This is a genomic window from Algoriphagus sp. AK58 (genome assembly GCF_014324365.1).
Lineage (GTDB): Bacteria > Bacteroidota > Bacteroidia > Cytophagales > Cyclobacteriaceae > Algoriphagus.
In genome coordinates this window covers 115344-230686 of the sequence record NZ_QEIG01000005.1, presented here as the reverse complement: position 1 = coordinate 230686, position 115343 = coordinate 115344, and the positions used below count along the sequence as shown (strand labels likewise).

At 42.6% G+C, this 115343-nt stretch carries 101 protein-coding genes and 2 tRNA genes (2 of these 103 cut by a window edge); 35 read left to right on the top strand and 68 right to left on the bottom strand.

What is annotated here, in order from left to right; all coding sequences use genetic code 11:
• Positions 1–652: the 5' portion of a sensor histidine kinase gene (locus DDT91_RS04730; RefSeq protein WP_187174984.1), read on the bottom strand. The gene continues 404 nt to the left of window position 1, outside the view; 652 of the gene's 1056 nt are visible here — the first part of the coding sequence; its start codon is at positions 650–652; the stop codon falls past the left edge of the window.
• An 18-nt stretch (positions 653–670) separates the two neighbouring features.
• Positions 671–1606 carry a TraB/GumN family protein gene (locus tag DDT91_RS04725; protein WP_255502023.1) on the bottom strand — a complete coding sequence of 312 codons (936 nt, stop codon included), beginning with the start codon at positions 1604–1606 and terminating at the stop codon, positions 671–673.
• Between the two features lie 282 nt (positions 1607–1888).
• On the opposite strand from DDT91_RS04725, the gene DDT91_RS04720 reads away from it, so the two are divergent.
• Entirely contained in the window at positions 1889–2917 is a 1029-nt protein-coding gene (locus DDT91_RS04720) for a sugar phosphate isomerase/epimerase (RefSeq protein ID WP_187174983.1), read from the top strand.
• A gap of 51 nt (positions 2918–2968) precedes the next feature.
• Here the strand turns inward: DDT91_RS04720 and DDT91_RS04715 are convergent, their stop codons facing one another.
• From DDT91_RS04715 to DDT91_RS04700, 4 genes are all read right to left on the bottom strand, one after another.
• On the bottom strand, positions 2969–3835 hold the full coding sequence (locus DDT91_RS04715; protein ID WP_187174982.1) for a DUF1684 domain-containing protein: 867 nt from the start codon (positions 3833–3835) through the stop codon (positions 2969–2971).
• A gap of 15 nt (positions 3836–3850) precedes the next feature.
• Positions 3851–4720 carry a sulfite exporter TauE/SafE family protein gene (locus tag DDT91_RS04710; protein WP_187174981.1) on the bottom strand — a complete coding sequence of 290 codons (870 nt, stop codon included), beginning with the start codon at positions 4718–4720 and terminating at the stop codon, positions 3851–3853.
• A 289-nt stretch (positions 4721–5009) separates the two neighbouring features.
• Positions 5010–6167: a methionine aminotransferase gene (locus DDT91_RS04705; protein ID WP_187174980.1), complete on the bottom strand. Its 1158-nt coding sequence runs from the start codon at positions 6165–6167 to the stop codon at positions 5010–5012.
• Between the two features lie 115 nt (positions 6168–6282).
• Positions 6283–6525, bottom strand: a complete 243-nt coding sequence (locus DDT91_RS04700; RefSeq protein ID WP_187174979.1) for a hypothetical protein — start codon at positions 6523–6525, stop codon at positions 6283–6285.
• A gap of 276 nt (positions 6526–6801) precedes the next feature.
• Between DDT91_RS04700 and DDT91_RS04695 the strand changes: the two genes are divergently transcribed.
• Both DDT91_RS04695 and DDT91_RS04690 read left to right on the top strand, forming a co-directional pair.
• Positions 6802–7317, top strand: a complete 516-nt coding sequence (locus DDT91_RS04695; protein ID WP_187174978.1) for a YdeI/OmpD-associated family protein — start codon at positions 6802–6804, stop codon at positions 7315–7317.
• Between the two features lie 56 nt (positions 7318–7373).
• The gene (locus tag DDT91_RS04690) at positions 7374–7661 is read left to right on the top strand and encodes a hypothetical protein (protein ID WP_187174977.1); all 288 of its coding nucleotides are present in this window, start codon (positions 7374–7376) and stop codon (positions 7659–7661) included.
• Between the two features lie 31 nt (positions 7662–7692).
• On the opposite strand, the gene DDT91_RS04685 is transcribed toward DDT91_RS04690, so the two are convergent.
• Positions 7693–7821, bottom strand: a complete 129-nt coding sequence (locus DDT91_RS04685) for a 30S ribosomal protein THX (protein ID WP_187174976.1) — start codon at positions 7819–7821, stop codon at positions 7693–7695.
• A 119-nt stretch (positions 7822–7940) separates the two neighbouring features.
• Here DDT91_RS04685 and DDT91_RS04680 point away from each other — a divergent pair, with 119 nt between their 5' ends.
• The 4 genes from DDT91_RS04680 to DDT91_RS04665 all read left to right on the top strand — a co-directional run bounded on the left by DDT91_RS04680 (position 7941) and on the right by DDT91_RS04665 (position 11840).
• Positions 7941–8672: a LamB/YcsF family protein gene (locus DDT91_RS04680; protein ID WP_187174975.1), complete on the top strand. Its 732-nt coding sequence runs from the start codon at positions 7941–7943 to the stop codon at positions 8670–8672.
• A complete protein-coding gene (gene pxpB, locus DDT91_RS04675; RefSeq protein WP_187174974.1) occupies positions 8669–9358 on the top strand; it encodes a 5-oxoprolinase subunit PxpB in 690 nt (229 codons plus the stop codon). Before DDT91_RS04680 ends, pxpB begins: the two co-directional genes overlap by 4 nt.
• Before the next feature lie 8 nt (positions 9359–9366).
• A complete protein-coding gene (locus DDT91_RS04670; protein ID WP_187174973.1) occupies positions 9367–10227 on the top strand; it encodes a biotin-dependent carboxyltransferase family protein in 861 nt (286 codons plus the stop codon).
• A gap of 98 nt (positions 10228–10325) precedes the next feature.
• Entirely contained in the window at positions 10326–11840 is a 1515-nt protein-coding gene (locus DDT91_RS04665) for a DUF4301 family protein (protein ID WP_187174972.1), read from the top strand.
• Positions 11841–11930: 90 nt separating this feature from the next.
• Here DDT91_RS04665 and DDT91_RS04660 read toward each other — a convergent pair whose 3' ends face one another.
• On the bottom strand, positions 11931–12845 hold the full coding sequence (locus DDT91_RS04660) for a YafY family protein (RefSeq protein WP_187174971.1): 915 nt from the start codon (positions 12843–12845) through the stop codon (positions 11931–11933).
• 150 nt (positions 12846–12995) lie between these two features.
• Between DDT91_RS04660 and DDT91_RS04655 the strand changes: the two genes are divergently transcribed.
• A complete protein-coding gene (locus DDT91_RS04655; RefSeq protein WP_187174970.1) occupies positions 12996–14582 on the top strand; it encodes a glycosyltransferase family 39 protein in 1587 nt (528 codons plus the stop codon).
• A gap of 129 nt (positions 14583–14711) precedes the next feature.
• Here DDT91_RS04655 and DDT91_RS04650 read toward each other — a convergent pair whose 3' ends face one another.
• Together DDT91_RS04650 and DDT91_RS04645 are read right to left on the bottom strand one after the other, a co-directional pair.
• Positions 14712–16205 carry a calcineurin-like phosphoesterase family protein gene (locus DDT91_RS04650; RefSeq protein ID WP_187174969.1) on the bottom strand — a complete coding sequence of 498 codons (1494 nt, stop codon included), beginning with the start codon at positions 16203–16205 and terminating at the stop codon, positions 14712–14714.
• 102 nt (positions 16206–16307) lie between these two features.
• Positions 16308–17405 (bottom strand): alkaline phosphatase D family protein, encoded by a 1098-nt coding sequence (locus DDT91_RS04645; RefSeq protein ID WP_255502021.1) that lies wholly within the window; start codon positions 17403–17405, stop codon positions 16308–16310.
• Between the two features lie 255 nt (positions 17406–17660).
• Here DDT91_RS04645 and DDT91_RS04640 point away from each other — a divergent pair, with 255 nt between their 5' ends.
• Positions 17661–19277: a hypothetical protein gene (locus tag DDT91_RS04640; protein WP_187174968.1), complete on the top strand. Its 1617-nt coding sequence runs from the start codon at positions 17661–17663 to the stop codon at positions 19275–19277.
• An 84-nt stretch (positions 19278–19361) separates the two neighbouring features.
• On the opposite strand, the gene DDT91_RS04635 is transcribed toward DDT91_RS04640, so the two are convergent.
• The 4 genes from DDT91_RS04635 to DDT91_RS04620 form a co-directional block, all read right to left on the bottom strand.
• Positions 19362–20540, bottom strand: coding sequence for a serine hydrolase (locus DDT91_RS04635; RefSeq protein ID WP_187174967.1), 1179 nt, complete (start codon positions 20538–20540; stop codon positions 19362–19364).
• On the bottom strand, positions 20537–21145 hold the full coding sequence (locus tag DDT91_RS04630; RefSeq protein ID WP_187174966.1) for a hypothetical protein: 609 nt from the start codon (positions 21143–21145) through the stop codon (positions 20537–20539). Before DDT91_RS04630 ends, DDT91_RS04635 begins: the two co-directional genes overlap by 4 nt.
• A gap of 100 nt (positions 21146–21245) precedes the next feature.
• The gene (locus DDT91_RS04625) at positions 21246–22073 is read right to left on the bottom strand and encodes a LytTR family DNA-binding domain-containing protein (RefSeq protein WP_187174965.1); all 828 of its coding nucleotides are present in this window, start codon (positions 22071–22073) and stop codon (positions 21246–21248) included.
• A gap of 7 nt (positions 22074–22080) precedes the next feature.
• Positions 22081–23052 carry a tryptophan 2,3-dioxygenase family protein gene (locus DDT91_RS04620; RefSeq protein WP_187174964.1) on the bottom strand — a complete coding sequence of 324 codons (972 nt, stop codon included), beginning with the start codon at positions 23050–23052 and terminating at the stop codon, positions 22081–22083.
• Between the two features lie 117 nt (positions 23053–23169).
• Between DDT91_RS04620 and DDT91_RS04615 the strand changes: the two genes are divergently transcribed.
• On the top strand, positions 23170–24375 hold the full coding sequence (locus tag DDT91_RS04615) for an acyl-CoA dehydrogenase family protein (protein ID WP_187174963.1): 1206 nt from the start codon (positions 23170–23172) through the stop codon (positions 24373–24375).
• Between the two features lie 584 nt (positions 24376–24959).
• On the opposite strand, the gene DDT91_RS04610 is transcribed toward DDT91_RS04615, so the two are convergent.
• From DDT91_RS04610 to DDT91_RS04595, 4 genes are all read right to left on the bottom strand, one after another.
• On the bottom strand, positions 24960–26015 hold the full coding sequence (locus DDT91_RS04610) for an acyloxyacyl hydrolase (protein WP_187174962.1): 1056 nt from the start codon (positions 26013–26015) through the stop codon (positions 24960–24962).
• Positions 26016–26066: 51 nt separating this feature from the next.
• Positions 26067–26948: a hypothetical protein gene (locus DDT91_RS04605; protein WP_187174961.1), complete on the bottom strand. Its 882-nt coding sequence runs from the start codon at positions 26946–26948 to the stop codon at positions 26067–26069.
• Positions 26949–26957: 9 nt separating this feature from the next.
• The gene (locus DDT91_RS04600; RefSeq protein WP_187174960.1) at positions 26958–31307 is read right to left on the bottom strand and encodes a T9SS type A sorting domain-containing protein; all 4350 of its coding nucleotides are present in this window, start codon (positions 31305–31307) and stop codon (positions 26958–26960) included.
• A gap of 247 nt (positions 31308–31554) precedes the next feature.
• Positions 31555–32652: a DUF1573 domain-containing protein gene (locus DDT91_RS04595; RefSeq protein WP_187174959.1), complete on the bottom strand. Its 1098-nt coding sequence runs from the start codon at positions 32650–32652 to the stop codon at positions 31555–31557.
• Between the two features lie 70 nt (positions 32653–32722).
• On the opposite strand from DDT91_RS04595, the gene trpS reads away from it, so the two are divergent.
• A complete protein-coding gene (gene trpS, locus DDT91_RS04590; RefSeq protein WP_187174958.1) occupies positions 32723–33700 on the top strand; it encodes a tryptophan--tRNA ligase in 978 nt (325 codons plus the stop codon).
• 34 nt (positions 33701–33734) lie between these two features.
• On the opposite strand, the gene DDT91_RS04585 is transcribed toward trpS, so the two are convergent.
• The 4 genes from DDT91_RS04585 to DDT91_RS04570 form a co-directional block, all read right to left on the bottom strand.
• Positions 33735–34589, bottom strand: a complete 855-nt coding sequence (locus tag DDT91_RS04585) for a PIG-L deacetylase family protein (RefSeq protein WP_187174957.1) — start codon at positions 34587–34589, stop codon at positions 33735–33737.
• Complete coding sequence (locus tag DDT91_RS04580) at positions 34586–37999, bottom strand: HEAT repeat domain-containing protein (RefSeq protein ID WP_187174956.1); 3414 nt, start codon at positions 37997–37999, stop codon at positions 34586–34588. The genes DDT91_RS04585 and DDT91_RS04580 overlap by 4 nt, the downstream gene beginning before the upstream one ends.
• Before the next feature lie 178 nt (positions 38000–38177).
• Positions 38178–38252: transfer RNA gene (locus DDT91_RS04575), tRNA-Glu, on the bottom strand.
• Positions 38253–38307: 55 nt separating this feature from the next.
• Positions 38308–38379: transfer RNA gene (locus tag DDT91_RS04570), tRNA-Glu, on the bottom strand.
• Between the two features lie 186 nt (positions 38380–38565).
• On the opposite strand from DDT91_RS04570, the gene gap reads away from it, so the two are divergent.
• Complete coding sequence (gene gap / locus DDT91_RS04565; RefSeq protein ID WP_187174955.1) at positions 38566–39579, top strand: type I glyceraldehyde-3-phosphate dehydrogenase; 1014 nt, start codon at positions 38566–38568, stop codon at positions 39577–39579.
• A 106-nt stretch (positions 39580–39685) separates the two neighbouring features.
• Here gap and DDT91_RS04560 read toward each other — a convergent pair whose 3' ends face one another.
• The 10 genes from DDT91_RS04560 to DDT91_RS04515 form a co-directional block, all read right to left on the bottom strand.
• Positions 39686–40312 (bottom strand): DUF6134 family protein, encoded by a 627-nt coding sequence (locus DDT91_RS04560; RefSeq protein WP_187174954.1) that lies wholly within the window; start codon positions 40310–40312, stop codon positions 39686–39688.
• On the bottom strand, positions 40290–41261 hold the full coding sequence (gene arsM / locus DDT91_RS04555) for an arsenosugar biosynthesis arsenite methyltransferase ArsM (RefSeq protein WP_187174953.1): 972 nt from the start codon (positions 41259–41261) through the stop codon (positions 40290–40292). The genes DDT91_RS04560 and arsM overlap by 23 nt, the downstream gene beginning before the upstream one ends.
• Positions 41254–41856: a TIGR04282 family arsenosugar biosynthesis glycosyltransferase gene (locus DDT91_RS04550; RefSeq protein WP_187174952.1), complete on the bottom strand. Its 603-nt coding sequence runs from the start codon at positions 41854–41856 to the stop codon at positions 41254–41256. The genes arsM and DDT91_RS04550 overlap by 8 nt, the downstream gene beginning before the upstream one ends.
• On the bottom strand, positions 41856–42908 hold the full coding sequence (arsS, locus tag DDT91_RS04545) for an arsenosugar biosynthesis radical SAM (seleno)protein ArsS (protein ID WP_187174951.1): 1053 nt from the start codon (positions 42906–42908) through the stop codon (positions 41856–41858). Before arsS ends, DDT91_RS04550 begins: the two co-directional genes overlap by 1 nt.
• The gene (locus DDT91_RS04540) at positions 42908–43240 is read right to left on the bottom strand and encodes an arsenosugar biosynthesis-associated peroxidase-like protein (protein WP_187174950.1); all 333 of its coding nucleotides are present in this window, start codon (positions 43238–43240) and stop codon (positions 42908–42910) included. The genes arsS and DDT91_RS04540 overlap by 1 nt, the downstream gene beginning before the upstream one ends.
• 207 nt (positions 43241–43447) lie before the next feature.
• Positions 43448–44746, bottom strand: coding sequence for a TRAP transporter large permease (locus DDT91_RS04535; protein ID WP_187174949.1), 1299 nt, complete (start codon positions 44744–44746; stop codon positions 43448–43450).
• A 2-nt stretch (positions 44747–44748) separates the two neighbouring features.
• Complete coding sequence (locus DDT91_RS04530; RefSeq protein WP_187174948.1) at positions 44749–45222, bottom strand: TRAP transporter small permease; 474 nt, start codon at positions 45220–45222, stop codon at positions 44749–44751.
• Positions 45222–46202, bottom strand: a complete 981-nt coding sequence (locus DDT91_RS04525) for a TRAP transporter substrate-binding protein (protein WP_187174947.1) — start codon at positions 46200–46202, stop codon at positions 45222–45224. The genes DDT91_RS04530 and DDT91_RS04525 overlap by 1 nt, the downstream gene beginning before the upstream one ends.
• A gap of 2 nt (positions 46203–46204) precedes the next feature.
• The gene (locus DDT91_RS04520; RefSeq protein WP_187174946.1) at positions 46205–46873 is read right to left on the bottom strand and encodes a bifunctional 4-hydroxy-2-oxoglutarate aldolase/2-dehydro-3-deoxy-phosphogluconate aldolase; all 669 of its coding nucleotides are present in this window, start codon (positions 46871–46873) and stop codon (positions 46205–46207) included.
• Positions 46873–47865, bottom strand: coding sequence for a sugar kinase (locus DDT91_RS04515; RefSeq protein WP_187174945.1), 993 nt, complete (start codon positions 47863–47865; stop codon positions 46873–46875). Before DDT91_RS04515 ends, DDT91_RS04520 begins: the two co-directional genes overlap by 1 nt.
• Positions 47866–47913: 48 nt before the next feature.
• Between DDT91_RS04515 and DDT91_RS04510 the strand changes: the two genes are divergently transcribed.
• Positions 47914–49542 carry a UxaA family hydrolase gene (locus DDT91_RS04510; protein WP_187174944.1) on the top strand — a complete coding sequence of 543 codons (1629 nt, stop codon included), beginning with the start codon at positions 47914–47916 and terminating at the stop codon, positions 49540–49542.
• Positions 49543–49598: 56 nt separating this feature from the next.
• Here DDT91_RS04510 and DDT91_RS04505 read toward each other — a convergent pair whose 3' ends face one another.
• Positions 49599–50255, bottom strand: a complete 657-nt coding sequence (locus DDT91_RS04505) for a hypothetical protein (RefSeq protein WP_187174943.1) — start codon at positions 50253–50255, stop codon at positions 49599–49601.
• A gap of 139 nt (positions 50256–50394) precedes the next feature.
• On the bottom strand, positions 50395–50676 hold the full coding sequence (locus DDT91_RS04500; RefSeq protein WP_187174942.1) for a DUF1330 domain-containing protein: 282 nt from the start codon (positions 50674–50676) through the stop codon (positions 50395–50397).
• A gap of 44 nt (positions 50677–50720) precedes the next feature.
• Here DDT91_RS04500 and DDT91_RS04495 point away from each other — a divergent pair, with 44 nt between their 5' ends.
• Entirely contained in the window at positions 50721–52037 is a 1317-nt protein-coding gene (locus DDT91_RS04495; protein WP_187174941.1) for a tagaturonate reductase, read from the top strand.
• On the opposite strand, the gene DDT91_RS04490 is transcribed toward DDT91_RS04495, so the two are convergent.
• The 7 genes from DDT91_RS04490 to DDT91_RS04460 all read right to left on the bottom strand — a co-directional run bounded on the left by DDT91_RS04490 (position 52034) and on the right by DDT91_RS04460 (position 58466).
• Positions 52034–53428, bottom strand: coding sequence for a TolC family protein (locus DDT91_RS04490; RefSeq protein ID WP_187174940.1), 1395 nt, complete (start codon positions 53426–53428; stop codon positions 52034–52036). The two genes, DDT91_RS04495 and DDT91_RS04490, sit on opposite strands and share 4 nt — an antisense overlap.
• The gene (locus DDT91_RS04485) at positions 53425–54780 is read right to left on the bottom strand and encodes an HlyD family secretion protein (protein WP_187174939.1); all 1356 of its coding nucleotides are present in this window, start codon (positions 54778–54780) and stop codon (positions 53425–53427) included. The genes DDT91_RS04490 and DDT91_RS04485 overlap by 4 nt, the downstream gene beginning before the upstream one ends.
• Positions 54781–54786: 6 nt before the next feature.
• Positions 54787–56484, bottom strand: a complete 1698-nt coding sequence (locus DDT91_RS04480) for a peptidase domain-containing ABC transporter (RefSeq protein ID WP_187174938.1) — start codon at positions 56482–56484, stop codon at positions 54787–54789.
• Positions 56484–57155, bottom strand: coding sequence for a TetR/AcrR family transcriptional regulator (locus tag DDT91_RS04475; RefSeq protein WP_187174937.1), 672 nt, complete (start codon positions 57153–57155; stop codon positions 56484–56486). Before DDT91_RS04475 ends, DDT91_RS04480 begins: the two co-directional genes overlap by 1 nt.
• A 104-nt stretch (positions 57156–57259) precedes the next feature.
• The gene (locus DDT91_RS04470) at positions 57260–57622 is read right to left on the bottom strand and encodes a DUF2237 family protein (RefSeq protein WP_187174936.1); all 363 of its coding nucleotides are present in this window, start codon (positions 57620–57622) and stop codon (positions 57260–57262) included.
• Positions 57615–58010, bottom strand: coding sequence for a hypothetical protein (locus DDT91_RS04465; protein ID WP_187174935.1), 396 nt, complete (start codon positions 58008–58010; stop codon positions 57615–57617). Before DDT91_RS04465 ends, DDT91_RS04470 begins: the two co-directional genes overlap by 8 nt.
• 84 nt (positions 58011–58094) lie before the next feature.
• Complete coding sequence (locus tag DDT91_RS04460) at positions 58095–58466, bottom strand: DUF983 domain-containing protein (RefSeq protein ID WP_187174934.1); 372 nt, start codon at positions 58464–58466, stop codon at positions 58095–58097.
• A 125-nt stretch (positions 58467–58591) separates the two neighbouring features.
• On the opposite strand from DDT91_RS04460, the gene DDT91_RS04455 reads away from it, so the two are divergent.
• The gene (locus DDT91_RS04455) at positions 58592–58975 is read left to right on the top strand and encodes a hypothetical protein (RefSeq protein ID WP_187174933.1); all 384 of its coding nucleotides are present in this window, start codon (positions 58592–58594) and stop codon (positions 58973–58975) included.
• A 41-nt stretch (positions 58976–59016) separates the two neighbouring features.
• On the top strand, positions 59017–59898 hold the full coding sequence (locus tag DDT91_RS04450) for an HAEPLYID family protein (RefSeq protein WP_187174932.1): 882 nt from the start codon (positions 59017–59019) through the stop codon (positions 59896–59898).
• A gap of 23 nt (positions 59899–59921) precedes the next feature.
• Here DDT91_RS04450 and DDT91_RS04445 read toward each other — a convergent pair whose 3' ends face one another.
• Both DDT91_RS04445 and DDT91_RS04440 read right to left on the bottom strand, forming a co-directional pair.
• A complete protein-coding gene (locus DDT91_RS04445; RefSeq protein ID WP_187174931.1) occupies positions 59922–60125 on the bottom strand; it encodes a hypothetical protein in 204 nt (67 codons plus the stop codon).
• The gene (locus DDT91_RS04440; RefSeq protein WP_187174930.1) at positions 60125–60640 is read right to left on the bottom strand and encodes a DUF4920 domain-containing protein; all 516 of its coding nucleotides are present in this window, start codon (positions 60638–60640) and stop codon (positions 60125–60127) included. Before DDT91_RS04440 ends, DDT91_RS04445 begins: the two co-directional genes overlap by 1 nt.
• A 220-nt stretch (positions 60641–60860) precedes the next feature.
• On the opposite strand from DDT91_RS04440, the gene serA reads away from it, so the two are divergent.
• Entirely contained in the window at positions 60861–62753 is a 1893-nt protein-coding gene (serA, locus tag DDT91_RS04435; RefSeq protein WP_187174929.1) for a phosphoglycerate dehydrogenase, read from the top strand.
• 61 nt (positions 62754–62814) lie between these two features.
• Here the strand turns inward: serA and rfbB are convergent, their stop codons facing one another.
• The 3 genes from rfbB to DDT91_RS04420 are packed head-to-tail and all read right to left on the bottom strand — an operon-like array spanning position 62815 to position 66130.
• Entirely contained in the window at positions 62815–63870 is a 1056-nt protein-coding gene (gene rfbB, locus DDT91_RS04430) for a dTDP-glucose 4,6-dehydratase (protein ID WP_187174928.1), read from the bottom strand.
• A gap of 1 nt (position 63871) precedes the next feature.
• Positions 63872–64924: an NAD-dependent epimerase gene (locus tag DDT91_RS04425; protein ID WP_187174927.1), complete on the bottom strand. Its 1053-nt coding sequence runs from the start codon at positions 64922–64924 to the stop codon at positions 63872–63874.
• 39 nt (positions 64925–64963) lie between these two features.
• On the bottom strand, positions 64964–66130 hold the full coding sequence (locus DDT91_RS04420) for a glycosyltransferase family 4 protein (protein ID WP_187174926.1): 1167 nt from the start codon (positions 66128–66130) through the stop codon (positions 64964–64966).
• A gap of 296 nt (positions 66131–66426) precedes the next feature.
• On the opposite strand from DDT91_RS04420, the gene proC reads away from it, so the two are divergent.
• A complete protein-coding gene (proC, locus tag DDT91_RS04415; protein WP_187174925.1) occupies positions 66427–67227 on the top strand; it encodes a pyrroline-5-carboxylate reductase in 801 nt (266 codons plus the stop codon).
• Positions 67228–67606: 379 nt separating this feature from the next.
• Here the strand turns inward: proC and DDT91_RS04410 are convergent, their stop codons facing one another.
• The 6 genes from DDT91_RS04410 to DDT91_RS04385 all read right to left on the bottom strand — a co-directional run bounded on the left by DDT91_RS04410 (position 67607) and on the right by DDT91_RS04385 (position 75571).
• On the bottom strand, positions 67607–68719 hold the full coding sequence (locus DDT91_RS04410; RefSeq protein ID WP_187174924.1) for a TlpA disulfide reductase family protein: 1113 nt from the start codon (positions 68717–68719) through the stop codon (positions 67607–67609).
• Positions 68720–68723: 4 nt separating this feature from the next.
• On the bottom strand, positions 68724–70184 hold the full coding sequence (gene gatB / locus DDT91_RS04405) for an Asp-tRNA(Asn)/Glu-tRNA(Gln) amidotransferase subunit GatB (RefSeq protein ID WP_187174923.1): 1461 nt from the start codon (positions 70182–70184) through the stop codon (positions 68724–68726).
• Between the two features lie 18 nt (positions 70185–70202).
• On the bottom strand, positions 70203–72827 hold the full coding sequence (gene alaS / locus DDT91_RS04400) for an alanine--tRNA ligase (protein ID WP_187174922.1): 2625 nt from the start codon (positions 72825–72827) through the stop codon (positions 70203–70205).
• 232 nt (positions 72828–73059) lie between these two features.
• The gene (locus DDT91_RS04395; protein WP_187174921.1) at positions 73060–74052 is read right to left on the bottom strand and encodes an MlaD family protein; all 993 of its coding nucleotides are present in this window, start codon (positions 74050–74052) and stop codon (positions 73060–73062) included.
• Positions 74049–74792, bottom strand: a complete 744-nt coding sequence (locus tag DDT91_RS04390; RefSeq protein ID WP_187174920.1) for an ABC transporter ATP-binding protein — start codon at positions 74790–74792, stop codon at positions 74049–74051. Before DDT91_RS04390 ends, DDT91_RS04395 begins: the two co-directional genes overlap by 4 nt.
• A gap of 5 nt (positions 74793–74797) precedes the next feature.
• Entirely contained in the window at positions 74798–75571 is a 774-nt protein-coding gene (locus tag DDT91_RS04385; RefSeq protein ID WP_187174919.1) for an ABC transporter permease, read from the bottom strand.
• Between the two features lie 201 nt (positions 75572–75772).
• Between DDT91_RS04385 and DDT91_RS04380 the strand changes: the two genes are divergently transcribed.
• The gene (locus DDT91_RS04380; protein ID WP_187174918.1) at positions 75773–76876 is read left to right on the top strand and encodes an alanine racemase; all 1104 of its coding nucleotides are present in this window, start codon (positions 75773–75775) and stop codon (positions 76874–76876) included.
• A 247-nt stretch (positions 76877–77123) separates the two neighbouring features.
• On the opposite strand, the gene DDT91_RS04375 is transcribed toward DDT91_RS04380, so the two are convergent.
• On the bottom strand, positions 77124–78200 hold the full coding sequence (locus tag DDT91_RS04375) for a hypothetical protein (protein WP_187174917.1): 1077 nt from the start codon (positions 78198–78200) through the stop codon (positions 77124–77126).
• 288 nt (positions 78201–78488) lie between these two features.
• Here DDT91_RS04375 and DDT91_RS04370 point away from each other — a divergent pair, with 288 nt between their 5' ends.
• The 5 genes from DDT91_RS04370 to DDT91_RS04350 all read left to right on the top strand — a co-directional run bounded on the left by DDT91_RS04370 (position 78489) and on the right by DDT91_RS04350 (position 81363).
• Positions 78489–79169 (top strand): hypothetical protein, encoded by a 681-nt coding sequence (locus DDT91_RS04370; RefSeq protein WP_187174916.1) that lies wholly within the window; start codon positions 78489–78491, stop codon positions 79167–79169.
• Between the two features lie 4 nt (positions 79170–79173).
• A complete protein-coding gene (locus tag DDT91_RS04365) occupies positions 79174–79590 on the top strand; it encodes a c-type cytochrome (protein ID WP_255502019.1) in 417 nt (138 codons plus the stop codon).
• 64 nt (positions 79591–79654) lie between these two features.
• Positions 79655–80458: a peptidylprolyl isomerase gene (locus tag DDT91_RS20585; protein WP_187174915.1), complete on the top strand. Its 804-nt coding sequence runs from the start codon at positions 79655–79657 to the stop codon at positions 80456–80458.
• Position 80459: 1 nt separating this feature from the next.
• Complete coding sequence (locus DDT91_RS04355; protein WP_187174914.1) at positions 80460–80825, top strand: diacylglycerol kinase family protein; 366 nt, start codon at positions 80460–80462, stop codon at positions 80823–80825.
• Positions 80826–81018: 193 nt separating this feature from the next.
• On the top strand, positions 81019–81363 hold the full coding sequence (locus tag DDT91_RS04350) for a hypothetical protein (protein ID WP_187174913.1): 345 nt from the start codon (positions 81019–81021) through the stop codon (positions 81361–81363).
• 39 nt (positions 81364–81402) lie between these two features.
• Here DDT91_RS04350 and DDT91_RS04345 read toward each other — a convergent pair whose 3' ends face one another.
• Positions 81403–81819 (bottom strand): Rrf2 family transcriptional regulator, encoded by a 417-nt coding sequence (locus DDT91_RS04345; protein ID WP_187174912.1) that lies wholly within the window; start codon positions 81817–81819, stop codon positions 81403–81405.
• A 265-nt stretch (positions 81820–82084) separates the two neighbouring features.
• On the opposite strand from DDT91_RS04345, the gene DDT91_RS04340 reads away from it, so the two are divergent.
• The 5 genes from DDT91_RS04340 to DDT91_RS04320 all read left to right on the top strand — a co-directional run bounded on the left by DDT91_RS04340 (position 82085) and on the right by DDT91_RS04320 (position 89391).
• Complete coding sequence (locus DDT91_RS04340; protein WP_187175101.1) at positions 82085–84604, top strand: TonB-dependent receptor; 2520 nt, start codon at positions 82085–82087, stop codon at positions 84602–84604.
• 311 nt (positions 84605–84915) lie between these two features.
• Positions 84916–85188, top strand: coding sequence for a hypothetical protein (locus DDT91_RS04335; protein WP_187174911.1), 273 nt, complete (start codon positions 84916–84918; stop codon positions 85186–85188).
• 302 nt (positions 85189–85490) lie between these two features.
• Positions 85491–86207, top strand: a complete 717-nt coding sequence (locus tag DDT91_RS04330) for a sensor histidine kinase (protein WP_187174910.1) — start codon at positions 85491–85493, stop codon at positions 86205–86207.
• Positions 86191–86904 carry a LytTR family DNA-binding domain-containing protein gene (locus DDT91_RS04325; protein ID WP_187174909.1) on the top strand — a complete coding sequence of 238 codons (714 nt, stop codon included), beginning with the start codon at positions 86191–86193 and terminating at the stop codon, positions 86902–86904. The genes DDT91_RS04330 and DDT91_RS04325 overlap by 17 nt, the downstream gene beginning before the upstream one ends.
• Positions 86905–87108: 204 nt before the next feature.
• Entirely contained in the window at positions 87109–89391 is a 2283-nt protein-coding gene (locus DDT91_RS04320) for a cation:proton antiporter (protein WP_187174908.1), read from the top strand.
• Between the two features lie 19 nt (positions 89392–89410).
• Here the strand turns inward: DDT91_RS04320 and DDT91_RS04315 are convergent, their stop codons facing one another.
• From DDT91_RS04315 to DDT91_RS04280, 8 genes are all read right to left on the bottom strand, one after another.
• Positions 89411–89890 carry a hypothetical protein gene (locus DDT91_RS04315; protein ID WP_255502018.1) on the bottom strand — a complete coding sequence of 160 codons (480 nt, stop codon included), beginning with the start codon at positions 89888–89890 and terminating at the stop codon, positions 89411–89413.
• Between the two features lie 3 nt (positions 89891–89893).
• A complete protein-coding gene (locus tag DDT91_RS04310; protein WP_187174907.1) occupies positions 89894–90721 on the bottom strand; it encodes a DUF2490 domain-containing protein in 828 nt (275 codons plus the stop codon).
• Between the two features lie 13 nt (positions 90722–90734).
• The gene (locus tag DDT91_RS04305) at positions 90735–92684 is read right to left on the bottom strand and encodes a hypothetical protein (protein ID WP_187174906.1); all 1950 of its coding nucleotides are present in this window, start codon (positions 92682–92684) and stop codon (positions 90735–90737) included.
• A 518-nt stretch (positions 92685–93202) separates the two neighbouring features.
• On the bottom strand, positions 93203–94582 hold the full coding sequence (locus DDT91_RS04300; RefSeq protein WP_187174905.1) for an MATE family efflux transporter: 1380 nt from the start codon (positions 94580–94582) through the stop codon (positions 93203–93205).
• Positions 94583–94698: 116 nt separating this feature from the next.
• Complete coding sequence (locus DDT91_RS04295) at positions 94699–96381, bottom strand: AMP-binding protein (RefSeq protein ID WP_187174904.1); 1683 nt, start codon at positions 96379–96381, stop codon at positions 94699–94701.
• Positions 96382–96455: 74 nt separating this feature from the next.
• The gene (locus DDT91_RS04290; RefSeq protein ID WP_187175099.1) at positions 96456–97613 is read right to left on the bottom strand and encodes an acyl-CoA dehydrogenase family protein; all 1158 of its coding nucleotides are present in this window, start codon (positions 97611–97613) and stop codon (positions 96456–96458) included.
• 155 nt (positions 97614–97768) lie between these two features.
• On the bottom strand, positions 97769–98359 hold the full coding sequence (locus DDT91_RS04285; RefSeq protein WP_187174903.1) for a hypothetical protein: 591 nt from the start codon (positions 98357–98359) through the stop codon (positions 97769–97771).
• Between the two features lie 371 nt (positions 98360–98730).
• On the bottom strand, positions 98731–99300 hold the full coding sequence (locus DDT91_RS04280; RefSeq protein WP_187174902.1) for a hypothetical protein: 570 nt from the start codon (positions 99298–99300) through the stop codon (positions 98731–98733).
• Positions 99301–99428: 128 nt separating this feature from the next.
• Between DDT91_RS04280 and DDT91_RS04275 the strand changes: the two genes are divergently transcribed.
• Positions 99429–100025 (top strand): hypothetical protein, encoded by a 597-nt coding sequence (locus DDT91_RS04275; protein WP_187174901.1) that lies wholly within the window; start codon positions 99429–99431, stop codon positions 100023–100025.
• Between the two features lie 4 nt (positions 100026–100029).
• Positions 100030–101097, top strand: a complete 1068-nt coding sequence (locus DDT91_RS04270; protein WP_187174900.1) for a carboxylesterase — start codon at positions 100030–100032, stop codon at positions 101095–101097.
• 36 nt (positions 101098–101133) lie between these two features.
• Here DDT91_RS04270 and DDT91_RS04265 read toward each other — a convergent pair whose 3' ends face one another.
• The 5 genes from DDT91_RS04265 to DDT91_RS04245 form a co-directional block, all read right to left on the bottom strand.
• Complete coding sequence (locus tag DDT91_RS04265) at positions 101134–103038, bottom strand: sialate O-acetylesterase (protein WP_187174899.1); 1905 nt, start codon at positions 103036–103038, stop codon at positions 101134–101136.
• Positions 103039–103089: 51 nt separating this feature from the next.
• A complete protein-coding gene (xylA, locus tag DDT91_RS04260) occupies positions 103090–104403 on the bottom strand; it encodes a xylose isomerase (protein ID WP_187174898.1) in 1314 nt (437 codons plus the stop codon).
• 102 nt (positions 104404–104505) lie between these two features.
• A complete protein-coding gene (locus DDT91_RS04255; RefSeq protein WP_187174897.1) occupies positions 104506–106002 on the bottom strand; it encodes a xylulokinase in 1497 nt (498 codons plus the stop codon).
• A 1-nt stretch (position 106003) separates the two neighbouring features.
• Complete coding sequence (locus DDT91_RS04250) at positions 106004–107647, bottom strand: sodium/sugar symporter (protein WP_187174896.1); 1644 nt, start codon at positions 107645–107647, stop codon at positions 106004–106006.
• A 126-nt stretch (positions 107648–107773) separates the two neighbouring features.
• Positions 107774–108586, bottom strand: a complete 813-nt coding sequence (locus tag DDT91_RS04245; RefSeq protein ID WP_187174895.1) for an aminotransferase class IV — start codon at positions 108584–108586, stop codon at positions 107774–107776.
• Between the two features lie 165 nt (positions 108587–108751).
• Between DDT91_RS04245 and sdaAB the strand changes: the two genes are divergently transcribed.
• From sdaAB to DDT91_RS04230, 3 genes are read left to right on the top strand one after another with little or no spacing between them, the layout of a single operon-like run.
• A complete protein-coding gene (gene sdaAB, locus DDT91_RS04240) occupies positions 108752–109429 on the top strand; it encodes an L-serine ammonia-lyase, iron-sulfur-dependent subunit beta (protein WP_187174894.1) in 678 nt (225 codons plus the stop codon).
• 27 nt (positions 109430–109456) lie between these two features.
• Complete coding sequence (locus DDT91_RS04235; RefSeq protein WP_187174893.1) at positions 109457–110791, top strand: TolC family protein; 1335 nt, start codon at positions 109457–109459, stop codon at positions 110789–110791.
• A 3-nt stretch (positions 110792–110794) separates the two neighbouring features.
• Positions 110795–112108, top strand: a complete 1314-nt coding sequence (locus tag DDT91_RS04230; RefSeq protein ID WP_187174892.1) for an efflux RND transporter periplasmic adaptor subunit — start codon at positions 110795–110797, stop codon at positions 112106–112108.
• A gap of 238 nt (positions 112109–112346) precedes the next feature.
• Here DDT91_RS04230 and DDT91_RS04225 read toward each other — a convergent pair whose 3' ends face one another.
• Complete coding sequence (locus tag DDT91_RS04225; RefSeq protein WP_187174891.1) at positions 112347–114620, bottom strand: TonB-dependent receptor; 2274 nt, start codon at positions 114618–114620, stop codon at positions 112347–112349.
• Between the two features lie 183 nt (positions 114621–114803).
• Between DDT91_RS04225 and DDT91_RS04220 the strand changes: the two genes are divergently transcribed.
• On the top strand, positions 114804–115343 hold the 5' portion of the coding sequence (locus tag DDT91_RS04220; protein WP_187174890.1) for a metal-dependent transcriptional regulator. 120 nt of this gene lie beyond the right edge of the window; the window shows 540 of its 660 coding nt (coding positions 1–540); its start codon is at positions 114804–114806; its stop codon lies beyond the right edge, outside the window.

The following is a 115343-nucleotide window of genomic DNA, read 5'->3' as shown; positions in this document are numbered from 1 at the left end:
TCAATGGGGCTTTTTCGTAATTCAGGGAGAATCTGAGCAACTCGGAGAGTTTGATAATGGCATCTCTGGACTTCTCCTGATCGATCAAAACAAGCGCCTTGATGCTGTTGAGTGCATTGAAAAGAAAATGGGGATTCAGTTGAATTTTCAAAAGCTCCAATTCGGCTGATTTGGCGACATTCTCCAACATGAGTTTTTGTTCGCTGATTTCTGAATTTCGCTTAAGAATGTGATACAGATAGTAAATAATGATCCATACCAGCACATAGCGTCCCAAATTCATCACTTGACCAAAAAAAGAAATCAATGTCTGCTTGGTCTTCAGGGCATTAAAATCAATGAACACATATGGGAAATACAATAAAAATGCCATCAGCAAGGCAATGATCAGTGTGTCAAAAAATGCTTTGATCCAGATTCGGGAAAGGCTCCTCTCAAAGACTTTCTGCTGGATAAAAACCGATTTGTATCCGTGAGAAACAAAAAGGCCGACCAAGGAATAAAACACAAACTGTTTGAAAAAATCCCATTCAAATACCCCGTGAATAAAAAAGGTGTAATTGATTGTCTCCACAAAGACAATCGAACTCCATCCCAGAATCTGTAGCAGCCAGTATAACTGTGTTTTACTCAAGGCGGATCTATTTCTCATCTCAAAGGCGAAATTGAATTATTCGAGGACAGGTTCGACTTGATATCCCGCTTTCCTAAGTAAGGAAATCACACCCATTTCCCCACCAAGATGCCCTGCACCAACTGCTACAAATAGACTTTCATCCTCCATTCCCTGTTCCAATCTTTTAATCCAAGACTGATTCCTTTGGTCAAGCATGAGTTCACGATAATCCTTGATCATTCCTTCCGAATTCATGGTATGATATAAGGCTTCCACATCCTGAGAGAGGTATGTTTTAATCATCTTCTGAAAATCCTCATCACCCGAATTATCTGAAATCATATTAATCATTTCCTGAATCTGAACAGAAAAGGGTATCTGATCAAAAATTCCAATTTGAATCTCAACGGTCTCCAATCCTATGATTTGCTTTCTGTCTTCTATTGCCTTGGCAGTAAAAAAGCTCTCGTAGCTCTCTACTTCTGTGCAGGAAATTGATTTAATCAAGGCCATAGAACTGAGCACAAAAGGCTTTAGAATACCCAATTGAGCCAAGCCAGCTCCATAATTTTGAATAAAAAAGGCGTCTATGATTTTGGCATCCTCCTCCCTCATATCCAACTGAATATTTTTCATCCCCGGATTGAGAGACAGCTGCTGCATTTTAGAATTCAATTGGGGATCACTCAAATCCAACTCCATGACCAAACTTTTACTTTCTTGAAAAGCTTTTAGAATTTGATCATTCATAAAAAAATCATCCTTACAAATCAGGTGAATCGTTCCAAAAAGGTAGGAGTCTTGGTTCAGTCCATTTCCTGATATACGCCAAAGAAGAGAACTGTCCTGAGCAAATCCCTTCACCGTTAAGATCAGAACTAACAGAAAACTCAGTGTAATTTTTTTAGAAATCCCCTTGGACATGGAAATGGAATTGAAACTTTTCAGAAAGATCGGATTAAAACCCATACTACAGGCATTGGACTCCATCAATGCAGTATTTCATAGATAAATGAAGCATGCTTTACCTGGCTTCCTGTTCATTTAAAATCGATAATTGCCAAAAAAACCTATTACGTCCACTTTGGATTAATTTTCTGAGGGCATCTAATAAAAAATTTTAACTTCCATTCAATTATCCTTCAGACTCATCAACCATGAAATCGAGCAGTCCAAAAGCGTCTCCTAGAGACATTACTATCCGATTTGCATGATCCTCTCAAAACGAGTTCAGGACAAGCGCTGTGGACCCTAAAAAACAATAATAAACCTATGAAAAACCGTCGCGAATTTCTCCAAAAATCAGCACTTGGAATTGCGGGCTTAGTGACTGCCCCTACCTGGCTTCAAGGCGCCCCAGCGCTCATCAAGTCCCTGAATAAACCCAATTCCGTCATCAATGGGGTGCAGATCGGGTGCATCACTTACTCTTATCGATCTATGCCCGACCAAAGTGCCGAGGCTACCCTGAAGTATGTGTTGGATTCGGGAATTTCCTCAATTGAGCTTATGGGCGACCCTGCCGAAAGTTTTGCCGGAATGCCTGCCCCTACGTTCAACCGAATGAGAGTTTTTCAGCTTGGGGGAAAGCAAAGAAGAGGAGAAGAACTCACTGAAGATGAAAAGAAAGAACTAGCCGACCTTCAGGCCCAAAGTGCGGCCTACACCAAAGTAGTAGCCGAATGGAGAGCCAATGCCGACATGAAGAAATTCGAGCAGTTCCGTAAAATGTACAATGATGCCGGAGTAAGCATTTATGCTTTCAAGCCAAGTGCCTTTGGCAAAAATAATTCGGATTTGGAAGTTGCGTATGGCATGAAGGCGGCAAAAGCATTGGGAGCATCCCATGTGACTCTGGAACATCCTTCAGATGATGAGCAAACGCTTCGTTTGGGAAAACTGGGAGAACAGCATGGAATGGCTGTTGGATATCACGGACATGAGCAAGAAACGTTCACTTTTTGGGATACCGCTCTTGCCCAAAGCCCAAAAAATGGACTGAACCTAGATGCGGGCCATTACATCGCGGCAGGTCATAATGATCTGATGCCACTGATTGAAAAGCACCATGCACGAATCTTGAGCATGCATACCAAAGATCGTCAGACTCCAGCCAACGGAAAAGGAAACTTGGCTTGGGGAACCGGTGATACTCCAATCGGTGATATTCTTAAGCTCATGCAAAAAAACAAGTACAAATTCCCGGCGACGATTGAACTGGAATACCAAGTACCTCAAGGATCGGATGCTGTGAAAGAAGTTCAGAAATGTCTGGAATTCTGCCGAAAAGCTTTAGGATAACATCCTCAAAAACGGGTCAATTCGGCCCGTTTTTTTTTTGCATTTTGTAAATCAATGTCCTTTGGGGACCTTCTCTCCCACCCTTAAAGCCAATGGTAGCCGATTTACTTTGGGTGGTATGGGACAGGTAGCAAATGCTGTAAATGCACAGGGAGGATTATAAGAAAAATTGAAATCAATCTCCGTCATTCCGGTTTTATCGGGGTATTTTACGTAGAGATAGCGGCCTGTGGGATAAGTTTCATTCCCACTTGTCGCATCAGAAAAGATGACAAACAACCTCCCAGCCTCATCCAAAGCCGTAAGTTCATAAGTCTCACCGTCTAAGTTGAATTTTAAAATACCCATAACCTTCCATTCGATCACTTGGCCGAGGACATTTGGAATCTCCATGGTTTCGTTGAATTTTGGTTCAAAAAAAGCCTTTACCCGGAATATTGGATTGTAGTCAAAAACAGGAATTCCTTCAAATTTCCCCAGTCCGGGATGTGTTAAATCCCTTAAGCGCACAGCAAATTGTCCGCCTCTCTCGATTACCGTCCACTTCCAATGATCAAAATAGATTCCGCCTTTTCCATATTCTGCGGGATAAACCAATTTGTTGAAAGGGGGTTGAAGATTTGACTTTTTAGCCAACTTAGCGTTGAATTCAAACCATGCCGAGTCCGGGGAGAACCGGAACACACCGATATTATTTTTCCCGGGTCTATCCGAAAGGGCCAGGCTATCCGCTGAAATCTGATTTAAAAAGGAATTTTGTCCATTATACCACATTAAGCCAACCAGATTGATCCAACCATCCTCTGAGGTCAATTCGGTAACTCTTCCCCTTTTCCAGTTTTCAAATTCTTTAACCTGTGCATTGGTTTCCTCAATGAGAATAAGAAAAACAAGAAACCCGGAAAGAAAATATTTCATCTAATTAACAGGAAATCAAATCGCTAGGTAGAAGGTACGAATACTGAGAATGATAATCAAAATACCTACGGCTATCATCAAATACTTTGGCTTGACTAGTTTGCAAATGTAAGCCGCAAAAGGTGCCGCGATAATTCCCCCTAGTATTAAGCCCAGCACAGGAGCCAAACTGAGTTCTTTGACAAAGAACAAAAAGGTCGATGCACTAGCCAAGGAAACAAAAAATTCAACAAAGTTCCCCGTACCTATGGCATATCGGGCAATTTTTCCTTTGCTCAGGAGTGTACTGTTGACAATGGGCCCCCAACCTCCTCCTCCTACTGCATCAGCAAAACCACCGGCGGTAGCCAGCACTGGAATCGATCTGCTCTCTCGATTGAATTTCTGAATGTGCTTCTTTCTTACCTTTTTCAAAATTACAATTCCCATTACAAACAGGTAAACCGCAATCACAGGCTTCACCACATTCGGATCTAAACTGGAAAGAAGAAAAGCACCTAAAATGGAGCCCAACACCCCAGGTAACAAGAGTCTTTTTGCCAATTTCCAATCCACATTTCCCATTTTCCAATGGGAAATTCCGGAAGCCAAACTGGTAAATACTTGGGCAAAATGAACCCAAGCAGAGGCTGTGGCCGGAGGAATTCCTATCCCCAACAAAATGGAATTGGAACTCACCCCATAGGCCATTCCTAAAGCTCCATCAATACTTTGGGCTACAAATCCAACCAGTAAAAACCATAGAAACATTTCTGTATCGATCTCCCAAGACTGAATAGATTCGGTCAAGGTCTGAGTCACCAATAATGCGAACATGACCGCCGCAAAGGCAAAAAACATAGACCAAAATGGCTCTGTTCGGAATCTAATCAGGAGTTTTTCCATGAATAAAAGAGGAATAGGCAGGTTGAGACCTCCAAATGTAAGTGAAAAAAAATTATTCCCTACAAAAAAGGTAGGTTTTATAGAAGTAGTATTTTTTTTTCGAACAGGTATACAGAAATCATCCAGCAGCTTAGACCATAGGTAAGCTTACCGAGCAAAGGCAACGTCCTGCTCTTCTTGGGGAGTCTATCTTGACTGAATAGAAAGCATTCAGCCCAAAATCAGAGAAACGGTGGTCAACAGGAAAAGAAGCCATTAAACAGTTTTCCATTTCCTGAAAATACGGCTGCTACCTTAATATTTTTTTCAGATTCTTAAGCCTATCCAAAGCTTGCTCCAACTCAACGCCTTCTTTGGCAAAGCAAAAGCGAATGATCTTATCGTCCTTTTTGTCAGAATAAAAGACCGAGATTGGAATACAAGCCACTTTCAATTCCCTGGTCATTCGCTCAGCTAAAAGACGATCCGATACGGAAGATAGGTGTCCATAAGAAACCAACTGGAAAAAACTGCCTGGGGAAGGAGTAAATTCAAACTCTGTTTTTGCCAATCCCTTAACAAACAAATCTCTTTTCTTTTGATAAAAGTCAGGGATGCTCAAATACCGCTCAGGCACCTCGAGATACTCTGCCAATGCATATTGAATTGGAGTCACCGTGCTGAACGTAACGTATTGATGAATTTTTCGAAACTCTGAAGACAATTCCTCAGAAGCAATACAATACCCAATTTTCCATCCCGTGACATGGAATGTTTTTCCAAAAGAGCCACAGACAAAAGTCTTTTCTCTTAAAACAGGATGAGCGCCAAGGGAAAGATGAACTCTACCATCAAAAGTAATATGCTCATAGACCTCGTCACTAATGACATAGATTCCGGTCTTTTCCACCAAATCGGCAAGCTGATTCACGTCTTCTACCGTCCAGACATATCCGCTGGGATTATGAGGTGAATTGACCATGATCGCCCTTGTTTTAGGGCTTATAGCGTCTTTCACTTTTTGCCAGTCGACCGAAAAATCCCCTGAATTCAAAGAAACATACACAGGTATTCCTCCATTTAAGGTGATGGCTGGTTCGTAACTGTCGTAAGCCGGTTCCAAAACAAGCACCTCATCCCCTTTTCTTACAACGGCAGTCACGGCCGAAAAAATAGCTTCAGTCGCTCCCGATACAATGGTTACTTCCGTTTCCGGATTGGGAAAATAACCCTGAGTCAAACCTGTTTTTTTAGCCAAAATATCCTTCAAAGCAGGAATACCGGACATCGGGGCATATTGATTAAATCCTCCTTTGGTGTATTTGGCAACCATCTCAAGCAATACCGGGTCGGATCCAAAACCGGGAAAACCCTGGGAAAGATTGATGGCCCCCTCATCTGTTGCCATTTTGGACATGATGGTGAAGATGGTAGTTCCGATATGAGGCAGTTTAGAAACTAATGTCATGTAAACAGTTTGGCTAGAATTTACAGTATTGAATAAAAGAAATTTTTATGATTTGTGTGAAAAAGAAAAAGCCGCAGATTTATCCGCGGCTTGATCAAAGTTTGACGAATTCCGATTAGTTCATTTTCTCGGTTGAAGCCTGTGCCAGTGCCTTTCCTCTTTCGAGACTTTCCATGCCTGCTGTTTTCAGCCTTTTACCCAGATCCTCACCTGCTTTTTGAAGTTCTCCCAAAAGCTTTGAAAGCTTTTCTTTTTGAGGACCTAGCTTTTCGCGGTTTTGATAGATCAAGGCTCCAGCTACTACTCCGGCAGCTAGACCACCGATCCAAAGTGCAAGTTTTGTTTTTGAAGTGTTCATGTGGTTTTTGTTTGTGGTGGTTAAACTAAACTATCCTAAACTAACTCAAATTCCCCGGTTGTAATCCCGGAATCCATAACTCATTTATGGCTTGAGTTACATCAGAGTGCACGCAAACAAGTGATTAGAGTTGTGTAAATCCGGTATTTTTTTGTAAAAATCTGTTAATTTTCTGAAGATAATCCGATTTACAAATGGATAAACAAAGATCGGAAGTAGTTCAATTTTGCGCTCTTGTTCTGAGTTTTAGTTCATTAGTTAATTCATTTTTATCTCATGAAAAGTTTAGAATTCCATACCTCTCTTGGAAAATTTGATTTCAACCATTGGCATTTTCACTTTCCTGTGCCTGATCAAATCGCCCTACAGATGATGGATCAGCAACATAGAAGAGTTTTGATATGGATCGATGGACATGGCCCCTATCAGATGGCTTTGATGAAGGCCAAAGAAACATGGTACATTCTTATCAATCAGGAGTTGAGAAAGAAGCATCAGCTAGCTTTGGAAAAATCGATACTTCTCCGGATTGAGCGCGATCACAGCGAATTTGGTCATGAGGTTCCCGAGGAATTTCAGGTACTTTTGGACCAAGATGAAGAAGGAAATGGGTACTTCAGGAAGCTTACACCGGGAAAGCAGAGAAGCTTAATCTATTTAGTGACAAAAGTGAAAAACCCTGAGTCCAGAATGAAAAAATCCCTTGCCATCCTGCATCATCTCAAATCAGCTTCCGGAAAATTGGACTTCAAGCAGCTCAATGAATGGATCAAACATTACAATAATCTGTAGCGTTTTTTACTTTAGTGCAGTCTTAATGGTAAAACTCAGCTTTAACCTTAAAATCGATGAAAACCAACTTTCTAATCCTATTATTTTTCAGTCTTTTCCTGTTCTCTTGTTCCTTGAATTCAGAGGAAGATCCCTTGAATGTCTATCGGGAAATTGCCTATAATTCTTTGAATAGCACCGAAAAAGCGACTGTTATTGGGGATTGGAAAAACGCAGAGGTCTCAGCCTGGTTAGATGGAAATTATTTGGTGGTTTTTCAGACTACAGATGCGGCGACACGTGGTCCTATTCGAGTGGTAGTGGATCCTGATACTGGACGTGTGGTGGAAAAATTACCCAGATAAAATGCAAAAAGAGGGCAGTTTGCCCTCTTTTTTATTCCGATTTTGCCAAGTTCAACTTTTCGATTCTCGCCTTCTTATTCTGCTTTTTCTTAGGACGGCTCGCTCCGAATGACCCGCGGTTAATCTTTCCTTTCTTGGATTTCATGTCTCCTTTACCCATAGTTTTTCAGATTTAAGTTAACAATGCACTAAATTAAAAAAGTGGAAAAAATGAGTCAAATCAATCTTGAATTGGGCCAAAATATCTTAGCTACTTTTTTATTTTTAGGCAATCATACAATGGAAAATACAAGAGTTATACTTCCTGAAATCAACTGTGACCTAGGAGAAGGAGTCCCTGGAGAAGAATTTATTTTCCCCTTGATCGATACAGCAAGCGTGGCTTGTGGAGGTCATTTTGGTTCAGAAGAATCCGTTAAAAAAACATTGGAGCTTGCCAAAAAATTTGGAAAGAAAGCTGGTGCGCACCCTTCATATCCAGATCGGGAAAATTTTGGAAGGAAATCCATGGTTATCCATAAAGATGATTTAGCAAAAAGTCTTGAAGAACAGATCTCGTTCTTTCTCCACGTTTCCAATACCCTTGGAATGGAATTCGACCACATCAAATTCCACGGAGCGCTGTACAACGATGCGGCAAAAGATGATCAATTAGCCGATTTTCTGACTGATTTTATTCTAAAAAGGTGGCCTAAAGTTCCTGTTTTTGTTCCCCCGCATTCCCGTATGGAGGAATATGCCTTGAAAAAGGGGCTACCTCACCGACTGGAAATATTCGGTGACCGTGCCTACTTGGAGAATTACCAACTCGCTCCAAGAACGCAGGAAGGGTCTCTCCTGACCAATAAAGAGAATATTGACAGCCATCTTAAATTCATCCTTTTTGAATCACAAATAAAAACTGTGGATGGAAAATTCATTCCTGTCAAAGCCGATACTCTTTGTTTCCATGGAGACAATCCAGGAATACTAGAATTCCTTTCTTACCTACGCAAAACCTATTGGACTTGAGACCCCACTACATGGAAATCACTCCCCTGATGGGTGAGTTGGTCTGGAATGAAGCTCCTAATGATGAACTTCTTTCCTGGCAAATAGGGTACATGGATTTCCTTAAAAAGAATTGGTCAGAAAAAATCAAGGAATTCCGGCAGGGATTTACCCGAATTAGTGTGGTTTGGAAAAAAGAATTATTCCAAATAGAATTCAAAAATTCCCTTTCGGAAACTCAACTTAAACCGCTTCCACTACCTGAGGACGTTTGGGAAATCCCAGTTTGCTATCATGAAGAATTTGCTCCTGACCTGATTCTACTGGCTGAACAAAAGAAATTAACCCCGAGTCAATTTATTGAACTACATTCCTGTGTCCTATATCGTATCCATTTTTTCGGTTTTCTACCAGGTTTCTTTTACCTCAATGGACTACCGGAAATCCTACATACGCCCAGAAAATCAGTGCCCATACTTTCTGTTCCCAGGGGTTCGGTAGCAATAGGTGGAGGCCAAACCGGTATTTATCCCGGAGAAAGTCCGGGGGGCTGGCACATCATTGGGCGTACTCCAATCTCCCTTTTTGACCCAGTCACTGATCCGCCTGTTTGGGCACAACCCGGAGACCGCATCAAATTCCGAGCGATCCGTTTAGAGGAATTCAAAAATTGGCCGGATATTAAACCGATTAGCTCTCGAAAATGAATAAGGAAATGGCAACAGCTAGAATCCTCCAAACCGGACCGGGAACTTCTATTCAGGATTTGGGGAGAATGGTTGGATCAAAATATGGCATTCCTACCTCTGGGGTCATGGACCCAAAAAGCTATCATTGGGTAAACCATGTTCTTCAAAATGACCCCAACGATGCTGTTTTGGAAGTTTCACAGCCAGGGCTGAAGATTCATTTTGATGCCCCGACACTACTTTCACTTGCAGGAGCCAAAGCCAAGGTTATGGTGAATCAGAGAGAAATCTCTAATCCAAGCATGATCGCCATCCAACCAGGGGACATACTCGAGATTGGCCAAATCTTTATTGGAAGGTATGTTTACCTGGGAATAAAGTCTGGTTTTCAGACTAAAATAACTCTCGGTTCCAGAAGCTATTTCAGTCCGGTGACAGGCGAGTCTATGGTAAAAAAACATGAGGATCTCCCCTTCCAAAGTTTGCGTTCATCCAGCTCTTCTCTTTCAAGGTCAAAACCAAAATGGAAAACGGAATGGTTTGAAAAACAAGAGCTTGAGGCATATCCTGGACCTGATTGGAATTTGCTCGACAGAAATACACAATTTAGGATCACAAATGGAATATTTCACCTTTCCAAACTTTCCAACCGAATGGGAATTCAGTTGGAAGAACTCATAGATAATAGGCTTCCAGAACTACCTACTAATCCTGTATTTCCTGGCACGGTCCAACTGACTCCCGGAGGCAAATTGTTGATCTTAATGCGTGACGCAGGAGTCACTGGAGGCTATCCACGAATCCTTCAACTCGATGAGGATTCTATATCCCATCTGGCCCAAAAAAATTGCGGAGAACCTATCCGATTTCGAATGAAGGATTTTTAAGCACATTTTCAGCTTGTTAACAAGAATTCTTTCTGAAGAATTTGAGGATTAGGTTTTGCCCATTAACTTGAACAAAACCATTTTCAACTCCTAACAACATGGATTCTGTCATTTTCGAAAAAGTCAAAGATCAGGGTATGAACCCTGAAACAGTCGCCCAACAAATTGAAAATTTTAAAAACGGCTTTCCTTTTCTCAAAATCATCGCTCCAGCTACTCCGGGAAATGGAATTAAAGTTCTGGGTGATGAAGAACTGGCCCATTATCAATCCATTTATTCTCAGATAGCCACCCAAAAAGAGGTAGTGAAATTTGTGCCTGCGTCGGGCGCTGCATCAAGGATGTTTAAGGATCTCTTCTCATTTCTGGAAGGTAACGGAGATTTAGAAAAAAGCCCATTTACCAAAAAGTTTATCCAAAACATAGAAAAATTCGCATTCTACGAGGATCTGGACTTGTACCTCCAATCACAGGGAACAGGGATCAATGCATGTTTGGAAAAAGGAGATTACAAAAAAATCGTTTCTGGATTGCTTTCAGAGGAAGGCCTTGGATACGGATCTCTCCCAAAAGGACTTTTGAGATTTCATCGATACAGCACTGAAAATCGAACACCCGCACACGAACACCTCATCGAAGGGGTACAGTATGCAGTGGGAAAGGGAAATACGGTCAAAATTCATTTCACGGTATCACCCGAGCACGAAGAAAAATTCAAGTCCGAAATTGCTGCAGTACTACCTGAAATCAAGGGCGAAACTGGTTTAGAATTCGACATAAGCTACTCTCAGCAGAAAAAATCCACTGACACCATTGCGGTGAATATGGACAATACACCATTTGAGGAAGAGGATGGTAGCCTTTTGTTTCGACCTGCAGGACATGGAGCTCTGCTGGAAAACCTGAATGATATCAAAGCCGATCTCATTTTTATCAAAAACATCGACAATGTGGTTCCTGACCGTCTTAAACCAACCACCAAGGAGTTTAAGATGGCAATTGCCGGATTGCTTTTGGAAGCGCAAGGACGAATATTCGATGCCATCAGGGGTTTGGATGAAAATATTTCCCATCAGTCAGTCGCAGAAGCAGCACAAGTTTATAGTGAAATTTTGGGTGGTAAAATCCCCACTACAGAATCCGCCCAATCGCTTCATGAACTGGCCCGATACCTCAAGGATAAGTTAAACCGGCCCATCCGAGTCTGCGGAATGGTGAAAAATACCGGTGAACCGGGAGGCGGTCCATTCTGGATCGAAGAAAAAGACGGGTCACACTCTTTGCAGATTTTGGAAACCGCTCAAATCGACTTGAATGAACCAAGTTCAAAAGCTCAAATGATGGCTTCTACCCACTTCAATCCGGTGGATTTGGTATGTGGTACCAAAGACTATCATGGGTATAACTTCGATTTGCTAAAATTTCGAGACATGCAGACAGGATTTATTACCGAAAAATCAAAAAGTGGAAGAGATCTGAAGGCTTTGGAATTGCCTGGGCTTTGGAATGGGGCCATGGCTGGCTGGAATACGCTTTTTGTCGAAGTACCACTGATCACTTTCAATCCTGTGAAAACCGTCAATGATCTGTTGAGAGAAGAACATCAGGGATAAAATGGTCAATTACCAAACCCATTGATCAATTTTCAGAGATGGCATTTCATTCTTTGAAAATTGATCATGGGTAATTACTTGCTTATCCTTTTAAAAAATCCCTTTTTCCAACTGCTCTTTAAGATAAGCTTTCATTTCTTCTCCTTCTTCCACTTTAACTTCGCCGGGAAGCCCTAAAATAAACCTTGCCAATCCGGGTAAGTGAGGGATTTCACCTTGGAAATAATATTGGTTTCGGTTTTTGATCTGCATGAATGGCCGCGCATTGGGATGCTCTTCGAGCATAAGTTGGTAGGCCTTTTTACTTAGTTTGAGTTTGACGGCATATTTTCCCTTTCCTGTAAAACCAAAGAGCGATTGTTCGGGCAATTCATGTTTGGGTTCAAATCTCCAGGCATCCGAACTGACCACGACTTCCCCTATCCTCTCGATTTTAAACATCTTCATGCTTTTGCTTTCTACCTCCAAAGCATAAATATTCTCATAATCAGAAGTAAAGCCCACAGGTTCCACCAATCGATCGGAAACAGTGTCACTGCTGAGAGAGTAATAATCTTTAAGCCAAATCTGCTTTTTTTGGGAAATTCCCTGACTTATCAGATCTACCTGTCTACCCAAATTAGCCTTAAAAAGTTGCTCACTCCCCTGCTTCACCTCAGATTTGAGCTGGAGCTTTTGCAAAATGGAGTCCTTAAGCAGGTTTCCTTTCCCCTGTGTTTCGATCAGGCCTTTTAGCCATTGATTCTCTTCAGAGGAAAAGGTACTATAGGTCGAGGCACTGGGAAGGTATTCAGGTCTTTCCTGAATTTTATACTTGCTAAATTCTTTCACCACCACAAATCCCAAAGCTTCTAGGAGCTTGAAATACCGATAGATCGTACGTTCATCCGTCTCCAGCAGTTCGGCCAGTCGATGAACAGGCTTTCCTATATTTCCCTGAAGAAGGTTGATCAATTTGAAAACGCGAAGAATCTTTTGCTGTTCTATTTGTCCGGATGGTGTCATAAGTCGTGACGATAAGTGTCTAAAAGTAGGAATATGAGCGCTATTTTAAGAAATCATTGACGCATATTGTCGGAAAAGTCAACTCACTTATTTTGACTTTGGTTGGAGGTTCATGTCTTTTGACTTGGACTATTCTCCTATTTTTACCTCATGAGATTACAGAAGCTGAATCAGGTCAAGCCAAAAACCTTAGCATTTTTAGCAGGTTCAGCATTTCTTTTTCTGTATTGGTGGTTTGGATATGACGGGATCACTTTCTCAGATGATGTATATTATTTGATTGCGGGAAAGCGGTTTTGGGAAGGAACGATGACAGTCAATTCCTATCACTTTTCTTCCCGATGGGGAGCGTATGTCCCGGCTGGATTAGTTGGAAAAATTTTAGGATTCGAACCACATAGGATCTCTCTGATCTCATTGCTCAGTTATGCTGCATCACTTTGGATGCTGATCAAAGTTCTTCCCGAAAAAAGTAATCCTTGGATTTTGGTTTTATGGTTCTCTACCCAAGTTTATTTCCTGCATTTTTTGACCAAAGTCTATCCTGATTCCCTGTTGGTTTTCTGGACGGTCTTAGTTCCATTTTCGGCTTATTTTAGAAAAAGCAAGCCTTTTTTAGCGGCTTTAGGTGTGGTTATGGGATTATTCTTTGGTTTCCTAACCAAGGAAACCATCGTATTTTTGGCGCCACTCCCCATCATTCTTTTTTTTATTGACAGGGTCAATCCGTCTTTCTCAAGCAAATTTTACTTGTATCTGACCTCCTTGGCAATCGTGACTACAGTCGTTTATCTAGGCTATTTTTGGGTAAGTTTTGGAGATCCTTTCTATCGGATTTCTTCCATCAACTCAGGGCATTATATCTCAGAGTTTACCTATGCAGATAAAGGATTAAGGGCGATCTTGAGAAGATTAAGCTACCTCCCGATTATCACTTTTGTTGAAAGAGGTTACTGGCCATGGATCGTTTTTGGATTGGCTGGAATTTGGAAGATTAGGGAACAGAGATATTCCTCGCCAATCTTGGAGTATGCCTGTGCAAGTATTTTGATCCTCACTGGATTTTGGGTGATGAGCTCTACTTTGGAGTTTTATAATCCCATCTACCTCAATCCGCGCCACTTGATCCTACTTGTCCCTATCCTGTCATTTTTAATTGCTGTAGGTTGGAAAAGATGGACAGATGATCCCATTCTAAAAAAGTGGATACTTGTATTATTTTTTATTGGAATCAGCATAAGTGCTGTCCAGCAAGACTTGAAAATGCTGGGTTTTCAGGGTCTTATCATTGTATGGATCCTGTCAGCTAAGCTTCCTTTTCGAAACTTGCTCCTCACCGGCACTTTGCTTTTTCCTACGGTATTTGCCATTCGATATCAAAAAGATCTTAAGAACTACTCAGGTTTAATTGAAACATTAAACAAAATCAACCTATCAAATGATAATCAAGATATTATTTTAACTAATAGTTTTATCAATTTCAGTAAAGAAGTCCTTCTCCCTTCTGATACTAATTCTCAATCCAGATTGATCTCTATAGAAAAGACAGATTCAGTTTTAGGACTTCAACCGGAGAAATTACAAGTGTTGCTTCACTTTTACCATCAGCACGCCTATCCTGAGGAACAGCAAGAAGTGGATCATTTAGAGGATCGATTAAAAGCAGAATATCAACTGATTGATCAAAAGGAAATTCATCAGATAACGTGGAGAACCTTTATTCGAAAAACAGAGTAAATCCCCCAACCTTCTGAATTAGGATCACTTCAAAGAGAATCTCATTACTGAACTGCCTTTAATCAAACAGTAACTAAGATCAATGTAGGCCAGCTACACTTTGACGGAAATTTAACCTAAATCAGTTAGTTAAACTTTTTTTGAATACACGTTTCCAAATCTGTCTTTAACCTCAATTACCAGATTATCCTTTTGCACTGGCTTGAAGAAAAACATGTGATCATTCAGCTGTGGCTCTACCCAAGTGCGTCTAGCAGGTAAATTAGGTCCGGTATGTAACTCTACACTCCAAGGATCCACAGCCACAATCTTTTCCGGAGAACCTTTTTTCACTCCGTTTTCATACCAAGAAATCTCCCATTCGGGATCGTAGTTCCAACAATTGATAGACATAAATTCCGGGAAATCTTTATGATACCCAACCGGATAAACTCTAAACTGCTCATTGATGTCCAAGCCGGTTCCCTTGTACTTCCAGCGGAGTTCAGATCCTTTTGCTTCGTAGACAGCATAGCCATTGGGTGTTCCGTCATGGCAAATAGGTCCTGACCACCAAGCACCACAGACCGTTCCGTGGCAATGCTCGTACACGTGACCGTTGATCATATTGTCATTGAAGTGAGTGTGGCCTGAGAGAATATGTACGTTGTACCCTTCCAACATTCGGTAGAGGTGCTCCCGATTGCTGACTGTTCCCCCAAGGGGATCACTTTGTGGATAACGTTTCAGATTGCCCGTGACGGTGGGAATGTGCAGAGAAACCACAACGGTTTTTCCTTTTTCGACCGTCATCAGATCTTGCTCCAGCCAAGCCAGCTGCTCCTCAGCCAGGTGGCCGATATAGCGGGTACCTGTACCCAGGTAAAAGACATCATCCAAAACCACATAATGGATCTCTCCACGATTCCAGGAATAGTAGGTCGGACCAAAATGTCCTTTAAATGTGCTTGCAGTCCAAGCATCCGACCGCACGCCAAAGTCCATGTCATGATTGCCAATGACTTGGAAAAAAGGAATATTGTACATCTGCACCGATTGATTGTACTCCTTGAATAGCTCCAGCTTATCAAAAACCAAATCTCCACAGCCTATGCCAAATGCATTGGGGTCATTGAGGGAAGCAAGGGTCCTGACTACATCGGGGGCTGCCACGGTCAATAACTGATTGGCCTCGAATTCATCCTGAATCTGTGTGTCAGAAAGAAGCAAAAAATGGTGATTTGAATCTGGGGAATCAGCTTTTTTCAAGTCAAAGCCTATGGATTGCTCAGTTTTTCCTTTGTCTATAAGTTGAAAAAATGAAGCAGAACCATTGGCAAGCTTCTGAATCTCATATCCTGAAGGGATGGAAACGAACACAAAATCCCTGTCCGAGCCTGAGATCAATTCAAATTCTCCGGCTGAGTTGGTCTGTACCACCAATCGTCCATCCGAAACGGAAACCCCTGCAATTCCTTTCCCACCTGAGCTCACTTTTCCTTTGATTCGGATGGGGAAAAACAGCGTTGGTTGATTGCTGAATGGGAGTTCACGCTGAATCTCAGCCAAAACGGAATCACCAAAACTCAGCCAAGCGGCAGAGGTCAATCCAAGGCTTTTGATAAAATCTCTTCTTTTGAACATGGTACGGGTTGGGGTTTGATGGAGATAGAGTTATTGGTTAATAGTTATTGAGTAATTAGTTATTGAGTCATTGAGAATTGGTCATTGATCTTTGATCTTTGATCATTGCTCAATCTCAATCACCTGACTAGCATATACTTCCCCTTGTTCTCCTTTGACTTGAAAAGTAATTTCGCCCATATTCCAGTCTATCGAGGCCAATCCATAATTTAGCTTAGCGATGAGGTCCCCCACTCTATAAGAATTGGGTTCTTCGGAAATTCTGCTCCAGGTGTGAGTGAGCCCACTGGAGGTGATTTCATAAAGTCCTTTGGGAAATCGGGAATCTTCCAATTTCATAATCTCCGCAATATGCCGGTCCCCACTAAGCAATACCGGTGTTTTGGCTCCAGAATTGGCAATTAAGTTTAGCAATTTTTCTCTTTCCTGAGGGAAATTAGCCCATTTTTCAAACGCATGCTCCGTAGGCAGCATCTGGATACCCGAAACGATTAGGTTGACCTTGGCAGGACTTGACTTGAGTTCATTTTCCAGCCATTTCCACTGATTTTCTCCAAGAATCTCACCAGTAGGATTGATTTGATAGACACGATCCACTCGCTCCAGTGTATCCCTGAAATAACGGGCGTCTAGCAAAATGACTTTTACCAGATTTTCTCCCTGACCAAAGGTATGAGAAGCATAAGCCCCTTCCCTCTTCCTTTCCGGGGCATGGGCTGGCACCCCTAAAAAATCTAACATGATATCGCGGGATTCCTTCTTTTGTGCGAAAAACTTCCCACCATCGTTGATCCCAAAATCATGATCATCCCATATTCCGATGATAGGCGTCGCTGCTTTCAGCGCTTGATAGTCAGGATTGGCATTTTGCCTGCCATACTTTGCCTTTAGGGTATCCATCACCGGAGAATCTCCATAGATATTGTCTCCCATCCAAATCCAAAGGTCTGGCTGATCGGCCATAATCGGCTTCCAAAGCGGCTGTGGAGCATCCTGTCGATTACAGGAACCAAAGGCAATGACCTGAATTGCATTCTCTGTTACTTTTTTACTTTCCTGTCCGAAGGAAAAGAAAGAACACAAACCAAAAATAAAAAGCAGGAGAAGGGTAATTTTTTTCATGATGTCAGTTTTGGCTCCAAAATGCGAAAGGGTGAAGAAAAGTCCATTGCTAATGATCAAATTTCTTAATTTCTTCATACTGCCGGCTAGTTATTCTTCAGAGAATCAGGCTTGCAAAAGCGCACAAGATTTTTGACATTAAGAAATCATAAACTCCTGAAAAGGAATAGCATCGGTCTTGAGGCAGCTGAGCCTCAGGTATTTTTGAAACCCGCTTTCCACTTAAACCACCCATTTTTAAAATCATGAAATGCCCATGAGAAAATGTCTCACACAGGGGGATGATTATAAAAGGGCATTCCATGTGGCAAATGAAAATCAAATTATAAACACATGAAAAGAAAATTTTCAGATCTGCACTGTCACAACCACATGCGTGCACATTTCCACATGCAGGAGAAAGAAAGAAAATTTACGCGAAAAGGAGAATTCAGCCCTTGGACAGTCATTGCCTCCAATTCCAAAAAACAGGATAAAGGAAAAATGGGGGCCAGCTACAGTCAGATTGATCTGGTCAAATGCTGGAATGCCAATCTTCGACTGACATTCAATTCTCTTTATCCCCTAGAGCGGCAGTTTGTACAGGGAATGGACCCGAAAATCACTGAGGATAAATGGTACCATTTTGTGGCGCGAGGCATATTGGGACATTCCGGTATTCGTCGGGATCTACTCCAAACGGCTTACATGAGAATCCCTGATAAGGTGATAGACTATTTTCAGTCTTCGAATTATGATTATTGGGAATCCCTTAATCGGGAAAAAGAGTTTGTGTGGCTTGACTCCGGGAAAAGGATCAAGAAAAACCAAATCCATGTTCCAGGAGCCATTTTGGGAGATCGCAAAGCAGCCGAAAAGAGAGCCAAAGAAGACCCTGATTCCTATGTGGCCGAAAATGCGAGCTACAGGATCCCAAAAAACAGAGCCGAACTTCAAAAATCCCTAGCCGATGACACCGAAATCACCATGGTCATCACTATAGAAGGCGCTCATTCTCTTGGCACAGATCGGGTCAAATCGGTACAGGACATCTCTGACCGGGTACAATTCATCAAGAATGTGTGGGAGTTTCCTGTGTTCTTCCTCACGTTTGCGCACCATTTTGACAATCATCTTTGTGGACATGCCCATTCTATTCCCGGAGCGGGTAAAGTACTGATGAAACAACGCCCGCACATGAATGAGGGATTCAGACGAAATGGCCGACGAATTATAAGGGAGATTTTGGGGCTTAATTTGGCTGGAGAGAGGGATGAATCATTGGGTTACAGAATCCTGATCGATGTCAAGCACATGGCTGCACGTTCACGGATGGAGTTTTATGACTTGGTTAAAAGCTGTTTGGCAAACGGAGATAGAATACCGGTCATTGCTTCCCACTGTGGCTACTCGGGCATAAAAACCTTACAGGATCATATCGATCTGGAGAAAAAAGAAAAAGACGACTATACCGATTCTTCAGGGAAATTCAATGCCTGGAACATCAACCTCTGCGATGAAGACATAGAAATCATCATCAAAACCAGAGGCTTGATCGGACTTTCATTTGATCAGCGTATTCTCGGCATCACTTCCGATGATCTCAAAAAGGATAAAACCCGCGTCCAAAAGCGAAACAGCATTCAGCTGATCTGGGAAAATATAGAAGGCTACGTGAAAAGTGCCTATTCCAATCCAAACCTGACTGATGCTGAAAAATCCCGGATTTGGAAATGTCTGACTATCGGGACAGATTTTGAAGGGCTGATAGATCCCGTTGACCCCTTCCCCACTGCCTTGAGTTTTGAGTTGATGGCCAATCAATTGGTGGAAGAAATAGACCTTGCAAGAAAAGACCTGAAAGCGACTCATTTAGCTCATTTCAGGAGCAAAGCAGAGGTAGAAAAGTGGGTGGATGACTTTTGTTATACCAATGCCGAGGAATTTGTCATGGAGAATTATCCAGTGTAAACAAAGACTCAAGAAGAAAACAGTAGTAAGACGCAAGATCTGAGATACAGGCCAGTCTTATATCTTGCGTCCAGATTCTTACATCTAAATTCCACCCTTCAAAATTTCCAAATACAACTCATTAACTACCACTTCAGCTTTTTTATGAATTGGACTTCCGGTCACCGTGGCCAAATTGATCGCGAGGAAAATGTAGGTCTTCTGCTCAGGAAAATAGTAAAGCTGGCTACCGGCACCCAAACCTCCCCCACTGTGACCAATGGCCTGCTTTCCCCCTAAAGTGGTGAGATCCAATCCCAATCCATACTGTGGAGTTCCTTTTGAATCATTCACCCAGGTTTTCATTTCTGCAAGAGACTCCTGACTGATCAATTCCCCAGATAGGAGTGCTTCCAAAAATCGAATCCCATCGGCTGCGGTGGTAACTAGACCGTCATCCCCAACCATTTTCTTCACATTCTGCTTTTGCAAGTAACTGGAATTTTCTAAAATCCCATTGCTATACCGATCCCAATAGCCATCCACCAAGGCCGACTTTTCCAGATAATCCGGGCTTTCCTGGTAAAAGGTACTTTTGAGCCCCAGTCTCTCGAAGATATTTTCCCGGATAAATTTTGCATGATCTCCGGTAAGGTGATCCATCATCAAAGCAAGGAGAACATAACCGGAATTCCGGTAAGAATACCTGCTCCCAGGCTCAAAATCCGGTTCTTTTCCCTTGATCAACTCCATGTAATCCAAAGGTGTAAAGTCATGTTCGGGATCCTGAAGAAGGACGGTAATGTATTCGGGAAGATAATTGTACTCAGGAATTCCGGAGGTATGATTCAGAAGCATTCTGACAGTCATCTGGTCGGATTTGAGAATCCAACTCGCCAATTCAGTGGGCAAATAGTCAAACACTGGCCGATCGAGATCAATCTTTCCCTGATCTTTCAGGATAAGAATGCTGGCAGCCAAAAAGGTCTTGGAAATGCTTTGCAGGTATTGAAGATTGCACGAGTTCATCGGAGTCAAATCTTCCAATCGGGAAAATCCGGCTGCGGAATACCAAGTTCCTTCACCTGTTTTCACTCCAGCCACAACCCCCGGAATACCCAAATTGACCAAGTCCTCCATCTTCTTCTGCACCCCTGCAAATTGTCGGATGGAGGCCTCCGAATTGGAAGGTTGGCAAGCGGATTGGTTCTGGGCAACTGACAAAAACGGAGTAAAGAGTATCAGGAAAAACCCAACAAATTGATTTAGGATGGTCTTTTTCATTTTATCAGTTTGTTAAAGTGAGTTCGGGTACCCAATTGAAAAATTGTCTCTGGCACCAAAGGAATATCCTGATTAAATCCTTTCAGAAAGACTGGCTGATAGTTGATGAAAGGGCTGGAATAGACACTTTCGGAATAGTCATGAATTCCCAGGCCGATGCCGATCGGGATTGCCAGCATTCCCTTTCCTTTTTTTCCGGCAGCAAGCCATTTTCCCTCTTTTTGGATAAATGATTCACTGGGTCGGAACGCAAGTTTATATCCTACTCCGGCTTTTAGTTCTCCGAAAAACGGATTCCCTAGATAAGGTCTCCAGGCAGTCTGGGTCACTAGGTAGAGCCCGTTGCCCATGGCTTTGTTGCGGATCCAAAAGATTGAAAACTCCTGTATCCAATCGTGATCACCGTTGTGACTGACTTCAGTTCCGATTCCAATCCCCATGTTTTTGAAATTGCTTCCCAGATTTTTGAAAGGAAGGGAAAAGGATTGAAACTGAAGGGTGATGGTAACAGGGAAATTCCTGTAATCAGGCGTCGGACTTTCCTGTGCTACAGCCTTAAAGGATGCAGTCCAGAGGATCAAAAAGAAGATGATTCGTTTTTCCATTTGCTTCGGTTTGTGGAGCAATTTTACTTCAAATCACCACTTGCGATAAAAAAAAGCACCCTTGAATTCCCTGAAGTGCAGCAAAATTAACCCTGAACTGTCAGCGATTTGGCATAAACCAGCCCCGAAATGCAGGCGCCTTGGCCCGGCTGATTCCAAGTTCCAGGTCAAAATGGAAACTTGAATCGACCTGCGCTTCCAGTTTGCCATGGTCTAGCTTTTTGAACCCAATCAAAATCTGCCGGTGAATGAGGGTCTGTCTGTTTATTCTGAAAAAATCGGTTTCGGGAAGGTTTTTCTCCCAATAGTCAAGGCTTTCATCGAGAACGTATTTCTTGCCATTCAGTGAAAAAAGCAGGACATATTCCTCGTCAATCTTCAATGCAGCAAGTTCAGATCTGAGAATCAAAAGTTCCTGATTTCCGGATTTGACGGGAATACCGGGGAAATCCGGCTGAGTTTTGGATTTTTCTTGCTGGATTTCCTGTAGGGTGTGGTAATAAAACAACCCGATGTAAATGCCATTGATCACCAAAAACCAAACTCCGATGATAAATACATCCATGGTATAAAACTCAGGGATGGCAGGCCTTCCTTTCACCAACCAGCTGATCAATTCGGTGGTCAGAATGATAAAACTCAATCCAGCAACAGTAGTCAAACCCAGCTGAAGTAGAATTCTCTTGAGGGGACGGGGACCAAAAGGAAGAACCCTATCCAACTGAAAGATGATCTTGCGGACGATCCCCCAAGCCAGATAGCCCTGTGTGGTATCTATGGAAAAGGTCAGCAGCAAAAAGCTATTCCATTGGATATTGGAATAGGTCAGGTAATAATTGAAAGCGCTGATCAAAGGAATCAATACCAGAAAGATCAGGACATCCGGCCTGTATTTCTTTGCAAAAATAGAGTCTGATTCCTTCGGCATATAAGAATTATCCCTTTTGAATTTCGTCGCCGAAAACCTCCTTCACGACCCAGCCTTTGCCCCACTCTTCTTGTTCCTTTTCTGACCAGAGTTCAGGGAAAAAGATGACCTTTTGAAAACGTGGTGGCAGATATTTCTGCCAGTTGGTACCTCCAGTGGCAGCGATATCGACAGGATCCCTTTGCAGGTAGCGTACAGCTGACTTGTAATGGGCCAAAGGCCAAAACACATTGGCTTTGAGATCAAACTGACGCATCAACTCAGTCATTTCCTTGGATGGACTTTCCAATTCCATATACTTCTGCCAGAGATTTTTACGCCGGTAATCTTCGATCAATTCGATCAGTTTCTTACCATACTTTGCCTCAAAGTTTTTCAGTGTTAGGGTTTTTTGACCTGTAGCCAATTCAATCGCCCCCTGTTGCCAATACAAATGGGCGAACAAATCATCAGCCGGACTGTGGTAATCAAATTCAGCTCTTTTGCTCAAGGTGATCAGGTGAAATGCATCCGTCGCCATCAACTCGATCTCTCGAAATTGGGCGCTTTGAAAACCGGAGGAAGGAAGCAGAGACATTCTAAACTTGAGAAACTGCTCTTTTTCCATACCCTTCCACATCATGGCAAAGGAGCTGATCAGGTGATCAAAATACATCAGAATTCGCTCCAAACGAGCTTGGAAAAACGACTCAGAAATGGGATTTTGATCGGCAATCTGCTCCATTTCGGAGATGATCAGCTTGAAATACAGCTCGGTGATCTGATGGTAAATAATAAAAATCTTCTCGTCTTTGAAGCTGGTTTTGGGTTGCTGCAATGACAATAGCGTATCCAGATTGATGTATTCCCAGTAAGTAAGATAGTCCGCATACAAAAGGCCTTCGAGGTAAGAGAGCATATCCTGACCTGAAGCTTTGAATTTCTCCTGTAGCTGATGGATTTTCTCTAGAATCTTTGGATCAAACTGGGTTTCGTGCATGGGAATTTTTAATCAAAAAGGTGGTGTTTTCAGAGCCTTTCTCCTTAATTTCGAATCCAAAGAGCGGTCTTTGTGCCGACAAAATTGACTTATTCCCAATTATAAACCAAATATACTATGGAGGCTGTAGCGATCCAGAAATCCCTCAAGCAGGATCTTTTTGAAGGGGTAGATTTTCTCGATATTGACGATTTACTGACCGAAGAGCAGAAGTTGATCCGATCTTCAATCCGGGATTTTGTGAAAAAAGAAATCTCTCCCTATATCGAAGATTGGGCTCAGAAGGCACATTTCCCATACGAAATCGTGAAAAAATTCGGAGATGTGGGAGCTTTCGGACCACAGATTCCGGCAGAATATGGAGGCGGAGGATTGGATTACATCTCCTACGGATTGATCATGCAGGAAATCGAACGCGGAGATTCAGGTATGCGCTCTACAGCCTCGGTTCAGGGTTCCTTGGTGATGTATCCGATTTACAAGTTTGGTTCCGAAGAGCAAAAAAGAAAATACCTTCCCAAGCTTGCCTCAGGTGAAATGCTCGGGTGCTTTGGTCTGACCGAACCTGACCATGGTTCCAACCCCAGTGGCATGGTGACCAATTTCAAAGACATGGGTGACCACTACTTGCTCAATGGAGCTAAAATGTGGATTTCTAACTCTCCAAAGGCTGACATTGCCGTGGTTTGGGCAAAAAATGAAGAAGGCCGAATTCACGGCTTAATCGTAGAGCGGGGAATGGAAGGCTTTTCCACTCCAGAAACTCATAATAAATGGTCACTACGTGCTTCTTGTACCGGTGAACTCGTTTTTGACAATGTAAAAGTGCCTAAGGAAAACCTTCTTCCGGGCAAATCCGGTTTGGGTGCTCCCATGATGTGCTTGGACTCCGCAAGATTTGGTATCGCTTGGGGTGCCATCGGAGCAGCAATGGATTGCTACGAGTCTGCAAGACGTTATGCTGCAGAGCGTATTCAGTTTGGCAAGCCAATCGGAGCATTCCAGCTGACTCAAAAAAAGCTTTCTGAAATGCTAACTGAAATTACCAAGGCTCAACTCCTAGCTTGGAAAGTGGGTAAGATGATGAATGAAGGAAAGGCCAAAACCGTACATATCTCCATGGCCAAGCGAAACAATGTGGAAATGGCGCTGAACATTGCCCGCGAGGCCCGTCAAATCCACGGAGGCATGGGTATCACCGGAGAGTATCCGATCATGCGCCACATGATGAACTTGGAGTCGGTCATTACCTACGAAGGTACCCACGACATTCACCTGTTGATTTTGGGTAACGAGATCACGGGGATACAGGCTTTTAAGTAAAATAGATTGGCAGTAAACTTTTAAAAATTCTTGTATCCATCAAAAACCGTCGGCAGAAATGCTGACGGTTTTTTTTACCCTATCCAAACATCTCATTACTCTCCCAATCATAAGACACAAAAAACCTCAGAGTTGAATGGGCAAAAGCCACATTCCAATTCAAAAATAGAAACTCAAGCTTTTGACTTGCCTCCTGCTTTAGCTGGAGGCAAAGGATCAAGCACCATGGTTTCCAGGCTTTAGCCCAATCCTTAGGATAGCTTTTGGAAAAAGGAATTACAAATTACACCCAGCCTTCAAAGAACCTCAAAGCTTAAAGGCAATAGACTGCGCCGATGAGGGCCAATTCGGCCAACGAGGAGCGATCCTTTAATAATTCCAAAACTACCTTGGTCTAAAACTTGGAGGTAAATTTTCTTCTTGTTGTCACCCCTCAAAAAAATTTAAGAGATTAATCGTAAGTTAACTTACTGTCCTGTTTTTTGGGTATGCACACTTAACTTACTCTGTCCAATCAAATGTAGCCGCCCCAAGGTATCATCTGAGCTTCTTCCAAACTTTTGGAAAGTCAATAAGATTCAAACTTAAAACCTCCAGCCCACCCTAAAATCCAAATATTCGGCTACATGGCCATGGGCTTTTAGACCAGCACCCAACTGAACGTTTTTACCCAAAAGATAGCTGAGCGTATAGCGCTGGTAAAACACTTGATTTTCCTGATAACCCAAGGGTTTACTCAGATAGGCTGCAAATCGCTGGCTAAAGTCAAAGCGTCCAAAGAGAAAATGGTTCTCCAGAAAAACGGCAGGAATCAACGCTTCCATTCTGCTTTCCTCCACAGGTAGCGAAAAATCCTTTGCAAGCTCAATTCCCCCTCCTATCCCAATGATTCCACTGAGTTTTCGATAGGCACCTGCGGCTAATGTAAAATTGGGCTTTCGGGTACCATCCGTCGTTTTTCGGGAATTTATCCCCAAATCAGAGTAAAAAAACCAACGAGTAGGAAGCTGGTGTTTTTCAAATTCAGGCAAATCGATTTTTCTGGTGTAGTACAAAACGCCCAAACCTAACATTGGGAAATTCATCCCCCGATTGGGCTGGCGTTGACCTCCGTTGGAGATATGATTGTAAGAAAAGGAGGTTTGAACGGCCCAATTTCGGGAAAAATCAAAGGTGAATTTGGGAGTTACAAAAAGCAAAAAACTTATCGGAGCGCTGAAAAATGTATTTCGGGGGTTTTCAAGGGGATCATATACCTTGGTGAGGTAGCTAACCCCAATGCCGGACGCAAGACTGATGGAAAATTTATCCCGTCGGAAAAGAAAGGGTTCAAAACTTCCAGTCAAATTCCAAGACTTGCCCAATTCTGCAGGATTCTGAAAATCTGTAACTGAAAGTCCTAGTCCCAAATAATGAAAACAATGGCAAGCCTCCCAATTCTTCCTTGAGTTTTTCATCCATTGAGAAGTAATCCCAATCGAAATCGGGTTGCTGGATGAAATATCTTTCAATTCAGAATTGTGAGGAATAATCCATCCATAGTGGCTTTCTAGACCTATTCGATGCGAACTGCTGGTCTGTGCAAAAGAATACGGTTCAAAAAGAGCAAAAAACAAAATGACCCAAACTCCTGTCTTCATGAATTCCATTTGAAGATTCCTACGGAAAATAAAAAAAGGAGATTGCTCTCCTTACTTCAATTTTCCTGGATTTTCCAAAATTTCTCTAATGTCCTCCGGACTAGTTTTCTGCTTACCTGTGAGGAGATAGATGATCATTCCCGCATCGGAAGGGTCAAACTCCTCCCCTTTTTGAGCGGCCTCCAGCCTGCTGTAAAGCCAATCCCAGGATCCTTTTTGAAAAGGTTTACCATCTTTATTGGGGGAAGTTTTGATCCAATCGTAGTTGGATTTGTGTGCTTTTAAGCCTTCATAATCAGGTCCACCATTTTGATCCACAATATGGTCCATCTGTAAACCCTTTGATCCAAAATTTTCTTTGATTTTTTCCCAAGTCCATCCTTTGTGCGATTCCCATTCATAGGGTTTATCGGCATGCTCATCATTCCAAGTGGAATGAGAAATCAATCTGACATATTGCAATTTTTCCGACTTTGCCTCATTGAGAGCCGTGCCGATAATTTCCATGGGACCGGCAGCAATGATGGTCAATGGGTTTTTGGCAGAACTCTGATTGATTTGAAGCGTGATTTCAATGATCGCATAATTGGGCGCTGCTACTGCTTCAATAAATTTGGTCTTTTTGAATCCAAACTGTTTTGCACCGATAAAGGCACTTTCTCTCATTTGAGCATCAGCTCCCGGTTTTTCCTTATTAGACCCCCAAGTATGGTCACTAAAAGAATACACGGTCACTCTATCCTGTAGGCCATAAGCAGCAAGGATCGCTAAGGACATGGGAGTTGCTGCCCAATCGTCTTCATCATGCTCATTCCCATCCGAACTGATGATAATTCTGCCTGCAGAAAACGGAACAGTCTGGCCAAAAGAAGCCTGAGCAACTAGGATTAAAATGAAAAGGAAAGAAACTACAGAGCGTGAACTGATTTTCATAAATTAATTTTATTTCACAACGACGAATTTACCTTGATAAGAGTTTTGTGACTCCGCAATGATCCAAACCAAATAGGTAGCTGAAGGTAGGGAAGAAACTGTCAGTTCAACCTGACTGTCAGAAACTTTAACAATTGATACAAGCTCCGTTACTTTTTTCCCCTCCATACTATAAATCTGAATGGTGGAAATATCGATTACGGTATCATCTGGAAGTTGGAGTTGAACTTTTGAAGAAGTGGGATTTGGGAAAAGTTTAAGCTCCATAGGGTTTTTCACCCAATTACCTACTAGTCCTGAAATGGTCAAAGTAACTGGTTTAAGTCGTACAATACAACCTGATGCAGAAGTCAATTCCACTGAATAATCCCCCATCAAATCGACCGTCAGTGCCCTTGAGTTGGCACCTGGGATAATTTCCCCATTCCTATACCATTGATAGGTAAAATTCCCTTCCGGAGCTCTCAAAATATTTCCATCTACACTGATTTCGCCACTAGGAAGTGGATTTACCTTGACTTCCCACTCCGCGGTCTCAGACAGACATGCACCTGCATATCGTATGACCGCATGATACTTGCCCGATTCAGCAACTTCAAGCGTCTTCACTGTTTGACCCGGTATTTCTAAACCATTTCTTCTCCATCGGATCACTTCGAAAGAAGCCGATGAATTCAACACCAATGTTCCCTTTTCTCCTTGGCAAAACTGAGTTGAGCCAGTTATGGATACTTGCTGGTTTTCCAACCTTCGGACGGTAAGTTTAGCTGTAGCTTCGGAAACATTCCCTGAACCATCTACTGCACGGATAGCCACGGTAATTTCTTTTCCCAAATCTTCACAGCTAGCTGATGTTTTGGAAATCCTAACCTCGGAAACAGTACAGTTGTCTGTCAATGAGGAAAGGAAATTTTCAGGCTTTAACTCTACTGATCCTTTTTGCACATCATAATCAAGGATAAAATCTTTCGAAACCAAAATTGGTGCTTCTTTATCCTGAACTTTAACCCTCGTTTTTTCGGTCCAAGTCTGACCTGTTTGATTTTTGATCGTGACAGTCACTTCCTTCTCGCCAATATCCTGACAGGTAAATTCCGATTGACTAAGCGTAAGAGTCAAAGTAGGATCGGAAAGAGGCCATGTCACGAATAAAGACGAAGGGGTAAGTGTCGCTTTGCCTGAAGAATTAAGATTGAGTTCCAAGAGAGACTTTAGCGGGCCGTAAGGACGATCTTCGAAAGAGACATCCACCTTTTGGGTCTCAACTAGGCAACCCCCGGTGGATATTACTCTTGCAAAGTAGGTACCGGATTGGTTCACTTGGATAGTCTTTCCTTTTTGACCTTCTATGACCTGACCATTCCTTAGCCAGGCATCTACCGTGTAGGAAAACTCCTCTCCCAGCTTAATTTCCAAGATATCTCCTACCTTGCCCTGATGTGTTCCGGAGGGAGTAATGGAGATTTTTTTGGATTCCAGAACATTTGGATTAATCTGCACTGATTTGGAAGTACTATTACCGCTTAGATCCGATACAGAAACAAGAAGTTCTATAGGTTGCCCCAAATCACTGCAAGTGATTCTCGTTTTACTGAGAGAAATAGACTTTACCCCGCAATTGTCAGAAGCAGAATCGACAAAATCTTCTGCATTAAGTTCCAAGACCCCAATCGCCTTATCAAAATTCAAAGAAGGTGTTTTCGTTACCAAAACAGGTGCTTCCTTATCCTGGATTTTCACCCTTGTCTTTTCTGTCCAAGTCTGACCTGTTTGATTTTTGATCGTGACAGTCACTTCCTTCTCGCCAATATCCTGGCAGGTATATTCCGACTGACTAAGCGTAAGAGTCAAAGTAGGATCAGAAAGAGGCCATGTCACGAATAGAGACGAAGGAGTAAGTGTCGCTTTGCCAGAAGAATTTAGATTAAGATCCACAAGAGACCTCAAAGGCCCATAGGGATTGTCTACAAAGGATACCTCCAGCCTTTGAGATTCTACCACACATCCTCCTAAAGGAATTACTCTCGCATAGTAGGTACCAGTTTGGGTCACTTGAATGGTCTTTCCTTTTTGACCTTCTATGACCTGACCATTCCTTAGCCAGGCATCTACCGCATAGGAAAACTCCTCTCCCAGCTTAATTTCCAAGATATCTCCCACCTTGCCCTGATGAGTTCCGGAGGGAGTAATGGAGATTTTTTTGGATTCAATGGGATTAAGGTTAACACTACGGATTTTGGAAGTTGAGTTTCCGGATCGATCAGTTACGGTGATAAGGATTGGGATAGGTTGGCCTGTCAAATCCGAACAGGTCAATTCCTTTCTGTCAAAATCAATACTTACTCCCCCACTATTCAGGCAATTTTCGGTAATGAATTCCTCTCGGATATAAAAGCTTTCCGGAGTAAGAGTTACTTTTCCGATTACCTTGTCAAATGCCAAGAAGGCATCAGTGGCTTCAAAATCTGGGGCAATTTTGTCCAAAACTTCGACTGTCACCTTTCCGGTCCATTCCTGTGCCTGTGAATTTTTTACGGTAACGGAAATTTCCTTCACTCCCAAATCCACACAAGTAAAAAGTGGACTCCTGGAAAAAGAGAAGATCCAATCCTGCTGAATTGAGTTAACCAGGTAATCCGAAGGTTTGGTTTCATACCTTCCTTCTGAATTCAATTCCACTTGAATTGAGGTTTTGAATTGCGGAGCTATAGTAGGCTCACTTGTTTTCAGTTCCACTAGGATTCTGACTGGATCATTGTAGACCCGTCTCTCCATACGCTGCAACTGGTACTGAGAATTCATCACTGGGAAAGCATATACCGGCTCAAAATCAATCTGGGCAAAGGTTTTAGCTCCGTCCTGTACCTTTTTGACATTCACCTCCAGGTGCCCATAGTGCTTACCTCCATCCAGAAGCACAGGATTGGTACTGGAATTATCCCATACCTCAGCGGATTTTTGATCAGCAGTCCACTTGGAAAATGAATTATAATTCAAAGTCTGCAAGGGTGCGGAAAGCCAATTTCTTTTCACACCCCTCATCCCATCACCTGCTACTCCGACGTCATAATAGTGTACCCCTTTACCATCACCATCTTCATCCACAAAGCTTCTTTCAAATAGTTCATCATGGCCGGCAAATACAGCAATGACCCCATATTTTTCAAAAAGTGGATTTAAAATTCGTACTGGAATTCCTTCTTGACCTGTAGCCAATTCATGATTGATAGGTACCCCACCTTCTCCCGAACTGTAAGGGATGTGGTGAAATTGCACAAAAATCAGTCGACCTTCGTTCTTAGCCAATTCAAGGTTTTTCTCCAACCATTCGTATTGAGGACTGCCTGGGCCAAAACCGGACAAGTCTGTCCCTCCTGCTGAATTGTATTCGGCTTGAGTATAGTTTTCCTGCGTATCGGTACCGATTTCATTCAATTCTTGGTTTTTTACTTTTTGGGAATCTGAAAAATCAGATCTTTTTTGATCAGGAGTGCCATTGGAGGAGTCCAACGTTAGAATAGTGATCGGTCCATAATCCGTCCTATAATAGCTCTGCCGGTGTTTTTGGTCAGGATCATCTGTGGAGAATTCAAAAAAACGATGAAATCGACTTCTTCCTAGAACAGGATTGAACGTACCCCGCTCATTGAATCCATATCCACCACTGACCCCTCCAAAAGCTTCCCAATTACCCAAAGCAGGTATGACTGGAAACTTATCAAAAACCTGATCAAATTCTCCGGAAGTATGCCTCCAAAACTCATCCCAACCTGGCATATAGGCTCCACCTTGAACCAAATCTCCCGGCATGAGGACAAAATCCGGATTTCTGGACTTAAGGATTTTTAGATTTTCAGCAAATCCTTTCTGCTCCGTCAGCATGTAGTTTGGAAGTTCAAAACCTTCCTCCGTGGTAGTCCCGAAAGCATTTTTCCATGCAGATGGCACCGGAAAAAGTCGGATCAAAGGAACTCCTGGATACCAAGCTCGATTGGTCACACGGCCACGAGGTTCGGTTTCAGAATCTGAGAGGGCAATAAATCGGATGGATTCCCAGTCACTGGTACTTGGTGCGGTTTTGAATTCAGAGGAGAAAGTCTGGCCATTCAGGGTGACAGCGTATTGGTAATTTTTACCTGCTTGAAGACTCACCGATTTTTCATACTTGAAATATTTTTCAGGGCCAATCCAACTTTGGGCAACCAATCCCGGAATGCTTTGATTCTTTTCAGCTTGAGTATAATAAAGTTCGGAAACCTCCATGCCGGGAATCTGTCCTGAAAAAACAATAGTGCCTGTATTATCTTTGATAATCAGACTGGAAGTATAATTTTCCCCTGAGAACCATCGTATCTGCACTTTTTGCTGATTAACCTGGAGATAAGGGAAAATCCTAAAATTGGATTGCGAAAAAGCAGAAAGGCTAAAGGCGATCCAAAAAATGGTTACTGAAACAAGTCTTTTCAAGCACTTCATTTGTGAACAATTGATTTTTTCAAAAATCTCAGGAAGCCTAATAGTACACCCTTTGGGTTATTCCTGGTTAAGACCAGATTTTGTTTGATCAATACGGGTGATTAGGAATAAATCCAACAACACTCAATTATCATTCAATTCTACTTTTCAACACAATCAGCTGAACAGGATTTACGGGATCATTACTGAAAATGTAAATATTCCGCTGATCTATGCCTCTTCTTCCTATTGGGTCAAATATTAGTTTGATCTCCATGCTCTCACCGGGGGCCAAGGTGGTTTTTGGAGCCTCAATAGTGAGACAGTCACAATTCCCCTGGATTTTTCTGATCTCCAACATCTTTCTCCCTGGATTAGAGAGGGTAACTGATCTCCTTACGACTGTCCTTGAACTAATCTCCCTTAGGTCTACTTCTTTCTGTTGAATATACAGTTGTGGAACTTCATTGAGTTGGTCTTTTGGAATTGGAGGGAAATACTCGAATAAATCCGCCATCACCTCCAAGTTGATTCCCGATACAGATGTTCCTTTCCATCCTATCGAAACCTCCTCCTCAAAATAACCCAAATCCCCCTTTTGCTTGGAATCGTAGGTGAATTTAAGCAATCCTCTTTCTTGTGAACGGACAAAATCCTGAACCTGCTCCAATTGGATATAAGCCGATGATTCCGGTAAAAAATCCTCTTTGGTCAACACCTCCTCACCAAAGTTAAAAAACTCGACATACTTTACCTTGGGCACGTTATCAAATACATCCCCCATGTTTACTTTCCTGAGCCTGAAGCCAAGATTACCCATTTTAATGGGATATGCCCTCTCCAAATTTGTGGGATATGGAATAGCAATACCTTCCAAGTAAAGCGAATCCTGAACTTTTCCATTATTTCCTTTAACGACAACTAATTTGGAAAAAAAACCTGCGGCTGAAGTTGGATCAAGGGAGAGAATAACCTTTCCTGATTCTCCCATTTTTAACGTATCCTTGGTGTAATCAAAAGATGTACAACCACATTCCGCAACTACTTCGTCAATGCGAAAAATAGAGTCTTGAGTGTAGGTAAACTCAAATTCAGCAGTCTGTAAGCCTTGCTCCTCAAGGATAGTACCTAAATCTATTCGGTTTACCTTCCAAACTAAACTTGGAACCTTTGCCTGCTGGGCAACAGAAGGATAACCCAAAGTCAAGCATAGTAACAGGCAAAAAAGGGAAGAAAGTAATCGATTCATACCTGCAATTAACACATATTTTCCCCATGATTATAGTCTGTTTTAGTTAATTTGCGCCAAAATTGAGCAAATGGCAAGAGTATTAACGGGTATTCAAAGTTCCGGAAGACCCCATCTGGGAAACATTTTGGGAGCGATCGTACCAGCTATCCAATTGATCGAACAAAACAGTCAGGAAGAGTCATTTATTTTTATTGCGGACTTCCACTCTCTGACCACACAAAAGGACGGAGGTATACGAAAAGAAAACACTCTTGCGGTGGCAGCGGCTTGGCTTGCCTTCGGTCTTGATATCCGCAAAACGGTATTCTACCGACAGTCCAGAATTCCAGAAGTCACCGAACTGACTTGGTATCTCAACTGCTTTACTCCTTTTCCGATGCTGGCAAATGCGCACAGCTTTAAGGATAAATCTTCACGATTGGCCGATGTGAATGCCGGCTTATTTACTTATCCCGTGCTGATGGCTTCAGACATTTTGCTTTATTCAGCCAATTTGGTGCCTGTAGGAAAAGATCAATTGCAGCATCTGGAAATTACCAGAGACATCGCGACTGCATTCAACAGGATCCTGGAGGAAGATTTATTGACCCTTCCTGAGGCCAGAATCAGTGAAGAAGTGATGACCGTGCCCGGAACAGATGGGCAAAAAATGAGTAAATCCTATAATAATATCATTGACATCTTCCTGCCTGATAAAGAACTGAAAAAAAATATCAATGCCATAATTACGGATAGCACAGCTCTTGAAGATCCAAAAGATCCTGATACCTGCACCGTTTTCAAACTTTACAGCCTGCTGGCATCCCCGGAAAAAATTCAGGAGTTGAGAGCAAAATATTTGGGTGGAAATTATGGATACGGACATGCCAAAAAAGAATTGCTAGACTTGATACTTGTGAAGTATGCCAAGGAAAGAGAGCTTTTCAACTTTTTCATGGAAAATCCAGAGGAGATCGAAAAGAGATTGATCGAAGGAGAAGAAAAGGCTAGAAAAATTGCTCTTCCTCTTTTGAATCAGATTCGAAAAAAACTTGGCTTCAGCTAAAGAAAAAGGTCCGAACAAACTCGGACATTTTTCTTCATTTAACTTCTCTGAAATATTCCCGGTCAAATACTCTGGAATAAATCCAAGCAGGAACCTTGTCATGAAAAGGCATTAGGTCCTTTAGCACTTGCTGCTGAGTTTCGTGAGCCTGCATGACTTGAAGAATTTTTGGGAAGTAAGGTTGAGTTGCAACCGAAAAATCCGGATCCGGAAGCCCCATCTCAGGGTTTTCCGGATAATTCCTTTGAAACCCGGACGAAAGTTTCATCGCAACATCCACTTGCTTTTTACAAAGGGTGACTTGAAACAAGCGTTGGGGCTGAAAAGCCTCTTCTCCTTTATGCTTTAGAAATATTTTTTCCACCGCCTTCCCTGTAAGGCGGTGATCAGGATGACCATACAAGCCAACTTTTGAATCATAGGAAATCAGCACATCTGGGTCCACCTCTAAAATCAACTGGTAAACAATCTTTTTGAGACTGTCCATTCCCAAATCTTCCAAGCCACTGTCCGGATAATCTTTTTGAATCAACTGATCCACACCTATCAATTCTGCACTTCGCTGCATTTCTCCAGTCCTTAGCTTAGCTAATTCCAATTCATTCTCAATTCCCGAAGAATTACCCTTTTCACCCCGAGTCAGGCACGCTAAAGCAACTACGTGTCCGTCTTTCTTCAGTTTCATCAGCGTACCCGCTACTGTGACCTCATCATCGGGGTGAGGAAATATTGCCAAAATCTTTTTTGAAGGCGAATCAGAAATCAACTGCTCCTTTTTAGGAATATCCAGGTCATGCAGCTTGTTTCTTCCCACGAGGATCAATACCCATGGCAGAGAAAGCAGAATAAAGAGGATAATCCCAAAAGAAACAATCAATAACTTTTTCATTCCGAACGCCTCAAATTAGAAAGATAGGTCACCAGGTCACGAATTTCCCTTTTGCTCAATTGTTCACCCATTGGAGGCATACTGGAGGCTGCCATTTGGGAGGATTTTATGTCTTTTTTCAAGATTTCTTTGGTTTCGTTCCCCACCTTTACACTCATGGAATCCTTTTTCTCGCCCATCATGGTCCCCGTTACTTTTTCACCTGAATTCAGTTCGATAGAGATAAATCCATAGCCTGGGGCCAAGCGCTTGCTTGGATCTACCAATGCAATCAATAGCTCTTCTTTGGACAATATCCTGCCAATAGAATCTAAAGGTGGACCTGCATTTCCTCCCATGTCATCATAGGAATGGCATCGAATACATTGGGCCGTTTGGTTTTCAAAAAAGATGGTTCGACCCCTTCTGCCACTTCCTTCCGCCAATGCCCCCACAAATTTTTTCCAATATTCTCCACCTGCCTTTTTTTCCAAAAGTGCATCAAACTGAGACTTCAACCCGGGAGAAGAGGTGGCCACCAAGGCTTCTTCTAACTCTACCCAAGTACCCTCAGGCAATTTCCCTTGATCAAAATCCTGAAGAATTTTATTCCAAACGGGCAGATCCTTACTTCCTTCCAATCCTCCTAAGGTCAAAAGAGCAGTCTGTCTCTCGGGAAGGGTTCGCTTCTCAATAATATCTGTCAAAAGAGTGACCTTCTGGTCTTTGGGTAGGGAGGTCTGAGCCAACAATCCAAGTCCAGCTACCCGCACAGACTCTTTATTGTCTGTCATTGCATAGGAAATGGCTTCACCAAGATTGGATGCATTCATAGCGACCAAAGAGTTGAGAGCTTGCACCTTCACCAATTCCGAAGGGTCCGATTTTAACTTAGTCAATAGTAATTCCGAGGCATCAGTGATCCCTAGCTTTCCAATGGCTTTGATAGATTCCACACGGATACCTTCTTCCTTGGCAGAGGTCTGAGAAATCAGGATTGGCCTCACCTTGTCCCTGATCAGACTAGGATCTCTGGTCACTTCACCTCGATACCTTCCGTCTACCCTATCCACCAAGGAAGGTTTGGCCCAAGTACCCAGTGCTGCGATCGTTTCACTTTTCAGCACCTCAGAAATTCCAGCTTTACCTAAATAAGAGATCAATTGGTTTAAGTTCTCCTCATTACCCACTCGCTGATTAGCACTGATTGCCCTTCGAATCAAAGGTTCATTCTGAAAAGGTGTAGTGGTAAGAATGGCTCCCAAGGCAGGCAATGCGGCTTCTACCGAAAAATCATCATGAATGGCTCGGGCAGCTTCAGTCACTATGAACTCGTCGGAGTCATTGAGGAATCTGGCCAATTCTGGAGATTCCAATCTTCGCAAAGCTAAAACAGCCCCCATTCGAACTGCTTTGGAGGGGTGGCTGGACAAAGCCGCCAAAGGATCTACTTTTCCAATCTGCGAAAGTGCATAGGAAGCGGCGTGTCTTAGATAAGCATCTTCGTCATTATTTGACTCTAAAAGAGAAATCAACGGCTGAATGGCTTCCGCATTTTTGGTCCGTCCTAAAGCTTCCGCACTGAAAAAACGTACCCTCGCATTTTCATGGGTCAAGTTGGCAATCAACTCTTTGCCAGCTTTAGGATAGCGGATATCCCCAAGCCACTTGGCAGCTTGGGCACGAATTTCAGGATCGGCATCATTGAGCAAGCTCACCAGGGGTTCAGCAAAACTCATATCGTCTAACCGGCCCAACTGACTCAATCCCAAAATTCCATGCACTCTCGCCAGTTGATTGCTTTTGTCTTGGATTACCTGATTGAATATTTCAGCTCCTTTTTTCCCTCGCTTTACAAGTTCAAACTGAGCTTTCCTTCTGATTCTCAAGTCTTCAAAGTACAGCTTTGTTTTCAGCTCATTCTCAGAAAGTTTCTTATAATCTGCCTTGATCTCTGCTTCCGTTTGTTTCTGAAGAGCCCAACCTTTGGCGGTCTCATCGGTCAACTTCCAGATCCTTCCATAATTTTTATCATTCCAACCAAGCACCCAGTCTCCCATATACATGGCTCCATCTGGCCCAAAATCAATTCCGGTAGGAAGAAATCCACCTATGATTTTCTCTGTTTTGGTCAGTTCAAAGGATGCACCCTTGGGTTGAAGCTGAAAAGCGTGCAATCCAGAACTTGCCGCACTACCGACAAATTCGACGACGAAAAAGTGATTTTTCCATCGCTCGCCCAAGCCCGCTCCCGGATTGAACAGCATGCCTGTGGGACCGCTCACGTAGTTTTGTATGGGTGGAGTGATAAAAGCAGCCTGACCATCCCATCTGGGCAAGAAGAGCTTTTCGTCCATCCATACCTTATAGGTATTGTTATCCGGATCACGGTATTTTCCAAACTGCCAGTTGATTCTCCAGCCGGAATCTGAGCCACGGGTCAGATAAACCAATCTCTCTTTTTCTCCTGCATGGTCCCCATCATTATCCACGGAAATCAGATTGGTATATTGATCAAAAACAAACTCATGCGTATTTCTCACGCCCATAGCAAAAATTTCAAAATCACTCCCATCGGGATTGGATCGGGCAATCACTCCTCTGTTGGGATACTTGTATTCTGTTCCGTCATCCCCTTTTCCATTAAATCCAATATCACCTATGCCCCAGTAAATCCGACCGTCAGGTCCCATTTCCACGCCTGACATCCCATGAGAACCAAAGCCAATATGAATCCCATAGCCATGAGAAAGGGACTTTTTCTCATCCATGATACCATCCCCGTTTTTGTCCATCAGTCTCCACATATCAGGCCCCACTGCGACATAGAGAGCGTCATCTGTTTTCATCACGCCACCGGCAGCATCAGTGACTTCATCATAAAAATCATTGACCTGCATTTGCCCCCAATCTGCCAAACCATCTCCATCCGTATCCTTCAACTGGTAGATTTCATTTCGCTCCACAGTCAGGTCCCTCCAATCATGGGACCCATCTCCATTCAGGTCTTTCAGCCAGGTGTTTTCAGATGATCTTTCCGGTGAAAGTTCTGTTCTCAAAAAATTGCGTTTATCCTCAATAGACTGCAAGGCAATCGAGCGAATTTCCCAAGCTTGATGCCCTCTGATGTCAAATTCGGAATTGTGTCTACGGGGTGATCGTGAATAATAAATGGACCCATCATCGGCCACATGAATCGCTATAGGGTCTTTTACCAAAGAATCCACCCCCCATACCTCTAATTTTAAGCCTTCGGCCAAAACCGGGGTGACAGAATTTCTTGCGGCTTCCGCCTGAACAGTGATTTCTTCTTTGGCTAGTGTAGTAATTCTTAAATCAACAGGTTCTTCTTTTTTACAGGCCAACAGGAGTCCCGACAAGGCCAGCACATAGGTTCCTTTCAAAACAGAATGGGAAAAAGGTTTGAGCATGGTTTATAATAAATAGGATCAGAAAAATAAAAAAAATGAAAATGCCATGCTTACCGCTGATATAAATGGTCTTAAAAACAAAAATCCCGACCAAGGGTCGGGATTTTGTTCACTTTAACCACTAACAACCATAAAACAAAAATATTTTAAGACTTCTCGGGGATTGAGCTTTTAGTCTTGGTAGTCCGTACGGGAATCGAACCCGTGTTTTATCCGTGAAAGGGATACGTCCTAACCCCTAGACGAACGGACCATTAGGGTTAAAAATGTCAATTACTGATTTAACTAACTGAAAATCAGTATTTTAGTAGTCCGTACGGGAATCGAACCCGTGTTTTATCCGTGAAAGGGATACGTCCTAACCCCTAGACGAACGGACCATTTTTGCCCTGAAAAACGTGCTTTTTCAAAAGGTTGTGCAAATATAGAGGGTTGGATTAATAATCCCAAAATGACCTCGAAAATTTCTTTGGAATTACCCCTAAAAAGCTGAACCAAAGGAATAAAATTTTGATTGGAATGTAGTCGGAGCTTTTATCTAATTTCGCCCTGCCAAATAAGAATTCATGCGTACTTCCTCTTCAAGTGTAAAAATTGCCATCAATGGATTTGGTCGGATCGGCCGATACACTGCAAAACTTTTATTGCAAAACCCAAGCCTCAAGCTTGTCGCAATCAATGATTTGGCAGATAATCAAGCTATTGCCCACTTGCTGAAATACGATTCCATTCATGGCAAATTTGAGGCGACAATTAACCTAAAAGAGGAATTTCTCGAAGTAAATGGGGAAAAGATCGAACTTTTCTCCAAGTCCAATCCTGAAGATCTTCCTTGGGAATCACTTGGAATAGATGTGGTAATCGAATGTACTGGACGATTTACCAGTCGAGAAGGTGCCCAAAAACACCTGAACGCCGGAGCGAAAAAAGTGATTATCTCTGCGCCTTCCCAGGAGTCTAGCATCCCCATGATCGTATTAGGAGTAAATGACCACCTTTTACGAGGGAATGAATCGATTATTTCCAATGCTTCCTGCACAACCAATTGTCTTGCTCCAATGATCAAGGTGTTGGATGAAAATTTTGGAGTAGTGAAAGGGTTTGCCTCAACAGTACACTCTTACACCAATGATCAGAACCTTCATGATGCACCACACCGGGACTTAAGAAGGGCTAGAGCTGCGGCCTATTCGATCATCCCAACTACCACCAATGCCGGAAAAGCCTTGGATCGGGTATTACCAAACCTTGATGGAAAGATAGAAGCATCGGCAATGAGAGTTCCTGTGCCTGATGGTTCCCTAACCGATTTGATTGTTGAACTTGCTACAAGTGTGACATCCGAACAAGTAAACCAAGCCTTTAAAAAGGCGGCCAACAACGAACTGAAAGGATATCTGGAAGTGGAATCCGATCCGATTGTATCCATGGATATTATTGGAAATCCTCATTCCTGCATCATTGACGAATCACTCACTTCCTCTAAAGGAAATCTGGTGAAGGTTGTGGGGTGGTATGACAACGAATCTGGCTATGCCAACAGGCTGGTCGATTTGGTAAAGAAAATTTCAGGCAGGTAAAAGTCGCCAGTTAGGGTTTACAGATTGATTCAACTTTCCAAGGTCTATTCAAAAAAACGTGCGAATTTAGGAATACGAAGTATTCAAAATATTTGCCTTTTATTCCTTATTCAATTCGTTTATAGGTGAAATTTTTAATGTTGTTCTCTTGTTCTACTTTTTGAAGCTTCCCAAATTTGTAAAAATATCTATTCTCATTTCCTGCAATGGTTGTTTGATACACATTGGGTCCTAATTTTTTAACTGTAGTGGCGAGACCGTATACTTCTGAAAGAAATTTCTCCCCTACCTGAAGTTCATCAAAAAACATACGTGTGGAGCACCATTCCGCCAATCCAAAAACAGGATCTTGATTTTCAAATTTGTATGATTTGGCATCGACCACATACTTTTTCCCATCCCAATAAATATAGGAAGCGAAATTGCCTCTGTTGGTATTGGACTTAGAATGGCTCTTTACTAAATATCCATTCAGATACTTGGAATGGGTATTCATGGTCAAATTGACCGTACCAAAAAACCAGAACTTTACCTGGCTTTCTGCTACGTAGTGAACTGTGTCGGCTACTTGATATTTGGAAACGTTCATGTCCCCGATTTTCAATCCTAAAACCTGGATTTCAAATCGGATCACCTCGCTTTTCTCTTGAGAATAAGAAGAAAGGCTGAAGAAAAACAACAGCCCGAAAATCAAGCCGAAAGGCCTAAATTTAACAGCATCCTCCTCCATCATAAAAAAAGGTTGAAGGAGAAATATAAATATCATTTCTACCCAAGGATGCCAATGCAGAAGCTGTTTTATCACACACGGCCAAAGGCTGGTTGTTCAATAAAACATGGCCCTTGTGATCATCAAAGTAATCCTCTTTGCCATAAAAAATTGCTGTTTTTCCAGTAAAAATACACGGACCATCACTAGGCATGGGATCTTTAATAGCGCAGACCTCTATAGAGTCAAGGTGAATGATTTCCTGCGTATCATACTGATTGGGGGCCAAGATTCGGTACGGTCTCTTGGCACGCACTTCAATCGTTCCGAAACCTGCTGCAGTGATCATGTGTAGGTACTCTGCCATGGATAGCGAACCACTCAGACACAAAGCCCTCAAACGCTCATCATTTCGTAGATTTTCTGGCATGGGACTTTCTGTAATCGGGTCACTCAGTACCAACCTGCCATGCGGCCTAAGCACACGATACATTTCTGCCAAGGCTTTTTTCAAATCTTCTTTGGTGAAAATATTGAAAAGGCAGTTTTGAGCCGCTACATCTACCGAGCTATCCTCCAAAGGAAGGGCCAAGGCATTACCTTTTTTCAAAGTGACAAAATCCCGCTTAAACCAAGAATTAGCTTCCTGGGCCAACTTCAGGTTTTGGTCACAGGCTTCCAGCATTTCATCGACCACATCCACACCGATTACACCACTATTTTGTCTGGAGAAATAAGCAAACTGCAATACCTCCATTCCTCCTCCAACACCTACGTAGAGGATTCGTGGATTATTCACCAAATCACGAGGATGGACAGTGCTTCCACAGCCATAGTTCATTTCCTGCATGATCTTGGGAATAGTCAACTCGGGCAATTGCCAAATTGGGGTAGTGGTACAACAAAGTCCCACATCGGGTTGAAGTGCGGCCTTTTTGTAGACATCCATGGTGGTGTCTAAGTAATTACTCATACTTGGGATTTTGGGTAATAAATTTATTCCAGTCTTCTTCCCTATCTATATCACTTAACGTAGGTAAGATACTGTAATTTAAGCCATTTGACTCTGCTTTTTCTAAAGTTCGCGAAAACACGTGGGAAGTACTCCATGGGATCTCCCGAAACAGGAAAAAATGATTGGTTTTCATTCCTAACAAATAGTACCCTCCATCTTTAGCCGGACCTACGACCAAGTCAGTCCGATCCAGTAAATCAAAGGCCTGATCTAAGATTTCAGCCGTTATCTCCGGACAATCCGTGCCGATGATGACTGCCTTATTGTAGCCAAGAGCAAAAACTTCCTCAAAGGCAAGTTTCATCTTTTCGCCAAGATCCTCTCCTTTTTGAATTCGTAAATGATACTTTGGTTCAAAGTGATTTTCCGGAAGAAAGTCTGAAAAAAAAACATAAACCTCAGGAGTGATTTTATTGACTTCCCTAAATGTCTTATCGACTAAAAACTGGTAAATCTGCAGCGTCTTCTCTTCTCCAAGACTTTGTGCCAATCGGGTTTTTACTTTCCCCTTGACAATATTCTTCTGGAAAACGATCAATGCTTCTTTTGCCATTATACAGTCGTACCTCCACAGCTTGAGCCCGCACCTGCAGTACAACCAAAGCAATGATTGTTGATCACGATGGATCTATTGGCTAAGGCAGAAGAATCCCAAGATGAAATATGTTGAGATTTTGGGGCATCTACTTTTAATTCCAACATTTGATTGAAATCACAGTCAAACAGGTAACCGTCCCAACCCACCGAAATGGTGTTTCGGCACATTACCCCTGACGCAGCCACGGGATTGAATGCATCAATCAGCTTTTCCATGTAATTTTCGTAATTGCCTGAACGAAGCAGGTATTCCAAAAATCTGGAAATGGGAAGGTTGGTAATCGTAAACAGAGAGTTGAACTTAATCTGATACCGATCCCAAAGCTTCTTTTTAAACTCAAGCTCCAATTCGTTTTGAGAACCTGGCAAAAAAGCACCCGAGGGATTATACACTAAATTGATGATCAAACCCGAATTCTCCTCACCATAACCTACTGCATTGAGCATTTTAAGTGCTTGAATAGATTTTTCAAAAACACCCTCCCCCCTTTGGGCATCAGTCTTCATTGCCGTGAAATAAGGTAAAGAGGATACTACTTCAATCTTATTGATTTTGAAGAACTCGGGTAAATCATAAAATTTGGGATTGGCCAGAATGATGGTAAGATTACATCTTACGATGATTTTTACATCGGGCCTTAGCCTTCTTATTTCGGTAACAAACCAGCGGAATTCTGGATTCAACTCCGGTGCTCCACCAGTCAGATCTACAGTTGTGATGCTTGTTTCTTTTGCTAGGATCGAGAGACACTGAGTCATCGTTTCCTTAGTCATCACCTCTTTTCGATCCGGGCCGGCATCTACGTGGCAATGCTTGCAGACCTGATTGCACATCTTGCCTACGTTAATCTGGAAAATTTCCAAAGGAGTCGGTCTCAAGGGAAATAACCCAATGGTCTCTAAATGGTGTCGGAAATCGAATTTGCCACCCGGAAGATTCCCCTCAAGAACCTGGATTTCCTCTTCGGGATTAGCCAAACTATGGTTTTGTGCTTTAAGCGATTTCATTACATGGAGATTTCATTGATTTTGTTCATCATTTGGGTAGCATGAACCAAAGATGCTCCTCCCCGTATAGCAGCGGCTACGTGTACTGCCTCCATCATTTGCTCCTCGTCACAGCCTTTTTCCAAGGTATCGGTGGTGTACGCATCAATGCAATAGGGGCACTGAATTGCGTGCGCGACTGCCAAGGCAATTAGGGATTTTTCACGGGCTGTAAGTGCTCCCTCCTTGAATACTTCAGCATAGTAAGCAAAAAACTTATCACCCATTGGCTTTTGGAGATCAGTGATTTTTCCAAATTTCTTGAGGTCTTCAGGATTGTAGTAGGTTTTCATATAGGTGATTTTTTAGGACAAAGTAGAGATAGAAAATTACGTATAGCAACACCTTATAAAAAACTCATGGGGCATTATGTTTAAAGAATAAATCAATCCTTCCTTTAAATGGCTCGGATTGAAGGACTTTGAAAAATTTTTGAACGATCAGGTTTGATCAAAAAAAGAGGCTGCTTCCAAATTCTGGTGAGCAGCCTCTAAAGTCTTTTAAATTAAATCAAATAATCTTGGCAAAATCAACGTGATTTCCGGGAAAATCATAATCAATGCCAAAGCAATAATCATTGCCAAGAAGAATGGCAGGAGAGGCCGGATTACTTGAGTCAAAGAAATTTTTGCTATAGAAACTCCTACGAAAAGTAAGGATCCCACAGGAGGAGTACAGAGGCCTATACACAGATTGACCACCATCATGATTCCGAAATGCACAGGATCTACACCGACTTTGGTCACTACCGGGAGGAAAATCGGAGTAAAAATCAACACGGCAGGTGTGATATCCATGAATACACCCACTCCCAGCAAAATGATATTGATCAAAATGAGAATCACCCATTTATTGTCGCTCACATTGAGCATAAAGTCACTGATCATCTGAGGAATATCCTCAGCAGACATCACCCAGGACATACTCATAGAAGTACCGATCAAAAGCAAAACCACCGCAGTAGTTTCCGATGCGCGCACAAATATTCCCGGCAATTCACTCAGCTTCAATTCCCTGTAGGCAAAGGAAAGAACCAAAGTATATACAACAGCAATGGCTGAAGCTTCGGTGGCTGTAAAAACTCCAGCTACGATTCCTCCAATCACTACGAACAAAAGAAATAAGCTTGGTAATGCTCTCCAAAATGACTTAGCTAAAAAGGAAAAAGATACCATTTCACCTGGAGGAAGATTGTTTTTCCTAATAAAGATTGCTGCACAAACCATCAAGACTAATCCCAGAAGAATCCCAGGAAGATAACCTGCCACAAACAACGCTGCGATAGAAACTCCACCACTCGCCAAGGAATAAATGATCAATACATTGGAAGGAGGAATGATCAGCCCTGTCGTAGATGAGGTGATATTAACTGCGGCACCCAGCGTTTTTGGGTAGCCTTCTTCGTCCATTCTTTTTCCTAAAATACTCCCCAAAGCCGAAGCAGCGGCAGCAGCCGAACCCGCAATAGCTCCAAAAAGCATAGAAGCAATAATATTCACATACAAAAGCCCTCCGGGAAGCCGACCTGTCAGTCCTTTGGCGAAATCAATCAGTCGATTGGCAATTCCGCCTTTGTTCATAATCTCACCTGCCAAGACAAAAAAAGGAATCGCCAGAAGAGCGAAACTATCCAGTCCAGTAGCCAGTCGCTGAGCAATCGTTGTCGCAGAAGGCAAGGCAGCAACCGTAATGATCAGGGTAAAAAAGCTAGAAAGTCCTAAACTCCAAGCGACCGGCACTCCCAAAACCAACAAGGTCACGAAGCTGAGTACCAAAATCAATATACCTATCCACTCCATGGCTATTCCTGATTTTTAATAAGTTGCACAATATGAAAGAGGTGGTAATACACCACCAAAATGCCGGAGACGGGTACAATTCCATAAATCCAAGAAAGAGGAATCTGAAGCGTAGCAGATTTCTGCTGAAGTGTCTGGGTAATGTAAACCAGGTTACCACCTCCCCAAATCATTATTACCGCGCCAAAGAAAATCACCATCGAATGGATAAAAAGTTGGAGATACAGCAGCTTTTTTCCTTTCAGTTTTTCCGGAAGGATATCAATAGCCAAATGCCCGTTTTTTCCGGAGACGTATGCTGCTCCAGCCAGTCCCAACCATATCATACTGTATCTGGAAAGTTCATCAGTAAATGAACTTGGGTCTCCCAAAACATATCTTGAGAAAACTTGCCAGGTCACATTGATTACCATCAGTCCCATTAGGACTGCAATGAGCACGCTTATGGATTTGTCGAGTAGTAATTTGATCTTCATTACCGGGTATTTTGGATTCGTTCGATCAAGGTGGCAAGTTGAGGCTGCTCTTTTTTAACAAGCTCATAAACAGACTGAACCTGATTCAAAAAAGGTTCTTTTGATGGATAGCTTATCTCTACACCTGCTTTTTCCACTTCTCGCATGGATTCCTCAACAGATGCTTTCCAAAGTTCTGCTTGGTACACAGCCGATTCATCTGCAGCCTCTTGAAGCCACTGCTGTTCTTCGGGAGTGAGATCTTCCCACACTTTTGTACTTACCAATACTACATCAGGCACAGCGGTATGCTCATCTATGGAATAATATTTACACACCTCATAGTGTCTGGAATTGTAAAAGCTTGGAGGATTGTTTTCGGCCGCATCTACAATCCCTTGCTGCAAGGCGGTATACAGCTCACCATATGCTACAGGAGTAGGAGATCCTCCCATTCCACGAATCATATTAATCGCCATTTTGGACTCCTGCACACGAATTTTCAATCCGGCTAAGTCTGCCGGAGTTTCTATAGGTTTGTTTTTACTGTAAAAACTCCTTTTTCCGGCATCATAAAAGCAAAGACCCCGAAGCCAGAATTTCTCACAACTCAGCAAAATTTCCTTCCCGATTTCCCCATAGAGAACCTTGGAAATATGCTCATCATCCCTAAAAAGGAAAGGCAATCCAAACACACTGATTTCCGGAGAAAAAGCCTCAAGAGATGCTGCGGAGACCTTAGTCATTCCCAAACTTCCGATCTGCAAAAGCTCCAAAAGCTCTCTCTCGGTTCCCAATTGCTGATTAGGATACACTTTAACTTTAATTCGCCCTCCTGATTTTTCTTCCAATCGCTCAGCAAGGAAAACCATGGCATTGTGGACGGGATGGGCTACCACCTGGGCATGGCCCATTTTGATAATTTTGATACGGGAGTCGGACTGACATCCTCCATAAAGGAAAAGAATGATCAATCCAAGGAACAAGTTAAGGTTACGCATCTTCAGGGTTTATTGTCTCTTATCGAGTCGATGATGTTCATGGCATTTTTGACTGAATCCTGAATTTCCGCAAAAGCCCGCTTTGCAATCAGGTCTTTGCGGAAAAGCTGAGACCCCATACCTACACAGAGCACTCCAGCGTCAAACCAAGCTTTCAAGCTCTCCGCTGTCGGCTCTACTCCACCAGTTGGAATGATCTCGATTTTTGGCATCACGGCGTGTACGGCGGGGACAAAGTCAGGTGTCAGAATGTTAGCAGGATAGATCTTTACCAGCTCAGAACCAAGTTCCTGAGCAAAAAAAACTTCGGAAACGGTTCCGCAGCCAGGGATCCAAGGCACCTCTACTTTTGCACAATATTCACCCAGTTTGGGATTCATCACCGGAGCTACAATAAACTCCGCCCCCATATCGATAAACTCCTCTGCTTCATGAGGATGATAGATGGTTCCCGCCCCCAGATAAAGGCCCGGCATCCGGTCAGCAGCTTCTCTGATTTTTGGAAAAATGGATTTGGCTTCTTTTCCACGATTGACCATCTCGATCACACGTACTCCACCCTCATAGGCAGAAAACAAAAGATCCAGGCAGACTTGCTTATCGGGGTGAAAAAAGATGGGCATCATGCCACCGGCATGCATACGCTGGATAAATGGGGTTGGATTTCTCATTATCGTTTGATTTTTCCGCCGCCTTCGCCAGCGGCCAATTCTTTCACTTCTTGAAGGGAACAAAGCAATATATCACCCGGTACACTATGCTTGATGGCACCCGCAGCCATTGCAAACTCAATGGCATCCTTAGGCTTCATTTGCAATAGCCCATAGATCAATCCTCCTCCAAAGGCATCTCCGGTACCCACCCGATCTACAATATGAGTCAGTTCATAGGACCTGGAAGAATAAGTCTTTTTCTTACCGAATAGAGTAGCGGAAATGGTATTGTTGGAAGAGCTGTGGGATATCCTGTCCGTTTTCACGATATACTCCAACTGAGGATAGCGATCAAAAGCCATGTTTCTCACTTCAGTAAAGCTCTTGTAGTCCTCGTTCAGACATTGTTTAAAATCCCTTGTACCCGCAATGATCACATGGGTGAGTTCCATTAATTTGGGCATGATCTCGTGTGGGGCCTTTCCAAATTGCCAAAGATTACTCCGGAAATTTAGATCTCCGCTGACTTTTACACCTTTTTCATTGGCTTTTTCCAGAGCTTTCAGCGTCATATCTGCACAATTTTGGGATAAAGCCGGTGTAATACCCGACCAGTGCAACCAGTCCGCACCTTCCAAGATAGCGTCCCAATCCAACTTGGAACCGTCAAAATTGGCAAAGGCGGAACCTGCCCTGTCGTAGATCACCTGTGAACTCCGCTGCATGGCACCCTGCTCAAGGTAGTACACACCCATTCTTCCGGGGATATGGGGTATAAATCGGGTATCTATACCATTTTTACGAAGTTGCCCTGAGGCTGCCCAGCCTATCTCATGGTCAGGAAAAGCTGTGATATGTACCACATGCATTCCCCAATAAGCAAGGGCAGCACCCACATTTGCTTCTGATCCACCAAATTCGACATCGAAAGAATGAGTTTGGAAAAAACGCTGATTTCCGGGAGGAGAAAGTCTCAGCATGACTTCCCCAATGGTGACAATTTTCTTCATGGAAGAATATTTTTTTCTCTAATTTGACCAAAATAAGGAATAAAAACGATGAACAATACCTCGCTTCTTTTGGATACTTCGGACAATGTAGGAGTGGCACTTACCGATCTCAATGCCGGTGAAAAAGTAAGATTACAAGATCATGAGCTTGATATTCAGGAGTTTGTACCTGCCAAACATAAGTTTGCACTCCGGGATTTTTCAAAGGGTGAAGATATCATCATGTATGGAACCGTAGTGGGAGAAGCCACACAGTCTATACCCAAAGGACATGCTATCACGCTTCAAAATATCAAGCATAAAACCCGCTCCTACAAGCTGAATGCAGGCCAATACGAATGGAAAGAACCGGATGTAAGCTCTTGGAAAAGCCGTAGCTTTATGGGATATAGAAGGTCTGATAATCAAGTAGGTACAGCAAATTATTGGTTGGTTTTACCGATGGTTTTTTGTGAAAACACCAATGTAAAACTGCTCCAGGAAGCCTTTGAAAATGCCTTGGGATTTACCCAGCCCAATCCCTATGAAGTCCAGATCAAAAACCTGATTAATGGCCTTAAAAGTGAAAAATCTACGGAAACGGTTGCGCAAAAAGTAGAACCCGAAGGGTCCAAAATCTTCCCAAATCTGGATGGAATCCGGTTCCTCACCCATTCCATGGGCTGCGGAGGAACACGTCAGGATGCGGATTCTCTCTGTGGGCTTTTGGCTGGATATATTCATCATCCCAATGTAGCCGGAGCCACAGTACTAAGCTTGGGCTGTCAAAATGCTGAGGTAAGGATTTTGAAGGAAAAATTGGAAAGACTCAACTGCACCAAACCTCTGGTGATCGTGGAACAACAGCAGGAAGGAACTACCGATGCATTAATTTCAAAAGCCATCAAAGAAACCTTCGAGGGATTGGTTCAAGCCAATCAAACCACACGAGAACCGGTATCGCTTGACAAGCTGGTCATAGGATTGGAGTGTGGCGGTTCGGATGGTTTTTCGGGTATTTCTGCCAACCCTACTCTTGGCAGAGTTTCTGATCTGATCGTTGCCCTTGGAGGTGTGGCTATACTTTCCGAATTCCCAGAACTCTGCGGTGCTGAGCAAAACCTCATCAACCGATGCGAAAGTCCCGAATTGGCAGAAAAATTTGTTCATCTAATGGAAACCTACAATGAAGCTGCCAAACGGGTCGGCAGCGGATTTGATATGAATCCAAGCCCGGGAAATATTAAAGACGGACTGTTGACTGATGCAATAAAATCTTGCGGAGCAGCCAAAAAGGGGGGAACAGCACCAATTTCAGACGTTTTGGATTACACAGAATATGTGAAAACGCCAGGACTTAACTTACTATGTACCCCAGGAAATGATGTAGAAAGCACGACGGGACTAGCCGGTAGCGGGGCAAACATAATCCTGTTTACCACCGGACTGGGGACCCCTACCGGAAACCCGATTAGCCCCGTGATCAAAGTATCCACCAATACCAAAATGGCCACTAAAATGCCTGATATCATCGATTTCAATACAGGAACTATTATCACAGGAGAAGACACTATCGAAACTGCCGGGGACAAGCTGCTGGATTATATCATCGAAGTGGCTAGTGGTCGAGTAAAAACCAAAGCTGAAGAAAAACGGAACTTTGATTTCCTCCCTTGGAAAAGAGGGGTATCCCTATAAATGAAAAGAGCGGGCCTAAAAATCAGGTCCGCTCTTCCTACTTTAATTAAGGGTGATTAAAATAAAATTGTTGCTCTCAGCGTAGTTTCTCCTTTGCCATCTCCGGGATTAAAAAATCCATTTACTTTTCCAGATCCAGAAGCTGTTGCAAATATTCCTGTTCCGCCAATGATCTCTACATCTGCCACGAAATTGATTCTGGTTTCAGAGACCGGATTGGTCACATTTAAGATGTTTTTGAAATAGATGGTATTTCCTTTTCCATCCGTTGTAAGGGAGCTTACATCATCTGGAACGTTGGTAATTCCCAGTGCCTCTAATTTTTCAGCATGAAACATGGTGACAGGAGCACCGACAGTCACGGGCCCTTGTTCACTCAAAAAAGCTCTTTGATTGATGAAAGAATATGCTTTTCCGATATACGTTGCATTACCTACACCTGTCCCTGGATACCAAGCAGGAAATGGTAACTCCGGTGTAAACCCAGCTGCAAAGTCAGGGATTAACTGCAACTGATTGGAAAATTTCTCCTGATAGGCTACCCCATTGGGGCTTTTTCTCAGGTTTTCTCCTCCAAGGTCTGCCTCAACCGTATTTTCGACAGCACTCGGCACCTCATTGACTACAGGAGCCTCTATCTCCTGCACACAGGAAGACAAGACAAGCGTGATAATCAAGCTTAGGCCTGACCAAGTTAAATAGATCTTTTTCATTGAATTTTTTGGTTTGGGTGATTGATTTTTATTGACATTGATTTAACAAAACTAAGAATGTGAAATGGGGGTGATAAGTAGCAACTTTCGCTCAACACAATCATTTTTGTATTTCAAACCAATAAAAATGCCAAAAATATCAACCGACAATAAAAAAGTTTGCTTTTGAGGCTTTTTCTCGAATTTTCTTAGCTTTTTGATAATTCTCAGAATTGTACCATTCCAAGGCTTTCTCCCTATTGGGAAATTCCAATAAAACCAAGCGGTCATGCTTCCACTCTCCTTCCAAAGCCTCGACCGGTAAGCCACGGATGACGAATTTTCCTCCAAATGGCTCAAGGCTTCCCGGTGTCAATTTTTTGTATTCTTCATAAACTTCCATATTGTGGATATCTACTTCCACCAAGATATAAGCTGGCATAACGTACTAAGATTTGTTTGTCCAAACTCAGTAATTATTTCGACATGAAAAACAACTCTATTCAAATTCTCCAATTCGGAACTGGAAATTTCCTCCGGGCTTTTATAGAACCCATGGTCCAGGATTTAATAGAAAAGGATATTCATCTGAATATCTGCATGATACAAAGTACCGGAGGAAAAACACTTGAAAATCTCAAAAAGCAAAATTTTGAATACCATGTACTCACAGCCGGTTTGGAAAATGGAGAAAAAGTGGAACAAATCAGAAAAATCACCTGCATAAAAGATGGGCTAATCCTTCCTGATGATTCGGACAAGTTCTTCAGCTTCGCCTCAATTCCAGAAGTAAAATGGATCATTTCCAATGTCACCGAAGCCGGAATGATCTGGAAAACTGAAGGAAATTTTCAAGAATTTGCGGAATCCTTTGCGGGAAGATTGACTCAATGGCTTTTTCGAAGATTTGAATCTTTACCAGAGGCTGAGACGGTGATTTTACCCTGTGAACTTCTGCCTGAAAACGGAAATATCCTCAAATCCTACGTTCTGAAACATGCCGAAAACTGGAATCAGAGTAGAGATTTTTCAGACTGGATAAACAGAAAATGCAGATTCTTCAACTCTTTGGTCGATAGGATTGTACCTGGATTCCCTCATCATTTAAATTTAAAGGAAAAGGAAACAGATTCTTTTATTGTCCAAACAGAGCCTTATTGCTTTTGGGCAATCGAAGGAAATGAAGAGGATCGGAAGTACCTTCCTTTTTTGGGAAGCAAAGCAGAAGTGTTGCTTACGGAGACGATTGATTTTTATTCTCTTAGGAAAATACGGATCCTAAACGGCCTTCACACCTTTATGACTGGGAAAGGTTTGCTCAAGGGATTTGAAACTGTAGGGGAATATGTCAACCAACCTGAGAATCTGGAGGAACTTCATTCGCTATTGGAAACCGAAATTTTCCCAACGCTCCACGCACCTGTCGAAGAGTTGAGAAAATATGCAGCTCAGGTAATCGACAGGTTTAGGAATCCATTTGTATCTCACAAACTGGCAGATATTTCACTCAATTCCACAGCAAAATTCAAGAGTAGATTAGCTCCTATTTTCCATGCTTATCTTGAAAAAAACAAAACCCTGCCTCCTATTGCAACTCGGGGATTAGTGGGTTTAATCCTGTTTTATCTTAGATTTCCTGAGAAAGTTAAAGACACTCAAGAAGTAACAGACTTCTATTCCTCCATTCCCAAAGAACTATCTGAAGCGTATCAAGTGATATTTGCAAGCTCAAAACTTTTTGGACTTACGGACCATCAAGTGATCCAAAAAGCATGTCAAGATTTATTACCTAAGAGAGATTAATTCTCCTCAAATCCCAATCCTGCAGCAAAACGGGTTTTTGCGTAGGACACCCGAAGCTTAGAAGCTAGGTCGTTCAGAGTCAATCGGGAGTCAAATACAGCTACTTCTCTGGCATTGACCAAGAAGAGAGAACTTTCCCCGATCTCGAATCTACGGGTCTCCCCAGTGAGAAGGGCTTCTAAGCTTTTTACATTTTGAGAAATGGTATGGACCTGTTGGTTCAAAACAGTCCAATTGTTGAGCTCGGATTCCAACTTGGTGATCAATTGAAGCTCCTTCAGGTCCCTTGAGGTCTGTTTCATTTCGATTTTGGCATTGGCAAGCCCAACGGCCCCTCGGGTTTTTCTCAACAGAAGCGGGGTATAAAAAGATACTCCCCACTTATAATTGTTTTCAAAAAAGGGAGAGGGATTAAAATTTGAAGTCGATTCAGAAAGAAAATTATACTTCAATTTCACCACCGGTAAGAGTTGTTGAGTCTTTAGTCTTTTGTCTACATCCAAACTGGCAATTTCATAGTCCGTCAACCGGAGCTCAGGATGTCGCAAAACCAAAGTTCTTAATTCCTGTGCATCAGGAGCCAAATTAAATTCCTCAAAAAGCCCTTGAGGTTTTACCTCAGGATCAAGCTCCATAGGATTCCCTTCCCCATCCCAAAGGAATGTATTGAGCTCTTGAGTAGTAGCAAAGAAGGTGTTTTCAGCAATTTGAAGCCTATACTGTCTATTGAGCAGTTGTGTGAAAGCTTCCACGGTATCAATTGCTGCTTGATCTCCCTGTTCGAAAAATCTTTTCACTGCATTGAACCGAAACTTTGCCAGTTCAACCCCTTCTTTCAACACCAACATGTTTTCATGGGCCAATGCCCAACGCCAATACATATCCGTAGCCTGGAGATTGAGTTGGTTCAATAAGTTGGTTCGCTCCACTTCGGTGGCTTGCTGATAAATTTGTGCTTTTCTCAAAGCGGCTCGGCGGTCGTCAAGGATCAGACCTTGCCCCAGATTTACCGCCGCTCCCGCCGAAAGAAGCCCCTCTGTGGGAACGTTGCTTTCTGAATTCAGAAATTTCCCTGTGTTTTGTTCAAACGTACCATTGAGCTCCACTCCCATCCAAGTGGGTACCACAATTCCCGCTTCTCTTTTATCATAATAGGTTGACTCTTTGTACTCTTTCTTGTCCAAATTGCCATAAACCAAAGGATCAAATCCCCCTCGAGCCTGTCTGACCTCCATTTGACCCATTCTCAAGTTAATTTCAGCTTGCACTGCAATGGGATGATAGAGCCTTACCCACTCCATGTACTCCTCAAAGTTCAATTTTAAGGAATCCTGAGCTTTGACTGAAAGCGAGACAAAAGCAATCAATATGATGATAAATCCTTTTTTCATTTTTTAGCGGAAGCTGTTTTCTCCTTTTCCTCGGAAGAGTAATAATCGGCTGGGAATCCATTGAGCTGACGCCAGATTTCATACCAAACTGGTACATCATTGAGTAGGGCGATTCCGTCAGCACCGGAACCGATTCTCAATAAATCCGGCCATGCATCTTCCTCAGGATCTTCGGTAACCAAGACTCGATACTGATTATTGGGACCGGCAAACTGATCAATCGCCACTACCACACCACCAAATGTACCATTGGAGATTTGAGGCCAACCGGAGAATACGATTGCTGGCCAGCCATCGAAAATAAACCGAACCCTGTTTCCCACCTTGATCAAAGGCAAATCGACAGGCTGAACATACATTTCCACCGCAAGTTCTGCTTCGGCGGGTACTATATTCACGATCTCCGCGCCTTCCTTAATGGTCTCACCGATTCCGACTTGAATAGCCTTGGCTATGTATCCGTTTTGAGGGGCAAGAATGTATCGGTATCGAGTCCGTTGCTCGTAATTTGAATATTGATTTTCAAGTTTGGTCACGGTCGCCTCTGCATCAAATTGGGAGGACATGGCCGTATACATATCGGATTCAGCTTTAGCGAGCTTATCCTTGAATTCATTGTCGATGGCATCTAGGTCAATTCTGGCCGTAATGAGCTCATTTTTACTGCTAAGCAATTTGTTTTCGGAACTAACCAGTTTGGCCTGAACTTCCTGAAACTTCAGTCTTCGACCTTCCAGGACAGTCAATGAATTGAGCCCCTCTTTGAAAAGCTGCTCTGCTCGATCCAGCTGATATTTTCCGATGTCATAATTGACTTTCGCCTGCTCAAACTCTATACTGTCAGATTGTACCTTTAGCTGGGCAATCCGAAGTTTATTGTCTGCCTGTTGCAATTTCAGGATGTTGTTTCTCCTAAGTGCTGCAATCTGGTCCTGAAGTGCAGATACTTTTTCGCCATAAGATTTGGCAGATAGAGATTTGGCCTCCACCTGCTGTTGGGTTCGGGGTAAAAGCAAAGAATCAAAGTATTCGTCTTTCACCTCGGAAATTCTAAGGATAGTATCCCCGGCAGCGACATAGTCTCCTTCTGCGACATACCACTTTTCGATTCTTCCCGCAATGATGGAATGGACAGTTTGAGGTCTTTGATCGGGTCGCAATGCAGTTACATACCCCTTAGACCTGATATTCTGCGTCCAAGGCAAAAAGAGCATGATGAAAACCGAGATCAATACTCCTGTCAGAATTCTCAGCCTCCTCTGACTCTCTTTTCTGGGAAGAGTCATGACCAAGCTTTTGGCACCGCTGAAAGGAATTGAGTCCTTAATCGTATTGGATGATATGTTCAACATGGCCTCTTATTTTTTGAATTTTTTAAAATCTTCGTATTTCCCCTGAAACACCAGTTTACCTTTATCCATCAGGATTATTTCATCGGCTTTTTGCAGCACCTTTTCGTCGTCAGATACCATCAGCAATGTCCACTGACCTTTCATGATGTAATCAATCACCTTCTCCTGAATTTGAGGATCTACATACCGGAGCACATTTTCCATAATCAAGGCTTTGGGCATCCCTACTAATCCTCTGGCCAAAAGGATCTGATGTGCCAAAGTTTTGGACAAACCTTTTCCTTCAGGTTGGAGCATGGTATCAAGTCCGGCTGGTTGCTGGTAGATATAATCATTTAATCCTACGAGGTTCAGTATATACTCCACCTGACTCTGGTCATAATCTCTGCCCATTAGGATATTTTCTTTGATAGTCCCATGAAATATCTGCTGTAGCTCCAGAAAATCTCCGACCATCGCTCTGAATTTCTCCAGATTGATGTATTCAAGGGATAAGTCATTGACCAAGACCTTTCCTTCATATTCTTCATACAATCCAGAAAAAAGCGCCATCATGGCACTTTTCCCACTTCCACTTTGTCCTGTGACCACAACTTTCTTACCTGGATCGATAGTCAAGGAAACCCCATTCAAAATTGGCGCTGGAGAATCTGCTGGCTGAAAAACCACATCCTGTAAGGAAAATTTTAATCCTTCAGGTTTGGACTGGACGATCTTTTCATTTGGACCATGATGTTCTAATTCCAAATCCATGACATGCCCAAGTTTTTCTACCGAAACCAAGGTATCGTAAACCGTCTCCAGAGAGAGAATAAGTTTTTCGACAGAGTTTACAACCAAAACAATGATGACTTCAGCCGCCACAAACTGACCAATTGAAATCTGATCATTAATCAATAACAAGCTGCCTGCCAACAATAAACTTGTCACAATCAAGACCTTAAACACAATCATCACCTTGTATTGAAAGATGAGAACACTAAAGTGCTTGGACCTGAATTCTACATATTTCTGAATCAGCTTGTCTGCCCTAAGGATTGGAAGTCGGGTATTTCCAACAAGTTTGAAGGAATTGAGCGTTCTCCCCACCTCTTCGAGCCAATAGGCTGTCTGGTATTTGTAAGAGGATTCCTTGAGGGCGGTCTCCATACCTTGTGGAGCAGTGAAATAAAAAATCAAGGACAAAATCCCGATTAACACTATTCCAAAAAGAATAAACGTAGGATGATATACCGAAAGAAGCAACAATCCGAAGATCACCTGAAGCAACGCAGCCGAGAAATCAATCAGAATTTTTGCCATTCCTTTTTGAAGATTGACTGTATCAAAAAACCGATTGACGATCTCAGGTCCATATTCTCCATGGAGAATCTCTGTTTTCACTCTCGGCAGTCGATAAGCAATGGACAGACCTGACTTGGAAAAAATGCGCTGCTGCAACTTTTCCATAATCTGGAGCTGAGAGATCTGGAGAAAACCTCCAAAAATTACCCCTAACGCTACTATAACCACAAGAATTACCCAAGAAGTGGTGATCCTACCCCCTAGAATAAAGTTCAAAATTGCCTGAATCCCAAGTGGTAAGGAAAGGGTTATCAATCCATTTAGAATTGCGTAAAAATAGATGGCATATACTTGATTCTTCTCCTCTTTCAGGAGACCGAAAAACCTTTTGGCCGGTGTTAAACCTGATGTGCTTTGCATTATGATATGGCTTTGGTCACAAGTTGGTGGAAAAACTGATATCGATCCCCAGTATTAGGCTTTGCTTCGGTCATTCCTGGCAAATGCTGGGAATTAAAGGACTGTAAGAGACTGGATTCCATGATAGTAGAAACCAGTGTTTTTGGAAAAAGGTAATCCGGATTAATTTCCTTGATGATGGAGGCGATTCGCTCGCTAAACTTATAGACCTGAGAGAAAATCCCCGACTCGTGCTCATCATCCACCTCTTTGGTAAGATAACCTTTAATGGACTCATTGACCACTATGTTTCGGAGAGAATCAGGATCTAAAAAATCGTTTTGACGGTAAATTGGTCCATCTACCATCAACCGAAGGGCTACAGAAAGCCTTTCTTCGGGATTGATCAAATTGACCGTTGCAAAAACCAGATTATGTTCTAACCAAGCCCAATACCAAGCATTTAGATATAATAACAGCTTGTGCTTATTTTCAAAGTATCGATAAATTGCCGCTTCAGTGCTTCCAATCTGATTTGCTAACTTCTTAAACGTAAACTGCTCCATTCCCAAGTCCTGAATCATCCGGGAACCTTCCCGAACGATCATCACACCAAGCTCAGAACTGAAGGGCTCTTTAAGGTAGAGGTTGGAGCTCACCTCCACTCGGATTTTTTTTAGAATTGATTCCATGCTTTCAGGATGTACAAAACATCCTTCTAAACGGGTAATACTTTCAAAAAGTTTGCAATTCTTTTATTATTGTTAGTAATAATAACAATAAGTTTATTTTAATATCATCCCCTCCAAGCCTTGGAAATCAAATCCTTAATGGATACAAACTCCAATGTCCTCTCATGAGTAGCCTCCAACACAACCAATGGAGCTACTCCTTCCCTAAATGCCTCCAACCATCTCAATACACAGAGGCACCATTTATCACCTGGATTTAACCCGGGAAATTCATATTCTGGCCTCGGAGTGATCAAATAATTTCCACGACTTTTCGAAAACTCCAAAAACTCTGAAGTAACTACCGCACAAACGGTGTGAGTTCCAAAATCCAATGCCCCAGTCTCACAACAACCTGTCCGAAAAAAGCCTGTGATCGGATTGAGACTACAGGGAATCAATGGTTCTCCAAAAACATTTTTATCCATAAATCCGAGGATTTTTACCAATCCAAAATGCCCAAAAAATCATGAAAGGATGAATAAGAATCAACCTTAGCCAGCCGATCCATTCAGGAACACAAAGCCCATCCTCCACACAGGAGCCTATTTGAATGAAATAAACATGAGAAGGAATAAAAGCCAGAAGGAGCAGTATGATTCCCCATGCCGCCCTTTTTCTGGTGGGAAAATATAGAATTCCCATACCTAATAAGATCTCCGTAATGCCTGCAATAATATTAATTAGCTCAGGCTGGGAAAAGAAGGGGGGAATCAGCGGCAAATAAAAATCCGGAGCAATAAAATGGTTGATTCCTGCCGCTGTGTAGAAATAAGCCATCCCATGAATGATGACCTTTTTTTGCCAAACTTTCATTTAAATCCATCGATTGATCTCGATGCAAAAGATAGTACTTATCTGCGATGAGAACCGAAACTTGGATCTAAAAAAAAGCCAGCGTTAAAATCCTCGGAATTTCAACTTACCAACTCCATATTGATAAAGTGTCTTGGAATATCGAAGCATGGCCGGTAAAAGAAAAATATTAAGCACGACCACAGTTGTCAAATACATCCATAGCTCTGGCTCCTCGACCAATACGGTCACTGCAACCAAGGAAGTAATGACCAAAGCAACTGAAAAAGCATAGCTGATGTACATGGCTCCATCATAAAATCCAGGTTCAGGGATCAGATTTACCCCACAGACTTCGCAGTGTTTGTTAGTTGCCGAAAGCTTTCGATAACTGAAAGGTGCAACCGGAAAAAGGTTTCCCTCTCTACAATGTGGACATTTCGCTTTAGCTATGGCTAATCCTAAACTCTTTGACATATACACCTGATTTTTCTTTGAATTTACGAGGATTCGAATACCAGAAATTGTGACCTGAGTTACCCAACCTCCCCGTTTAATGTTTTTTTAGAAACTCGATTTCACCTAATTCGTACCTTTGAGGCATGAGAGTGGCAAAAAATAACAGTTTACTTTCCGGGTTCCGTTCTGGCTACCTCGGTAAACTATTGTTTATTCTTGTCACTTTAAACTTTATCAACCTGTGTGTTAATTTTTCCGAAAAAAAGCAGGAATTGGAAGATCCTGTTGACACCATCTCAGAAATGGTCTTTGAATGGGGCATGGAAGGAGATTCGGATATCATTCCTGATAACGGCACAGAACAGGAGGATCAAAATCTTAAGACTTTGAAACTGATCTGCTCTCCGGATTTTTTTATTACCTGGATCATTGGGTCTCCCATTTTAATCCAAAAACCTTCGGATAAAACAGATTTATTACCCTCGATTTTTCTATCACGGGGAACCCCACCCCCTGATGTTTGCTGATTTAATCTTCCAAAAATCAGTACAAAATCAATCAATCATTTATGAAAAACTACATTTTCGTAGCCTTTTGGCTATGGACATTCATTTCATTTGGCCAAACAGAGCAAGACAGTATCAGAAGCCAAAGACAACAATTGGATAGCCTTTTTTTAGAGGAAATAGAGAACGCTGGTCCCTTAAAAAAACCAAAAGTTCTTCATGCCGAACCCCTTTACATTGACCTGATCCGCGATCTGGGAGCCAGAAAAGGCGAAAAAGAATGGAATGTGGCAATGGGAATGCAGGATAAAAGAAGATTTGACGAATTCCATGCACTCATTGAATACGAATGGGCTCCAGTGGATAGGCTGGGATTTGAAGTGGAGCTTCCATTCAGTTTTTACTCCTTTAGGAACGGAAGCAGAGAAACCCAAGCCCCTTCAAATAGACTTGAGTCACTCAAACTTGCTTCTCAGTTTACCTTCTTGGTTTCGGAGAAAAGAAATGTATCACTTGCATTAGGCTATATCCACGAATTTGAACTTGTGGACCTAAACAGACTCGGAAAGGAGCAAGCATGGAGAGGAAATATTTTCAATCCATTCTTGGTTGCTGCCAAACGCTGGGGCAGCAATTACCATACTCTGATCTACACTGGACCAAGAATCATTAAGGAGTTTGACCACAAAAGTACTGTTCCCTTTCAAATCAACCTGAATTTTCATTACATGGTGACTGGAACCCGGAACTTTATCGGTTTAGAAGTCAATCAGGAAATCCATGGAGGAGAGGTTCTTTCAACACTACGACCCCAAATGAGGCTTGGTCTTGCTGAAAATCTTATGGTTGGAATTGTTTCGGCCATCCCACTCCGTCAACCCAATGCCGGGCTTGGATCATTTTTGAGAATAATCTATGAGCCTGGTTTTCGGGCAATTCATTAAAAAAGGGGCTTGATGCCCCTTTTTTATCTTATTTCTTCCAAATCGTAATCCTTCCCTTTCCCCCACTGGAGTAATTCTTGCAAGGTGTAAAATTCCAAAGTATCCAAATCCTTCACTTTGAAATTCTCCCCAGAAATCCGGGACATGATCTCGATTTTTCGAACCTCACCCTGATTGACCAACTTGTATATCCTCCCCACTCTCAGGTTGTCCAATGCTATCGCCATTATGCTTTAGGTTTGATCACCACTCCGGTAGCCTCGAAGGTAATTTCCTTTTTGGGTTCGGTTATAGCTTCCACTTCTTCTTTTGATTTCCCTTGATCCTCCGCAAAGTGTCTGAGCGTTTCCACATCGGTCTCGGATAGAGTTGCTACACCTTCCATGACGATGGGGAAACCCTGGGAATTAGTCGGTATAAAAAACCCGTAATCTTTGAAGGTCACACGCATGGATTCTCCGTTTGGTAGTTCCATCGCAAACCAACAGCCTTTTTTGGTACAGACTTCTTTGATTTCACCCGAAATTTTTCCTGAGAAAGAACCCTCAGCCTCTACTTTTGCTACCATTTCACCCGTGCTCAGCACTTCATTATCTTCAATAAGGTCCCCATAGTTGCCGGGAACTACTTCGGCCTCCCCTACTACTTCATAGGTGGTTTTTTGAGAACCTTCAGTGTTTTTTTGGCAGGATGCGGACAACCCTAATATGGCTGTAAGGATAACCAAGCTTGTGATTTTCATAGTTTGCTTTGTTTAGACTCAAAAATAAGCCAAAAACCAGTACAGTGAAAAATCTCTACATTCAAACCTCCTTCTTCTTTGAAGATTTTTTGGTTTCAAGGATAGTTTTTTGAAATTTATTAATTCAAGAAAAGTTTTTGATTAATTCCATCAATAAATCTTCGGATTTTTTAACAATCCTGTAATTTTACAATCTCGATGACCTATTGACCCTGCATTTATGCCTTACACCAAAAAATTCATTATCGATTTTGACAGTACGTTTACCCAAGTGGAAGCCTTGGATATATTAGGAGAAATCAGCTTAAAAAGTGACCCTGACCAAGAATCCAAGCTTCAAGCTATCAAAGATATTACGGATAAAGGAATGGAAGGGACAATTACCTTTAGGGAAAGTCTCGAACAAAGACTAAACATACTCCAAGCCAATCGGTCTCAAATTGCAGAATTGATTGAACGTTTGAGGCAGAAAGTATCCAAGTCCTTTGAACGAAACAAGGAATGGTTAAAAGACAATGGCAAGGATGTTTACATTATTTCCAACGGTTTCAAGGATTTCATTATCCCCATTGTTGGTGAATATGGAATTCAAAAAGAAAATGTTTTTGCAAACGACTTTGTCTATGACGAAAACGGAAAAATCATTGACTTTAACCGTGATAATCCCTTATCCAAAAACAACGGGAAAGCAGAGACCATTCGAAACGTCAATTTAGAAGGGGAAATTTTCGTAATTGGGGATGGTTATACTGACTATGAAATCAAAGCCTCCGGTCTGGCCAATAAGTTTTATGCCTTCACTGAAAATGTACACCGGCCAAGGGTTACCAGCCAGGCTGACCACATTGCTCCTAGTTTTGACGAAATTTTATACATCAACAAATTGAATACTAAATTTTCTTATCCCAAAAGCCGGATCAAGGTACTGCTTCTGGAGAATGTTCATCCTATAGGGGTAGAATTGCTGAAAGAAGAAGGCTATCAAGTCGAGGTTGCAACCGGCGCAATGAGCGAAGATGAACTTTGCGAAAAAATCAAAAACATCTCCATTTTAGGTATTCGATCCAAAACAAACGTGACCAAAAAGGTTTTGGAAAATGCCAACCGATTGCTTGCTATAGGCGCATTCTGTATCGGAACCAATCAAATCGATTTGGAGGAATGTCAGAAGAGAGGAATAGCTGTTTTCAATGCTCCTTTCTCCAACACAAGATCTGTTGTGGAAATGGCCATAGCTGAGATTATTTTCCTAATGAGAAGATTTCAAGATAAATCCGTTGGAATGCACCAGGGCAAATGGGATAAATCTGCTACCGGTTCCTTCGAGATTCGGGGTAAAAAGCTTGGAATCGTAGGTTACGGAAATATTGGTGCACAGCTTTCGGTATTGGCGGAAAACATGGGAATGAATGTCTTCTATTATGACGTCATCGAAAAGTTAGCTTTGGGCAATGCAACTAAACTGAGCTCCTTGGATGAACTTCTAAGTACCTGCGATGTCATTTCTCTCCATGTGGATGGCAGGAAAGAAAACAAATGCTTGATTGACCGGGAAAAAATCAACAAGATGAAGCCCGGTGCCATCTTGGTAAACCTTAGTCGCGGTCATGTGGTAGATATTCCAGCACTTAGAGAAGCAATACTCTCCGGTCATTTGGCCGGCTGTGCAGTGGATGTTTTCCCTGAGGAGCCAAAAAACAACAAGGAGCCGTTTGAATCAGAACTCAAGGGATTACCCAATACGATTTTGACGCCTCACATCGGAGGAAGTACCCTGGAGGCCCAGGAAAACATTGCCCGTTTTGTACCTAGCAAAATCATGGAATACATCAACACCGGCAATACGTATAACTCGGTCAATTTCCCTAATATCCAGTTGCCTTTCCTTAAAGACGCTCACAGACTGATTCACATCCATCACAACGAACCCGGAGTTTTGGCAAAAATCAACCAAGTATTGGCAGGCTACAACATCAATATTGTAGGACAATACCTAAAAACCAACGAAAAGATCGGTTATGTGATCACAGATATTGACAAGGTCTATGAAGCAGATGCGATCGAGGCATTGAAAAATATCCCGGGAACTATCCGGTTCAGAACTCTTTACTGATTAAAAAAACTTCACTAAAAAGAAAGCCCCAAGAGTGACGATTCTCGGGGCTTTTGCCATTTTATGCATTTCCGTAATGCTCTTTGTAATAATCCTGATACGCTCCCGACGTGACATGATTAAGCCACTCTTCGTTTTGGAGATACCAATCTATCGTAATGTCTATCCCTTCTTCAAACTGCAGGCTTGGTTCCCAGCCTAATTCTTTTTGGATTTTGGTTGCATCAATCGCATAGCGCAGGTCGTGGCCTGCACGATCCTGAACAAAGGTGATCAGCTTCTCCGATGTACCTGATTCTCTGCCGAGCTTTTCATCCATCTTTTTACATAGCAGCCTCACGATATCAATGTTTTTCCATTCATTGAATCCACCGATGTTGTAAGTCTCTCCCGCCTTCCCTTTATGAAATACGGTATCTATGGCCCTCGCATGATCCTTTACAAACAGCCAATCCCTTACATTTTCACCTTTTCCATAAACAGGAAGTGGCTTCATGTTTTTAATATTATTGATGCAAAGAGGAATCAATTTCTCAGGAAAGTGATTCGGACCATAATTATTGGAGCAGTTGGACACCACAGTCTTCATTTTGTAGGTGTTGGCATAGGCTCTCACAAAATGATCAGAGGCAGCCTTGGAAGCTGAATAAGGAGACTGAGGATCGTAAGGGGTTGTTTCTACAAAAAAGCCCCCCTCATGCAGTGAACCATAAACCTCATCAGTGGAAACATGATAAAACAAGTGTTGATCCAATTGCCCAGCCCAGGCTTTTTTAGCTGCATTCAACAAATTCACCGTACCAAAAACATTGGTTTTGACGAAAGCCAAAGGATCTGTGATCGAACGGTCCACATGAGACTCAGCAGCCAAATGAATTACGTCGGTAATGCCATGTTTTTCAAAAATAATATCCAAAGCATCTGCGTCTTGAATATCTGCTTTTTCAAACACATAGTTTGGATAATGCTCGACTTCCTTCAGGTTTTCGAGATTTCCAGCATAGGTGAGGGCATCCAGGTTGATGATTTTATATTCTGGATATTTAGTAACAAAAAGATTGACTACATGGCTTCCTATAAAGCCAGCCCCACCTGTTATTAAAATAGTTTTTGACATCTTATTTCTTATAATAACTTAAATACCAATCTGTAAATGCTTTTACTCCATCTTCAATAGAAGTATCCGGTTTATACCCCGTATCTCTCACCAAATCTTCTACATCTGCATGAGAGGCAGGAACATCACCCGGTTGTAAAGGAAGCATTTCCATTTTTGCTTGTTTACCCAGCCCCTTTTCCACCGCATGAATGTAGTCCATCAGCAAAACAGGAGATGAATTACCGATATTGTAAATTTTGTAAGGCACTTTGGAGCTTCCGGGATCGGGGGCTTGGGGATTAAAATCAGGATTTGGTTTTGCCGGTCTATCGGCGACTTTTATGACACCTTTGACAATATCATCGATGAAGGTAAAATCACGCTTCATTTTCCCATAGTTGAATACCTTGATTGGCTCGCCTTTCAATATGGCTTCAGTAAAGAGAAAAAGTGCCATATCAGGCCTACCCCATGGTCCATAGACCGTGAAAAACCGCAAACCTGTAGTAGGGACTCCAAACAAATGACTGTAGGTATGAGCCATGAGCTCATTTGACTTTTTTGATGCCGCATACAAAGAAATCGGGTGGTCTACCGAATCCGAAGTAGAAAAAGGCATCTTTTCATTGGATCCATACACCGAGCTGGAAGAGGCATAAACCAAGTGCTTTACCGGATGAAAACGGCAACATTCCAGAATATTTAGGAATGCAGAAATATTGCTTTGAATATAGACCTCAGGATGAGTCAGAGAATACCGGACCCCAGCCTGAGCAGCAAGGTGAATGACAACATCAAATTTTTCTTGCTCAAAAAGTCTCATCAAGGGTTCTTTTTCAGCCAAATCGAGCTGGATAAATCGATAATTGTCCAAAGTTTCAGATTGAACCAACTTACCCAATTGAATTGATGACCTTAAAATCCCATGTTGACCCAGTCTGTCAAATTTCAGATTTACATCGTAGTAGTCATTGATGACATCCAAACCAACCACCTCATCCCCACGGTCTATTAAGTATTTTGCTACATGGAAACCTATAAATCCGGCAGTACCGGTCACGAGGTATTTCATAAAGAAAAGTTCAGGATTTGATCTAAGCCCAAATATATACTATTCCACCATTTCAGCGGCCTTCAAGAGGCGCTTGTAATTATTAAAAATTTCCTGATGAATCTTTTTTCGATCGTAATGCTCCAAAATTAAATTGTAGAGATTGTCTGCATATTGGGCCATCTTTTCCCTCTTCACATACGCAAATTCAAGTGCTTCTTTTAATACTGAAGCTTCTTTCACCGGAAAAATCAATCCGGTTTTTTGTTGTGATATGAGATCGGTATTCCCGATGATATCAGAGCAAATCACGGGAACATTCATGGCACCGGCTTCCAGAAGGACATTCGGAAAACCCTCCCTGTGCGAAGGATGAACCAATACATCCGCTAAAGCCAAATAATGAGAAACATGATCGCTCCAGTCAATCTGTACGATTTTGGGATGCTCCCGAATAGTTTGGATAGTTTCTTGAGAAAGAGGATTCAGTTCTTGTTCAAACGCTCCCAAAAGAACCAATTTGGACATGCTCACAATCTTGGAATTGACAAAGGCTGAAACCAATTCTTCAATCCCTTTATCTTTTACCAATCGACCGACTGCCAAAATTATAAAGTCATCCTCCCCGGGCATAATACGCATGGTAGCAGCTACGAGATGATTTTCTTTAAGAGATTCCCGTCTAAATCTCTCCAAATCCACTCCATTGGAAGAACCTTTTCCGATCAGTCTTAGCTTTGCCTCATTAGTTAGGCCTTGGTTCAACACAAATTTGTATAGGCCCTGAGAATTGGGCCAGACTTCTGTAGCATTGGCATAGGTCCATTTTTCGGCGCTTTCGAGAAGTGTCTTTTTTCCTCCTTCGGCAGCCATGGCGGGAATACCGGCTAAGGTGTGAATCCTGATTTTAACCCCGGCAAGATTAGCTGCAATCATTCCCAAAAGTCCTGCCTTAGGAGTATGGGAATGAACGATGTCTGGTTTTTCTCTTCTGAAAAGATTGTAAAGCTGCCAGATACATTTCAAGTCCTGGAATGGGGTGATTTTCCGGGTAAAGGGAATTACCTCATGACGAACTCCTTCATTTTTCACTACCTGAGACACCTCTCTACCATCCGAACTCACCATGATCACCTCCCACCCCTGCGCTTTCATAAACTTCATCTGTCCAGCAAGTAAAAGTTTGAGGGAAAGCGGAACAGTTGTAATTCGAATCAGTTTGGGCATTTATTAAGGGTTCAGAACCAACAAAGGTAAAATTTTCAGAGCAGAAGTCTTATTCAAAAACAAGGCATAGGCCAAAAAGACTTGAACTTTTAAAAAAGCATGCGGAATCCCATCTAATTCCACCAACTCAAGTTCCTGAATTTAGCCTGACAGCCAAGTCAAACCTACAATCCAACAATAGTGTCTCTTAAATTTTACAGCTAGCAAAAAATAGAAGATATCATTCGAAAAATATCAATAAAATAGCCATTTTGTTTACCTTTATTCAATTAAACCTAGTTAAAATTAATCAATTCATGATTTCGCAAGTAAAAATAGCTATCATTGGTTGTGGTAACCTTGGTACCTCTATTGCCAATGGGCTGTTGAGTTTGGAGGGATTTTCCCCTTCCCAACTAACCCTTACCAAAAGGCATACAGAAAGCCTGTCTGAATTTTCTTCTAGAGGTGTAAATGTCCATTCAGACAATCTTTCAGCCGCAAGAGAGGCCGATCTAATCCTTTTGGGGGTAAAACCCTACAATGTGGCGACTATCCTTAAGGAAATCAATTCAGCTCTTGATCCCGCCAAACAAGTCATCATTTCGCTGGCTACAGGTATTACGCTGAGGGAAATGTACGAGGTCATCGATACCAACACGGTTACTTTTCGGGCGATGCCCAATATTGCGGCAGATATTCAAGAGTCCATTACCTGCATCTGTCACCAAAATGCAAAAAGCTCCCAAGTCGATTTGGTAAAAGAACTCTTCGATGCCATTGGCCATACCATTACAATTGATGAAAATCTAATGGAAGCCGCGACTGTCTTGGGCGCTTGTGGCATTGCCTATGTACTCAGGTTTATGAGAGCCATGATTCAGGGCGGAATACAAATTGGGTTTGATTCAGTTACAGCAAGCAAAATTGTAAACCAAACCGTGAAGGGGGCAGCAGAACTCATGATTCAAAAAAATATCCATCCAGAAGCTGCAATTGATAAAGTGACCACACCAAAAGGATGTACCATTGTGGGACTCAACGAAATGGAGCATCAAGGTTTTAGTTCTGCAATGGTAAGGGGAGTAATTGCCAGCTATGAAAAAATAGAAAAATAACGTCCAACAAATATTTCACTTTAAGCCTGCCACTTTTTTTGGCAGGCTTTTTTATTTAAGCCCATGCCCAATCCTTCGATTCCCGAATAAAAATCAGCATTCAATAATCATCTTATCGGAAAAATCAACATAATTATTAAAATATTACAATTAGATAAAAAAAGAATAATTTTAGAATTGTTTTTCTTTTGAATCTTTTTATTAGTTTTGTCTCGGGTGATAAACAACTTTTGCTAATCCTTTTTAAATGAAGCGACTTTTAAAGGAAGGACTGTTTGGTAACTTTTTCTCCTTCCTTTTCTTTAGAACTTAATTTCTGCTCATAAAAAAAGCCTTCTGGAAATCAGAAGGCTTTTGAGTTTCTAAAGACTTTGAGCTTTTAGTCAAAAAGTTCGGCTAACTTATTCTCTAAACTCGGACCTCTAAGATCCTTTGCTATAATCTTTCCATCAGGATCAATCATATAGGTGGCAGGAATAGCTTCGATCTTGTAAAGCTCCGCAGCAGCAGAATTGAAGTACTTGAGGTCCGACACATGGGTCCAAGTCAACTGATCATCAGCGATTGCTTTTACCCAATCTTCTTTGGTACGGTCCAAAGACACTCCAAAAACTTCGAATCCTTTATCCTTATACTGGTTGTAAAGTCTCACAACATTAGGATTTTCCTGACGGCAAGGCTTGCACCAAGCTGCCCAAAAATCGATCAGGACATACTTTCCTCTCAAATCAGAAAGCTTAACCATATTCCCATTTGGATCAGGAAGCTCAAAATCAGGAGCTACTTGCCCAACGGAAAGAGCTCTCATCTCATCCAATTGCTGCTTCATTTGCATGATAGACATCGTGCCTGGATAATTTTCGTTAAGCTTGCTGACTAATTCATCGATAAAAGGAAAATCGTTTTTCGGATTTAGCAAGCCAATAGCAGCTAATGAAGCAAAGGAATCTCCCATACTATTGATCATTTCTTTGACCTTTTCTGCTTGTTGGGATTCCAAAGTCATCGCTTCCATTTGGATTCTTTTGATAGCTTCTGAGTCATTTTTGCTCATGGCTTCATAGTATTGCTCATTCAGGGCATTCACAGTCAATTGGTACTCTTCCATAAGCTTTTCCAGCTTAAGCATTTCTTTGCTATCCTGAGAACCCTCTATCTGAAGACTGGCAGGGTCCGAGAAGTTATACTTTACATCTACATTTTCTTTGAAAAGAGCCAGTTTTACGGCACGTTGACCGTACAGATTCAACTCATAAAATGTAGGTGAAGTGACTTCCAAATCATAAGAAAACTCCCCCTTGGAATCTACTTCCAAAGTATCCAACACTTTTGGTCTGCTATCTGTGTATTGAGTTAATACGACTAAGCCTTCAGGTGCATTTTCAATTTTGCCCGTGATCTGGACTTTGCCTTCGGTGGCAGAGTTATTTTCTCCACAAGAGAAAAAAGCCATGGTGGCTAAAATCCATACTCCAATCATAATTTTTCGCATAGTATTAATTTTCCAATAATTCGGTCAACAATTTGGTAGCCACTTTTGGGTCAGCCTTTCCTTTGGATTTTTTCATCACTTCGCCCATAAACATGCCCATGAGGCCTTTTTTTCCGGATTTATATTCAGCCACTTTGCCGGAATTTTCCGCAAGAACACTTTCAACTATGGGTTTTAAGGATCCTTCATCACTTTCCTGAATCAAATTGAGACGTTTGGCAATATCCAAGGGAGCTTCTCCCGTCGCTTTTACCAACTCAGGGTAGATTTTTTGAGAAGCCGCAGTAAAAGAGACTTTCCCATCATCTATTAAAGCGATTAAGTTTGCCAAAGTTTCAGTTTTGATTGGAAAATCCTTGATATGCAAGGCATATTCATTCAAAAGAGACTTGATGGGACCCATAACCCAATTAGAAGCGGCTTTGTAGTTGGTAGTTTTCGTACAAAGCTCTTCAAACCACAACGCTATTTCTTTGGCTTCAGTCAAGAAACTTGCATCGTAGGATGGCAAACCATACACATCCATAAACTTATGATACAATTCCTTGGGAAGGGTTGGCATTTGACTTTTAATGGAATTGAGCCATTCTTCGGAGATGACTACCGGGCTCAAATCCGGCTCGGGGAAATACCGGTAATCATTCAGATCCTCCTTGGTGCGCATGCTGCTAGAGGAACCGGTGGTAGGATCATACGTACGTGTTTCTGAAACGATCGTCTCTCCGCTTTCAATCAATTCAACCTGACGTTCAAATTCATGTTCTATTGCACGGGCCACATTCCGAAAAGAATTCATGTTTTTTATCTCCACTTTTTTCCCGTACTGCGTAGCACCTTTAAGCATCACGGAAACGTTGGCATCGCATCGAAGAGACCCTTCCTCCATATTTCCATCGCAGATTTCCAAGTATTTGACTATTTTTTTAATCTCAGTCAGAAAAGCGTAAGCTTCTTCGGAGGTTCGAATATCAGGCTCTGAAACGATTTCGATGAGAGGAGTACCGGCACGGTTGAAATCGACCAACGTGTCTATTTCTCCCGCTAAATGGATTGATTTTCCGGCATCTTCTTCCATGTGAACCCGATTGAGACGAATTTCCTTCTCAGTTCCATCAGAAAGGATAATAGGAACAACGCCTCCTACACAGATTGGTCCTTTGTCTTGGGTGATCTGAAACCCTTTGGGAAGATCCGGATAGAAGTAATTTTTTCTGGAGAAAATAGTATATCTGGTAATTTCTGAATTGCAGGCCAAGCCCATTTTGACCGCATATTCAATGACTTTTTTATTCAGTTTAGGCAAGGTACCAGGATGTCCAAGGGTAATCACGGATACCTGACGATTGGGCAGATTGCCGTACTCGGTAGAATCAGATGCAAAAATCTTACTTTCAGTCAATAGCTGGGCATGGACCTCCAGCCCAACCACTAACTGATATTTATTCTTGATTTCTTCCCTTAACATTACCTGGACTTTCAGCGATTATAAAAACATTTCTTTTGCCTTAACGACAACTTTTCCCAATCCAGCCAGATCTTTTCCACCTGCGGTAGCGAAAAAAGGCTGACCTCCCCCACCGCCTTGGATTTCTTTGGCCAATTCTCTGACCAATTGACCGGCATTCCAACCTTTGGAAGCTACTAACTCATCCTCTAAAATGACGGCAATTTGTGGTTTATCTTCGACATTGGCTGCCAAAACTACCAAGGCATTAGATACTTCATTTTTAAGCTCATAAGCCAATTTTTTCAAAGAATCGACATTCGGAAGTTCCACCTGAGCGATGAGAATCTTTACTCCGTCTTTTTCTACAAATTGTCCCAGGAGCTGGTTTTTCACTCCCGCTGCCTTTTCCAAGTGTAACCCTTCAATTTCCTTTTTGAGTTCGTTGCGCTCCTGAATCAGGGATTCCACGGCTTTTTTCAGGTCTTTGGGATTTTTCAACAACTCCTGAAGCTCTTTTACTAAAACTTCCTGCTCACGCAAATACGACTCGGCCGCCTTGGATGTGATGGCTTCGATTCTTCTTACTCCCGATGAAATAGATCCTTCTGAAGTGATTTTGAACAACCCAATCTGACTGGTAAACGGCACATGAGTACCCCCGCAAAGTTCCACAGAGAATTGTTTGTCAAAAGTGATCACACGTACAAAGTCTCCATATTTTTCACCAAACAGTGCAGTTGCTCCCATTTTCTTGGCTTCTTCAATTGGCACATTGCGTTGTTCGATAAGGGCGATGTTTTCTCGGACTTTAGCATTGACGATCTCTTCAACACGGGCAATTTCCTCATCGGTCATTTTTCCAAAATGAGAAAAATCGAAACGAAGGAAATTTTCATTAACCAATGAACCACGCTGCTGAATGTGATCTCCCAAAACTGCCTTCAAAGCAGACTGAAGCAGGTGGGTAGCCGTGTGGTTATTCATGGTGAGCTGACGCTTTTCTTTATCTACCTCTGCCGAAAAACGCTTCTCCGGATTGGCAGGAAGCTTTTCCACAAAATGGACAATCAAGTCATTTTCCTTTTTGGTATCGATGACACGGATTTTTTCGCTGTCTGAGATCAACCAGCCCGTATCTCCAACCTGTCCGCCACTTTCCGCATAGAATGGAGTCTTGTCCAATACCAATTGATAACGATCTCCTTTCTTATCAGTGATCGTCCTATGCTTGATAATGTGTGAATACGTTTCAGTAAAGTCGTATCCAATAAACTCAACTCCGGTATCCTCATGGACAAATACCCAATCACCAGTTTCCTGTTCGGAAGCAGCGCGAGAACGGGTCTTTTGTTTTTCCATTTCCTCGGCAAATCCCTTTTCATCCACTGAGAAACCATTTTCCCTTGCTATCAAGGAGGTTAAATCCAACGGAAAACCATATGTGTCATAGAGTTCAAAGGCGGTTCTACCAGGAATCACCATTTCTCCCTTGGCTAAAAGTTCGGCTTTGATGGACTCGAGCATCTTCAGACCATTGTCCAAAGTCCTCAAGAAAGACGTTTCTTCCTCCTGAATCACCTTGGCTATAAATTCCTGCTGAGCCCTTACTTCAGGGAAAATATCCCCAAAATACTCCGCGATCAAAGGAGTCAGTTCATATAAAAACGGCTGATGGAAGCCCAAGAAGGTGTATCCATAGCGAACCGCTCTCCTCAAAATGCGTCTGATGACGTAGCCTGCCTTATTGTTGGAAGGAATTTGGCCGTCGGCAATGGTGAATGAAATTGCACGGATATGATCTACGATCACTCGGAAAGCAATATCCGTAGGCTCATCTTTACCATAGGTCTTCCCGGACTTAACTTCCAAGGCCTTTATAAACGGACCGAAAAGGTCGGTGTCGTAATTGGACGACTTCATTTGGATCGCCCGAACCAGTCGCTCGAAGCCCATCCCTGTATCCACATGCTTGGCAGGAAGTTCTTTGAGGCTTCCATCAGCCAACCTGTTGAATTGCATGAAAACCAAGTTCCATATTTCGATCACCTGCGGATGATCATTGTTGACCAAATCACGCCCAGCTATTGCAGCTCTTTCAGCTTCTGACCTAAGGTCAACATGGATTTCAGAGCAAGGTCCGCATGGTCCTGTGTCGCCCATTTCCCAGAAGTTATCCTTCTTGGAGCCCATGATGATCCGATCTTCCGCCACAATGCCTTTCCAGAGGTCATAGGCTTCTTGATCTTTTTCTAGCTTATCACCTTCATCTCCCTGAAAAACAGAAACATAAAGCCGATCTTTAGGAAGCTTATATACCTCAGTAAGTAGCTCCCAAGCCCATTCTATGGCTTCCTTTTTGAAGTAATCTCCAAAAGACCAGTTGCCGAGCATCTCAAACATGGTGTGATGATAGGTGTCCACTCCCACTTCTTCGAGGTCATTGTGCTTACCACTGACCCGAAGGCATTTCTGTGAGTTGGCAACTCTTGGATATTTGGCTACTTCGTTACCGAGAAATGCGTCCTTAAATTGGTTCATCCCCGCATTGGTAAACATGAGTGTCGGGTCATTTTTGACCACAATGGGAGATGAAGGAACGTACTGATGCTGTTTGGATTGGAAAAACTCGATGAAGGTACTCCGGATTTTCTTAGCTTCCATGGAAGGTCTGAGGTGCAGTTAGTATAAAATCTTATTTCGGCCCTTGAAATGGGCACTTTTTATCGGGTGACAAAATTAACAGAATTGATGGGCTTATGAGCAATTGAGTCAGGAATTTGAGGAAGTCCAAAAAAATTAGAGAAACGGATTTTAAGGTTTCCGATTTTCTAAACAGAAGTTAACTCTATGATTCCTCCGAAATGACTTTATCACAAAAAATCACTCACAATTTTCATTTATTATCAGCTTCTTTCTGAGCTTTCTTCTTTGCTTTTTCCTGATCCTTGAAATATCCCCTAAACAAGAAATTGGACTTCATCGCTTCCATGTTCTGATTGAGGTTTTCTGTGCTCTTTTCCAGATTCAGCATGGTTTTTTGCATCTGTGCCCTAAAGGCTGAATCGGCCAAAATCAAACCTGCCGTGCCTTCCCCAGCTTCAATTTTGGAAACGGTTTCCTTTAAACTTTCCATAAGCAAAGCAGTCTCCAAAGAAGCCTTTTCCAATTGAATGAGGGAGTTTTCAAACCTTTGTGCGTTCAAGGTGTCCACAAAAATTTCATTCACCATGCCTTTGGCATCCTTGAAAGTCCGGATCATTTCTCTTCCATCTTTGGCTAAAGCAGCAGCATGAATACCCGCCTTTTTAAACTCCGAAATGGAACCTTTTATGTCCGCAGAAAGTGTGGGGTCTGACAATAAATCCCAAACCGCCTTACTTTGGTTGAGCTTTTCTGTTATTTCCGCAAGATTATTCAGGATTTTTTCCAATACGTCTCCTGAGCTATCCAACCTTAACAGGAGATCTTCAGGCTTGAATTGAGACAAAGGGAAAAGGATATCACCTGCTTTTACAGGAGATGCACTCCCTTCCTGAGGATGAATCTGAATGATTTTATTTCCCATAAGCCCATCGGAGTTTATGGTGGTCTTGGAATTATCAAGGATAAATGACACCATTGATTTATGGATGAGCATTTTGATATGGATGGTAGAGTCTGTAATCATCTCGATTTCCTTCACTGTACCTACATCCATGCCTTTAAATCGGACATTATTCCCGGGAAGGAGCCCGTTTACCTCAGGAACTTCAGCTATAACAATGACTGATGATCCAAAGATGTTTTGGTTTTTCCCGATCATGTACAATGAAAAAACCAAAAACACCAAACCAGCGACCACCAAAGCTCCCAATTTGGCATTGGCCATTTTTTTATCTTCTTTCATAGTCCTTGGAAAAACTCACTAACCTTAGGATCAGCAAGTTTGGTTAAATTTTCAAACGTATCACTGGCATAATTTTTCCCATCTATCAACATGATAATTCTGTTGGAGGTAAGTTGAATACAATTCATATCATGGGAAATTATAATAGCCGAAGCTTTATACTTCTTCTGAATTTTCACGATCAATTCACTGATCTCTCTTCCCGTGATGGGATCTAATCCGGTGGTCGGCTCATCATATAGGATGATTTTGGGCTTTAAGATTAGGGTTCTGGCCAAGGCTATTCGCTTTCGCATACCCCCAGATAACTCGGATGGCATCATGTTGATGGTATGACCTAAGCCCACATCTTCTAATGCCTCTTTTACTGCATTTTCAGCATTTGCCAATCTTTCTTCTAAAGTCCAATGCCTGCGAAGCGGAAACTCGAGGTTTTGGCGTACCGTCATCGAATCGTAAAGAGCATTGCTTTGAAATAAGAAACCAACGTCCCTTCTCAGCATATCCATTTCGTCCTGATCCAATAAGGAAATATCTTGACCAAGGACCATAATGCGACCGGAATCTGGCTGGATCAATCGAATGATGCATTTGATAAGAACCGATTTTCCAGAGCCTGATTTCCCAAGAATCACCAGATTCTCCTCCTCAAATAGAGAAAGTGAGAAATCTCTTAACACGTGGTTTTTCCCAAAGGATTTGTTCAATGCCACCACTTCTATTATCGGTTTTCTTTCCATTGTTTTCAGGTCAATCCCAATAAATCGGTGATTTGAACAGCGATCAAATCAAGCACAAAAACAAGCAAAGAAGCTACAATCACTGCCGTTGTTGCGGACCTCCCTACTCCTTCAGTGCCCTTTTCTGAGGTATATCCTTTGAAGCAACCTACTATTCCTATGGCAAATCCAAAGAATACAGTCTTGATAATGGAAGGAATGAAATCTCCATAAGAAAGGGCATCAAATGCCTGAAACCAAAACAGTGTCCAGCTTACTTCTCCCCTGATATTTGCCCCTAGGTATCCTCCATAGAGAGAAATGCCAATTGCCAAAATGGATAAAATTGGAACCATGACTGTAGAGGCCAGTACCCTGGTGACTACCAGGTATTTGAAAGGATTGGTGCCGGAAACCTCCATCGCATCGATCTGCTCAGTCACTCGCATGGATCCCAGCTCGGCACCAATTCCTGAGCCAATCTTACCCGCGCAAATCAAAGAAGTAATCACCGGGGTGATTTCTCTAACCAAGGACACAGACACCATGGAAGGCAACAGTGATGCGGCGCCAAATTCCACCAAGGTAGGGCGGGATTGTATCGTCAAAACAAGCCCCATGATAAATGCGGTTATACTTACTAAAGTCAGCGTTTTATACCCAATCCAATAGCATTGGTTAATAAACTCCTCCCACTCTTGCTTTGGCTTAGTGACTTCCTTAAAAAAACGAGCCGTAAAGCGGGAGATTTCTCCCACTTCCTGAAAAAACTCGTTGTCTATTTTAGCAAGTAATCCCATTGCTTTCTTGTTGATTCTAAGTTGCAGAGTAGGATTTTAAATTTTTGCCCCGCTTCTCAGGAAAAATAATGATTAATATCAGTTTAGCTTAAAAAATGGATGAATTCCTTGTCCATTCTACCGTCCTGAAAAGGGATCGTTTAATTTTCCCAATAGATGACAAATCCTTTTTAATTTTAAAAATTGAAAACACTGAATCCTATGTCCATCCTTGCGCGCATCACTTCCCCTACCTTACTGATCAATGAAAAAATAACCCGGGCCAATCTTCAAAAGATGGCAGCAAAAGCCGATCGACATGGCAAAAGCCTAGTGCCTCACTGGAAGACCGCACAATCCCATGAAATCGGACGATGGGCTCAGGAATATGGTATTCAAGAAGTGACCGCTTCTTCCATCAAACTTGCAGAATACCTCTGCGGACAAGGTTGGGATAATATTCATATTGCTTTTCCATTCAATGTAAGAGAGATCGGGAGACTTGATCGCCTTGCTGAAAACCAGAGTATTTCGGTTCAGATCGTGAACCCGGTCACTGCACAACTCATGGCGGATCAACTGACCAAGAGTATCGGTTTTTTTATCGAAATCGATGCGGGATATGGACGAACAGGAGTTCACATTTCTGATTTTGAAACAATCGATGAAATTCTGAAAATAGCCAATACCTCACCCTTTCTTCATTTCAAGGGCTTTTACCTTCATCCAGGCCATACCTATTATGGAGTAGATAAAGCTAAAATCCATGAGGAAAGCAGGGAGGCTCTCCATCTTTTGAAAGAAAAATATCAATTGGCTTATCCTAACTTAATTACCCGCTTGGGAGATACACCCGGTTGTGCGGTGATGGAAGAATTTGGAGATGTGGATGAGCTTGGACCGGGAAATTTTGTCTTTTTCGACCTGATGCAGGTTCAGTTGGGTAGCTGTAGAAAAGAAGATATAGCTGTTTGCCTGGCAGTCCCTGTGGTAGACATCAATTTGGAGCGAAAAGAAATACTGGTGCATGGCGGCGGAGTTCATTTGTCCAAAGATGTCCTGGTCAATCCTGATGGAAGTAAGAATTTTGGTGAGGTAGTGCTTCTGGATGAAAATGGATGGACAATTCCAGCCCATTACTCCTACTTAAAAAGTATTTCTCAGGAACACGGAGTAATCAAGGCTTCGGATGAATTATTGGCTGAAGTCCAAATTGGAGATTTATTGGGTATTCTACCTGTTCACTCCTGTATGACGGCCGACTGCATGGGAGAATACCTGAGTCTGGACGGGAGAATAGTAGATCACGCTGAAGGCTGTCATTGAGGTCTTGACAGATTTATCACTTGTAGAGGGAAGTTGAACTAAACCTGGCGCTGCCTAAAAATGATCCGAGCGTACGCCTGACACTACTTCGACTTCCCTGTATTTTTTTTGGAGAGAAAGTTTCAATAGGACAAGGGTGATAGGTCTTACTTAAAAAAATACAACCAGTCAACTTCGTCCAACTGGCAAAGGGTACTAATAGGCCAAAGCTATGCTTTCTTAACAACAAGCAATTTCCAACTAAGGCTTACTGGTATTGGATGTAAATGGGTTTAGGATAAAGACCTAAAATCTCTTTCGGAGTCATCAACCTGTAGGGAGCGGTGAGTTTGTCATTGATGTAGAAAAGCTTTATTCCCGTAAACTGAACCGGCATCCCTCCTACAAATCCTCGGTAACTGTCCACCTTTTTGGCCGGAAATCCAAAACCATCCATATTAATGACTACCTGAACCTGCGGTGTCGCTTTTATTTCTTGGTGATTGGTAATCATGTTTCTGGTAAATCGATGAACCACCAGAATTTTGGGAGGCAAGTTGTTTTCCTTGACCAAATTCGACAGATACCCTATGGCAAAGTTGATATCAGCGGCGTCAAGTGTGCCTATTTTGGTACCCGGAACACTTCCATCTTTCATAGACCACTCAGGATCGAGACCGAGATGGACATCTTTTTCCATCAAGTATTTTTCTAAAGTCGGGACCTCTCTCTCTACAGTACTATGTCCCACTTGAACATCTAAAAAAGTGATCCCATCCAAAGACCTCCCCAGCTGAATGGCTTTTTGAATCTGAGATTCAGGCATTCTTAACCTATGCCACCCTTCTTTTCCGGGGTCTTTTTGAGCCGTGATGGCGATGTAATGTACCGCAGGAAGTGCCGGAGTCAAAGAATCTGCCTGATTCCAAGCTTGAAGTTCTTCTTGATAAAGAGTCAAAAGTTCTACTTCCGTAACCCTTCCCAAAATCCCCATATGCTTGGAGTAAAAATTCCCATACATTGCCACCACACGATAAAATGGCAAAAGTGCCCCTTTCTCCGGGTAAATGGAAAACACCTGCCAAGGCTTGGGGATACTGTCATGTGCCAATGCTTTTACACGACTATAAAAATCTGCACTGTCCAAACCATCTTTGACCTTGGGCAAAACCAATGGTAATTGATTTAGGGTGTCATTGGAAATTATTTCTTGAGAGACAACTTCAGGCTCCTCAAAACTACCCTGAACTTCACCTGACGGTTTGAAAAACACAAAAAGCCCCCATAGAATCCCAAAAATTGAGATAGAGAAAAAAGAAGTAATCCATATCTCTTTCTTATCCATGACTAAAATTAGGAACAATAAATAAGAAAGTAGCTGACTAAAATTATCCCTTATCAGAAATAAAAACCTGGAATTTGGCTAGTGACACCGTATTTCCCTGGGAATTTCCCTTAGCGTCCTTTATTCGGAAAATAAAATGGGATTGAGCCACTTAACCAAACAAGCCCCAAAATGGCCTTTTGCATCGGCCTACGAAATACCCGCTTTTGAATTATCCCCTTAAGCCGGGCTTATATCTGATTTTTTTGAAAATAAATCTCTTAAATTAAAGAGTTAACTCCCAACACTATGGCAGAAAGACATCTGAATATGCCCAACTTTTACCTCAACTTTAACTTGATCATTTTGAGTTTGGTGGTACTTGGATTTGGGTTAAATGCCATGACTAATCCTTCAACCCTTCCTCCTTCCCATAAAATCATTTGGATCCATGGTTTAATCATGTTTGGATGGTACGTTTTGATCGTGATTCAATCTGGCCTGATTCGAAAAAAACAAACTTCTCTCCATAGAAAAATTGGGTATTCCAGTATTCTTTTGGCAATTGGTATCCTTATCAGTGGAATTGTCATGAGCAAGGTCCACTACAACAGACCAGATGCTTTTTTATTTTCTACTATTAACACTTTTATCCTGATCAATTTCACCATTCTGTATTCTTTGGGGATAGTCTATCGAACAAAGCCTGATTTTCATAAGAGGTTTATGCTCTTAGCCAGCTTGTCGGCAGTTTTTCCCGGATTAGGTAGAATTATTTTGGGTCTGCAATTCAATCAATACCTTTCTGTGCCCCTTTGGATTATGTTGGTGCTGGTTTTGGGAACGGTGGACTGGATGACCAAAAAGAAAATCCACCCTGCTACCTGGATAGGTTCATCATTGATTTTCATCGGCATCGGGCTTACCTTATACTTGCTTGAAAATGCCGCTTGGAAAGAATTGATGGATCAATTGATGGCGAATCGGTAATCGAATGAAAGTTGTCTCGTATTTCATCGTTTGCGCTTTATGGATCATAATGAGTTGCCAGGCCAAAATGGAAAGGCAGGTCACAAAACTTAATTCCCCAGACCTCAAGGAAGAGTTTTATGTCATTCCTGGGGAAGATGAACCCTTAGATCCGGAATCCATTAAAAAAGGAAAAGTCTTGGTTTCCTACAATGATTGCTACCATTGTCATCGGGAAGAGAGCCGTGCCAAAGGTCCAGCCTTTACTGACATCTCCAAACGGTATCCGATCCAAAAAGCCTATGTCGACATGCTTGCCCGAAAAATAATCAGCGGCGGCACCGGTACTTGGGGCTACCCGGTCATGAGTCCCCATCCGAAAATATCCGAAGAGGACGCCAAATTGATGGTTTACTACATTTTATCACTTGATCAAAAGTAATTTGGGGCGGGTAGTTGGGATAACTTGTTTTTCTCTTTAATTCATAAAAAAATCTGATTCAACTATGCCCAATTTTCTACTTTCATTCCTTTTGGCCTTTTTTCTTTTTCTTGGATTAATTCGATCCAATCCTGTCAAAGTGGAGGTAGTCACCAACTATGGAACCATGGTCATCCAACTCTATGACGAAACGCCTCTTCACAGGGACAATTTCATCAAATTGGTCAGTGAGGGTGTCTATGATAGCCTTCAATTTCACCGCATCATAGAAAATTTCATGATTCAGGCAGGAGATATCCGTAGCAAAAATGCTACACTTGAGGATACCATTGGAGGATCGGATCTGGGTTACAGAATTCCGGCGGAAATACATCCCAAGCTTTTCCACAAGAAAGGAGCTATTGGCGCTGCCCGAACCAACAATCCTGAACGAGCTTCCAGTAGCACTCAGTTTTACATCGTACAAGGCCGAATCCAGAATGACAGTCTTCTAAATCACAATGAAAATAGAATCAACCAGTTTTTGGCAAGTCACTACGCGGTCAATGATCCCGAATACAAGCCATTGTTGGATTCACTTGATGCGGCAAGGAAAGCCAATGACAGTGAATTGGTGAAATCACTTAACTCTCGATGGAACCAGCTCGCCAAGGAGTACAGTAAGTTTGAAAGGTATCAAATTCCTGAGGCCCATAGAGAGGTTTACAAATCCTTAGGGGGATCTCCTCATTTGGATCAAAATTACACTGTTTTTGGTGAGGTGATCAGCGGAATGGAGGTAATTGATGCCATCGCCGTTGTCGAGACCAATCAACGTGACAGACCCCTTGTTGAAGTTCGAATTCTAAGCATGAAAATTTTACTTTGATATGACTTTGAAACACTTCATTTGGGGCCGTGTCAAAAGCATTAGATACGCTTTCAAAGGATTCTTTTTTCTGATCCGAACCGAGCATGCCATCATTTCCCAGCTGATTATATCAGGGATATTCACAGGTTTGGGATTTTACCTTGGCATTACAAGGGAGGAATGGGTTTGGCAGATAGTAGCCATAGGCTTAGTGCTAAGTACAGAAAGTCTCAATACAGCCATCGAGAAAATCTGCGATTTCATTCATCCTGACTATCATCCGAAAATTGGAATCATTAAAGACGTGGCTTCCGGGGCGGTGACTTTTGCCGCCTTGACAGCATTGGTGATTGCCGCTTTCATTTATTTGCCTTATATGATTTGAGACAAAATTGAATTATAAAAAAAACAGAATATTATTTCAAAATAAACACTTTTCACCCATTACACAGAATAAATAAAATTAAATAAAAATATTTTATGAATATAATTTTGATTTTTTGATTGCTAAAAGAAACCCAAAGTAAGCTAGCCCGTTAGATCTGTTAGTTTTCCTAACAAACCAAAATCAAAAAATCATGTGGAATAATAGGATTTTATCAGGCAGCAAATTCTTAGCCCTCGGACTAGTATTCTTGGCTTTCCTAGCAGGAGCATCTAATCAGGCAAGCGCTAAAGAATCAAAAGTAAAACTCGTAAGCGAATCCGAATTATTGGAACCCATTACAGTTCAAATTGAAAAAATCAAGCCTCAGCCCAGCATTATCCTGGTCAATAAAAACCTGGAAGTGGTGGCGGAATTCTACGGTAGCTGGGAAGTCCTTAAGGAGCAGTTTAACCAGACCTTCGAAAACACGTCCTTTTTGGCTGCTTACAAGTCTCAAAGCATTTATATGATCACTCCAGAAGTGACAAAAAAATAAATTCTCAAAGCAAAAGGGGCCATTCTGCCCCTTTTGCTATTATTCTCTTTCCTTGGCTAACGTCGTAATCGGTCTCTCCAATATCTCGACCATCTCAGTACGCACTTCCGCAAATAGTCTGCGGATCCTGCAAGTTTCTTCGTCTTCGCATTCAGCGCAGGATTCATAAAATCGCTCCGAAATACAAGGTATCAAAGCAATCGGTCCATCCATAGCACGCATTACCTGCGCAATACTGATCTGAGAAGGATCCTTGGCTAAGGCATAGCCTCCTTCAGCTCCGCGTATACTCTTCACCAATTGATGAGACTTCAGATCCCTGAGGATATTTTCCAAAAACTTGTAAGGAATGTGCTCCTTTTCAGCGATAGCCTTGGCGGATATAGGCAACAAATCAGGATGATCCTGAAGAAAAAGAATGGTTTTGATCGCGTATTTTGCCTTTTTGGATAGCATGAATCTTGGCTACTGGTGATGCCATTAAAGTACAAAAAAAGAAATTTGGCTTCATGAATAGATTTACTTTTTGACAAAAAAGCCTTTTAAACCACCCAAAAACGGCCTTCAAAAATAATTCTCGAAAATTTTATCGATTTCTTTTTGAATCAAGATTGTGAAAATTACTTTTGTCTATAATTCCTATCTTTTTTATAGGATATATAGATTATGTATAACTTTCAAACCTATCCATCCATTGAAAACCTTATCTCTTATTTTAACTATGCTTATTGGAGGCTTTTCAGCCGGCTGGGCCCAATCATCCATTAAAGGAAAAGTATTGGACAGCAAGCACGAACCCCTGATCGGCGCAACTGTGGTCATCAGAGGAACCAATCAGTACACTCTAACCAATGAACGGGGAGAGTTTGACCTCTCCTATTCAAAAGCCTTTCCGGCAATCCTTCAACTAAATTTTGTGGGCTTTAAGGAAATAACTACAGAACTAACCACTCCATCCGAAGAGCAGATCACCTATATAATGGAAGACGACCTCGAGCTATCGGAAGTATTGATCACTGCCCGCCGCAGATCGGAAGAAGTGCAGAAAGTCCCCATCCCCATTTCTGTAGTCGGTGGCCCAAGGATAGAAGAATCGGGCTCTTTCAATGTGAACCGGGTCAAAGAACTGGTCCCAACGGTTCAGCTTTACTCCTCCAATCCAAGAAATACAACTCTCAATATCCGAGGTTTGGGATCGACCTTTGGCTTGACCAATGATGGAATCGATCCAGGAGTAGGATTTTATGTGGATGGAGTTTACTACGCCAGACCGGCTGCCACCTCCTTGGATTTTATCGATATCGAGCAAATTGAGGTTTTGAGAGGGCCGCAGGGTACACTATTCGGCAAAAACACCACAGCCGGAGCATTCAATATCACCACCAGGCTGCCTAGCTATACCCCAGGAGGAACCGTGGAATTAAGCTATGGGAATTATGGATTCATTCAAGCCAAAACTTCCATAACCGGTCCACTTACCAAAAACCTGGCTGCCCGAGTTTCCTTTTCCGGTACCCAGCGAGACGGTGTGATTGAAAATATCGCAACCGGAAAAATGATCAATGATCTGAACAATCTCGGCTTTCGTGGTCAATTACTCTATAATCCTTCCAGTAAAGTAGAAATCATTTTGGCTGGAGACGCCACTTCTCAGCGGCCTGACGGATACGCACAGGTAGTGGCAGGCGTGGTAGAAACCCAACGCGCCCCTTACAGAAGGTTTGAGCAGATCATTTCGGACCTTAATTACCAACTCCCCTCCAGAAATGCCTTTGACCGAAAAGTAGATCATGACACCCCTTGGCGATCCAAAAATGACCTGGGAGGGGTTTCCCTCAATGCTGATATTACCTTGGGAGAAGGAATTCTAACCTCTACCACGGCTTGGAGATATTGGAACTGGGGTCCTTCCAACGATCGGGATTTTACTGGCTTACCCGTTTTGTCACTGTCTCAAGCTCCATCCAGACATGAGCAGTTTTCTCAGGAAATCCGGTATGCAGGGGATTTCTCCAATAAACTCAGCGGTGTCTTCGGAGTATTTTTTCTCAGCCAAAATCTAAAAACCAGCCCCTACCATACCGAAGAATCCGGCGCTGCACAGTGGCGGTTTTCCCAGAGTTCTACCAACCCATTATGGGCTACTCCGGGCTTATTGGATGGTTATGGCATCAGAACCTATTCGACCCTGGAGTCCGTGGGTGCGGCACTTTTTGGACAACTTGATTGGGCGATCACAGAAAAACTCCATTTCCTGCCGGGAATCCGATTTAATTACGACCAAAAATCGGTTGATTTCAATCGGGAGACTTACGGCGGACTGCAAACCACCGATCCTGCCTTGCTGGCTATCCAGCGCTCGGTATATGCCCCACAACAGTTTGTCGCTGACGTAGAAGATCAAAACTGGTCTGGGCAAGCTACCCTCACCTACCAGTTCAATGATAAAATCAACACGTTCGGAACCTTTTCTACCAGCTACAAGCCTGTGGGAATCAATCTCGGGGGACTTCCCACCGCCAATGGTCAGCCCCTTTTGGAGCTTGCTGAGGTGAAGCCGGAATTTGTCAGGCACTTCGAATTGGGAGTAAAAACTACTCCGGTCAAAGGATCTTCTCTCAATGTCACCTTTTTCAATACCAACATCCAAGATTACCAGACTTTGGTACAGACCGCAGAGGTGGGAGTCAATCGGGGTTACTTGGCTAACGCAGAAGAAGTACGGGTAAGCGGTTTGGAACTGGACGGAAATGTAAGGCTTAGTCCCTTCATCTACCTCAACGCTGCTTTGGCCTACACCGATGCCATTTATGTTTCCTTCCCCAATGCACCCGTTCCTTTGGAGGAAACCGGGGGAGAATCTGCTTTCAAGGATATTTCGGGGGGAAGACTACCTGGTGTTTCCAAGTGGGCAGGAACCTTGGGTGGAGAATATTCCAAACCAGCCAAGTTTTTCAAAAAGTCAGGTACTTTCTTTTTTGGAACCGACCTTTTTTACCGATCAGAGTTTTCTTCAAGCCCCTCTCCTTCTCGCTACCTCAATGTAGAGGGCTATGCCTTGGTTAATGCCCGTACAGGCTTTAGGGTAACAGAAGGGTTTTCTGCTTTTGTTTGGGCCAGAAACCTACTCAACCAAAACTATTATGAGCAACTTCTGCCGGCTGCCGGCAATGCGGGACATTATGCCGCAGTATTGGGAGATCCATTGACATTTGGAATGACTTTCCGATATGCATTTTGAGCCAAGTAAATGGGCATGTTATAAAAAGCCATTTTGAAAATCAAAGTCGACCAAGAATCATTTCACTTCAATTCATCAAAATATGAAATGCCCATGAGAAATTGCTTCTCACACAAGGAAATGATTATCCAGGGCATTCTCCCGATGAAAAATCGGGACAGGCTATGAGGCAAATGAAAATCAAATTATAAACACATGAAAGCCATATCATTCTATTCTTTGCAATACTAGGTTTAAGAATTCAAGAAAGTTTTGGCCAGACTGTTAATACTTCGGAAGAAAAAAAGGACTTCACCATCAGTTTGGAAGGAATGCTTGGATTCTCATTTGGGAAGGACTTTTACTCCATGAATGTGGGAGGTCCAGCTTTATTTTTAAACCTAAATCCAGACCTCAAAGTAGGACTTGGAGCATTTCCTTCTCTCTATTTATTGAATGGAAATCTTGGGGCCCGGTTGGGTGTCGCTCCCCGAATTGATTATAAAAACCTGGTGTTTTTTGCTCCTTTTTTCCACAAGGAGGCTTCCGACACTTGGATAGGTTCTGTAGGAATGGGATATAAATTTCATAAAAAAGCGAAATAGGTATCCGCGGCAGAAAGGAGAACTCCCCGGAAACAGAAAGAAATAATCTAATTATACGTTATTCTGCCAGTCGACGAATTTCCCCGTAAATTTTGGTCGGATGCTTCGAACTTACCGACTCTCGTCGGTAAGGTGCTCAGCATAGGCAACCGATGACCGAAGAGTTACAAAAACTTGTCGTAATCTTGATCTTCAACTATTTAAGATGAGCTACTGGCAAAGTTCCGTATATCCATAAAAAATACTTTCGGTTTGGCTGGTTGGTCCTTTAATTTGAAGGAATTTACCAGCTTTCCTTTTTTATGATCTACCTAGCCCTATCTGTCTGCCTTCTCCTGATCTTGGTGATCAGTCTCTATTTTCAGCTTTCGAGGAAAGTGAAGGAACTGGAACAGACAAAAGCGAAGCTTAACTCCCTGCAACAAGAGGTAGAGCCTATACAATTGGAGAATCTTCAAGCCAAGCTGAATCCTCACCTGTTCAAAAATGTGCTAAACTCCATCCAATCCCATGCGTTCCAAACCTATCAATCGCTGGACAAGCTGGCCAATGTCCTGGATTATATCCTCTATGAAAGCAATCGTGGACCAGTGACACCTGAACAAGAAATACAGTTTGCACTTAACCTCATTGAGATCAACAAAGTAAAGCTCTCTCCCCTGTTTGAGCTGCAAGTCAAAGTCAAAATTGAAGAGGATGAAGGGTATCACCAAAAATCCATCGCTCCAATGATTTTGGTAGATTTGATCGAAAATGCCTTCAAACATACTGATCTACAAAGTCAGGATTCATTTATCCGAATCCATCTTGCCTGGAACCAAGGAACGCTTTCCTTGCTGGTCTCAAACAAAGTTTCTCAAAAGTCTCCCATCAAAAAGCCACAAAGCGGGATAGGAAGCCATACCTTGGAACAACGATTGGAAATACTTCATCCCGGAAGACACTCGCTGAAAAGATACACCGAGGAAGACAAATTTATCGCTCATTTGATCATACAGCCCCATGGCAAAAATTCTTAAATGTGCTCTTTTGGATGACGAACTCCCGGGTTTGGCCTATCTCAAACTTTTATGCGAGCAAGTCCCTGACTTGGAAGTCGTCAAAGCATTTGCCGATCCCTCCCTTTTCGTAGCTCAAATTAAAAGTCTTGAAGTGGATTTTTGCATTATCGATATCGAAATGCCCCATTTCAATGGGCTTCAGATTGCCAACCTTATTGCGGGGATTCCTGTGATTTTTGCCACGGCTTACCGCGATTATGCTCCGGAGGCCTTTGACCTCAATGCGGTAGATTACCTCCGAAAACCAGTTTCTCAAGAGCGACTTGTCCAGGCAATCGGAAAAGTCAGAGACAAAATCCAAACCCCTGGCACCAAACTGGTCGCCTTCAATACACCGAAGGGCAAAACTATTTTACCCCTTAATCAAATCGCAATCATTCAAACTTCCCAAAGTGATAGCCGGGACAAAGTGGTAACGCTTCAGGATGGATCTCAGGTGCTGATAAAGAACAAAAGCATTTCTGCGCTGCTCGCCTTACTTTCTCAAGGGGAAATGATCCAAGTAAACAAGGGAGAATTAGTCAGGTTGGATCAGGTTCATTATTTCATACACGACGAAATCACTACGCATCAGACCAACGACCAAGGCAAGCCGATCACCCTGACTTTGGGTGAAAAATTCCGGATGGAGTTTATGGCCAGGATTCAATCCTGACTGGATGGATTGGTTACATTTTTTTTGGCTTTTGATGCAAAAGATACTTCATCAGGTACAGGGTAAATTCAATTAAAAAGATTTTCCGCCAAATTTATCCTTGTCTACCAACCAAAACCCATACCCGGGGAACAGAAACAGATAGCTCATCGGTCAATAGATCAAGCCATTTGTTTCTTTCTCCCGGACCAAAGCATACCCGTTATGAGGAAGGTCCACCGAAATACCATTTTTTACCTGATCATTATTCTTGTATTCGGGGGCTTGATGTACCTGATTGTAGAACTAGGGTCAGCCTTGAATCCAGCATTATCTTCCAGAGAAGTCAACCCCAATGGCTCGGCTTGGAAAGATTTTTTGGAATCGATGCAATACAATATCCATCATCCCTTGGCCATTCTTCTGGCTCAGATTGTCTCCATCATTACCGTTGCCCGAGCTATGGGTTGGGTGTTCAAAAAAATGGGGCAGCCTACGGTCATAGGAGAAATAATTGCAGGAATTCTCTTGGGTCCCTCCTTATTAGGAAGCGTTTTCCCGGAGTTTTCCTCCTCCCTCTTCCCTATTTCTTCTCTTGGAAACCTTGAGTTTCTAAGCCAAATCGGATTGATTTTATTCATGTTTGTGGTGGGCATGGAGCTCGACCTAAAAGTCCTCCGCAACAAAGCGCATGATGCGGTGGTCATTTCCCATGCCAGTATTCTTTTCCCCTTTACCTTGGGAATGGCCTTGGCCTATTTTATCTATGATGCTTTTGCTCCTGAAGGAATCGAGTTTTTATCCTTTGCCCTATTCTTGGGAATAGCCATGAGCATTACAGCGTTTCCGGTTTTGGCCAGAATTGTACAGGAAAGAGGCATTCAAAAAACCCGTCTGGGAACTGTGGTCATCACCTGTGCCGCAGCAGATGATATTACAGCCTGGTGTTTGCTTGCAGCCGTGATTGCCATCGTCAAAGCGGGATCCTTCCTGAGTTCCCTATATGTGATCGGACTTGCTGTAGGCTACGTATTCCTGATGATCAAAGTAGTAAGGCCATTTTTGAAACGCATTGGTGACCTGCACACCTCACAGGAAAACCTGAGCAAACCTGTGGTGGCCATTTTCTTCATCACCCTGCTTCTCTCCTCCTATGCCACGGAAATCATTGGGATTCATGCCTTGTTTGGAGCGTTTATGGCGGGAGCCATCATGCCTGAAAACACCAAATTCAGAAATATTTTCGTCGAAAAAATAGAAGATATTGCCCTTGTGCTCTTATTGCCCCTGTTTTTTGTGTACACCGGATTGCGAACTCAGATAGGATTGCTCAATGATCCTCAACTTTGGGTGATCACCCTGTGGATCATTGGGGTTGCGGTAGTAGGCAAATTTATCGGAAGCGCCGTAGCAGCGAAGTTTGTAGGCCAAAATTGGAAAGACAGTCTCACCATCGGCGCATTGATGAATACCCGTGGGCTGATGGAATTGGTTGTCCTGAATATCGGGTATGATTTGGGGGTGTTGACCCCAGAGATTTTTGCCATGATGGTCATCATGGCCTTATTGACCACCTTTATGACTGGGCCAGCCATTGATCTCATCCAGAAGGTATTCCCAAAAGATCAAACCTTGGTACCCCAAGAAGTAATTCAAAAATCGACCTATCGGATTTTGGTTTCATTTGGCATGCCTGAGCGGGGAAAATCCTTAGTCAGACTCGCCCACAGTCTGATAGGAACTACTCAACGGAATTCTTCGCTAACTGCCATGCATTTGACTCCGGCAGACGAACTCACCTATTTCAATACAGAAACTTATGAGAAAGAAAGCTTTGCGCCTTTGATCCAAGAATCTCAGCGAATAGGTCAAAAAGTGACGACACTATTTAAGCCTTCCACCGATATTGAAAACGATATCGTGGAAGTGGCCAACTCCGGAGACTTCGATCTTCTTCTCATAGGCGTGGGTCAGTCCATTTTTGAAGGAAGCATTCTGGGGAAAATATTGGGATTTACGACCAAAATCATCAATCCCGAAAACCTGCTGAATCAAGTCAGAGGCAAGGAAAATCTCTTTGAAAATTTGCCTCTTGATGATCGGACGAGAACGATCATCCGAGGAAGCAAAGTCCCGGTTGGAATTTTGATCGACAAGGGGTTGAGCAAAGCTGAGCAGATTTTTATCCCTTTATTCTCCGAAAAAGATGCCTTTCTGATGGGATATGTACAAAAATGGATCAGAAACTCAGGGGCTCAAGTCAGTATGATAGATTCCGAAAACCAAATCAATTCCGCCCACGAAATCAAGGAATCCATTCGGGCTCTTGGTCACTATGCGCCTAATCATATTCAGGTGATTAAAGAGCAAAACCTGACCCCATCCTTTTTGTCCACCCAAGACCTTATGGTCGTCTCCTTTGATGGATGGAGGAAGCTGACTGAGGCCAAAAATCTATGGCTTACCGAAGCACCATCTGTCCTGATCATTCATCCCATTGAAGATTGAATTCATCTTCTGGGATAGGTCAGTTAATGAAGTAAACCACTCCTAATCTAAAAACCAGATTGTTTTGCTGTCCGATTTGCTGACTGATTTCAGGATTGATCCCCAACACATCGTTGAATTTTATCATGCCGCCAATTCCGATGTTGGCAAAGTGAGAAACGGTTTTCCGGTTTCCATCCAACTCTTCTATTCGGGTGAGTGATCCATATCCCAGAGTCCCATACCATTGCTTCATTTTTTCGGTCAGGTAATATCTTCCATTGAGCCCCAATTCAAGAGTTTTTCCATCTCCTGGAAAAAAGATCGTATAAGAGGGTGAAAAAGAAAGGTAATGAGCAGGAAAGTACTCTCCCGCAAAATTAAACCCAGTCAATTTTGACCCAAAATCATACTCATAGGCACTGATACCCCTAAACTGACCTTTGTACTGGCCAAATGCCCCAAAATGAAACAAGCAGAACAATACAAGTATGGGAGTAAATTTTAGCCACTTTTTCATAGATCAATATTGAAAATCACGGGTGATCGGCTTCCGCTTGCCTCTCAGATCAAAATTATACATCACATTTAGGCGGATAATGTGCCTGTTTCGATAGGTGCCCGGTGTACTGGTGGGCCCATAGGTCCACATATGACCTCCGAAAAGCATCAATTGATTGTGTGTGTACCCAATCGCCGTATACACCCGGTTTTCCTCGAAAATATTCTGAACATGCCTTCCGGATTCAAAAAAGAATTCATTGGAAGGAGCCAAAAACAAGGTGTGATTTTCCATTTTTGGCTTATTGAGTGGAATGTAAGCCGTGATTTTATATCTCCATCGGTTGGTAAACTTATACTCTGCCCCGATATCATTATCCCGCTTAAACCGATGCTCAAATCGAAACTGATGCAAGACCTTCACCCTGCCTACATTGTCTGTAAACAGCCATTGGTGCCAAAATCTGGGCTCCATGACAGAATTGACGAATTCAGGATTTTCGGGGTCGGGAGAATAGTTCCATACCAACGTAGGTCCAAAAGTGACTTCAAACCGATCTGTAAACATGTAAGTTAGCCCAAATCGATTGTAAAACTGGCTCATCCTCCCTACAAAGTCGGAACGGTTGTCCAAGCTATTTCTCCTGCGGTAGTGATTTTCTTGATACCACCACCAGCGATCCGAAAACCTCAATTTCAAATAAAACCCATTCCAGAGTTCGGTCGTGGCGGGCAGGTTTGTTTTAGCCGGAGGTGGGGCGACTTCCGATTGAGCCATCGTATTATTTCCTGCCACAAGCACAAAAAAGCTAAGCAGTACAATCCATTTATATTTAAGTAGAAATCCCATTTTGCTTTAGATTTTACAAGCCCAACAGGGACTCCAGTTTTGAAATTGTTTTTGCCTTATTCAGCGATTTCTCGAGTTTTCGGGTATCCTCATTTCTTAGCTTTCGTATTCGTTCACCCAGTTTTTCAGCTTTTGAGATCCATACTTTCAGATTGGTGTAATCAGTTTCTTCAGAAAATGAAGTTAAATAATGAGAAAAAAGGAGTTCATAGGATTCAAACAACCTAGGTTTTACCCTTTGATTGTATTTGGTATAGGTGAAAGGGTTAAAAATTTCCTCGAGGTAAATCCTGTCTAATTCCTCCTCCTGATTTGTCCATATTCCAAGTTGACCATAGATTTCTTTCATGGAATCCAACAACAATTCAATCCGTTGGTAGTAGACCTTCTTTTTTTCAAATCCTTCAATTTTAGCTAATGTCATCTCTTCCAGCTCCATCTGCTGGACCAAAAAGCGCTCTTTCAGAGCTTCAACCAGAGCGTTTTCACCGGATGAATCTTCATACAATTCCAAGACTTCCATTCTCTTCAGATCCAGCGATTTGCTCAGGCCGAGCAATTCTTCATTTTCCCTAAGGACAGTCAGTGTTTTTCCGCTGTAGGCTAAAAATTGATCGGCCTTTGCACGAATGTCTTCCAGAGAAAGTTGGAATGCAGAATAGAAATCCGTCTCAAAATCTCTTTTTGGGTACTGAAAAGAAAAGGCCTTTTCTTTCTCGTCAACCTTTACAAGTACTTCTTCCTTCTCCACGAAAATGGCCGATACAAAACCGGCAAACCCATTGAGGTCGTAATATTGAATCTGCTTGGTTTTGATCAATTCTACTAACTCTTTCAACTTTTCCAATTTTTTATTTTGGACTTCAAAAAACCGGTAAGCCAAGGCTAAAGAATCATTCTGAAACCTGTTTAATCTGAAAGCAGGATCATTTAATTGCTTTTCAAACAAGTCTTTCAATTGTTCATACCTATGGGGCATTTCCTCCACCATTTTCTGATCAGATCGTGACAATTCATAAACCATCCTTCTGGTATGAATGGGATAAAAAATCACATTCCCATTTTGATCAATAAAATTCGGATCATGTGCTAGCAGGTCACCCAAAAAACTTTTTAGAAAATCATTTCCATCCTTTTGGATTTGGGCCAAGGAATCGCTGCTCAAAAATCCATCCGCATACTCAAGTCCAAAATATTCATCCGCAATCCGAAATCCTGCTTGGGATCCTTGTCTTATCAAATTGAGCTTTTCGATGGTATCGAAGAAAACCGCCTCATCCAAAATCTCTCCTGTCTTCAAATCCCTCTTAACCAAACCGAGAAGAAAGCCATTTTCATAATTTCTTACCTCGTTGACCAGTCGATCTTCGGATAAATAGACCAACGTCCATTCACCCGACATTACCCCTTCATCTTGAACCTCTCCTTTGGCAAACTGAACACTTTTCCCATTGCTAATTCTAAACTCCAGTCGATTGGCTAATTTTCCTTTTTTGAAAAAAATCCTGTCCGACTGAATGGATTGATTGACTTGACCATCCTCTATGAGCCTTTTTTGGAAAGTCCAACTGCCCTCTGGCAGTCCTGCCTTATAGGATGCCAGAATTTTCGTTTGAATTCCAGACAGGCTGGTGTTCACCTTCAGATCAATGATATCGCTGATCTTTACAAACAGATTTTCTTCTTCTATCTCCCAATCCCCTTCTCTGGAATCTGCTGAAAAAAAACCGGAATAGGACCTTTTAAAAAACTCACTTTTGCCGTTGTCTTTTCTATCCTCAAACTGAAAATAAAAACGGCCATCTTTAATCTGCTCAAAGTCTGAATTCAAGATAAATTCAAATGAAGCCTCCCCGGATTTTCCAAGGTAGATGTAATTTCCTTCATAGACTTTTTTGGATTGTCCGAAAGAAAGGTGTGTCGATGAAAATAGAAGTAAAGTGAAAACGTAAAACTTTTTCATAGGCAACCAAAAAACCAAACACGTTGCCAAATTTTATTTGGTACCTAAGCAGATTTAATCTTAAAACCAAAAAGCAAAGTGGTATTTTTGATTTTTAAAAAATTTAATAAAATAATTTCACCGCAAAGCTTAAATAATATTTTGCACAAACTGATAATGGTGAATTTTGAATATTTTTCTTAAAAAGTGTAAATAAGAGAAGATGACTTGGCCCTTCTTTCCATCTGAATTAAAGCAAAAAGCGGCTTAGACAGTTCGGCAAAACCGGTGAAAAAGCTCCGACTCCAGAGGTGCGGGTTTTCAAAAGATGAAGCGTGAAATGATCCATCTCTGAATTTTTCACTCCACTTCAGGACGCAAAAAACTTCGCTCAGCCTCTGTTTTTTTGGGAGCGAAGTCAATCTAGGCCCAGATTCAATCCTATAAATTGCACTCACTGCCAAGAACAAGCACATCACCTAACAACATCCTAAAAATTTAAAAACAACTGAATATCAAAGTCATAATCAAATTCACCATCAAACTATTTTACTTTTCCATCTGCCTTTTCTGAAAAAATACAAGGAGACCAAGGCATGGAAAGAATGGCAAAACGCGATGGAAATAAACACACCCATATATTCCATTTCCATCGGAAAAGCGAGAAAATAAGCTAAAGGAACCTCCATACCCAAGAGTACGACGGTATTGATCCAGGCAGGGGTTTTGGTATCACCTGCACCATTGAAAGCCTGAGTTAAGACCATGCCCACGGCAAAAAACACATACCCGAGGGCTACCACCCAGAGTCCCTGAGCAGCAATGGATTGAACATCCTGGATATCAGTAAACAGTCCTGCCAATTGATTGCTGAAGAGCAGATAGATCCCGGTGACCGAAGCCATAAAAATCACATTATATCGTGTGATTAGCCATACAGCCTGCTCGGCTCGCCTGACCTTTTTGGCCCCAAGATTTTGCCCTACCAAAGTCGCCGCAGCTCCTGACAAACCCCAGGCTGGCAGAATCGTGAATATCAAAATCCTTGATGCGATCGTGTATCCTGCCAAAGGAACTGAGCCAAATTCCGCATTGATGCGGGTAAGCGCTACCCACGACAAGGAATCTATCAAAAACTGTCCCATCCCTCCTATGGACAGATTGAGGATTTTTTGGACAGTTTGCCAATTGATACGGACATTTTGAGGAAGAATTCTCAGCTTATGCTTCCCATTGAAAAGGTGATAGAGCTGATAAAATACCCCTATGCTTCTCCCCGTGGTGGTAGCAATTGCGGCCCCGTCCAATCCAAATCCGTCCCAAGACCCTATTCCGAAAATCAAAATAGGATCCAGCAAAATATTCAGTCCATTGGCAATCCAAAGGGAACGCATGGCATGATGGGCTTGTCCGGCTCCGCGAAATGCCCCGTTGATCAGAAACAGCAGCATAATGGCCGTGTTTCCCGCAAAAACAATTCGAGCGTAGTTGGTTCCCGAAGTGACCACCTGCTCTTCTGCCCCCATAATTCTCAGCAAATCCGGAGCAAGTATCCACCCTCCGATACCCAGAAAAATGGAAATTACTCCACCTACCACCAAGAGTTGGAAAGTGGCAGAACCAGCCTCCTCATACTCTTTTTCTCCAAACCTCCTTGAAATCAAAGCAGTGGCCGCCATACTGATCCCAAATCCGATCGCATAGGTCAGTACAATGACAGATTCTGTAAGACCCACAGTAGCAATGGCAAATTCCCCGAGTTTGGCTACGAAAAAAATATCAACCACTGCAAAGGCAGACTCCATCATCATCTCCAAGATCATGGGGATAGCCAATATCACTATCGCCGTTTTCAGCGATAAGCGAGTGAAATCCTGTTCTTTACCCAGAATGGCATCTTTGATTAATTGCCAGGTCATAAAAATATGTTTGAAATAAGTCTTGAGTTAAAATTGGATAAGTCGGGCTGCAAAGGAACAAAAAAAAACCGCGAAATCGCGGTTTCTGTACTTTATCCCTGTGTGAAAAAAAAGGATTAGGAACCTACTTTCTCGACATGAGCTTCTTTGATTTTCCTTCTCAGAATTTTCCCCACATTGGTTTTTGGAAGTTCATTGGTGAAATAAACCTCTTTTGGCACCTTGTAATTGGTCAGGTATTCCTTGCAGTGTTCTATTACTTTTTCTGAAGTAAGTCCGGCATCTTTTTTCACCACATAGGCAACGACCTTCTCGGTGGATTTAGGGTCAGGCATTCCGATTACTCCTACTTCGAGCACTCCAGGGCAGGAAGCGATGGCGTCCTCCACTTCATTTGGATACACATTAAAACCGGACACCAAAATCATTTCTTTTTTACGATCTACGATTTTGGTAAATCCATCTGCATCCATCACACCGATATCACCGGACTTAAACCAATCTCCATGCATGACATTGGCTGTTTCTTCAGGTCTTTTCCAATAACCTCGCATCACCTGGGGGCCTTTGATCAGGATTTCTCCACGCTCACCAATAGGTAGCGCATTTCCATGATCATCGGCAATCATCACTTCCGTATTGGGCAGAGGCAAGCCAATGGTACCGATTCGTTCGGTTCCGTCAATTGGGTTACAAGTGGCTACAGGAGCTGTTTCGGTCAATCCATAGCCTTCGGCCAAAGGCACTCCGGTAATTGCTTTCCATTTTTCAGCAGTAGCTTTTTGCACGGCCATACCACCCCCCACGGCTATTTTCAAACCTGAAAAATCCAGTGATTTAAAAGCTTCTTGATTCAGCAAGCCATTAAACAAGGTATTTACCCCTGTAATGACGGTAAAGCGTTTCTTGGCTAAATCTCCAATAAAGGCCTTCATGTCTCTTGGATTGGTAATCAACACATTATGAGCACCAATCTTAAGCATTGCCAAACAGTTGACTGTCAAAGCAAAGATGTGGTAAAGTGGAAGAGCAGTGATCACGATCTCTTCCCTTTCCTTTAGTTTTGGCTTCATCCAGGCGGAAATCTGCTGCATGTTGGCAACAATATTTCCATGCGTCAATTCGGCACCTTTGGAAACACCGGTCGTCCCTCCCGTATACTGCAAAAATGCAGGATCTTCCAAACTCGATTTCACCGGCTTAAACTGGTGGGATGAACCCTTGGCAAGGGCAGATTTCAAAGTAATCGAACCCGGAAGTGAGAAAGGCGGAACCATCTTCTTGACATGCTTCACCACAAGATTGACGATTGTCCCTTTCAGCCCTCCAAGAAGATCTCCCAGCTCTGTGAGGATGATGTGCTTGGCTTGGATTTCAGTTCGAATTTTCTCCAAATTGGAAGCAAAATTGGCTACAATCACAATAACATCTGCCCCAGAATCATTGAACTGGTGTTTCATTTCAGCCGGCGTGTAAAGTGGGTTAGTATTGACCACCACCATTCCAGCACGTAGCGCACCAAACATAACAACCGGATATTGAAGAACATTGGGCATCTGAATAGCGACCCTGGATCCTTTAGCCAACTTCAATTCTTGAGTCAGGTAATTGGAGAAGTGGGCACTCAGTCGGTCTAGTTCCTGAAAAGTCATGGTTTTGCCCATGCATTCAAAGGCAACGGCAGAACCAAACTTTTTCACACTCTCTTCGAAAAGCTCTGTCACACTAGAATAGGCCTTGCAATCCACTTCTTTATCGACAGATGCCGGATAAAATTTCAACCAGGGGAAATCGCTCATACGTTGGATATTTTGGGTGTTTCTTACAGCATCAATTACTCAAAATTATTGGGCTTCACCAAATCGTATTCAAATCAGCTCAAAATTTTGCGGGCAATCAATTCTTTCATGATTTCGTTGGTGCCCGCATAGATACGCTGCACACGGGCATCAGCCCAAGCCCTTGCTACTCCGTACTCCCACATATACCCATAGCCGCCATGGAGCTGCACACATTCGTCAGCTACTTTACATTGCAGTTCTGTCATGTTGTATTTGGCAGCGGAAGCCATAGCCGGATCGAGCTTGCCGTCATTGTGTAGCTGTACAAGGTAATCGCAGTAGATTCGTCCCTGTTCTACCTGAGCAGCCATTTCAGCCAATTTGAATCGGGTATTTTGAAACTCAGAAATTGCCTTTCCAAATGCCTTGCGCTGCTTGACGTAGTCTATGGTACTGGAAAGTGCAAACTCCGCCAAAGCCAAAGCGGCAAGAGCTACCACGAGTCTTTCCTGAGCAAGTTCGGTCATCAGATATTTGAAACCTTCTCCTACCTTTCCCAGGAGATTCTCTTTGGGTACTTTCACGTCTTCAAAGAAAAGCTCACACGTGTCTTGCGCATGTAACCCAACTTTCTCAAAAGGAACTCCTTTGGAAAAACCCTGCATATCTTTATCAACCAAAAATAGAGATATTCCTTTTGCACCTCGTGTAGGATCTGTTTTGGCTGCTACCACCACCACGTCTGATAAATATCCATTGGTAATAAAAGTCTTTGCCCCATTGATGACAAAGTGATCTCCATGGTCAACGGCTGAAGTCCTCATCCCTTGCAAATCTGATCCTGCTCCAGGCTCAGTCATTGCAACAGCCCCAATATACTCACCGGAAATCATCTTGGGAATGTACTTTTGCTTGGCTTCCTTAGTGGCATAGTGTAGAATATATGGCATCACAATATCACTGTGAAGTGGATAGCCGATTGCCGGTCCAGAACATCCGCTTAGCCCTAATTCTTCGATCAAAATCGCATTGTATCTGAAGTCTTGAATATTCAATCCTCCCAAGTCTTCAGGAGCTTGAATTCCCAAAAATCCATTTTCTCCAAATTTGAGCCAAGATTCCCTGCTTACCATTTTCTGCTTTTCCCATGCTGCGTTGTGGGGGGTGATCTCTTTGGCGATAAAATCTCTTACACTTTGTCTGAAAAGTTCATGCTCTTCAGTAAATAAGGATCGATGTAGTCCGAACATATTTGGGTTTAGTTTTTCTGCCATCAAAAATAGGTAATTTGATTTGTTTGGTTTTTAACAAAAGGATTTCTTACACTTTAAAAACAAGAACGTGTCAAAAAAAAAGTCCCGGATTCTTTAATTCCGGGACTTTTTGAAAAAGGAGCCTTTGAGATTTATTCGAAATACAAAGCTTTGGATCTTCCGTGGGCATCGGTCACTTTTACATAGACTTCCTCCGGAGAGACTCCTTTCAACTTGTAGTTCTTTCTAAAGCCTTCAGATTCCTGGATTTCTTCTGAAAAAATAAGCTGGTTTGTAACACCGTGTCGAATCTGAACATCCACACCCGGTTCGTCCAGTCCTACCACTGTCAAATTGATTGTTCCATCGTCAATCTTTTTTCCGTAGGCCGCAAGGGGAAGTTCTTCCGTCGGCTTTTGTTTGTCAAAAGTCGCTACCTCATAGACTACTTCTTCATCACCCGTAGTGATCTTAACCCGATATTCTCCACATGGCATTTGACTGAGATTGTAAGGAATAATCAAATCTTGTGTGCCGACTTTGACCTTTTTCTGGTGAAGCTTTCTTCCCGTGTGGTCAAAGATGGCAACCTTTGCCTCTCCTACTCCTTCTTTCAGGAGTACATTGACTGTTTTAAATTTTGCCTGAACATTTGACAGTGACATCAAATCATCTGCGGCGTTGGCGGCTAGGCTGCTAAAAGATAAAGCGCCTGCAAGTGCGAAAGTGAATAAGGTTTTCATAAAACATGTTGGTTTAGTGTTGTGCTAGCTATCTTGCCAAGCACATACCAACTCGATCTGGCACATTCCATATTCGCCTTTCTATTGAGGTCAGATTAGCATTTTTTAAGCATTGTCATTCAAGTCTTGAATTCTGCTCCCTGACCCAAAAAGTGTTTTTTGTGACCAGATGTGGGAAAAAGCCTGTCCATTTGTATCACTACCGTACAGATCGGCTTAGATTTTAAAAATCTCCGGGTTGCATGGTATCCAAAAGGTTAAGAGAAATTAATTTTCAAAAAACTTAAATCACTGAAAACAAAGTGTTTAAAAACAAAAAAACCTGTACGAAATTGTACAGGCATTGTCCGAATTAACTCAATTTTTGAGGCTTAAAAGGCATACCCAAAACCTATCCCAGCGAATAAGGGCCAGAATCCATTGTTGTTGAAAATGGGAGTCAGATTAAATCTCCAAGTAAATCCACCATCAACAGGAATTTTCCTATAACCGAAGTTCATGGTTCCCATTATGCTCGGTGATCCATCAACCGGTAGAATAAATTCATAGCCTCCATAGGTTTCATAAGAATTACAGACATAATTACCATTACTGTCATAATACCAATTGGAGCAATAGGTGGAATTTTCAGGCTCATTAAACGCAAAAAACGTGGCACCCAATCCCAGCTCAAAATAGTGAGGCCCTTTTCCGTATAACTTATTGACCATCACAGGAAGGGAAAAGAAGGAATCACCCTCTGTACCATACCCCCCAGCTCCGATTCGCATTCCCCAAGAATCCATCCGGCTCTTATCAAAACGGAAATCATAATTAAAGCTATAGGCCAATCCTGCACCACCCAATTCCAAATAGACTGATCGGTAGGGCGTCACATTTTCTTGGGCATGGGATTTTATCCCAAGGGTAAGAATTAATAAAATCAAAAGCGCTTTCTTCATAGTAGGTTTAGTTTAACAATCTGAAAGTAGTACGAAAAATCGACTCGGGTAGCTACAAAAGCTCATTTTTTTAAAATCAAAAAGTCCAAAAGGCGGTTAATAATAGTACTAATCGATTAATTTTAAGCATGTTCGAGAAAAAAGCATTTTTTCAAAAACCAAGTTGGGTCACCTTTACTCTAGGTCTTGGAATTCCTCTACTTCTTACTGCTTGTATTCAAGTAGACGAGGATCCGTACAACCAATGCCCACTTCCCATCAAGGCGGAAGCAACAGGAATCAAGGAGGTCTTTTTTAGTCCTTATCGTAATAAACGCTACGCCAACACTTCAGACACCGTTTCTATTTCCGATTTCGGGTTCAATTTTGAGCTGGAAGTGAAAAAAAGGCAAAACGACAATACTGAAGACACCTGGCAAAATGCTTATCCTCTCACCTGTGAGGAAACCTTTCACATTGGTAATATTTCCAATATCTCAGTGGTATTGACAGGGCCTTTTGCAGGATTGCCTATCGGAACTGATATTTCCTACGCGCTAATCACTCCCGATGGAAAGCGAATCTCTGACTTGAGAAACTTTGAAAACATCTCTGTGTATTTTGGATCCAAACTTACCCTAAGACCTGCACCTTATTCTCAATTAAAAACCCGGATATTTGTATTCTTCCGGAATGGTGATCAAGCATTCATGGATTCTACCTCACCTTATTTAAAGATTGACTGATTTTATGCTCAAAAAAATCTTCCTGGGACTTTTTGCCACCGCAATGATCCTTGCCATTGTCTACATGCTCGGACCCAAGGTAAAAACTCAGGAACTCCAAATTGAATTCCCGGAGGTACCCACCCGAATTACAGAACTTGAAGAGTACCTTAGAAACAGGGAAGACTCGGTAATCGGACTTAAAGAGGGAAATGAAGCCTATATCGTGTGGGCAGACACCGCCAATAAAACCAAAACTCCTTACTCTATAGTCTACATCCATGGATTTGGGGCTGGACCTATGGAAGGAGATCCGGTGCATCGATTCTTGGCGGATCACTTTGGAGCCAATCTTTTCGTGACCCGCCTGCCCGAACACGGCATTAGACGGGAAAACGGAATGGCCTACCTGACTGCGCAGAAATTAGCCGACGCCGCTGGTGAAGCTTATCAGATCGGGAAAAGTCTAGGAGATAAAGTCATCGTGGTGGGTACCTCCATGGGTGGCGCTTTGACCCTACTTTTGGCGAGTCAGCAGCCTGATATTCATGCATTGGTCCTTTATTCTCCTGCTATTCGGGATGGAGGATCCAGGCTTGAAGGCTTTTTTAAGCCCTGGACAAAGTGGCTCATGGAGAAAACAATGATGGAAAACAGTGTGATTCATCAACAGAGAAAGGGAGAAAAGGCAGCTTACTGGTCAGAAGATTACCATATCAACGGATACGAAAGCCTGGCTGTCTTGCTCTACAGCGAAATGAATCAGGAGACCTTCTCCAAAGTCACTCAGCCTTTGTTTTTGGGATATTATTACAAAAACGATCAGGAACAAGACTTCGTGGTTTCAGTACCCAAAATGCTGGAAATGTACAGCCAGGTAGGAACCGACTCGACTTTAAAAAGAGAAATGGCTTTTCCAAAAACAGGAGACCACGTGATCGCTTCTTCCATCACTTCTCAAGACTGGCAGACAGTCTTGTTTAGTACGATTGACTTTCTGGAAAATGTAGCCAAAGTTCCTGCCCGAGAAGTCTATCAAAAGCGCGTGGAAGAAATGACAAAAGCGAATGAACTTCTTCAAAAAATGAACTAAAACAAAAAATGAGCGGGAAATTTCCCGCTCATTTTTTTAGAATGATTTCCTGAATGGTGTCGTAGGAAGATGGATCGAGTTGACCAAATTGACCTCGGGATTATCTGCCCAAGCGTATCGGATACCAACCGGAGTGAGTCCTTCAGGAATGGTAAGGGTGACAAGGTCAGAGCCGGAAATCGCCCCCTTGACCACTTCAAATTGACCTTCGGCATCTTCCATGATAAAACCCAGGACTTCATCTCCAAACGCCAGCTTCAATCCCTCTCCCACTTCGTCAAAGCTGACCAAAACGTGGTTGCCTTCCCGCTTCACTTCTCTGATTTGGGGTCCAGAAGCTAAAATTTCCTCTCCAAAAACCACTTTTCTAGCCTGAAGCCAAAGCCTTTCTCCCACATCTTTTTTGTTTCTAGGGTGAATATCACCTTCTTCACCAATATCGATAATCGTGGCCATGCCGGTATTGGGCAGTTCCAGGGTCTGAGTCTGTGCTTCTCTTAAAAAAGCCCAGTTACTCTCAGGCTGCACTTCCTTACGCTCCATAAAATTAGCCAATTGAACAAACAGGAATGGCATTTCCTCCTGATTCCAGCGGGTTCTCCAGTTGGTGATCATCGTGCCAAACAACTCCCGGTATTCTTCTGCCCTTCCGGCATTGCTTTCTCCCTGATACCAAATCACTCCCCTGATAGCATAACTGGTCAACGGAGCTATCATGGCGTTAAACATGAATCCCGGCTTCCAGTTGAAGTATTCCACTTTGGGCAGTTGAGGTTCTACCACATCATTGGAATAGGACCAATTACCTTCCAAACTGATTTTTTTACCGTTTTGTGTAAGATACATCCCACCTGCTGTACCGATGGCCGGGTGGTTGTCCCAAGTATTGATCGCGCGAATGGTGAGTACATTTTGCCCCATCTTGAGCAAGTCAGCTGGAAGTTCCAGGTCCGGCATCGCTGCTCCCCAGTCTTTGTAATGAATCTGCACTCCATTGAGATAAATAAATCCCATTTGCTCCACCCTGCTGAGCGTGAGTATGACAGGCGCTTTGGAGGAGAGGTTAAACTTTTTCCTTACCCAAGCGATATGTTCCAAAGGATTGGCAGCCGGAAGGGAAATATTTTTCCATCCGGATTCTGTGTAAGCCAGGGAAGCTACCTCCCCGGCCATCAGCGAATCAGGACGACGTACCAGCAAGTCCCTCATTTCCCTCCTCTTTTCATTTTCTGTCAGGATTTCTTTCCATTTAGCCTGATTTTCGATCACTTCCCTCGCTTCCTCTGTATAGGATCGATCCTCTATTTTTGCCAAAACCTGCGCCTCGGTCCATCCTTCTGCCGGTGTTCCTCCCCAATTGGACTCGATGATCCCCACGGGAACATTTTGCTCCAGATGATTCTTTTTGGCAAAAAACCAAGCCACTGCCGAGAAATCAGGAAGGTTTTCCGCATTGGCCACCTTCCAACTACCTGAAGAAACATCAGACTTCTCTGCAGCACTATAATCCTTTTCAACCTTAAAAAACCGAATCTGTGGATAATCCGGATTGGCAAATTCCTCCTCCCTACCGATCACTCCGGCATTGAGCGCCCACTCCATATTGGACTGACCACCTGCCAGCCACACGTCTCCGATGTACACGTCTTCGACTGTTTGAACATTGACTTGGAGCTGAAAAGGTCCCCCAGCAGCTAAAGGGGGAAGCTGAACCTTCCAAGTACTGTCTTCTGCAACTTTAGCACTTCCTACCGCACCGGCCAAAGCCACCCTTACCTTTTCTCCAGGGCTCCCCTTTCCCCAAATCTGAACAGGTTGATCCCGTTGCAAGACCATTCCTTTGGAAATCAACTTAGGCAAAATCACTGGAGATTGAGGGATCGGAACCTCACAACCAAACAGAATGGCCACTAGGCCAAGTATTAAAGCGTACTTTCTCATAAGTGATGCGGTTAAAAAAAAAGGGAGACTTTTGTCTCCCTTTAAGATCGATCAAATAAATCGATTGATCAAATTTTCGAAGTATTCTTGCTTACCACTGTATTGCTTTGGTTCACCCACTTCAAATGCATAGGCTCTGAGATCTTCCAGAGTCAACTTACCCTCTTCGAAAGCCTTTCCCTTACCGGAGTCAAAGCTAGCATAGCGGTTCTTTCTTCTGGCCAGGTAATCGGATTTTTCCATGATATCGGCAGCAATAAGCAATCCTCTAGCAAAGGCATCCATACTGCCGATGTGTGCTAGGAAGAGATCCTCAGGATCAGTAGAGTTTCTTCTCACTTTCGCATCAAAGTTGACACCGCCACCCTGCAAGCCTCCAGCTGCCAGAATCACTAGCATGGACTCAGCCAATTCCTGGAGATTCAAGGCAAACTGATCTGTATCCCAGCCATTTTGGTAATCTCCTCGGTTGGCATCGATGGATCCCAACATGCCGGCGTCGGCTGCTACTTGAAGTTCGTGCTGGAAGGTATGACCAGCCAAAGTCGCATGATTGACTTCAATGTTGAGTTTGAAATCCTTATCTAAACCAAAGTGACGAAGGAAGCCGATCACGGTCTCGGAATCATAATCATACTGATGCTTGGTTGGCTCCATAGGCTTAGGCTCGATAAAGAAGGTACCTTTAAAACCGTTCTTTCTGGCATAATCTCTAGCCATGGTGAGGAATCTGGCCAAATGCTCCTTCTCCCGCTTCATGTCGGTGTTAAGCAAGGACATGTATCCTTCTCTTCCTCCCCAAAACACGTAGTTTTCACCACCCAATTTGATGGTAGCATCCAGCGCATTTTTTACTTGAGTTCCGGCAAAAGCCAATACATCAAAGTTTGGGTTTGTGGAAGCACCATTCATATACCGAGGATTGCTGAATACATTGGCAGTGCCCCAGAGCAGCTTCACACCGCTTGCCTTCTGATGCTCTGCAGCATAATCGGTGATGATCTGCATGCGTTTTTCATATTCTGCCAAGTTTGGACCCTCATCGATCAAATCCACATCATGGAAACAGTAGTAATCCACACCGATTTTAGTGATGAATTCAAAAGCTGCATCCATTTTATCTTTGGCTCTCTGAATAGGGTCGGGATGAGCATCCCAAGGATGAACGATAGTACCGGGGCCAAATGGATCTCCACCTGTACCGCAGAAGGAATGCCAATAAGCAATTGCAAACTTGAAGTGCTCCTTCATGGTCTTTCCGGCCACGACGCGGTTTTCGTCATAGTATCTGAAGGCTAGTGGATTGTCACTGTTGTGTCCTTCATACTGGATTTTTCCGATGTTAGGGAAATAGGTCTTTGACATTGTTTTTTGGGTTATATAATAAATAGGTAAATAGGTTCTGCAATATGGGATTGAGAAGTTTGAAACTAAGGCGTCATAGATGAAGAGATTGAAGATCTCTCACTACTCACGTGCCAGTTCTTTCAGCCTCTTTTCCCAGTTGAAATAGACCTCTTCATAGGGTTCGTAGAAGTTGGCATTTGGTTCCAGAGTTTCCAACAATTCCAAACCATGGAAAGCCTGGTTTTCATCGGCAAATACCCCGGCGCCGATTCCGGCTCCTCTTGCAGCACCTTGCGCGCCATCCGTACTATACAATTCCAGATTTACCCGGTTCATGTGTACGAAGGTTTTTCGGAAAAGCGGACTCAAAAACATATTGGCGTGGCCAGCCTTTACCGTCTTCAGATTCATCCCCATATCCTTCATGATTCTGAATCCAAAGGTCAGGGCGGAAACAATTCCTTCCTGTGCGGCTCTTACCACATGTCTTTTGTCATGCTTAAGCAAATCCAGGCCCAACAGATGAGCGCCTACAGGTTTGTTTTGCATGATTCGCTCCACTCCGTTTCCAAATGGAATAAAGACCAATCCTTCTGATCCGATCAAAGCCCCATTTCCAAGGCTATTCATCTCTTCATAGGTGATTCTAGAGCCACCCATGACTTTTTTCAGCCAAGAATTGAGAATTCCGGTGCCATTTACGCAAAGTAATACTCCGTAGGAAGGCTTTTTCTTTGAGTGGTTGACATGGACGAAAGTATTCACCCTAGACTGTGGATCATATAGTGGTTCGTCACATACCCCATAGACCGTTCCGGAGGTTCCTGCAGTAGTGGCTAATTCGCCTGGCTTGAGAACCTGAAGCGAAAAGGCATTATTTGGTTGATCTCCTGCCCGATAGGAAATGGGTATTCCTGCTTCCAGTCCAGTTTCTTTGGCAGCAGCAGCAGTTACTTTTCCTTGTACAGAAAAAGATGGAACAGCCTCGGGCATCCATTCTTTGGGGATCTCCATTTGCTTTAAGAGCTTTTCGCTCAAGCCGTTCTTTTTGAAATCCCAGAAAATGCCCTCAGAGAGTCCTGTCTCAGAAGTCATGATTTCTCCTGTGAGTTTCATGGCAATGAAATCTCCTGGAAGCATGATCTTATGAATTTGGGAAGCCACTTCAGGCTGATTTTCCATCACCCATCTCAACTTAGACGCGGTGAAGTTGCCTGGGGAATTGAGTAAATGAGGAAGACAATAATCTGCTCCCAACTTCTTGAATGCCTTATCTCCTATTGCCACAGCCCGGCTATCGCACCAGATAATGGATGGTCGAAGCACCTTTTGATTTTTATCCACACAGACTAAGCCGTGCATCTGATAGGCAATGCCGATGGCCTTGAGTTCGCCTTTTTTTACTTCTGCCTTTTTTTGGACAAAAGCGATACATTCCTTCACATACTTCCACCACATCTCCGGGTCCTGTTCGGCCCAGCCGGATTGGGGAGAATCAATAGGCATTTCTTCTTCCGGAAAAGCTTTGGATGCAATGGATTTGCCTGAATCAGCATCCAAAAGGGAAGCTTTCACCGAAGAGCTTCCGATATCAAGTCCCAATAATAACTTTCTCATTTTACCAGAAAACTATATAAAGTGCTGCTGTAATACCTGCGATCAAAATTGCTCCGATCTTAAATCCTGTACTGGTTCTGAAAAGGTCTGAGTTGACATCGATGCTGTTTGGATGATCCTTGCCTTTGCCTTCCACCAGAGAAATGACAATCATCAAAGCTGCCAAAATCAAAAACACAAATCCCATTCGGTCAATGAAAGGTAAGGCAGGGAAGACCACTTTGAGCACTACTGAAAGCGGAATACTCAAGGAAGCCCCAACCAATGCTGCATTGGAAGTGGTCTTTTTCCAGAACACGCCGAAGAAGAAAATCGCAAAAACTCCCGGGCTGATAAAGCCTGTATACTCCTGAATAAACTGGAACGCCTGATCCAATTGACCTAAAGCCGGGGCAACAATAGCTGCAATCACAAAAGCTACTAAGGCTGTGATTCGACCTACTTTTACCTGAGTGGCTTCCGAAGCACTCTTTCCAAAGTACTTATTATAGATGTCCATGGTGAAAATAGTCGAGGTACTGTTGGCCATAGACGCCAAAGAAGAAACGATGGCAGCTGTCAAAGCCGCAAAAGCAAGGCCTTTCAATCCGGTAGGAAGGATTTGAAGTAGAGTCGGGTAAGCACGGTCAGACTTGATGATTCCTGTCACCGGGTCTTTCATGGACTCAATAAATGCCACATCAGTGCCATTATTCACAATTACCAAGGCGGCAATTCCGGGAATAACCACGATCAAAGGCATCAATAACTTCAGAAATCCGGCGAAAATCATCCCTTTCTGGGCTTCATCCAAGCTTTTGGCGGCCAAGGCTCTTTGAGTGATGTACTGATTGAAACCCCAATAACTGAGGTTGGTGATCCACATACCACCAACTAATACAGAGAGTCCAGGTAAATCCAGGTAAGCATCTCTTGTTCCGCCTTTTCCATCGGGAATCATCATTTCTCCTTTAGAAAGAATCATGGAAAAATGGCCGGGAACTTCTTTTCTGAGCAAACTGAGCCCTTCCCAAGCATCACCATTTCCAACCATACCCAAGGCAATGTAAGTGGTCGCCAATCCACCTGCAATCAAAAAGACCACTTGAATCACATCCGTCCAGGCCACGGCCTTCAATCCTCCATAGATCGAGTAAATCATGGCAAACAAAGCCAAACCGATGATTCCATAAGTAAGAGGAACATTTAAAATGGTATTCAAACTTAAGGCACCGAGATACAACACCGAGGTGAGGTTGACAAACACGTAAAGCAACAGCCAGAAAACAGCCATGGTAGTTCGGACTCTGGTGTCATAGCGGTCCAAAAGGAATCCCGGCATGGTATAGATTCCTTTCTTGATATAAACCGGGAGAAAGAAAATCGCCACTACCAGCAAAGTGGCCGCTGCCATCCACTCGTAGGTCGAAATGGCAAGACCAAGAGCAAAACCGGAACCTGACATTCCGATAAACTGCTCCGCTGAAATATTGGATGCAATCAGGGAGGCACCTACTGCCCACCATGGAAGTGCTTTACTTGCCAGAAAATAATCAGATGAGTTTTTGACATGTCCTTTTTTCTCTCGGGAAACGAAAATTCCCATCCCGATAATCAGAAAACAGTAGCCAAAGAATACGAGTAGATCGATAGGTTCTAAGAGCATAAAACAAGGTTGATTGAGGTTTTTGGGTAACGAGTAAGGTTATTAGTTTAAATTTTACAAATTAAGGTCGATAAATATAAGGCTTTGATGCAAACGTGTGCATATTTTCCAGACGCAAATCCTTTCTTATTCAAAAATTTTGTCAAGCCACTCAATGGGTTCAGTAGAAAATTTCGTCTGATTAAGTTTATCCAAATAACTAACACCCGTAACATTAGAAACCCAAGCTCTTTCGGCATTTAGAATCTCCATAGGATCAAATGCGCCCTCCAAAATCGTGATGTCTTTTTTCCAAAATTCTTCAATAATTACCCTTCTGGATACACCCGATATACATCCACAAAAAAGTGAAGGAGTAAAAATCTGACCGTCTTTTTCCCAAAAAATATTGGAAGCCCCGGCTTCTGAAATATTCCCCGAAGCATCCAGGAGAAGGATTTCATCCCAGTTCTTCCTCAACCTTTCCTGAGCAGCAAGAATGTAGGGAAGTGAGTTTAACGTCTTGAATCGACTCCAAGGAGAATAAAATAGGCGAACTGAATCCGAAAACCCAGCCAAGGATTTTACCTTCGGTGAAGCGTGAAAGGGTTCTAGGTGAATCGTCTGAACCAAATGGTTTTCAAGGGGCGTGTATTTGCCGGTACCCGATCGGAAAAGATTCCATCGAACTCTCAATTTCTGACCGGGATATTTGAAAGCGATAAGATTCTCAATGCTTCTAGGATCAGCATACTTTGTGTCAATTCCCAAAGCAAGCAGGCCTTCCTTGGCCCTCTGCCTATGATGATCTAAAAACCGTATTTTAACTTCATCAAACACCATCGTTTCAAAAACACCGTCCCCAAAATTCATCCCCCTGTTTGGAATAGGATAGCTTGACAGGGGTATCCAGGTAGTATTTTCATCCGAAAAAACAAAAGTTGTATCGGTATCGCTCATTTCACTGTCCGTTTTCGGCCACATTATCCATCTGTTCTATTCTGATGATGTTAAATTAGATAAACAAACTGCCGTTTAAGCCGAAAAAATACGGATTGATTGCAAAAAATAGCTTAATCTTGAAATCGATTTTGACTTAGCATTATAATTGGACTTGTTTAAGATATGGCAAATAAGAGCAGTGTATTTGATATGATTGGTCCGGTAATGATTGGGCCATCTTCTTCTCATACTGCAGGCGTGGTAAGAATTGCAAGAGCAGCCATTCGAATTTTGGGGGGAATACCTGATGAAGCGGTGGTTACATTCTATAATTCCTTTGCCAGAACCTACGAAGGGCATGGCAGTGACCGGGCGATTTTAGGAGGGTTGATGGATTTTCAGACGGATGACCCAAGGATAAAAAATGCCATTGAACTTGCCCAGAAGAGTAACCTGAAGTACACATTCAAATCCATCGGGAATTCTTCTGTTCATCACCCCAATACCATCAAGCTAAACCTGAAAAAAGGCAACGATCAAATCGAAGTAGTCGGCGAAAGCCTTGGAGGAGGTGTAATTAATATTGCTGAAGTGGATGGATTTGTGGCAAATTTCTCAGCTCAAGCACATACCCTGATTATAAAGGCAGATGACATTTCTGGAGCTATCGCATTTATTTCCAGCGTTATTGCCCAAGAAAAAACGAATATTGCAACCATGTCTGTTTCAAGAAAAGGAAAAAACGACTTGGCATGCCATGTAATTGAAATGGACTCAGGCATTAGAGAAACCACTATTGCCTATCTCAAATCCCTACCCTGGGTTAAGCAATTGATTTACATTCCCGATATTGACCTTTAATCAACAAGAAAAAATAACCAACTACCTATGAGAAACTTTTTGCTAACCCTGCTCCTCGTGATTGGGAGCCAGTTTACAGGACTTGCTCAAAATTCTACCTATGATTTGGAGTCCTGTGTCCAAATTGCGTTGGATAACAACCTGACCTTAAAACGAACCGAGTTGAATCAGCAGATCATCGAGGCAGATCTCCTTCAAAATAAAGGGCAAAGGATCCCCACCCTTTCAACAGGTTCAAGCTATGGATTCCGATGGGGACGATCCATCAACCCAGTAACCAACCTCTTCGAAAATAACCGGATTGGAAACGTCAACCTTACAGCCAATTCCAATGTGGCCCTATTCAGGGGTAATCAGATCAATAACAACATTGCCAGAGCAAAAACGAATCTCGAATCCGGGATGTATACCCTTGAAGCAACAAAAAATGAGATTACGCTAAATATTATCAATTTATTTATCAACGTGGTATTCAACAGAGAGCAGGTCAAAATAGCCGAAAACCAATTGAAAACCACTCAGGAACAATTGGAAAGAACCTCCAAACTCGTGGCGGCCGGTTCTTTGCCGATTTCTGACCAACTGGACCTTCAGTCTCAAAATGCCTCCAACCAACTGGAAGTAATCAATGCCAAAAACAACCTACGGATAGCCAAATTGAATCTGGCGCAAGCCATGCAAATCCCGTTTACGGATGATTTTGATGTAATTGAACCAAAATTTGAAATCAACAATACCTTGATGGCTTCCGAAAATCCGGAAGAAATATTTGCGAAGGCAGTAGAATACATGCCTGAAATCAAAGCTGCCGAAACAGATCTTCGTAGTGCCGAATACGGGGTAAAAATTGCAAAAGGAGCATTTTATCCCACTTTAGGACTAGGGGCCAACGTTTTCACTAACTATGTCGATCAGGTATTTGGTCAAGACAGACCCTCCTTTGGTACCCAAATCGAAACCAACCTTTCCCAAGCCGCACAATTGCAATTAAGCATCCCGATTTTTACCAACTTCAACAACAAATCTAATTTGCAGAGAGCGAGAGCTCAGCAGCAAATCAGTGAAGTGGCTGCCTTAGAGGCGAAAAACAAATTGAGACAAGACATAGAAACAGCTTACAACAGTGCCCTTTCTGCACAGCTCTCCTTTGAAGCTTCCCAGACTCGGGTAAAAAGCCTCGAAGAAACATTCAGAATCGCACAGCAAAGATTTGATTTGGGAGCGATCAACTCAGTGGATTTCCAAATCGCCCAAAACAACCTATTCAATGCACAGGCTGACCTTCTCAATGCCAAATACACCTACATTTTCAGAGTAAAAGTTCTTGATTTCTACTTAGGTAACCCCATTAATCTTAACTAAACCATGGCTACTAAAAAGTCTAATAAACTTCTTTATTACCTACTCGGAGCAGTAGGAGTGATTATTGTCTTTGCTGTTATCGGTCGCTCTGCAGGCTGGATTGGTGGGGCAAAAGAAACCGAAGTAGAATTTGCTACTGTCAAAAAGACGGCTATCGTAGAGAAAGTAAGTGCTTCCGGAGAAATCCAGCCTGAGGTCGAGGTTAAACTATCCCCAGACGTAGCGGGGGAAATCATCGAGCTCAATGTACAGGAAGGCGACTCTGTGGAATTAGGTAAACTTCTGGTTAAAATCAGACCTGACAACTTCATTTCTGCTTTGGATAGAACCCGAGCCAATCTCAACCAGCAAATGGCCAACCTGGCCCAATCCAGAGCCAGCTTGCAGCGTGCAGAGGCTCAGTTTACGAGATCTGAGTTGGATTTTAAAAGACAAAAAACCCTTCATGAGCAGAAAGCCATCTCCGATGCAGACTATGAACAGGCTCTTGCCAACTACATCACGGCACAGAAAGACCTGGAAGCTGCCAAACAGAATGTGATAGCAGCAGAATTTATCGTAAAAAGCTCGCAAGCATCAGTCAATGAAGCCTCTGAAAATCTGCGCTTGACTAATGTGAACTCTCCGGTTTCCGGCATCGTGTCCAGCTTGAAAGTAGAAAAAGGTGAGCGCGTGGTGGGAACGCAGCAGATGGCCGGTACTGAGATGATGACCATTGCCGACCTGTCAAAAATGGAAGTTAGAGTGGACGTCAATGAAAATGATATCGTAAGACTTTCCCTTGGCGATACTACCATCATCGATGTGGATGCGTATTCATCCACCGGAAAAAAGTTCAAAGGTATCGTAACCAGTATCGCAAATACCGCAAATACGAAAGCTTCAGTAGATGCGGTAACCGAATTCAAAGTGAAAATCAGAATTCTTAATGATTCCTATGCAGATCTGGTCAAGGCTGGAAATAAATATCCTTTCCGTCCTGGAATGACCGCTTCGGTAGAGATCATGACCAATGCCAAAACCGATGCACTGGCTATTCCTCTTTCAGCAGTGACCACTCGTGAATCCAAACAAGACAGCTTGACTGGCGGTGCAACCAAGGCCAAAGAAATTGTGTTTGTGAGCGAAAACGGAGAAGCTAAAACCAGAACCGTAAAAACAGGAATTTCAGATTATGAAAACATTGAAATCCTGGAAGGCCTGAAGGAAGGCGATGAAGTCATTTCAGGTCCATATTTCATCGTGAGCAAACAATTAAAAGAAGGGGATAAAGTGAAGAAACTCACCACCCCAAAACCTGAGGAAGAGAAAAAATAATAAAGTCTGATCCCCGCCTAGTGCGGGGATTTTTTTGCTCGCTTCCACCGAGGAAGTTTCATTTTCAAGCCACCTTGAGCGTCCTCGCTCACAGTTTTTATTAGGATTGGTTAGTTCAATTAAACCCATTAATAAATTGATAATAAGGATAGTAAGAATAAAAAAGCTGTTAGTGAAGACACTAACAGCGGCATAAATAGGAAACTAACAGAGGCTATCGGATTTTTAAAAATTCATCCTAATTCCATGTGTACCTTACTCCAAAAAAGCCTCTGATCCCCTGATTAGGAGCAAACATATACGTGGGGTCAAACGTAAGGGCATTTGGATTTTCAGGAGTCGGAACCACATTTCCGGCACCGTCAAACGCCACTCCCCGGTCAAAAGGATCAAAAGCTCTCGCGATGCTGTTAGCTGGAGGGGTGTAATTGAGGAGATTTTTTACCCCTCCATAGATTTCCCATTTTTCTCCCAAGCCTTTGGTAATCTGAATATTTTGAAGACTCCACCAAGGGGAATATTCGGGACGGTCATCCAACTCACCCAGCAAAGGAAGCCTCATCGGACTGTACACATTTCCGGTATAATCTATAGTCAATTCGAGAGGATGGATATGATATCCGATAGTCCAAACACCGGAAAACCGCTCAGTAAACAGCTGCCTTTCCCTGACACCATTTTCCTCCAAGGAAACATCCATCAAGGTAATTCCTGTTAACAGCTTAAATCCATTGGCCCACAAGCCGTCAAAATTGAAACTTAGCCCCTGACTCCTCGAAGTACCATCCAGATTGGCATAAATGATTTGATTGGGGTTGGTCTCATAGTCAGGAATGATCTGATTGGAAAATTGGGTGTAGAAAACACTGCCTTCAAGACCGAAATAATTCCCTTGGTCGCTGTAAATTTTCTTGACGAGGTTGGTATTCACATTCCAGCTTCTTTCCGGATCCAGTTCTTCCTCAAAAACTACCTGTCTGGCACCTGTCAAGGCCGCATGGTCTTCGGTGAATACATTCGCTACCCGGAATCCATTGCCAATCGATGTTCTCCAGATCAGCGACTTATCTTCTGAACTGATTTTATAATTCAGTCTGGGAGACCAAATGGAGCCGTGCACCGTGTTATAGTCGTATCGAATCCCTCCCAATAGGCTTTGTGTCTTTGACAATTTCAATTCATTCTGCAAAAATAACCCCGGCAAATGAGTGATAAAGGGGGAATTCCCCTGTCCATTACTTTCTGCAGTTGCAGGAGTGCTGTCATCATAGTAAGTCAATCGGTAAGCTGCACCTGCCAAGAGTTGATTTTTGCCCAATAATTTATTCCATGTAAGCTGACCGAATCCGATCCGCTGGTCTGCTCCATAAAACACATCCCCGTAATAGGAATCTTGCTTGTGACCGTTTGCTGAAAACTGGAAATTGATCTGCTCTTTCACGGGAAGCTGATAGTTGCCAAAAAACTCCCAACGCTGCGTGCGGATGCTTTCCCCATAGATCACATCTCCTCCCCGAAAAGCCGGAGTCCAGCTCATCTGACCACCCCAGCGGTCCTCATGAATATACCTCCCAGCAAGAGAGAGAAGGTTGCCTTTCTTTTGGGTGATTTGAAGCTTCTGAAAAACAGAAAATCGCTTTTGCAACGTCAGATCGGTCATTCCGTCCTGGTTGTTGTCGATCGGATTATCATACCAGAAGGTATTGACTCCGGTGAGGGATTGGATTTTTTTTCCAAAGGAAGACTTGATACCCAAGTCCAGATTGAGTTCTCCCCAAGTGGTACCAAAAGCATCAAAAGAAACCAAAGGAGCATTTTCCGGCCTTTTCGTAATGATATTAATCAATCCTCCGACAGCTTCTGAACCATAAAGCGTCGAAGCAGGCCCTTTGACCACCTCGATTCGGTCTATCAAGGCCTGAGGAATACCCGAAAGCCCATAAACCGTTGCCAACCCACTCACAATCGGCATTCCATCAATCAAAATCATGGTATAAGGTCCCGCCAAGCCGTTGATCTGGATATCTCCGGTGTTGCAAATGTTACAGTTGACCTGTGGCCGGACGCCATTGATATTTTGAAAGGACTCAAAAAGTGACGGAGCAGGATTAGACCTGAAAAAAGAACTTTTATATACTTCTACCGGCACCGGGCTATCTAGCCTGGAAACCTCCTGTAGTGTCCCGCTCACCACCACTTCGTCCAATTGATTATCCATGGCTGACAAGGTGATGCTAAGCTCTTTTTCTCCTGTTTCCAGGACTTTGGAAAAAGACTGAAATCCCAAACGAGAAAATTGAAGGGTCACTCGTTCGGTAGAAGGAATGGCCAATTCAAACCTACCCAGGCTGTCTGTCAACGTGCCTTTTCCGGTTTCCTTTATGAGCACCTGAACCAGCTCAAGTCCTTCACCTTTCTGGGATTTGACCTCTCCTTTTAGCAGACTCTGAGCGGACAGACTTGAGCAAATCATGCCCACAAACATCAATAATGGTACTAGTTTCCTATTCATATATGCAACAATATTGCATTTATACTCCAAATTAATAACAAGGTTTTGTACTTCCGCAACTATTTCAAAAATCCAGAAAGTCAAAATCAAGATTATTAGAATTGCAAAATTACAAAGTTAGACTATTCTAACAAATTTGTTTTTCTTATTAAAGCCATTTTAATTTGAAATGAATTACAACCTATGGCATCGAGCACCGAAGAAAACTACCTCAAGTCCCTATACAATCTTGCCAATGTCCAGGGAGAAGTCAACCTGTCTGAATTGGCTGCGAGCTTGCAAGTAAGTTTGCCAACGGCAAACAGCATGGTCAAATCCCTCCAAAAGAGCGGTTGGGTGATTTATGAAAAGTACAAGCCCCTGACTTTAACTAAAGAAGGCAAAAAGACCGCAGCCTTGATCATACGCAAACACCGGCTGACAGAAATGTTTCTAGTCAAAGTGATGAATTTCGGATGGGAGGAAGTGCATGAAGTCGCCGAGCAGATTGAACATATTCACGCTCCAAAATTTTTCGAGCGAATGGATCAGATGTTGGGATTTCCCACGGTCGATCCTCATGGCTCGCCCATTCCTGACCCCCAGGGTAAAATCACTCCCCTTTCCTATACTCCTCTCGCCCATGCGAAGCCTGGTCAACACGTACAATTAGCAGCCTTGACCAATTCTTCCACGGAGTTCTTAGAGTTTCTTAATAGTCGAAAACTTTCCTTAGGAACCCAA

Coding starts and splice junctions, on each gene's coding strand:
- DDT91_RS04420 (WP_187174926.1), bottom strand. CDS start 66,130: ATGCCCAAACTGATTCGAATTACAACTGTTCCGCTTTCCCTCAAACTT.
- serA (WP_187174929.1), top strand. CDS start 60,861: ATGCCTTACACCAAAAAATTCATTATCGATTTTGACAGTACGTTTACC.
- DDT91_RS04245 (WP_187174895.1), bottom strand. CDS start 108,586: ATGAGCGATACCGATACAACTTTTGTTTTTTCGGATGAAAATACTACC.
- DDT91_RS04695 (WP_187174978.1), top strand. CDS start 6,802: ATGAAAAGTTTAGAATTCCATACCTCTCTTGGAAAATTTGATTTCAAC.
- DDT91_RS04330 (WP_187174910.1), top strand. CDS start 85,491: ATGATCTACCTAGCCCTATCTGTCTGCCTTCTCCTGATCTTGGTGATC.
- arsS (WP_187174951.1), bottom strand. CDS start 42,908: ATGAAATCGCTTAAAGCACAAAACCATAGTTTGGCTAATCCCGAAGAG.
- DDT91_RS04525 (WP_187174947.1), bottom strand. CDS start 46,202: ATGCGTAACCTTAACTTGTTCCTTGGATTGATCATTCTTTTCCTTTAT.
- DDT91_RS04685 (WP_187174976.1), bottom strand. CDS start 7,821: ATGGGTAAAGGAGACATGAAATCCAAGAAAGGAAAGATTAACCGCGGG.
- DDT91_RS04255 (WP_187174897.1), bottom strand. CDS start 106,002: ATGAGAAAGTTATTATTGGGACTTGATATCGGAAGCTCTTCGGTGAAA.
- DDT91_RS04365 (WP_255502019.1), top strand. CDS start 79,174: ATGAAAGTTGTCTCGTATTTCATCGTTTGCGCTTTATGGATCATAATG.
- alaS (WP_187174922.1), bottom strand. CDS start 72,827: ATGGAAGCTAAGAAAATCCGGAGTACCTTCATCGAGTTTTTCCAATCC.
- sdaAB (WP_187174894.1), top strand. CDS start 108,752: ATGGCAAATAAGAGCAGTGTATTTGATATGATTGGTCCGGTAATGATT.
- DDT91_RS04680 (WP_187174975.1), top strand. CDS start 7,941: ATGGAAAATACAAGAGTTATACTTCCTGAAATCAACTGTGACCTAGGA.
- DDT91_RS20585 (WP_187174915.1), top strand. CDS start 79,655: ATGCCCAATTTTCTACTTTCATTCCTTTTGGCCTTTTTTCTTTTTCTT.
- DDT91_RS04725 (WP_255502023.1), bottom strand. CDS start 1,606: ATGGAGTCCAATGCCTGTAGTATGGGTTTTAATCCGATCTTTCTGAAA.
- DDT91_RS04485 (WP_187174939.1), bottom strand. CDS start 54,780: ATGTTGAACATATCATCCAATACGATTAAGGACTCAATTCCTTTCAGC.
- DDT91_RS04275 (WP_187174901.1), top strand. CDS start 99,429: ATGTTCGAGAAAAAAGCATTTTTTCAAAAACCAAGTTGGGTCACCTTT.
- DDT91_RS04515 (WP_187174945.1), bottom strand. CDS start 47,865: ATGAAGAAAATTGTCACCATTGGGGAAGTCATGCTGAGACTTTCTCCT.
- DDT91_RS04510 (WP_187174944.1), top strand. CDS start 47,914: ATGAACAATACCTCGCTTCTTTTGGATACTTCGGACAATGTAGGAGTG.
- DDT91_RS04290 (WP_187175099.1), bottom strand. CDS start 97,613: ATGTTCGGACTACATCGATCCTTATTTACTGAAGAGCATGAACTTTTC.
- DDT91_RS04640 (WP_187174968.1), top strand. CDS start 17,661: ATGAAAAGAAAATTTTCAGATCTGCACTGTCACAACCACATGCGTGCA.
- DDT91_RS04440 (WP_187174930.1), bottom strand. CDS start 60,640: ATGAAAATCACAAGCTTGGTTATCCTTACAGCCATATTAGGGTTGTCC.
- DDT91_RS04665 (WP_187174972.1), top strand. CDS start 10,326: ATGGATTCTGTCATTTTCGAAAAAGTCAAAGATCAGGGTATGAACCCT.
- DDT91_RS04615 (WP_187174963.1), top strand. CDS start 23,170: ATGGAGGCTGTAGCGATCCAGAAATCCCTCAAGCAGGATCTTTTTGAA.
- DDT91_RS04310 (WP_187174907.1), bottom strand. CDS start 90,721: ATGGGATTTCTACTTAAATATAAATGGATTGTACTGCTTAGCTTTTTT.
- DDT91_RS04710 (WP_187174981.1), bottom strand. CDS start 4,720: ATGGAAAAACTCCTGATTAGATTCCGAACAGAGCCATTTTGGTCTATG.
- xylA (WP_187174898.1), bottom strand. CDS start 104,403: ATGTCAAAGACCTATTTCCCTAACATCGGAAAAATCCAGTATGAAGGA.
- DDT91_RS04395 (WP_187174921.1), bottom strand. CDS start 74,052: ATGAAAGAAGATAAAAAAATGGCCAATGCCAAATTGGGAGCTTTGGTG.
- trpS (WP_187174958.1), top strand. CDS start 32,723: ATGGCAAGAGTATTAACGGGTATTCAAAGTTCCGGAAGACCCCATCTG.
- DDT91_RS04650 (WP_187174969.1), bottom strand. CDS start 16,205: ATGTTCAAAAGAAGAGATTTTATCAAAAGCCTTGGATTGACCTCTGCC.
- DDT91_RS04375 (WP_187174917.1), bottom strand. CDS start 78,200: ATGGATAAGAAAGAGATATGGATTACTTCTTTTTTCTCTATCTCAATT.
- DDT91_RS04585 (WP_187174957.1), bottom strand. CDS start 34,589: ATGAAAAAGTTATTGATTGTTTCTTTTGGGATTATCCTCTTTATTCTG.
- DDT91_RS04340 (WP_187175101.1), top strand. CDS start 82,085: ATGCTTATTGGAGGCTTTTCAGCCGGCTGGGCCCAATCATCCATTAAA.
- DDT91_RS04445 (WP_187174931.1), bottom strand. CDS start 60,125: ATGGCGATAGCATTGGACAACCTGAGAGTGGGGAGGATATACAAGTTG.
- DDT91_RS04645 (WP_255502021.1), bottom strand. CDS start 17,405: ATGAAGAAATTAAGAAATTTGATCATTAGCAATGGACTTTTCTTCACC.
- DDT91_RS04720 (WP_187174983.1), top strand. CDS start 1,889: ATGAAAAACCGTCGCGAATTTCTCCAAAAATCAGCACTTGGAATTGCG.
- DDT91_RS04250 (WP_187174896.1), bottom strand. CDS start 107,647: ATGCTCTTAGAACCTATCGATCTACTCGTATTCTTTGGCTACTGTTTT.
- DDT91_RS04335 (WP_187174911.1), top strand. CDS start 84,916: ATGCTTGGATTCTCATTTGGGAAGGACTTTTACTCCATGAATGTGGGA.
- DDT91_RS04370 (WP_187174916.1), top strand. CDS start 78,489: ATGGCAGAAAGACATCTGAATATGCCCAACTTTTACCTCAACTTTAAC.
- DDT91_RS04500 (WP_187174942.1), bottom strand. CDS start 50,676: ATGCCAGCTTATATCTTGGTGGAAGTAGATATCCACAATATGGAAGTT.
- proC (WP_187174925.1), top strand. CDS start 66,427: ATGATTTCGCAAGTAAAAATAGCTATCATTGGTTGTGGTAACCTTGGT.
- DDT91_RS04325 (WP_187174909.1), top strand. CDS start 86,191: ATGGCAAAAATTCTTAAATGTGCTCTTTTGGATGACGAACTCCCGGGT.
- DDT91_RS04285 (WP_187174903.1), bottom strand. CDS start 98,359: ATGAAAACCTTATTCACTTTCGCACTTGCAGGCGCTTTATCTTTTAGC.
- DDT91_RS04470 (WP_187174936.1), bottom strand. CDS start 57,622: ATGGATAAAAATGTTTTTGGAGAACCATTGATTCCCTGTAGTCTCAAT.
- DDT91_RS04505 (WP_187174943.1), bottom strand. CDS start 50,255: ATGAAAAAGATCTATTTAACTTGGTCAGGCCTAAGCTTGATTATCACG.
- DDT91_RS04530 (WP_187174948.1), bottom strand. CDS start 45,222: ATGAAGATCAAATTACTACTCGACAAATCCATAAGCGTGCTCATTGCA.
- DDT91_RS04425 (WP_187174927.1), bottom strand. CDS start 64,924: ATGAAATACCTCGTGACCGGTACTGCCGGATTTATAGGTTTCCATGTA.
- DDT91_RS04605 (WP_187174961.1), bottom strand. CDS start 26,948: ATGAAAATCAGTTCACGCTCTGTAGTTTCTTTCCTTTTCATTTTAATC.
- DDT91_RS04630 (WP_187174966.1), bottom strand. CDS start 21,145: ATGGAAAAACGAATCATCTTCTTTTTGATCCTCTGGACTGCATCCTTT.
- DDT91_RS04690 (WP_187174977.1), top strand. CDS start 7,374: ATGAAAACCAACTTTCTAATCCTATTATTTTTCAGTCTTTTCCTGTTC.
- DDT91_RS04495 (WP_187174941.1), top strand. CDS start 50,721: ATGAAAAACAACTCTATTCAAATTCTCCAATTCGGAACTGGAAATTTC.
- DDT91_RS04580 (WP_187174956.1), bottom strand. CDS start 37,999: ATGCTCAAACCTTTTTCCCATTCTGTTTTGAAAGGAACCTATGTGCTG.
- DDT91_RS04610 (WP_187174962.1), bottom strand. CDS start 26,015: ATGAAGACAGGAGTTTGGGTCATTTTGTTTTTTGCTCTTTTTGAACCG.
- arsM (WP_187174953.1), bottom strand. CDS start 41,261: ATGAGTAATTACTTAGACACCACCATGGATGTCTACAAAAAGGCCGCA.
- DDT91_RS04455 (WP_187174933.1), top strand. CDS start 58,592: ATGAGAGTGGCAAAAAATAACAGTTTACTTTCCGGGTTCCGTTCTGGC.
- DDT91_RS04230 (WP_187174892.1), top strand. CDS start 110,795: ATGGCTACTAAAAAGTCTAATAAACTTCTTTATTACCTACTCGGAGCA.
- DDT91_RS04380 (WP_187174918.1), top strand. CDS start 75,773: ATGTCCATCCTTGCGCGCATCACTTCCCCTACCTTACTGATCAATGAA.
- DDT91_RS04625 (WP_187174965.1), bottom strand. CDS start 22,073: ATGCCGAAGGAATCAGACTCTATTTTTGCAAAGAAATACAGGCCGGAT.
- DDT91_RS04560 (WP_187174954.1), bottom strand. CDS start 40,312: ATGATGGAGGAGGATGCTGTTAAATTTAGGCCTTTCGGCTTGATTTTC.
- DDT91_RS04670 (WP_187174973.1), top strand. CDS start 9,367: ATGGCAACAGCTAGAATCCTCCAAACCGGACCGGGAACTTCTATTCAG.
- DDT91_RS04520 (WP_187174946.1), bottom strand. CDS start 46,873: ATGAGAAATCCAACCCCATTTATCCAGCGTATGCATGCCGGTGGCATG.
- DDT91_RS04460 (WP_187174934.1), bottom strand. CDS start 58,466: ATGTCAAAGAGTTTAGGATTAGCCATAGCTAAAGCGAAATGTCCACAT.
- DDT91_RS04270 (WP_187174900.1), top strand. CDS start 100,030: ATGCTCAAAAAAATCTTCCTGGGACTTTTTGCCACCGCAATGATCCTT.
- DDT91_RS04390 (WP_187174920.1), bottom strand. CDS start 74,792: ATGGAAAGAAAACCGATAATAGAAGTGGTGGCATTGAACAAATCCTTT.
- DDT91_RS04465 (WP_187174935.1), bottom strand. CDS start 58,010: ATGAAAGTTTGGCAAAAAAAGGTCATCATTCATGGGATGGCTTATTTC.
- DDT91_RS04490 (WP_187174940.1), bottom strand. CDS start 53,428: ATGAAAAAAGGATTTATCATCATATTGATTGCTTTTGTCTCGCTTTCA.
- rfbB (WP_187174928.1), bottom strand. CDS start 63,870: ATGTCAAAAACTATTTTAATAACAGGTGGGGCTGGCTTTATAGGAAGC.
- gap (WP_187174955.1), top strand. CDS start 38,566: ATGCGTACTTCCTCTTCAAGTGTAAAAATTGCCATCAATGGATTTGGT.
- DDT91_RS04280 (WP_187174902.1), bottom strand. CDS start 99,300: ATGAAGAAAGCGCTTTTGATTTTATTAATTCTTACCCTTGGGATAAAA.
- DDT91_RS04320 (WP_187174908.1), top strand. CDS start 87,109: ATGAGGAAGGTCCACCGAAATACCATTTTTTACCTGATCATTATTCTT.
- DDT91_RS04700 (WP_187174979.1), bottom strand. CDS start 6,525: ATGAACACTTCAAAAACAAAACTTGCACTTTGGATCGGTGGTCTAGCT.
- DDT91_RS04305 (WP_187174906.1), bottom strand. CDS start 92,684: ATGAAAAAGTTTTACGTTTTCACTTTACTTCTATTTTCATCGACACAC.
- DDT91_RS04635 (WP_187174967.1), bottom strand. CDS start 20,540: ATGAAAAAGACCATCCTAAATCAATTTGTTGGGTTTTTCCTGATACTC.
- DDT91_RS04300 (WP_187174905.1), bottom strand. CDS start 94,582: ATGACCTGGCAATTAATCAAAGATGCCATTCTGGGTAAAGAACAGGAT.
- DDT91_RS04225 (WP_187174891.1), bottom strand. CDS start 114,620: ATGAATAGGAAACTAGTACCATTATTGATGTTTGTGGGCATGATTTGC.
- DDT91_RS04595 (WP_187174959.1), bottom strand. CDS start 32,652: ATGAATCGATTACTTTCTTCCCTTTTTTGCCTGTTACTATGCTTGACT.
- DDT91_RS04655 (WP_187174970.1), top strand. CDS start 12,996: ATGAGATTACAGAAGCTGAATCAGGTCAAGCCAAAAACCTTAGCATTT.
- DDT91_RS04540 (WP_187174950.1), bottom strand. CDS start 43,240: ATGAAAACCTACTACAATCCTGAAGACCTCAAGAAATTTGGAAAAATC.
- DDT91_RS04350 (WP_187174913.1), top strand. CDS start 81,019: ATGTGGAATAATAGGATTTTATCAGGCAGCAAATTCTTAGCCCTCGGA.
- DDT91_RS04385 (WP_187174919.1), bottom strand. CDS start 75,571: ATGGGATTACTTGCTAAAATAGACAACGAGTTTTTTCAGGAAGTGGGA.
- DDT91_RS04550 (WP_187174952.1), bottom strand. CDS start 41,856: ATGGCAAAAGAAGCATTGATCGTTTTCCAGAAGAATATTGTCAAGGGG.
- DDT91_RS04705 (WP_187174980.1), bottom strand. CDS start 6,167: ATGACATTAGTTTCTAAACTGCCTCATATCGGAACTACCATCTTCACC.
- gatB (WP_187174923.1), bottom strand. CDS start 70,184: ATGTTAAGGGAAGAAATCAAGAATAAATATCAGTTAGTGGTTGGGCTG.
- DDT91_RS04715 (WP_187174982.1), bottom strand. CDS start 3,835: ATGAAATATTTTCTTTCCGGGTTTCTTGTTTTTCTTATTCTCATTGAG.
- DDT91_RS04355 (WP_187174914.1), top strand. CDS start 80,460: ATGACTTTGAAACACTTCATTTGGGGCCGTGTCAAAAGCATTAGATAC.
- DDT91_RS04620 (WP_187174964.1), bottom strand. CDS start 23,052: ATGCACGAAACCCAGTTTGATCCAAAGATTCTAGAGAAAATCCATCAG.
- DDT91_RS04345 (WP_187174912.1), bottom strand. CDS start 81,819: ATGCTATCCAAAAAGGCAAAATACGCGATCAAAACCATTCTTTTTCTT.
- DDT91_RS04450 (WP_187174932.1), top strand. CDS start 59,017: ATGAAAAACTACATTTTCGTAGCCTTTTGGCTATGGACATTCATTTCA.
- DDT91_RS04295 (WP_187174904.1), bottom strand. CDS start 96,381: ATGAGCGATTTCCCCTGGTTGAAATTTTATCCGGCATCTGTCGATAAA.
- DDT91_RS04315 (WP_255502018.1), bottom strand. CDS start 89,890: ATGAAAAAGTGGCTAAAATTTACTCCCATACTTGTATTGTTCTGCTTG.
- DDT91_RS04265 (WP_187174899.1), bottom strand. CDS start 103,038: ATGAGAAAGTACGCTTTAATACTTGGCCTAGTGGCCATTCTGTTTGGT.
- DDT91_RS04235 (WP_187174893.1), top strand. CDS start 109,457: ATGAGAAACTTTTTGCTAACCCTGCTCCTCGTGATTGGGAGCCAGTTT.
- DDT91_RS04475 (WP_187174937.1), bottom strand. CDS start 57,155: ATGGAATCAATTCTAAAAAAAATCCGAGTGGAGGTGAGCTCCAACCTC.
- DDT91_RS04660 (WP_187174971.1), bottom strand. CDS start 12,845: ATGACACCATCCGGACAAATAGAACAGCAAAAGATTCTTCGCGTTTTC.
- DDT91_RS04410 (WP_187174924.1), bottom strand. CDS start 68,719: ATGCGAAAAATTATGATTGGAGTATGGATTTTAGCCACCATGGCTTTT.
- DDT91_RS04535 (WP_187174949.1), bottom strand. CDS start 44,746: ATGGAGTGGATAGGTATATTGATTTTGGTACTCAGCTTCGTGACCTTG.
- DDT91_RS04480 (WP_187174938.1), bottom strand. CDS start 56,484: ATGCAAAGCACATCAGGTTTAACACCGGCCAAAAGGTTTTTCGGTCTC.